Below are 115343 nucleotides of genomic sequence, written 5' to 3'. Positions count from 1 at the left end.
GTCGATCGTCTTCTGGGCGCCCTGGAAGGGCTCGTCCTTGCGCACCAGGTCCAGACCCAGTTCGGCGGCGAGCAGTTCGTTGCCGAGGCACACCCCCAGCAGGCCGCGGGTGTGGCCGCGTACCAGGTCCGCCGCCAGGGCGCGCAGGAACCGCATCTTGGGGTCGGCGGAGTCGGCCGGGTCGCCGGGGCCGGGCCCCAGGACCACCGGGCCGGCGTGGGACAGGGCCGCCTCCCGAAGGCCGGGCTCGTCGTAGCGGCGGACCGTCACGGCGAAACCGGACGCGCGCAGGACATGGCCGAGCATCGCGGTGAAGGTGTCCTCGCCGTCGACGACGAAGGCGTGGCCGGGCCGGGGGCCGCCCGGCGCCAGGGTCTGCATGCGCAGCCAGAACGGGGCGAGGTGGGCGCGGCGGGCGTCGAGGGCGGCGCGGACCCGGAAGTCGTCGGCGAGCCGGGGGGCCGGGGCGCCCGCCTCCCGCTCGCGCCGCGCGCGGGAGGGCACCACACCGAGGGCGGCCAGGACACCGGCCGCCTTGGCGTGGGTCTCGGCGACCTCCGCACGCGGGTCGGAGTGCCGGACCAGCGTCGCGCCCACCGGCACCTTCAGCCCGCCCTCGGCGGAGATGTCGGCGGTGCGGATCAGGATCGGCGAGTCGAGGGTCTGCCCGCCGCCCGCGTCGCGCCCGATGAGCGCCAGCGCGCCCGCGTAGTAGCCGCGGCCCCCCGGCTCGTACCGCTCGATCACCCGGCAGGCGTTCTGCACCGGCGACCCGGTCACCGTCGCGGCGAACATCGTCTCGCGCAGCACCTCGCGCACGTCCAGCTCCGAACGGCCGCGCAACTCGTACTCCGTGTGCGCGAGATGGGCCATCTCCTTCAGCCGCGGCCCGACCACCACCCCGCCCAGGCCGCAGATCGCGGACATCATCTTCAGCTCCTCGTCCACGACCATGGTCAGCTCCTCCACCTCCTTCGGGTCGTGCAGGAACTCCAGCAGCCCCTCGGGGGACGGGCCCTGCGCGGGATAGCGGTAGGTGCCGCTGATCGGGTTCATCACCACGGTGCTGCCGGACATCCGGACGTGCGCCTCCGGGCTCGCGCCGACCAGTGTGCGCCGCGGCGTCACCACGACGAACGTCCAGTACGCGCCGCGCTCGCCGCGCAGCAGCCGGCCGAACAGCGCGAGGGCCGCCGCCGGGCCGAAGTCCGGGACCTCGCCGCGGAAGGTGCGGCGGATCACGAAGTTGGCGCCCTCGCCGCGCCCGATCTCGTCGGCCAGGACCCGTGCCACGATGCCGGCGTACGTCTCGTCGTCCACGTCGAAGGCGCCGCCCTCGACCCGCACCTCCCGCTCCGGAAGCGCCGGCAGCAGATCGGCGAGCGGCACCTCGTACGTCTCGGCCGGCGTCAGCACCGACAGCGGGGTGCCGTCGTCGCGCACGTCGAAGCCGCGTTCACGGATCTGGCGGAACGGGACCAGCGCCAGCGCGTCGGTGACGGGGGCGCCGGGCGCGCCCGTCGGCAGCGGGACGTCGGCGAGCCGGCCGACCTCGGTGACCTCGCCGAGCAGCACCTCCACCACGCCTTCGGGGTGGCCCGGGTTGGCGCGGTGCAGCAGGGCGAACGGCGGGCAGCCGGGGGCGAGCAGACGGTCCACGAGCTGCGCGGGAGTGGGTTGGAGTCGCACGGGCGGGCTTCCTTCCGATGATGTGGGGAAGGGGCGGCCGGGCCCTGCGGAAACGCCGAAGGCCGCCCCTTGGGGCGGCCTTCGCGGAGAGATCGTGCGCGAGAGTCAGCGGGCCGCCGGAGGAGCGGTCCACCACCACTGCTGGGTCATCTTCGCGATCACGCGCACGACCCTACCGTATCGCGTCATGACGCCGTGCCGGTTCAGAACATCGCGTTGTAGATGCTCCAGCCCGTGCCGACCTGGAGCCGGGTCGCGAACGGCGATGTCGCCGTCCCCGTGCCCTTGTACTCCCACAGGTTGCCCTGGGTGTCGCGGGCGATCAGGTCGGCCTTGCCGTCGCCGGTGACGTCACCGACGCCGATGAGCGCGTTGTGCATGTTCCAGCCGCTGCCGACCTGCACCCGCGTGCCGAACGGCGCGGTCGCGCTGCCCGTGCCCTTGTACAGGTAGAGCACACCGGTGGTCGAGCGGGCGATCAAATCGGCCTTGCCGTCGCCGGTGAGGTCGCCCACGCCGACGAGCGCGTTGTGCATGTTCCAGCCGCTGCCGACCTGCACCCGGGCCGCGAAGGGCGACGTGACGTTGCCGGTCCCCTGGTAGAGGTACAGCACGCCGCCGCTGGTGCGGGCGATCAGGTCGGCCTTGCCGTCGCCGGTCACGTCGCCGACCCCGGCCAGGTAGGTGTAGGGGCCCCAGCCCCCGCCGACCTTGACCCGGGCCTTGAACGGCTGGTCGATGCTGCCGCTGCCCTGGTAGTACCACAGGTACCCGGAGCTGTCCCGGGCGACGATGTCACCGGTGCCGTTCGCGTGCAGCGGGGTCAGCGCGGTGATCACGTTGTAGACGCTCCACCCGCCGCCTATTTTGTACTTGGCCAGGAACGGCGAGGCGGCGCTGCCGGTGCCCTGGTACTGCCACAGGTTGCCCGAGGAGTCCCGGCCCATCAGGTCGCTGCGGGTGGCGCCGGAGTCGGGCACGGTGGAGCTGATCTGCTGCACGTCGGTCGACCGGAGCCAGGCGATGCGGTGGTTGTACTCGATCGGGACGAACGTGTTCGTCCCGCTGACCAGGGTGCGGTCGCCCGCCGACGTCCCGGCGTACGTGCCGCCGTTGTAGTAGTCGCCGACCGCCTCGGGTCCGGCCTGGACGTACGCCTCGCCGGAGTGGACGAGGTACTTGGTCAGGGAGGCGTCGTTGTTGTTCTGCACCGGGACGCCGGTGCCGGAGTAGGCGGCGTCGTCCGGGTACGCGCGGCCGAAGACCGGGATCGAGGCGGCGCCGGCCTTGGGCGCGATCAGCGGCTGCGCGGTCTTTCCGACCGGCGCGGTCCACTGGCCGCCGGGGTTGGAGAACCAGGCCTTCTGCCCGCCGTACCAGATGGCCGTCCAGTTCCCGGAGACACCCGCCACCACGTAGCGGCCGCCGGCGACGGCCTTGTCACCCCAGTCCGGGGCCTGGTTGGTGCCGCTGCCCGAAGAGCGCAGGTAGAGGTCGGACAGCAGGGGCGCGGTGGCCGACGGCGAGGTGCGCAGCCACACGAAGTTGGCCGGCCGGGTGTACGTCTGCGTCCCCGATCCGTCCGGCGGGTTGTAGGTCACCGTCGGCGCGTTGGCCGTCGTGAACGGCGGCGCGATGGTGATCTCCTGGCCGACCTTGAGCGGACCGCCCGCGCCACCGGCACCGGTCGGGGCGCCGACCAGGTCCATGAAGTGGTTCCAGTCCCAGTAGGGACCCGGGTCCCAGTGCTGCGCCGACACCAGGGAGTCGACGACACCCGGCACCTCGTCGTGGCCGATGACGTGCTGCCGGTCCAGCGGGATGCCGAACCTCCCGGCCAGGTACTTCACCAGCGCGGCCGACGAGTCGTACTCCGACTCCACGTACCAGGTGGACTTGTCGACGGCGAAGCCCTCGTTCTCGATGGCGACCGAGTGCATGTTCACGGTCTTGTTGGCCGCGTGCCACGCCTCGTCCTTGGTCTGCACCATCTGCGTCACCTGGCCGTCCTGCCCGACCAGGTAGTGGGCGCTGGCCGACTTGGTCGGATCCTGGAACACCTTGATGCTGCCGGCGACCGTCCCCTCCATGTCGTGGACGACGATGTAGCGGATGTCCTCCTTGCCCGCGGCGGGCGGGCCGGCGACGCGGTTGGCCGGGTTGTAGTTGCCCTCGATGCCGCCGGAGCTGTCGGCGGTGAACGCCGCGGGGACGAAGGTGCAGGTCAGCGACGACGGGCACTCCGTGGCCGGGGTGGCCGCGGTGCTCGTGGTCGCGAGGGTGTTGGTCGTGGCCGCCGCCAGCGGGGCCTTCACCGACGTGACCGGCGTGACGTCGGGCGACGCGGTCAGGGTGACCAGCTGGTTGTCGGCGGTGACCCGCGAGGCGCCCGTCCTGATCGTCTCGAAGACCCGGTTCGCGAAGAGCTCGGCCCCATGGCGGTCGGGCGACTGGCTGTACCGCTCGACCGCCGCGTACCAGTGGCCCGCGTCGTCCGGCAGCGAGCCCACGGCCTTCTGCTCGTAGCTCTTGAGCAGCGCGGCGGCGCCCCTGACGCTCTCCCGCGGGTCGGAGCGCAGGGTGTCGGGGGAGCTGCCGATCAGCTTGGCGGCGGCGTCGAGCGTGTGCAGCCGCGGGTCGGAGGTGTCCACCGCGGCCGGGACGCTCTTCAGTGCCCGAGTGGCGTTGAAGCGCTTCATGATCTTCGGGTCGCCGCTGAGGTTCATCTCCGACAGGCTCCCGGCCCGCGTCGGCCGTGCGACGTCCTGCGGCTCGACTTGCGTCAGGCCCATGACATTGTAGTTTCCGGTCGTACTCGGCCGGCCGCCGTGGGACTCCCACAGGGTCTGGCGGTACGAGACGGCCATCAGCACGCTCTGCGGCACCTTGAACTCCTTCGCGGCGGACGCGAAGGCGTCCTGCAGCGCGTGCGGGTTCGAGGTGCCCGCCTTCGCGTCGGGGGAGTCCGACGACGACGGCGAGGCGAGGGCGATGGTTCCGTAGGTGACGGAGGCGGCCAGGACCAGGCCGGCGGCTCCGTAGGCGATCGTGGATTTCTTGCGGCGGTGCTGTCTCTTGCGTCGTTCAGTTGTCAACCTGCAGCCCTTGGCTTCGTCGGCACGGTTGGGCGCGCCCCTCCCCGGCGGCCGCCCGGTGGGGCGGTCGCCTCCAGAACGTGGTGACGTTATCAACCACCCCACCGGCCGCGGCGGTCACCCCGGCCGCGGCGCCCCCATGTCTCACCCAGTGAGCCGAGCGAAACCCGGCCGCCGGGACGCCGTAGTGTGGGAACGTGACCGTGAACGCAGAACTCCACGCCGGTGGCAACACCTGGCGCTCTCTTCCCGCGGCGCAGCAGCCCGAGTGGCCCGATCCCGAGGCTCTGCGCGATGTGGTCGCCGACCTCGCCTCGTATCCGCCGCTCGTCTTCGCCGGGGAGTGCGACCAGCTGCGCGCCCGGATGGGCGCCGTGGCCAAGGGGGAGGCGTTCCTGCTCCAGGGCGGCGACTGCGCCGAGGCGTTCGACGCCGTCGGCGCCGACCAGATCCGCAACAAGCTCAAGACACTGCTCCAGATGGGAGCGGTGCTGACGTACGCGGCCTCGGTGCCGGTCGTCAAGGTCGGCCGGATCGCCGGTCAGTACAGCAAGCCGCGCTCCAAGCCGACCGAGACCCGCGACGGCGTCACGCTGCCGACGTACCGCGGCGACTCCGTCAACGGCTTCGAGTTCACCGCCGAGGCCCGGATCCCCGACCCGCAGCGGCTCAAGCGGATGTACCACGCCTCGGCGTCCACCCTGAACCTGGTGCGGGCCTTCACCACCGGCGGCTACGCCGACCTGCGCCAGGTGCACGCCTGGAACCAGGACTTCGTGAAGTCCTCGCCGTCCGGGCAGCGTTACGAGGCGGTCGCCCGCGAGATCGACCGCGCGCTGAACTTCATGGCCGCCTGCGGCGCCGACCCGGCCGAGTTCCGCACCGTCGAGTTCTACGCCTCGCACGAGGCGCTGCTGCTGGACTACGAGTCCGCGCTGACCCGCGTCGACTCGCGGACCGGGCAGCTGTACGACGTGTCCGGGCACATGGTGTGGATCGGCGAGCGCACCCGGCAGCTCGACGGCGCCCACATCGAGTTCGCCTCGCGGATCCGCAACCCGCTGGGCGTGAAGCTGGGCCCGGGGACCACCCCGGAGGAGGCGCTGGCGTACATCGACCGCCTCGACCCGGAGCGCGAGCCGGGCCGGCTCACCTTCGTCGTGCGGATGGGCGCGGACAAGGTGCGCGACAAACTGCCGACCCTGGTGGAGAAGGTCACCGCCTCCGGCGCGCAGGTCGCCTGGGTGTGCGACCCGATGCACGGCAACACCTTCGAGGCCGCCTCGGGCCACAAGACCCGCCGCTTCGACGACGTCCTGGACGAGGTCAAGGGCTTCTTCGAGGTGCACCACGGCCTGGGCACCCACCCGGGCGGCATCCACGTCGAGCTGACCGGCGACGACGTCACCGAGTGCGTCGGCGGCGGCGACGAGATCTTCGTCGACGACCTGCACCAGCGCTACGAGACGGCGTGCGACCCGCGGCTGAACCGCAGCCAGTCGCTCGACCTGGCGTTCCTGGTGGCGGAGATGTACCGGGGCTGACTCCGTCGACTCCTGCCCGTACGCGAGGGGCGCGGATCACACCGATCCGCACCCCTCGCGGCTTTTCTCCCCCGGTCGGGTCCGGGTAAGGTAAGGGTTACCTCACTCCCCGAGCCCGGAAACGGCGGTGACCGCGTGTACGTCTGCTCCTGCTTCGGCATCACCGAAGAGCAGGTCGAGCAGCATTACGCCGACGGCCGCTGCACCCCCCGCCAGATAGCCTCCGCCTGCAAGGCGGGCACCGACTGCGGGTCCTGCGTCCGGCGCATCCAGGCACTGCTGGGGCGCGGGGCGGGCCGCGTGACGAAGGAGAGGCCGGCGCCGGTCGCGCCCGCCGCGGAGCCGGTTCGCGTGGTGGAGCCGGTTCGCGTGGTGGAGCCAGTCGTCCCCGTGGCCGCCGCCGACGCGGAGCCGGCGGTACGCGCGGCCTGACCGCCGGCCGTCCTCAGCCGCCGGCGGCGCCGCCGCCCGCGTCCGGCTGCTCGATCTGCTGGGCGATGTAGAGCGCCTCGCCCAGCTTCTCGACCAGGTCGAGCTGGGTGTCCAGGTACTCGATGTGCTCCTCCTCGTCCGCCAGGATCGACTCGAACACGTTCGCCGAGGTCACGTCGCCCTTGGCCCGCATCAGCTCGATGCCGCGGCGCAGCCGGTCGATGGCCTCGACCTCGACCTGCTTGTCCGCCTGGAACATCTCCGTGAGGCTCTGCCCCACCCGGACGTGGAAGAGCCGCTGGTAGTTGGGCAGGCCCTCCAGCAGCAGGATCCGGTCGGTGAGGATCTCGGCGTGGCGCATCTCGTCGAACGACTCGGCGCGGGTGTGCCGGGCGAGCCTCAGCCAGCCGAAGTGCTCCTGCATCTTGGCGTGCAGGAAGTACTGGTTGATGGCGGTCAGCTCGGCGGTCAGCTGTTCGTTCAGGAACTCGATGACCTCTGGGTCGCCCTGCATGACGCCGTCCTTCCGTTCGGCCCCCCGTGGCTTCCCCGGCCGCATCCTCCCACGCCTCGGGGCGGGTCAGAAGCATTACGTCCGGTCTGTCACCATGGATGCATGGGTGAGTCCGAGCATCGCGGGGAGCAGCTCCCTCCCGGGCAGCGGCTCCAGCGGGGCTGGCCGGTCACCCACTACGGTCCGGTGCCGCGGTTCAAGGCGGACCGCTGGGAGTTCCGGGTCTTCGGCGCGACGGCCGACGGCGGCGCCACCGGCTGGAACCACGAGGAGTTCTCGGCGCTCCCGTACCACACGGTCATCGCCGACTTCCACTGCGTCACCAAGTTCTCCATGCTCGACGTCGAGTGGGGCGGGGTCGCCGCCTCCACCGTCGCCAAGCTGGCCCCGCCGGCCCCCGACGTCACCCACGTCATGGTCTGGGCCGAGTACGGCTTCTCCGCGAACCTGCGCCTGGCGGACTTCCTCGACGACTCCTGCATATTCGCCACCCACAAGGGCGGCGAGCCGCTCACCGCCGAGCACGGCTTCCCGGTCCGGCTGGTCGTACCCCGCCTGTACGCCTGGAAGGGGCCCAAGTGGGTGCGGGGCGTGGAGTACATGACGGCCGACCGCCGCGGGTTCTGGGAGGAGCGCGGGTACCACAACCTGGGCGACCCGTGGCGTGAGCAGCGCTACTCCTACCAGGAGGAACCGGGCGACGGGCCCGAGCTGTGACGTCCCGGGGGGCTCAGCGGGCCCACAGGGTGATGGTCGCGCCCGCCGGGGCCTGGCCCGTCGGGGACTGGCTGAAGACGGTGTCGCCGAAGAAGAGGTTGATCACCCGGACGTCGAACCCCGCGTCCTGAAGGATCTGCTTGGCGTCGTCCACGTTCTTGCCCTTCACGTCGGGCACGGGGAACGTCTGCTCGCCCTTGGACAACGTGATCGTGACCGTCTCGCCCTCGCCGGCCTGGCTGCCGCCGCCCGGGGTCTCCCGCGCCACCGTGTCCTTGTCGGCCTCGTCGGAGTAGACCCGGTCCGGCGCGATGACCACCTTCAGCCCGGCGTCCTCCAAGTCGCTCTGCGCCTTGTCGGGCGACTCCCCGATCACGTCCGGGACCTCCACCGCCGAGCCGCGCGAGACCGTGACGGCCACGGGGGTGCCGGGGGAGCGGTCGGTGGCCCCCGCGGGGTTCGTGGAGATCACCTGGCCGGCCGGCACGTCGTCGCTGAACGTCTTCGTGACCGTGCCGGGCACGAGCCCGGCGTCCTTGATCTCCTTCTGCGCGGTCGCCAGCGGGCGGCCGGCGACGTCCGGCACCCGGACCACCCGCGGGCCCCTGGAGACGGTCAGCGTGACCGTGCCGTTGTCGCGGATCCGCCCGCCCGGCGCGGGATCGGTGGAGATCACGCTGCCGACCGGCACGGTCAGCGAGTAGTCCCTGGTCACCTTGGTGTCCAGCCCGGCCCTGGCCAGCTTCTTCTGCGCCTGCGCCTGCGGAAGCGCCAGCACGCCCGGGACCTTCGTGAAGCGGCCGTCGCTGACGTACCAGACGCCCGCGCCGACTCCCGCCAGGACCAGCAGCGCGAGCAGCACGGCCAGCGGCCCCCGCGGGCCGCGCCGTTTCTGCCCGCGGGTCCCGGGCGCCGGGGGTTCCCCGGCGGGTCCGGCCGGCGGGAGGGTGAGCCTGCTCGTACGGTTCAGCCCGCCGTCGCCGGCCGCCACCGACACCGGCAGGGGCACGACGCTGGTCGGGTCCTCGGGGCCCGCCACCGGCCGCGTGGCCGGCCGTGCGTCGAGCTCGTCCGGGGTGAGCGCGGCCCGCGCCGCGCGGACCTCGGACAGCATCGCCGAAGCGTCCGCCGGGCGTCCGCCGGGGTCGCGGGCGGCGGCGCTGGCCACCAGGGCGTCCAGCCGGGGGGACAGGCCCGGGACGGCGGCGGAGGGCGCGGGCACGTCCTCGCCCAGGTGCCGCAGGATCACCTGCATCGGGGTGTCACCGGTGTGCGGCTTCACCCCGGTCAGCATCTCGTACAGCACCACACCGCACGCGTACACGTCGGTGCGCTGGTCCACGGCGCCGTTCGCGATCTGCTCGGGCGCGAGATAGGACACCGTCCCCAGCACCGTGCCCGTGGTCGCTCCGGTCTGCGTGTCCACCGCGCGGACGAGCCCGAAGTCGGCGACCTTCACCCGGCCCGGGCCGTGGCCGTCGCCGTCGCCGTGGCCGTCCGCGTGGGAGGCGCCGGCGTCGCCTATGAGGACGTTCTCCGGCTTCATGTCCCGGTGGATCAGACCCGCGCGGTGGGCCGCGCCCAGGGCGGCCAGCACGGGTTCGAGGATGTCGAGGGCCTCGCGCGGGGTGAGCGCGCCGCGTTCGCGCAGCAGGTCGCGCAGGGTGCGGCCGGCGACGTACTCCATGGCCAGGTACACGTATGTGCCGTCGGTGCCCTGGTCGTAGACGCCGACGACGTTGGGGTGCGTGAGCCGCGCGACCGCCTTGGCCTCGCGGATGAACCGCTCCACGAAGCCGGTGTCGGCCGCGAGCCCGGGGTGCATCACCTTCAGCGCGAGGACGCGGTCCAGCCTCAGGTCGACGGCCTTGTAGACCGTCGCCATCCCGCCGACCGCGATACGCCCCTCGACCCTGTAGCGCCCGTCGAGCACCTGTCCGACAAGCGGGTCCTGCACGGTGATGTCCACGACGCCCGATTCTACGAGCGCCGCGTCCCCCATCCAGCGGTACGCGCCCGCTGTGTCCGCACCGTGCGGATCCGGGACACAACCGTGACCGTGGCCGCCTGGGGAGCCGCCCTGGTCAGAACGCCGGGCGCTCCGGGTCGAAGGCGGCCGTGCCCTCGACCGGGCTCGACGCCAGGGCGTGGTGGCGCCTGGGGATGCGGCCCGCGCCCGCGGCGAGGTGGCCGGCCGTGACGGCGTGCCGCATGGCGGCGGCCATGCGGACCGGGTCCTGGGCGCGGGTGACCGCCGAGGCCAGCATCACGGCGTCGCAGCCCAGTTCCATGGCGAGGGCCACGTCGGAGGCGGTGCCGGCGCCGGCGTCGAGGACGACCGGGACGCCCGCGCGTTCGGTGATGAGCCGGAAGTTGTGCGGGTTGCGGATGCCGAGCCCCGACCCGATCGGCGAACCGAGCGGCATGATCGCGGCGCAGCCGACGTCCTCCAGCCTGCGGGCCAGCACGGGGTCGTCGCTGGTGTACGGCAGCACCGTGAAGCCGTCGTCGACCAAGGTCTCGGCGGCGCCGAGGAGTTCGACCGGATCGGGCAGCAGCGTCCGCTCGTCCGCGATGACTTCGAGCTTCACCCAGTCCGTGCCGAGCGCCTCCCGGGCCAGCCGCGCGGTCAGCACCGCCTCGCCCGCGGTGAAGCAGCCCGCCGTGTTCGGCAGCACCCGGATCCCGTGCCGCCGCAGCACCGACAGCACCGAGCCCTTGGTCGTCGGGTCCAGCCGCCGCATCGCCACGGTCGTCAGCTCCGTGCCCGACGCCAGCAGCGCCCGCTCCAGCACCTCCAGGCTGGGCGCGCCGCCCGTGCCCATGATCAGCCGGGAGGAGAACCGGGTCCCCGCGATCGTCAGCGGCTCGTCCCGCCCGGTTTCCGGCGGTGTCGTGACCGTCATCGCTCAGCCTCCCTGCACCGCGGTCAGCACTTCGACCCGGTCGCCGTCGCGGACCTCGGTGGTGGGCCACTGGCCGCGCGGGACGACCGTCTCGTTGAGGGCGGCGGCCACGCCCGAGGGGGAAGAGGTGAGGCAGGCGACGATGTCGCCGAGGGCGGTCGGGGGGTCGAAGGCGCGGCTCTCGCCGTTCACCTGGACGGTGATCGTCATACCGTCTGCTCCTGCCGTGCGGGGGCGAACCGGTGGGCGGCGAACGGGCGTGCGTACGACGGCAGTTCGCCCGTGGTGAGGGTCTCGGCCATCGCGTCGCCGGTGATCGGGGTGAGCAGGACGCCGTTGCGGTGGTGGCCGGTGGCCAGCAGCAGCCCGTCCAGGGCGGACGGGCCGAGCACCGGGGCGTTGTCGGGAGTGCCGGGGCGCAGGCCCGCGAGCATCTCGGCGAGCGGGAGTTCGGTGATCCCGGGGACCAGTTCGTGGGCGTCGCGCAGCAGTTCGTAGACCCCGCCGGCGGTGACCGTGGTGTCCCAGCCGAACTCCTCGCTTGTCGCGCCGAGCACCAACTCGCCGTTCTCCCGCGGCACCAGGTAGACGTGGCTGCCGCGCACCACCGCGCGCACCGTGCGGGACAGGAACGGCGCGTGCGCGGCCGGGACCCGCAGCCGCAGGATCTGGCCCTTGACCGGGCGCACCGGCGGAAGCGCCTCGTCCGGTAGCCCCGCCACCCGCCCGCTCCCGCTCCCGGCGGCCAGGACCGTACGGCCGGCGGCGACCACCGTGCCGTCGGTGAGCACCGCGCCGGTGACGCGGTCCCCGGCCCGCGTGATCCGGGCCACCGCGGCGCGCAGCAGCACCACGCCGGCCCGCTGCGCCGCCGCGAGCAGCGCCGCCGCCAGCCGCCGCGGATCGACCTGGTGGTCGCCGTCCACCCGCAGACCGCCGCGTACGCCGGGGGCCAGCAGCGGCTCCAGGCGGCGGCAGTCGCGCCCGCTGAGCCACTGGGCGGAAAGGCCCAGCGAGGTCTGGAAGGCGTGCAGGTCGCGCAGGTGGGCGCGGTCGTCGGCGTCCAGGGCGACGGCGAGCGTGCCGCAGCGGCGGTAGCCCGTCTCCAGGCCCGTGGCCTCCTCCAGTTCGGCGACGAAGTCCGGATAGCGCTCCGCCGAGGCCCTGTTGAGGTCCAGCAGCGTCTGCTCGCCGTACTGCAGCTCGGTGACCGCCGCCAGCATGCCCGCCGCGACCCTGGCCGCCCCGCCTCCCGGATCCGGGTCCGCGACCGTCACCCGCAGCCCGCGCTGAGCGCCCCGCCACGCGGTGACCAGGCCGATCAGCCCGCCGCCGACCACGAGGACGTCCGTGCCGCGCGTACCGTGCGCACCGTTCGTACCGTGCGCTTCCGTACTGCGCGCGTCTTCCGTACCACGCGCTTCCGTGCCACGCGCGTCTTCCGTACCGCTCGTACCGCCTGTGCCCACCGGACCGGCATGGCTCATGCGCTACGCCCTCCCTTCGCCGGCATGACCCGGATCAGGTTCTTACGGTCGGCGGCCGGTCAGCCGCCCTCTCAGCCCGGTCGTCCGGGCTCCCGCGTGTTCTCTGGCACCGGTCACCCTATCCCCACCGCCCCCGCGCGGGGTACCCGCCGCCCCCGGCCGGCGGCACGCCTGCCGGACCGGCCACAGGAGGTACGGCGGGCGGGCTACCGTGATCACGTGAGCATGGAGCGTGCCGTGATCGTCGGGGCCGGGATGGCCGGGGTGCAGACCGCTGTCGAACTGCGGCAGCAGGGCTGGCGCGGCCCCGTCCTCGTACTGGGGGACGAGCCGCACCCGCCGTACGACCGGCCGCCGCTGTCCAAGGCGGTGCTGCTGGGCGCCGCCCAGGGCACCGAGGACGTCGACGTGCGGTTCGACGTGGACTTCGCGGCGCTCGACGTGGAACTGCGGCTCGGGGCGCGCGCCGAGGCGCTGCGCGCCGACAGCCACGAGATCGTCACCGCCTCCGGCGTCCTGGCCTACGACAAGCTCGTCATCGCCACCGGCGCCTACGCGGTGACACTGCCGGGCACGGCCGGGCTGCCCGACGTGTACCCGCTGCGGACGCTGGACGACGCCGCCGCGCTGCGCCCGGTGCTGGCCGAGCGGCGGCGGATCGTGGTGGTGGGCGCGGGCTGGATCGGCGCGGAGTTCGCCACCGCAGCGCGCCAGGCCGATTGCGAGGTCGCCGTGGTCGAGGCGGCCGACCGCCCGCTGGCCGGCGCGCTGCCCGCCGCCGTCACCGCCCCCATGCGCGGCTGGTACGAGGAGGCGGGCGTGGACCTGCGCACCGGCACCCCGGTCGCGGCCGTGGAACCCGGCGCGGTGGTGCTGGCCGACGGCTCCCGGCTGGTCGCGCAGGCCGTCGTCGTCGGCATCGGCGCCCGCCCCCAGACCGGCTGGCTCGGCGGCTCGGCGGTCGCCCTCGACGACGACGGCGCGGTCCTCGCCGACGACCGGCTGCGCACCACCGTTCCCGACGTCTACGCCGTCGGCGACTGCGCGTCCTTCCCCTCCGCTCGCTACGGGCGGCGGCTGCTGGTCCACCACTGGGACAACGCCGCCCAGGGCCCGCGCACCGCCGCCGCCAACCTGCTGGGCGGCGACGAGCGGTACGACCCCGTGCCGTACTTCTGGTCCGAGCAGTTCGGGCGGTTCGTGCAGTACGCGGGGCACCACACCGGCGAGGACACCCTGCTGATGCGCGGCGATCCGGACGGGCCCGCCTGGACGGCGCTGTGGCTGCGCGACGGGGAGCTCAGGGCGCTGCTCGCGGTCGGCCGGCCGCGCGACCTGGCGCAGGCGCGCAAGCTCATCACCCGCTCGGCCCAGCTGGACCCGGTGGTCGCCGCGGACCCCGCCGTCCCGCTGAAGTCGGCGGTTCGCTGACCCGACCGGCCGTGCGCGCGGTGTCGTAGCCGCAGCGGTTGTCGGCGGCTGGTGGCAGGCTTGTCCCGTGACTGATTTTTCGTCTGTTGACGCACGTATCGACGCCCTGGTCCCCTCCTGGCTCACCCTGCCCGAAGTGGCCGAGCGTCTCGGTCTCGACGTGACCCGCATCCGGCCGCTGATCAAGGAAGGGCAGCTCATCGCGGTCAGGCGCGGGGAGAACAGGGTGCTGATGGTCCCCAGTGACTTCATCGGCGACGGCAAGATCGTCAAAGGTCTGCCGGGCACGCTGACACTGCTCAAGGACGACGGGTTCACCGACGAGGAGGCCCTGGAGTGGCTCTTCACGCCTGACCCGACCCTGCCCGGCACCCCCGCCCAGGCGCTGCGCGAGAATCGCGGGACCGAGGTGAAGCGCCGCGCGCAGGCGCTCGCCGTGTAGCCCGCGCCCGATCCGGTCCTCCGCGGCTCCCGTGCGCTAGCGGCGTACGCGGAAGCGGCTCCGGCGCCGACCCTGGGAGCCCGGATGACCACCGCAGCACGCGAGCAGCTCGCCGACGCCCGGCTGTACCTGTGCACCGACGCCCGGGCCGGGCGCGGCGACCTCGCCGAGTTCGCGGACGCGGTGCTCGGCGCCGGGGTGGACGTCATCCAGCTCCGCCAGAAGGGCATCGAGGCCCGCGAGGAACTCGCCGCGCTCGCCGTGCTCGCGGCCGCGTGCCGCAGGCACGGCAAGCTGCTCGCCGTCAACGACCGGGCCGACGTGGCGCACGCGGCCGGTGCGGACGTCCTGCACCTGGGGCAGGGCGACCTCCCCGTACCGGCCGCGCGCGCCATCCTCGGCGAACGGGTGCTCATCGGCCGCTCCTGCCACGCCGAGGCGGAGGTGGACGCCGCCGCCCGCGAGGAGGGCGCGGACTACTTCTGCACCGGACCCGTGTGGCCCACCCCCACCAAGCCGGGGCGCCCGGCACCCGGCCTGTCCCTCGTCCGATACGCCGCGGCCCTCCCGGCCGGCCGCCCCTGGTTCGCCATCGGCGGCATCGACCTCACCAACCTCCCCGACGTGCTCGCCGCCGGCGCCCGGCGCGTCGTCGTGGTCCGCGCCCTCACCGAGGCCCCCGACCCCGCAGCGGCCGCCGCCGCGCTGTCCAAGGCGCTGCGCGCGGCGGGTGACTGACCGCTTCCCGGCGTCCCCGGGTGCCGCCCGCCCCGCGCCCGTGCGTCCAGCAGGTGGACGGGAAACGGCACTAATCCGCCATATCCACCGGAACGGTTACGCTCGGTCGCCACCGCCGGTTAACCTGCATACATGGCCCTCGGAACCGCCTCCACCCGTACCGACCGAGCAGTCACCATCCGTGAGCTGCTGGCCGGTGGCGACCGCTCGTACTCGTTCGAGTTCGCCGCGCCCAAGACGGAGAAGGGCGAGCGCACGCTGTGGAACGCGATCCGGCGGATCGAGGCCGTCCAGCCGACGTTCGTCTCGGTGACGTACGGTGCCGGCGGCTCGTCCCGTGAGGGCACCGTGCGGGCCACCGACCGCATCGTCTCGGACACGACCCTCACCCCGTGCGCCCACCTCACGGCGGTCAACCACTCGGTCGCCGAGCTGCGCAACATCATCGGCCAGTACGCGGACGCCGGGATCCGCAACATGCTGGCCATCAGGGGCGACCCGCCCGGCGACCCCCTGGGGGAGTGGGTCCCGCACCCGCAGGGCCTGACGTACGCGGCGGACCTGGTCCGGCTGATCAAGGACTCGGGTGACTTCTGCGTGGGCGTCGCCGCCTTCACCGAGATGCACCCGCGCTCCACCGACGCCGCCGCCGACACCCGCCACTTCCTCGACAAGTGCCGGGCCGGCGCGGACTTCGCGATCACCCAGATGTTCTTCGACCCGGAGGCCTACCTGCGGCTGCGCGACCGCGTCGACCGGGCCGGCTGCACCGTCCCGATCATCCCCGAGGTCATGCCGGTCACCAACGTCCGGCAGATCGAGCGCTTCTCCCAGCTCGGCAACGCACCCTTCCCACCCGACCTGGCCGAACGACTGCTGGCCGTGCGGGACGACCCCGCCGCGGTGCGCGCCATCGGCATCGAGTTCACCACCGAGATGTGCCGGCGTCTGATGGCCGAGGACATCCCGGGGCTGCACTTCATTACTCTTAACCACTCCACCGCGTCGCTGGAGATCTACCAGAACCTCGGGCTGCACCAGCGGGCCGGCGGTCCCTCCGCCTGAGGCAGGGGGAGAACCTAGGTGAGGGAAGTGGGCACGTGGGTTACTCGGTGCTCTACATCGCGTTCGGGATCGTCGCGCTGTGGCTGCTGGGCGAGGTGCTGCTGCAGCACAAGGCCCGGCTGCGCTGGCGGCTGCTGGCCTTCGCCGGGTTCCTGGGCGTGGTCGGCGGGGTCGCGCTGCGCGAGGTCGTGCTGATCATGCTGGGCGCGGCCGCGTTCGGCACCGGGCAGACCTTCGTGACCCTCTCCTACAAGCGCGGCTTCTCCGCCGGGTGGGCGCTGCGCGGCGGCATCGGCGCCCTGCGCCTGGGCCGCCGCACCAGCGCCGCCTACCCTTCCGCCGAGCCGACCCTCGCGGTCACCCCGGTCGAGGAGTCGCACGAGGACGCGGTCGGCGAGGGCCGGGACCTCCTGGCCGAGCGGGACGACGCCACCGCCGTCTATCAGCCGGTCCCGATGCACGACGACAGCGGCGAGTACCCGCTGTACGACGGCAACTCCTCCTACACCCCCGACCCGTACACCAGCGGGGGATACGAGGGCTACGGGGCCCACGGGTACGCGGGCTGGGGCGCCGAGCCGCAGCCCGCCCCCGCCACCGCCTCGTACGACGGCTACGACCCCGGTTACGCGCAGGACGGCTGGGGCGGCCAGGCATACGGGTACGCGCAGGACGGGTACGGGCAGGGCGGGAACGGACAGGGCGGGTACGGGCAGGGCGCCCACGCCGAGGGCGGCCACGGACAGGACGGCTACGGGCAGGACGGGCACGGGCAGGCCGGGTACGAGCAGGCGGGCCACCAGGAGCAGCCCGCCGCTGGGGGCTACGACACGGGCGGTTACCACTACGGGGGCTACGACGGCGGCTACGGCAGCGGCCAGTGGCCCGTGCAGGAGCACCAGGAGCACCAGGAGCCGTACCCCGGAGCGCGGGGCGGCGCGGGCTACGACCCGCAGGCGCAGCCGTACATCCCGCAGCAGCAGCACCAGCCCGCGTACGAGCAGGCCGGCGCCCAGGAGCCGCCCCAGCCGCAGTACACCGCCGACCACGACCCGTACGACCCCTACCGCTACTGAACCCGGCCGTTGTTGACCGCGGCCCTGAGCCCGGCCGTTAGTGAATCCTGCGCGGGCGCCGCGGGCCGCACCCGTCGCGGCCCGCGGCCCCCGGCCGCTCAGGACGGACGCGCCACCCCCGCTCCCGCCAGTACCCCCGCGAGCCGGGCCGCCGCCGTGCCGAGGCCCGACGGCGCCGCCCGCACCGGCGTGCCCGCCGCCACCTCCGGGTGGAACCGGCGCAGCGTCTCCTCCTTGTAGCGGTCGACGTGGCTGTGCCAGTTGAGGATCCCGGCCATCCAGGCGCGCAGCTCCCCCGCGTAGCGCAGCAGAGCCTCGCGCGCGCCGGCGTCCAGGGCGAACTCCTCGAAGAGCGCGGGCAGTTGCGTCCCGGTGATGTGCTGGAACTCCTCCATGCGGGCGGCGATCAGGTCGCCGACCACGCCCATCGCCTCGCCCGGGCCGCAGTCCAGGAAGTTCCCCACCACCAGCACCGCGTTGTGGATCTCCCCCTCGTACCGGATCTCCTTCCGGTACGAGAACACGTCGTTGACCAGGCAGGCCCAGTCGGACGCGGCGGCCTCCATGGACCGCACCGGGCGGGAGGCGAGGACCTCGTCGGACAGCGCGTCGGCGTGCGTGAACCGGGAAAGGCTCATGGTCAGGTCGGAGCCGAAGGTCAGCCGCCGCATCTCGATGTAATCGACCGGATCGGGGATACGGTGCTGCTCGTGGTTGGCCAGCTCCCACAGCCAGCTCTCGCACATCTCCCGGACCGCCGTGCGGAACCGGCCGCGGGCCCCGGGCGGCAGCGGCCCGGCGGTCCGCGGCCACAGGTCGGCCAGGCCCCGCTCCAGGGCGGTCAGCGGCGGCGGCACCGGACCGGCGTCCAGCGGCGTGAACAGCATCAGGCGGTCGGTGGCGAGCCGGGCCGCGGCCAGGCCCCCGCCGCGGCCGAACACCGCGGGGTAGTAGTCGTCGCCGTACGTCCCCCACACCAGCCAGTCCGTGGCGAGCTCCACGCCCTGCCGGTCCCCGTCGGGGTGCAGGCCTGCGGCACACAGGGCGAGGTCGTAAGCGGCGTACTTCTCCTCGTTCCACAACCCGCCCGGCAGCGGGTAGCCGGGGTCGGCGCCGACCATCCCCAGCCGCCGGGCCCAGGCCAGGCCGTGCTCCCTCGCCGCCTCCAGATGCGGGCTCAGACGCAGCGCGAACGGCATCGGGAGCGGCGGCCGCGGTACCTCCCCGGCGTCCTGGTACGGCACATGGGTGTAGCCGCGCAGCCGCCGCGGCATGGTCGCGGCCAGCGAGGTGACGATCCGAGCGGCCGACGTGCCCAGGCCGGTCGGACCGGCGAGCGGCGCCGCCGCCCCGCCGGCGCCGTCCCGGGCGCCGTTCATGTACCGGCTGGAGCGCAGGTGCCACTCGTGGCCGCCGGACTGCCAGTCCTGCAGCCCCTTGACGTAAGCGAACACGTCCATCCGCTCCCGCGGTCCCAGCCCGGACCGCTGCAGGAGCGGCTCCACCTCGGTGAGGGCGGTGTGCTCGAACTGCTGCAGCCGCGACGTCAGCAGCTCATTGACCTTGTCCGCGGCCTCCTGCGGGCCCAGCCCCAGGAACCGCTCCAGGACGAGGACCGCGTTCGCCAGCTCGCCCTCGACCTCGGTCTCGCGCTGGTACGAGAACAGGTCGTTGCGCAGGTGGACGCCGTCGGCGAAGCAGTCGCGCAGCACCCGCATGGGCCGGCTCGCCGCGATCGCGGCCGGCACCTCGGCGCCGGCCGCGTGCTCCACCAGGTTGGCCGACCAGGGCGCGCCGCCCACTTTGCGGCGCATCTCGATGTACTCGACCGGGTTCGACACCCTGCCCGCGCTGATGTTGGACAGCTCCCACAGCGACTCCTCCAGCAGGTTGCGGGTGCTGGTGTGGAAGCGCTCCCGCCAGTCGCGCGACATCGACGGCACGGTCCGCGCCCACAGGTCGGCCAGCCCCGCCTCCACCTGGTTGGCCGGCTCCGGCACCGGCGCCGGGTCCACCGGCATGAACGCGGGCAGCCGGTCCAGGTACGCCTTCGCACCCGGCATGTCCCGGCCGCGCTTGAACAGCTCCAGGAAGTGGTCGTCGAAGAAGAACACCCACACATACCAGTCGGTGACCAGGTCGAGCTCCGGCCCCGAGGCGTCGGGGTGGGTGCAGGCGCACAGCAGCGCGTAGTCGTGCGAGTCGAAATCCCCCTCGTCCCAGATCCCCGACCCCTCGATCATCCCGAACTCGCGGGCCCAGCCCTTCGAGTGCGCCCGGGCCCCCTCCAGGCACGGATTGAGCCGGGCCGGATACGGCACATAGAACTGCGGCAGTTCGAACGGCTGCGGCATCTCCATCCCCCCGATTTTCCCTACGGCCTGTGCCGATCCCCACCACAACGCTAGGTCGTGCCGGGCCGCCCCGACGGCCCCGGCGCCCCTTTCCGCCCGATCAGTTGAATTCGGCGCCCCGCGCGCTTAACGATCTCCAACGAGGTGAATGAGGTCGCGGGTCCGGGGGATCAGCGGCTGCCGCCCGGGCCGCCCATGACGAGGTCGGCGGCGATCGCCCCGGACATGCCGGCGTGGGGGAGGCCGCCGCCCGGGTGGGTCCAACCGCCCACGAAGTACAGGCCGTCCAGGGGGGTGCGGTTCGCCGGGCGCAGGAAGGAACCGCCGGCCCCGGCGAGGGCGGGCCGCGGGACACCGCCGCCGGGCGCGCCCGTCTCGCGCTCGGTGTCCGCGGGAGAGCGCGCCGCGCGCCACAACTCCCGCTCGCGCAAACCGGGGACGGCCGCCTCCGCCGCGCTCACCAGCAGTTCGGCGAACGCGTCGGCCACGCCGGGGCCGTCCCAGTCCACCGCGCCGTGCGGCGGCACCGTCGCCGTCAGCGTGACCGCCTCGTGCGCGTCGTCGGGCCGCAGCGCCGGGTCGTCGGGCCGCAGCACCGTCACCGTGAGCGCCGCGGCGTCCTGAGGCGGCGCACCCGGCGGTTCGCCGAACAGCCAGTCCAGCCCCGCCTCCGGAGTCCGGGCGTGCACCACCGTGCGGTGCACGGCGTCCTCGGGCCGGCCGCCGCGCAGCGCCAGGTGGACGCCGAACCGCCCCGGCTCCGGCGGCCCGGCCGCCGGAAGTGACGGCACTGGCGCCCCCGCCACCACCACGTCCGCCTCCCAGCCTGTCCCGTCGGCCAGTTCGAGGCCCGAGACCCGCCCGTCCCGCTCCAGCACCCGCGCCACGGCGGCGCCGAACCGGAACTCCACCCGCCGCGCCAGGCACCGCTCGTACACCGCCCGGGCCAGCGCCCGCAGACCGCCCCCGCGCACGTACCAAACCCCGAAGGTCTGCTCCACGTACGGCAGTACGGCCGCCGAGGCGGGCGCCGAGCGGGGATCGAAGCCGTACCCGAGGGCGTGGCAGGCCAGCAGCGCGGCGAGCCGCGGATCGCGCAGTTCGCGCGCGCCGACCTCGGCGAGGGTCGGGGCGCCGCGCCGGAAGAGGCCGCGGCGCACGGCCGCGGGATACGGGTCGCGGGCCAGCTCCCGCGCCGCCGGGCCGAAGGTGTCCTCCAGCAGCGGGCGCCGGGTGACCTCCCAGACCTGGCGCGCCCTGACCATCACCTCGCTCCACCGCTCGCCGCTGCCCGCGCCGAAGGCCGCGTCCAGGGCCTCGATCACCCCGGACCGCGAGGCGTTGGGAAGCGAGACGTCCGTGCCGTCGGGGAACAGGTGGCGGGCGGCCGGGTCCGCCCGCACCAGTTCTACGGTCTGCTCCAGGCTCTCCCGCCCGGTCTTCACGAACAGGTCGCGGTAGACGGCGGGCAGCGTCAGCAGGCCGGGACCGGTGTCGAAGGCGAAGCCGTCGCGCTCGTGGCGACCGACGCCTCCCCCGTACGTCCCCGACCGCTCGAACACCACCACCTGGTGGCCGCCCGTGGCGAGCCGCGCAGCCGCCGCCATTGCGCCCATACCCGCGCCGACCACCGCGATCCGTGCCATGGGAGGCAGGGTAGCGGCGTGGCCGCGGTCAGCCCGCCGCCGGGGTGCCGGGCACGGTCCCGCCCGGCCGCCGGGCGGCACGGCGTTCGCGCCGCCGGCGCAGGAAGCGGCGGACCCGGGAGAAGAGGAGGACCACCGTGGTGGCGCCCGCCGCCAGCAGGAGGGCCGCAACCAAGGCGGCGGCCAGCGGGTGGAAGAGGGCGAAGACGACCAGTGCCGCGACGGTGAGGTCCTCGGCGGTGCTGAGCACAATGTTGCTGACGGGTTCGGGCGAGGTGTTGACCGCCATCCTGGTGCCGGCCTTCACCAGGTGGGCGGCCAGCGCCGCCGACCCGCCGATCGCGCCGGCCGCGAGGTGCGACAGCGACCCCGCGTGCCCGGCCAGCAGCGCCGCCACCACACCGCCCGCGACCGGCCGCACCACGGTGTGCACGACGTCCCAGACGGTGTCCACGTACGGGATCTTGTCGGCCACCGCCTCGCACAGGAACAGCAGCCCGGCCACCACCAGCACATCGGTGCGCTGCAGCGACACGGGCACATGGTCGGTGGCCCCGGTCCTGCCCATGACGCCGAGCAGGAGGACCACGGCGTAGGCGTTGATCCCGCTCGCCCAGCCGCTGGTGAACACGAGCGGGAGTACGGACATGGCCCGGACTCTAGCGAATGGGCCCGGCACCGGGCGCGCGGCGCACTGGGTACGCGGCCGCCGGCGACATGAGTACGAATACGGATGGGCGCGCGGGGGGCGGGACCGGAAAGGTGGGTGCCGCGAGCGGGCACGCGGCCCGGCTCCGCCGACACGGGGCGGCGGAGCCCCGCGGACCGGCTCGCAACGGGGGTTCCGCGCCGGTGGGGGGCGGCGGCGGTCCGGCGGCGCGCGGTGAAGCCCGGCGCCGCCGGGCCGCCCCGCCCGCCGCCACCGGATCCGGCCGCCCGCGGGCACCTCACCTGCGGGCGGCAGCGCCGCCCACCCGGCCCCGCAGCAGTCGCGACAGCGCCGCGTGCACCTCGTCCAGGCTCCGCTCCGGCTGGAACGCCCGCCAGTCCAGGGCGGCCACCAGCACCATGCCGAACAGGGCCGACGCGGTCAGCGGGATGTCGATCTCCTCGCTCAGCTCACCGGCGCGGACCGCGTCGCCGAGCACCTTCTCCACCACCGCGACCGTCTCCTGGCGGACCATCATCAGGGTCTCCTGCCAGGTGCGGTTGGTCCGCCACAGTTCGGCGACATAGAGCTGGGTGAAGGACGGGTAGCGCAGGATGAAGGCCAGCCCGGCGCGGATCATCTCGTCCAGGGCGTCCACATTGCTGCCGCCGCGGGCCGCGGCCCGGTCGGCGGCCGTCCGCAGGGAATGGGTGAGCAGCCCCACGCCGTGCCGCAGCAGTTCCTCGAACAGGTCGTTCTTGCTGGCGAAGTTGTAGTAGACGGTGCCCTTGGCGACCCCGGCCCGCTCGGCGATCTCGTCCACCGTGGTGGCGGAGAAGCCCTGCTCGGCGATCAGGGTGACGGCGGCCTCGTAGAGCTTCTGCCGGGTGGCCTGGCGTCGTGCGGTACTCATGGCCCCGATTCTGCCCGCCCGGACGCGGGCGCGTTCGCCGGATTGATCAAGCTCCGGGCGCTCCGGCCCCCATTCCGCACGCGCGTTCGGCAAAAAGCGGTGTTTGCGCAGGTCAGGGCGATTGTCAGTGGGTGGCCTCAGTATGGGGCGTACGGAGACAACCGCGAAGGAGCGCACGTAACGGAGAAAGGAGGCACGCCATGACGACATCCGCCGTTCCCGGCGCCACCGGTCATGCCGCCGGCCCGGGCGCCCCCGGCCGCCGCCCCGCCGGCCCGGGGAGCGACGTCCACCCCGTGCTGCGCCGCGCCACCGCGGCGCCCGCCGCCCTCGACCTGCTGACCCAGGCGCACAGCGGCCTGGAGGAGGCCGCCGCCCTGGAGGCCCCCAACGAGCGCTACGCGACGGCCCACCTCGCCGCCCTGCGCACCGCGGCCGCCGTGCTCGCCGTGCGCGGCCGGCCGGAGCAGACCGCCAGGCGCCGCCGCCGGATACGCTCCGCCTGGGAGGTGCTGCCCGAGGTCGCGCCCGAACTGGCCGAGTGGAGCGCCCTGTTCGCGGCCGGCGCCGGCCGCCGGGCCCGGGCCGAGGCGGGCATCGCCGGCGCGGCCAGTGCCCGCGACGCCGACGACCTGGTCCGGGCCGCGTCGATGTTCCTGCGGCTGGTCGAGCGGATGCTGCTGCTCCGGCCCGCCCTGCAGGGCAGCACTCCGCTGGTGCCCGGACCGGCACCATCTAGAGTGGGACCCACGCGTATGTGAACCGCCCGTGCGAATGCCGCGAGGAGAGCCGCCCGCCATGTCCCGCCCAGGGTCCCCGCAAGGAGGGGCGGACTCGATCCGCCCCCGCGCCAGCCTCCGTACCGCAGTGGTGTGGGAGGTGCTGCGGGAGGCCCTGGAACGGCGGGCCAAGGCCGCGGACTCCCCGGTCCTCGACGTCCTCGACACCGGCGGCGGCACCGGCAACTTCGCGGTGCCCGTCGCTCGCCTCGGCCACCGGGTCACCGTCGTCGACCCCAGCCCCGACGCGCTGTTCGCGCTGGAGCGCCGTGCCGCCGAGGCCGGCGTCACCGAGCGGGTCAGCGGCGTCCAGGGCGACACCCAGGGCCTGCTCGACGTGGTGCGGCCCGGCGGGTACGACATGGTGCTGTGCCACGGCGTCCTGGAGTACGTGGACGACCCCGCGGAAGGCGTGCGCAGCGTGGTGGGTGCGCTGCGGCCGGCCGGGTCGGTCAGCCTGCTCGCCGCCGGGCGCGGCGGCGCCGTGCTCGCCCGCGCCCTGGCCGGGCACTTCGCCGAGGCCCAGCACGCGCTGACCGACCCCGACGGGCGATGGGGGGCAGGCGACTCGCTGCCGCGCAGGTTCACCGCGGGGGAGCTCACCGGGCTGGTCACCGACGCCGGCCTGCGCGCCGTCTCCGTGCACGGGGTGCGGGTCTTCGCCGACCTCGTGCCCGGCGTCCTGGTCGACACCGAGCCCGGCGCCCTGGACGCGCTGCTCCGGCTGGAACTGGCGGCGGCGGAGGAGCCCGGCTTCCACTCCGTGGCGACGCAGCTGCACGTCCTGGGCGAGCGCGGCTGAGGGGCCGCGAGGACCTCGTCCGGAACCCGGCGAAGGGGAGTCCGTCACACCCCGCCCACCGTGCCATTCCTCACCGTATGCTGGCATGACGTAACCGCGTACGGGGAATGAGAGCCCCGTCGGATTGGCGCAGTGGGGCGGGTTTCACGGGGGCGATTCCCTGCCTATTCTGGATGGGTCGGACCGGTCGCCCGCGCGACCGACGAGTAGGAGGTCTCCGTGCCGCTCTCGGAGCATGAGCAGCGCATGCTCGAGCAGATGGAGCGAGCGCTGTACGCCGAAGATCCCAAGTTCGCGTCGGCGCTTGAGGGAAACGGGCTGCGCACGTACACCCGGCGGCGTGTCTACCTGGCCATGGCCGGCTTCCTCGTCGTCGGTGTCGGACTGCTGATGAGCGGCGTGATCTGGAAGCAGCCGTGGATCAGCGTGGTGGGTTTCCTGGTGATGCTCGGCTGCGCGGTGCTCACGGTGACCGGCTGGCGCAGGGTCGCCAAGCCCGGCGAGCAGCCCCCGCCCGTCGTCCAGTCCCGCCGCTTCGGCCGCCGTCACCAGCCGCGCCGCGGCAAGGTCATGGACCGCATCGAGGAGCGCTGGCAGCGCCGCCGCGACCAGCAGGGCCAGTAGCGGACGGCATACTCCCCCGGATGAGCGCAGGCAGCGCGAAGGGCGCGGAACCCGATACGGTTCCGCGCCCTTCGCGCTGCCTGCCCCTGGCACAAGGCGACGGGCCGTGCCGTACGGCGGCGGCCCCGCCCCGGGCGGCACGGTCCCGCCCCGGAAGGCCCGTCCGTGACCCCGTCCCGAACCCCGCCCCGCGAGAGTCCGGCCGCTTCACGAAAGCCCGGCCGCCCCCGCGAGGGCGCGGCCGGGCCGCGGGCGCTCACGCCTCCTTCGGGTTCCTCCTGCGCGGGCGTGGCAGCGAGGCCGCCTTGCGGGCCGCCGCCGAGACCCGGGTGGACAGCGCCGTCCAGCGGGAGGACAGCGCCCACACCAGCCGGACCGAGGAGCGGGGGAGCAGGCGGGCCCGGAGCCGGGCGGTGCGGGAGGCGGAGGCGTGCAGCCCGCCCCGCACGCGCTGGACCTCGGCCGCGAGGCCCGGGACCGGACGCGGGTGGGGAGCGTAGAGGGTCTGCTCCACCGCCGTCGCCAGCGCCGAGGCCGAGGCCGCGGCCTCGCCGGAGAGCCTGCCCTCGGCCACCAGCCGGGCCATCGCCCGCCGCGGCGTCTCCGAGTCGTCGGGCAGCACCCCGTAGTCCCAGCCGGTGTCGAGCACCTCGCGCCAGGCGGACAGGGCCGGCTCCTCGGCCCGGACCGCCCGCCCGCCGCCGAGCCGCCCGCCGGCGAACCGTCCGCTGCCGAACCGCCCGCCGCCGAGCCGGGCCGCCCGCAGCCGGGACCGCCACAGCAGCGGGGTGGCCGGCACCAGCAGCATCAGCGCAGCGGCGAGCGCGATCAGCGCGATCCGCCCGGCCCCGATGCCGCCGCCGCCCGGACCGCCGCCCGCCGCCGTCGCGGCGGCACCGCAGTCCGCCGCCTGCCGCGGGCTGTCCGGCGCGCAGCTCGGCGACGTCGACGGTGTGGCGGACGGCCCTGTCACGCCGCCGTGCTGCGTCCGGTCCCGCGGCTCGTTGCTCGTCCCGGTGGTCGGGGTCTGGGTGTACGAGGGCGCCGAACCCCGGTACGGGGTGGGCTCGAAGCGGGTCCAGCCGATCCCCTCGAAGTACAGCTCCGGCCAGGCGTGCGCGTCCTTGAGCCCCACGGACATCGACCCGTCGGGGTTCTGCGAGCCCGGCGTGAAGCCGATCGCGACCCGGGCCGGGATGTGCAGGGTGCGGGCCATCGCCGCCATGGTGAAGGCGAAGTGGACGCAGAAGCCCTCCTTCGTCTGCAGGAACCGGGCTATGGCGTCGACCCCGGTGCCCGCCTTGGCCTGCGTGTTGTAGACGAACTGCCCGGAGGTGAAGTACCGCTGGAGGTCGAGCGCCCGCTCGTAGTCGTTCGTCGCGTCCCGGGTCACCTGCTGCGCGGTCGCGGCGACCACCGCAGGCAGCGAGGCGGGCACCTTCTCGTACTGCGAGGCGATGCGACCGGTGGCGGGCGGCGCCCCCGCGAGTTCCTGGGCGGTGGGCTGGACCTGCATGCTGGCCACGGTGTACTGCACCCCGGAGGCGTTCTGGCCGTTCGCGCCGACCACCATCCGGCCCTCGGGCTGGAACTTCCAGTTCGTCCCCGGGACCGACACGGAGGACGCGGGGAAGGGCAGGGGGAGCAGCCCCTGCACGTACGAGTCGTCCACCTGCACCCGTGTGGTCACCGTCGTGAACGGCACGTCGTCGGCCATGCCCTGCGGGCGCGGGAACGGCGTCGGCAGATCCTCGGTCTCCTGCTTGGACGGCGACCACTGCTTGCCGTCGAACTTGTCGAGCGCGGCGATCCGCAGGTACATCCCGCCGACGTCCTTCGTGGTCGTGCGGTACGTCAGCACCTCGCGGTCGTCGGGCTGGTTGAGGTTGTCCTGGAGGGCGGCCACCAGGTTCACCGCTCCGGCGTTGCCGCCGCCGACGCCGCCCGAGCCGTGGCCGGTGGTGCTGAGCAGGCCCTTGCCCAGCGAGGGCAGCATCAGGGGGGCGATCAGCGCGATGCCCAGCGCCATGGCGCCGATCCGCCGGCCGGTGCGCACCGGGGCGCTCGCGGTGCCGCCCGTGGTGAGCGACCCCGGCCCGCCGGGCCGGCCCCCCTGGGCGGGGCCGCCGAAGACCCGTCCCCAGCGCGAGAGCCGGTCCCGGCCCTCGGCCAGCAGGAGCAGCAGGTAGCCGCCGGCGGCGATCAGGAAGTAGAGCCACTGCGTGCCGCCGCTGTGCAGGCCGGCCGCGACCGAGTACAGGGCGAGCAGCGGCAGCCCGGCCGGGGCCGCGCTGTTGTACGTCACCGCCGTCGCGTCCACCGCGAGCGCGACCACCATCACGCCGCCGACCAGCAGGAGCCTGATGCCCGGCGTCACCGGGGCCGGGATCGAGTAGTTGCCGACGTCGGTCAGGCCGCTCTGCACGAGCTGCCCGAGCTGGCGGAAGGCCGCGGGCGTCGGGACGATCCCGCCGAGCGCCTGGTGAGGGGCGAACACCACGGTCAGCGCCAGCAGCGACACCAGCGCCTGCGCCAGGACGGTCAGCGGCCGGGCCAGCGGTATCCGCCGGGCCCCCGCGCCCACCGCGCACTGCAGCAGTACGCACGCCACCGCCTGGAAGTACCAGCCGGCCGGCGAGGCCAGCGGCAGCAGCGCGGCGGCGGCCATCAGCGAGGCCGCCGCCGCGCTCACCGTCAGACGTGCCCGTCCGCTCATGCCGTCGCCCCCGCCCCGTACTGTGCCGGCCCGGGCGCGCCCCCCGGCGCGGAGGAGGACGGCTGCCCGTACTCCTGCCGGCTCTCCTCCCGGCTGCGGTAACGGTCCGCCTGCTGCCACAGTTCCGGCAGCGCGTCGCCCGCCTTGGCCTCCACCACCGTCCAGCCGGCCTCGCGCAGCATCCGTACCGCCTGGCGGGTGCCGCGGAAGCCGCCGGGGCCCTCGGGCCCGGCGTCCGGGGCGGTGCGCTCGGCGGGCGGGTCGAAGCGGCCGGCCGGTTCGCGGGCCGTCCAGTCGTCGCTGTCCAGGACGAACGCGATGGCGGCGCCGGTGCGCTGCCGCATCCGGGCCACGCTCGCCGCCTGCTCCTCGTCGTCCAGGTCGCCGAGGAACGCCACCAGCAGCCCCTCGGAGCCCGACCGCAGCACCGCGTAGGCGGCCGAGAGCTCCTCGCCCTCGGAGTGGTCGACCACCGCGAGGGTGTCCAGCAGGACGCCAGCCATGTCGGAGCTGTCGCCGCTGAACCCCGCGCCGCCCTCCGGGCCCGGCACGCTGGTGCCGTCGTCGGTCAGCAGGCGCACCGCGAAGCCGCGCTCCAGCATGTGCGCGGCGACCGAGGCGGCCCCGGACACCGCCCATTCGAAGGCCGAGTCCGGCCCGGCGCCGAAGTAGGCGTCGCGCCGGGTGTCGAGCAGCACCGTGCAGCGCGCCCGGTTGGGCTGCTCCTCGCGGCGGACCATCAGCTCGCCGTACTTCGCGGTGGACCGCCAGTGCACCCGGCGCAGGTCGTCGCCGTGCCGGTAGCCGCGCGGGATCACGTCGTCGTCACCGGCCAGCGCCAGCGCCCGGGTGCGGCTCTCGCCGTACCCCGACGCCTCCCCGGCCAGCCGCACCGGCGGCAGCGGTTCGACCCGGGGCACCACGGTCAGGGTGTCGTACGCGCTGAAGGAGCGGGTGAGTTCGCACATGCCGAACGGGTCGGTGAGCCGCAGTTGCAGCGGGCCGAGCGGATAGCGGCCGCGCAGGTCGGAGCGGACCCGGTAGGACACCTCGCGGTGGCCGCCGGGCTCCACCCGGTCCAGGACGAACCGGGGCCGGGGCCCCAGCACGTAGGGCACCCGGTCCTGGAGCATCAGCATGCCGCTGGGGACCCGCGAGACGTTGTCCACCCGCAGGTGCACCCGGGCCTCGGACATCGCCGGCACCCGGGAGGGGCTCAGCCGGCGGCTGCCGGCCACCCGGTAGCGGGTGCGGTAGAGCACGGCCACGCACACCAGCGGCAGCACCGCCAGCAGCAGGCCGACCCGCAGCAGGTCCGACTGCCCGAGGACGTACGAGCACGCCGCCGCGGCGAGCCCGGCGGCCACGAAGGAGCGGCCGCGGGTGGTGAGCCCGCCGAGGGCCGAGCGGAACCCGGCGCCGCCCTGCTGCGCGCCGGGCGGAGCCGCCGGCGGCGGGGGGACGGGCGCGGACATCACAGCCCCCGCGTGCCCGCGGGGCCCTGCGGCCGGCCGGCCGGCGGCTGCGGCCAGCCCCCGGCGGGGGCCGGTCCCCGTCCGGCGGAGGGATCGGGCACCGGCACCCGCTGCACGATCTCGGCCACCACCTGCTCCGGGGTGCGCCGGTTGAGCTGCGCCTGCGCGGTGGGCAGCAGCCGGTGCGCGAGCACGGCGCCGGCCAGCGCCTGCACGTCGTCGGGCAGCACGTAGTCCCGGCCGTCGAGCGCGGCCGAGGCGCGGGCCGCTCGTACCAGGTGCAAGGTGGCCCGGGGGGAGGCGCCCAGACGCAGGTCGGGGTGGGTGCGGGTGGCGCCGACCAGCGCGACCGCGTACCGCCGCACCGGGTCGGAGACGTGCACCTGGCGGACCGCCTCGATGAGCTTGACGATCTCGTGCGCGTGCGCCACCGGCTCCAGGTCGTCCAGCGGGGAGACACCGCCGTGCACGTCGAGCATCTTCAGCTCGGCGTCAGGGCTGGGGTAGCCGATGGAGACCCGCGCGGTGAAGCGGTCCCGCTGCGCCTCGGGCAGCGGGTACGTGCCCTCCATCTCCACCGGGTTCTGGGTGGCGATCACCATGAAGGGGCTGGGCAGTTCGTAGGTGGTGCCGTCGATGGTGACCTGGCGCTCCTCCATCGACTCCAGCAGCGCCGACTGCGTCTTGGGCGAGGCCCGGTTGATCTCGTCGCCGACCACGATCTGCGCGAAGATCGCGCCCGGCTTGAACTCGAAGTCCCGCTGCTGCTGGTCGAAGACGCTCACCCCGGTGATGTCCGAGGGAAGCAGGTCCGGCGTGAACTGGATCCGCCGCACCGAGCAGTCGATGGAACGTGCCAGGGCCTTGGACAGCATCGTCTTGCCCACCCCCGGCACGTCCTCGATCAGCAGGTGCCCCTCGGCCAGCAGCACGGTGACCGCGATCCGCACGACCTCGGGCTTGCCCTCGATCACGTTCTCCACGCTACGGCGAACCCTCTCCGCGGTCGTGGTCAGATCGCTCAGGTTCGCTCGTGCGTCAAAGGTCGTCACCCGGTACTCCTCGGCCTGTTCCTGGGGACCGCAGGGTCGCGGTCATCCCGGACCGGCCCTCCCCGATTGCGCAACGCTCGCCTCGGGCGAGTGGTGCCGCACGATGCATTCTTCCCTCAGGCGGCGGCCCACGTCACTCGGCAGCCGTTACTGGTTCGTGATTTCCCGCAGCAGGCCGGTGTGCACGTCGAAGACGAAGCCCCGCACGTCATCGGTGTGGCGCAGGAACGGGGAGGTGCGCACCCGTGCCATGGACTGCCGGACGTCCTGGTCCACGTCGGTGAACGCCTCGACCGCCCAGGTGGGCCGCTGCCCCACTTCGGCCTCCAGCTCGGCGCGGAAGTCCTCGGTGATCGACTGCATGCCGCAGCCGGTGTGGTGGATCAGTACCACCGAGCGGGTGCCGAGGGCCCGCTGACTGATGGCCAGCGAACGGATGGTGTCGTCGGTGACCACCCCGCCGGCGTTGCGGATGGTGTGGCAGTCGCCGAGTTCGAGGCCGAGCGCCTTGTGCAGGTCGATACGGGCGTCCATGCAGGCGACGACCGCCACCTGCAGGACGGGCCGGGCGTCCATGCCCGGGTCGTGGAACTCGGCTGCGTAGCGCGTGTTCGCCTCGACGAGCTTGTCGGTCACGGACGCGGTGGACTGCGCGGAAGCGGCGGACGCGGTGGACTGCGTGGACGCGGACAGGCCGCTGGATTCGGTCGACATGTCCCCGACGTTAGCGTGCGCGGCCCGCGTGCCGCAGGGCGCGCCCACGTGGGCCGTTCGTTGACGGTGGGGCAGGGTGGAGTAAAGTGGCGCGAAGTGGGGTCGGCCGCCGTGGCGTGGAGGTGTGCACGCATGTTCCTCGGGACGTACACCCCGCGGCTGGACGACAAGAACCGGCTGGTGCTGCCCGCCAGGTTCCGCGAGCAGCTCGCCGACGGTCTGGTGATCACCCGCGGCCACGAGCGCTGCCTGTGCGTATGGCCCCTGGACGGCTTCAAGGCGGCCACCGAGCGGCTGTCCGCCGCGCCGCTGACCTCCAAGTCCGCCCGTGACTACCTGCGGGTGCTGTTCGCGGGCGCCCACGACGAGGTGCCCGACAGGCAGGGCCGGGTCACCGTCCCGCAGCCGCTGCGGGAGTACGCGGGGCTGGTCCGCGACTGCGCGGTGATCGGCGCCAACAGCCGGGTGGAGATCTGGGCCGCGGACGCCTGGGAGCGCTACCTGGCGGACCAGGAAGACACCTTTTCGGCCCTGTCCCAGGAGGTTCCGCCCGGATTACTGTGAGCGCGGCCACGCACCCGCGCGCCCCACCGCGTACCACCGTCGCGCGCGCGGACGTACGGCTCGGCCTCCTCCCGCTCCCGGTTCCGCTGGCACCACTTCCCCGGTGCCAGGGGAACGTTTCTGCAGAGCGGGCGGGGACCCGGTTCTACGTCCCCGCCCGTGGGGCAGCGGACCAGGGGAGCCGCTCCACGCCCCTCACCCGAGGACCGGCAGACTGGCAGGACCGGCAGACTGGCAGGACCGCAGACCCGAGGAACCGCAGACCCGCAGAACCGGACACCCGCAGACCGGCAGACCGCCCCGTACCCACGCCCGCACCGAGCAGAACGAGCCCGATGAACGACATCCACCCGGCCGAGCGCCCCGAGGAACCGCGGCACGTCCCCGTGATGCTGCGCCGCTGCCTCGACCTGCTGGCACCCGCGCTCGCCGGCCCGGGCGACCCCGCGGCCCCCGGCCCCGTGGTGGTGGACGCCACCTTGGGCCTGGGCGGGCACAGCGAGGCCCTGCTGCGCGCCTTCCCCGCCGCCCGGCTGGTCGCCCTCGACCGCGACCCGGCCGCCCTGGAGCTGTCCGCGCGCCGCCTGGCGCCCTTCGGCGACCGCGCCACCCTCGTCCACGCGGTCTACGACGAGCTGCCCGCCGTCCTGGCCCGCCTGGGCATCCCCCGCGTCCAGGGCGTGCTGTTCGACCTCGGGGTGTCCTCGATGCAACTGGACGAGGCCGAGCGGGGGTTCGCCTATGCCCAGGACGCGCCGCTGGACATGCGGATGGACCAGTCGACGGGCATCAGCGCGGCCGAGGTGCTCAACACCTATCCGCCCGGCGAGCTGGTGCGGATCCTGCGCACCTACGGCGAGGAGAAGTTCGCCCGCAAGATCGTGGAGGCCGTGGTGCGCGAGCGGGCGCGCGAGCCGTTCACCACCAGCGCGCGCCTGGTCGAGCTGATCCGGCAGGCGCTGCCGCAGGCCGCCAAGCGGACCGGCGGCAACCCCGCCAAGCGCACGTTCCAGGCGCTGCGGATCGAGGTCAACGGGGAGCTCGCGGTGCTGGAGCGGGCGGTGCCCGCGGCGGTCGCCGCGCTCGGGGTGGGCGGCCGGATCGCCGTGCTGTCGTACCACTCGCTGGAGGACCGGCTGGTCAAGCAGGTCTTCGCGGCGGGCGCGGCGAGCACCGCGCCGCCCGGCCTGCCGGTGGTGCCCGAGCGGTACCAGCCCCGGCTGAAGCTGCTCACCCGGGGCGCCGAGCTGCCCACGGAGGACGAGATCGCCGAGAACCGCAGGGCGGCGCCGGCCCGGCTGCGCGCCGCCGAACGCATCCGGGAGGACGTGCTGTGAGCGGACCGCTGCGCGGGCGGCCCTGGGGCCCGGGACAACGGCCCGGCGGCCCGGGCCCGCGGGGCCCGGGCCGGGCCCTGCGCCCGGCGGCCGCAACCGCCGCCCGCACCCCGTTCGTCGTACTCGTCGTGACGCTTCTGGCCGGCGGACTGATCGCGCTGCTGCTGCTGAACGCGGCCGTCAACCGGGACTCCTTCGAGCTGAACAAGCTGCAGAAGGAGACCACGCAGTACACCGACGAGCAGCAGCAGCTCCAGCAGGAGGTCGACGGGTACGGCGCCCCGGGCGCGCTCGACCGGCGCGCCCGCGAGCTGGGCATGGTCCCCGGCGGCAACCCGGCGTTCCTCGCCCCGGACGGCACCGTGCGCGGCACCACCCGGCCGGCCACCGCCGAGCCCTCACCGCCGCAGGGCACGCCGACCGCGTCCGGCCAAGGACCGACCGCGGCCGCCGGCGGCCCGGCGACCGCACCCACTCCCGGCAGGTGACCGACGTGAGCCAAGCAGGAGGAGCGCCCGGGCCGGTCCGCCGCACCGGCGCGGCGCCGCGGGCGGGCGCTCCCCGCCCCGGCCGGCCCCGTACACCGTCCGGCCGGCTGCCGGGCGCCCCGCGCGGACCCCGTGGCCCCAGCGGGCCCCGCGGCCCCCGTGGACCGCGCGGTGTACGGCTGGGCAGCCCGCGGCCCAGGCTGCGGCTGGTCGGCCTGGCGCTCACCTTGGTGATGGCCGCCTTCGTGGTGCGGCTGCTCCAGGTGCAGGTGGTGGACGCCTCCGCGTACGCCGCCAAGGCCGCCGTCAACCGGTGGGTCACCCACGAGGTCGTCGCCGATCGCGGCACCATCACCGACCGCTCGGGCGTGGCACTCGCCGCCACCGTGGACGCCTTCGACATCACCGCCGACCCGTACCTGTTCACCCCCGCTCAGGCCAAGGTCGGCGACGCCCCGCAGCAGGCCGCCGAACTGCTCGCGCCCATCGTCGGCGGGGACGCGGCCACCATCGCCAGGCAGCTCGCCGCACCCGGCTCGCGCTACCAGATCATCGCCAGGCAGCAGTCCCCGCAGGTCTGGCAGCAGATCAAGGACCTCAAGAGCTCCTTCGCCGCCAAGGCCGCCAGAGGCCAGGGCGCCGACGTGCTGGCCGGCGTGTTCAGCGAGCCGCACACCAAGCGCGTGTACCCCAACGGCGACCTCGCCGCCGGCGTCATCGGCTTCGTCAACAGCCGGGGCAAGGGCGCCGGCGGCCTGGAGTCGATGCTCGACAAGGAGCTGGCCGGCACCAACGGCGAGGTCCGCTATGAGCAGTCCGCCGGCCACCAGATCCCCACCGCGGGCGCCCAGGAGCACCCGGCGATCCCCGGCACGGACGTCGAGCTGACCCTCGACCGCGACATCCAGTGGGCCGCGCAGAGCGCCATCAGCGCCCAGGTCGAGCAGTCCGCCGCGGACCGCGGCTACGTGATCGTGCAGGACTCCCGCACCGGCGAGATCCTCGCCATGGCCGACGCCCCGGGCTACGACCCGAACGACCTGTCGCACGCCGACCCGCGGGCACTGGGCAACGCGGCGGTGCAGGACGCCTACGAGCCCGGCAGCGTCAGCAAGCTGATGTCCATGGCCGCCGTCCTCGACACCGGCACCGCCACCCCCACCACCCGCGTCACCGTCCCCGGCACCCTGCCGCGGGCCGACCGGATCTTCCACGACGACGTGGACCACGGCACCTGGTACCTCACCCTCAACGGGGTGCTGGCCAAGTCCAGCAACATCGGCACCATCCTGGCCACCCAGCACCTCGGCTCCACCCAGGCGGAGGCCGACCGGGTGCTGTACTCCTACCTGCGCAAGTTCGGCATCGGCCGGCCCACCGGGCTCGGCTTCCCGGGCGAGACGCCCGGCATCCTGGCGCCGCCGGACAAGTGGAACGCCTCCCAGCAGTTCACCATCCCCTTCGGCCAGGGCCTGTCGCTCAACGCCCTGCAGGCCACCTCGGTGTACTCCACCATCGCCAACGGCGGGGTGCGCGTGCAGCCCACGCTGATCCGCGGCACCACCGGGCCGGACGGGAAGTTCGTGCCCGCGCCGGCGCCGACGAGGACCCGGGTGGTCAGCAGCAGCACCGCGAAGACGCTCTCGCAGATGCTGGAGTCCGTGGTCGGCAGCGAACAGGGCACCGGCATCCACGCCCGGATCGACGGCTACCGGGTGGCGGGCAAGACCGGTACGGCCAACCGGGTGGATCCGCTGACCGGCCGCTACAAGGGCTACACCGCCTCGTTCCTGGGCTTCGCGCCCGCCGACAACCCCCGGCTGACCGTCTCCTGCGTCATCCAGAACCCGACCCGCGGCAGCTACTACGGCGGCTCGATCTGCGGTCCGGTGTTCAAGCAGGTGATGGAGTTCGCCCTCAAGACGCTGCGGGTGCCGCCGACCGGCACCAAGGCGCCGGACCTGCCGATCGACTTCGACCCCGGGCCGCCGGCCACCACGCCCGGCGGCAAAACGAGATGATCATGACAAGCAATGACCCTGACCAGGGCGGCCGCGGCTCCCGGCCGCGAGGAGCCGCGACCCGCGACCCGCACCCGCGGGCCCGGCCCCCTTTTGGCCCGAACCCCGGCACGGCGGGTAACCTCACGGCCGTGCCCAACGCTGATCAGCCGACCCTCGCCCGGCCGGGCCTGCCCCGGCCGGCACATACGCGTCCGAAACCGCTGGCCGACCTCGCCGCGCTCCTCAGGACGCGGCAGTGGACGCCGGCAGGGGACGGCGCACCCGTACCGGAAGGCGTGCCCGTAACGGACGATGCGCCCGCGCCGGAAGGCGTGCCCGCGCCGGACGGCGCCGCCCTTGTGACCGGCATCACCCACGACTCGCGCGCGGTGCGCCCCGGCGACCTGTACGCCGCCCTGCCCGGCGCCAACGTGCACGGCGCCGACTTCGCCGCCCAGGCCGCGGCCGCGGGCGCCACCGCCGTACTGACCGACGAGGCGGGCGCCGAGCGCGCCGCCGCCACCGGGCTGCCCGTGCTCACCGTGCCCGACCCCAGGGCCGTGATGGGCGCACTGGCCGCAGCGGTGTACGACGAGCCGGGCGACGGCCTGCTGCGGATCGGCATCACCGGCACCTCCGGCAAGACGACCACCTCCTACCTGGCCGAGGGCGGGCTGCGGGGGGCCCGCAGCGGCCGGACCGGGCTGATCGGCACCGTCGAGACCCGCGTCGGCGACGAGCGGATCAAGAGCGAGCGCACCACCCCCGAGGCCACCGACCTGCAGGCGCTGTTCGCGGTGATGCGCGAGCGGGGCGTCGAGTCGGTCGTGATGGAGGTCTCCAGCCACGCCCTGGTGCTCGGCCGGGTCGACGGCGCCGTCTTCGACGTGGCCGTCTTCACCAACCTCAGCCCCGAGCACATGGAGTTCCACTCCGGCATGGAGGACTACTTCCAGGCCAAGGCGCAGCTGTTCACCCCGCGCCGCAGCCGCTTGGGCGTGGTCAACCTCGACGACGAGTACGGCCGCCGCCTGGTCGCCGAGGCCACCGTGCCCCTGGTCACCTATTCCGCGCAGGGCCGCCTCGACGCGGACTGGCGGGCCGAGGACGTCGAGGCCGGGCTGCTGGACAGCCGCTTCACCGTGATCGGGCCCAAGGGCGAGCTGGTACGGGCGACCGCCCCGCTGCCCGGCCCGTTCAACGTCGCCAACACCCTCGCCGCGATCGCCGCCCTGGCCGCCGCCGGGCTGGACCCGCAGGCCGCCGCGGACGGCATCGCGGCCGTGCCCGGCGTACCGGGCCGCCTGGAGCGGGTGGACGCCGGCCAGCCGTATCTCGCCGTCGTGGACTACGCGCACAAGACCGACGCCGTGGAGTCCGTGCTGCGCGCGCTGCGCGGCACCACGAAGGGCCGGGTGCACTGCGTGCTGGGCTGCGGCGGCGACCGGGACCGCTCCAAGCGCGGACCCATGGGCGCGGCCGTCGCCGCGCTCGCCGACACCGCCGTCCTCACCTCGGACAACCCGCGCTCGGAGGATCCGCTGGCGATTCTCGCCGCCATGCTGGACGGCGCACTGACGGTGCCGGCGGACCGGCGCGGACACGTCGTCGTCGAGCCCGACCGGGCCGCGGCGATCGCCGGCGCGGTCGCCCGCGCGCGGCCGGGAGACATCGTGCTGGTGGCCGGCAAGGGCCACGAGCAGGGCCAGGACATCGCCGGAGTGGTACGCCCCTTCGACGACCGCGAGGTGCTCCGCGCCGCGATCGAGAAGGACCAGAAGACGCTGTGATCCCCCTCACCCTCGCCGAGGTCGCACAAGCGGTCGGCGGGAGCACGCACGACATACCGGACAGCACGCTGCGGGTCACCGGGCCCGTGGTCAGGGACTCCAGGCAGGTGGTGCCGGGAGCGCTCTTCGTCGCCTTCGCCGGGGAGCGGGCGGACGGGCACGACTTCGCCGCGGCGGCCGTCGCCGACGGCGCCGTCGCCGTGCTCGCGGCCCGCCCGGTGGGCGTGCCCGCGATCGTCGTCGACGACGTGCAGGCCGCGCTCGGCCGGCTCGCCAAGCACGTCATCGAGCGCCTGGGCGCCACCCTGGTCGCCCTGACCGGCTCCGCCGGCAAGACCAGCACCAAGGACCTCATGGCCCAGCTCCTGGACCGGATCGCCCCCACGGTCTGGCCCGAGGGCTCGCAGAACAACGAGATCGGGCTGCCGCTGACCGCGCTGCGCGCCGACGAGCGCACCCGCCACCTCGTCCTGGAGATGGGCGCCCGCGGCATCGGCCACATCCGCTACCTGACCGGCCTGACCCCGCCGCGGATCGGCGTGGTGCTCAACGTCGGCACCGCCCACATCGGCGAGTTCGGCGGCAAGGAGCAGATCGCCCTGGCCAAGGGGGAGCTCGTCGAGGAACTGCCGCCGGCCGAGGAGGGCGGCATCGCCGTCCTCAACGCCGACGACCCCCTGGTACGGGCCATGGCGGACCGCACCAAGGCCCGGGTGGTGCTGTTCGGGGAGAGCGAGGACGCCGCGATCCGTGCCGAGAATGTCCGGTTGAACGACCGGGGTCAGGCGGTTTTCGGCCTGCGCACACCTACCGGGTGCGCCGACGTGACCTTGCGCCTGTACGGTGAGCATCACGTGTCGAACGCGCTCGCCGCGGCCGCCGTCGCCAGTGAACTCGGCATGCCTGCCGCAGAGATCGCCTCCGGGCTGTCCGCGGCCGGCCCGCTGTCGCAGTGGCGGATGGAGGTCACCGAGCGGCCCGACGGCGTGACGGTCGTCAACGACGCCTACAACGCGAACCCCGACTCCATGAGGGCTGCCCTGCGCGCGCTCGCCGCGATGGGCAGGTCCGCACGGGCCCGGGGGGGCCGGACGTGGGCGGTGCTGGGCGCGATGGCCGAACTCGGCGATCAGTCGTTCGCCGAGCACGACGCGGTGGGGCGGCTGGCCGTCCGGCTCAACGTCAGCAAGCTCGTGGCGGTCGGCGGTACCGAAGCCGCCTGGCTGCGAATGGGCGCCTATAACGAGGGTTCGTGGGGTGAGGAGTCGGTGCACGTGTCCGACGCTGAGGCGGCGATCGACCTGTTGCGCACGCAAGTGCGGCCGGGGGACGTCGTGCTGGTGAAGGCATCGAGGTCGGTCGGTCTGGAGACCGTCGCCATGGCGCTGATCGACGAGCCGGCTGGCGGGTTCGGCGACGCGTCCCGCGAGGGTGCCGCCCGATGAAGCAGATCCTCGTCTCCGGCGTCCTCGCACTCTTCCTCTCGCTGATCGGCACCCCGCTGCTGATCCGCCTGCTGGCCTCGCGCGGTTACGGCCAGATGATCCGGGACGACGGCCCGAAGGCCCACCACAGCAAGCGCGGCACCCCCACCATGGGTGGCATCGCCTTCATCCTGGCCACTCTCGTCGCCTATGCGGCGACCAAGCTGATCACCGGCGACAAGCCGAGCATGTCCGGGCTGCTGGTGCTCTTCCTGACCGCCGGTCTCGGCCTGGTGGGCTTCCTGGACGACTACATCAAGATCGTCAAGCAGCGCAGCCTGGGCCTGCGGGCCAAGGCCAAGATGGCCGGCCAGCTCATCGTCGGCATCGCCTTCGCCGTCCTCGCGCTGAACTTCCACGACTCGCGCGGCCAGACCCCGGCGTCCACCAAGCTCTCCTTCACCTCCGACTTCGGCTGGTCGGTCGGCCCGGTGATCTTCGTCATCTGGGCGCTGTTCATGATCCTGGCCATGTCCAACGGCGTGAACCTCACCGACGGCCTCGACGGCCTGGCCACCGGCGCCTCCGTCATGGTCTTCGCCGCCTACACCGTCATCGGCGTGTGGCAGTACGGCCAGTGGTGCGGCGCCCCCGTCAGCGCCAACGGCGCCTGCTACGAGGTGCGCGATCCACTCGACCTGGCCGTGGTCGCCGCGGCCCTCATGGGCGCCTGTTTCGGCTTCCTGTGGTGGAACACCTCGCCCGCCAAGATCTTCATGGGCGACACCGGCTCGCTGGCCCTGGGCGGCGCGCTCGCCGGCCTGGCGATCTGCTCGCGCACCGAGATGCTGCTGGCCATCCTGGGCGGCCTGTTCGTCCTCATCACCATGTCCGTGATCATCCAGGTCGGCTCCTTCCGGCTCACCGGCAAGCGGGTCTTCCGGATGGCCCCCCTCCAGCACCACTTCGAACTCAAGGGCTGGAGCGAAGTGCTGGTCGTGGTCCGGTTCTGGATCATCCAGGGCATGTGCATGGCCGTGGGCCTCGGCCTGTTCTACGCGGCCTGGGTGGCGGCCTCGTGACGGGCGCGGGCGGCGCCGCCGCCGACCTGAAGGGCGCCCGCGTCACCGTCGCCGGCCTCGGCGTCTCCGGGGTGCCCGCCGCGAAGGCGCTGCACGAGCTGGGCGCCCGGGTGACCGTCGTCAACGGGATCGCGGGCGACAAGCAGCGGGCCGAGGCCGCCGAGCTCGACGCGCTCGGCATCGCCGTACGCCTGGGCGACGCGGCCGCGGGACTGCCGGACGGCACCGACCTGGTCGTCACCACGCCCGGCTGGAAGCCCACCAGCCCGCTGTTCGCGGCCGCCGCGCAGGCGGGCCTGGAGGTCTGGGGCGACGTCGAGCTGGCCTGGCGGCTGCGCGGCCCGGACGCGGCACCCTGGCTCGCGGTCACCGGCACCAACGGCAAGACCACCACGACCCGCATGCTCGCCTCCATCCTCGAAGCCGAGGGCCTGCGCACGGCCGCGGTCGGCAACATCGGCGTCTCGCTCTTCGACGTCGTGCTGGGGACACGCGAGTACGACGTCCTGGCCGTCGAACTGTCCAGCTACCAGCTCCACTGGGCGCCGAGCCCGCGCCCGCACTCGGCGGTCGTGCTCAACCTCGCCCCCGACCACCTGGACTGGCACGGCTCGATGGCCGCCTATGCGGCGGACAAGGGCCGCGTCTACAACGGCAACAAGGTCGCGTGCGTCTACAACACCGCCGACCCGGAGACCGAGCGCCTGGTCCGCGAGGCCGACGTCGAGGAGGGCTGCCGGGCCGTCGGCTTCACCCTCGACGCCCCGCGCGTGTCCGAACTCGGCGTCGTGGACGGCGTCCTGGTGGACCGCGCCTTCGTGGCCGACCGGCAGCGCAGCGCCCAGGAGCTGGCCGAGACCTCCGACATCGACCCGCCCGCCCCGCACAACATCGCCAACGCCCTGGCCGCCGCCGCCCTCGCCCGCGCCTATGGCGTCGGCCCGGCCGCCGTACGCGACGGCCTGCGCGCCTTCCGCCCCGACGCCCACCGCATCGCCGAGGTCGCCGTGCTCGACGGCGTCCGCTACGTGGACGACTCCAAGGCCACCAACACCCATGCCGCCGAGGCGTCGCTGGCCGCCTACGAGTCGGTCGTCTGGCTGGCCGGCGGCCTCGCCAAGGGCGCGGCCTTCGACGACCTGGTCCGCCGTGCCGCTCCCCGGCTGCGCGGGGTGGTCCTCTTCGGCGCCGACCGCGCCCTGGTCCGCGAAGCGCTCGCGCGACACGCCCCGCAGGTGCCGGTCGTGGACCTGGAACGGACCGACACTGGGGCGATGGCCGCGGCCGTCGCCGCGGCCCGCGAACTCGCCTCCCCTGGCGATACGGTCCTGCTGGCGCCGGCCTGCGCGTCGATGGACATGTTCACCAACTACAACGTGCGCGGCGACATGTTCGCGGACGCCGTCCGCGCCCTGGGGTCCGCGGACACCGCGGACACCGGGGACGGCCGCTAGCCGTACGCCGGCGCAGCGCACGTACGGAGGGGACGCATGACGCCAGACCGCTCCGCCGCCCGCGGCGGCGACCGCCCCGCCCCCCGCCGCGCGGCCCCCGTCCCCGACCTGCCGCCCACCCCGCGCAAGGCGTCCCCCCGCGGCGGCCAGGGCCGCGAGAACCCGGCGGGGCAGGCCGGGACCGGCCGCGGCCGGGAGAACCCGGCCGGCCGGGAGCGCGGCCGCGGGGATGCCGCGGGGGCGGCCCGCGGCGCCAAGGCCCGCGGAGCCGGCCCCGACGCGCGGCCGGTGCCGCGCGGGCGCACCGGGCTCCGGGCGCCCGGCCCCTTCGGCAACCCGCGGCGAGGAGCGGGCCGGCCGGTCCGCCCGGGCCCGCCGAGAGGGAGCGCGGTCCGCGGCCTCGCCGCACTGCCCCGCCGCCTGCGAACGGCCTGGGACCGCCCCCTCACGGCGTACTACGTCATCGCCGGCGCGGCGGCGCTGATCACCGTGCTCGGCCTGGTCATGGTCTACTCCGCCTCGATGATCCAGGCGCTGCGGATGGGCCTGCCGTCCACCTTCTACTTCCGCAAGCAACTGCTGGCGGTCGCCATCGGCACGGTCCTGCTTCTCACCGCGGCCCGCCTGCCGGTCACCTCGCACCGCGCCCTGGCGTACCCCCTGCTCCTCGGCGCGGTCTTCCTGATGGTGCTGGTCCAGGTGCCCGGGATAGGGGAGACCGTCAACGGCAACACGAACTGGATCTCCATCGGCGGCCCCTTCCAGCTCCAGCCCAGCGAGTTCGGCAAGCTCGCCCTGGTGCTGTGGGGCTCGGACCTGCTGGCGCGCAAGAACGAGCGGCGCCTGCTGACGCAGTGGAAGCACCTGCTCGTACCCCTGGTGCCGGTCGCCGTCCTGCTGCTCGGCCTGATCATGCTCGGCGGCGACATGGGCACCACCATGATCCTCACCGCCATCCTCTTCGGCATGCTGTGGCTGGCGGGGGCGCCCACCCGGCTGTTCGCCGGCGTCCTGGCCGGCGCCGCCTCGCTGGCGACCCTGGCCGTGGCCACCAGCCCGAACCGCATGGGCCGGCTGCACTGCATCGGCGCCAGTTCCCCCGGCGCCGGCGACCAGTGCTGGCAGGCCGTGCACGGGATCTACGCCCTCGCGTCCGGCGGCTGGTTCGGCTCGGGGCTCGGGGCAAGCGTGGAGAAATGGGGCGAACTGCCCGAACCGCACACCGACTTCATCTTCGCCGTGACGGGGGAGGAACTGGGCCTGGCGGGGACACTGTCGGTGCTCGCCCTCTTCGCGGCACTAGGCTACGCGGGTATCCGCGTGGCCGGTCGTACGGAGGACCCCTTCGTCAGGTTCGCAGCGGGTGGCGTGACCACCTGGATCACGGCCCAGGCCGTGATCAACATCGGTGCGGTCCTCGGTCTGCTGCCGATCGCCGGAGTCCCGCTCCCGCTGTTCTCCTACGGGGGTTCCGCCCTCCTGCCGACCATGTTCGCGATCGGGCTGCTGATCTCCTTCGCCAGGAGCGAGCCCGCCGCGCGAGCGGCCCTGGTCGCGCGGGGGCGGCAGTTCCCGACTGCGCCCATGAGACGGGCGATGACACGGATGAGGCGACGGTACGCCGGGCGGCGGCCGTCGGGAGAGCGGTGAATTTCGGTGCATGTCGTACTCGCCGGTGGGGGGACCGCCGGCCACATCGAGCCTGCGCTCGCGCTCGCCGATGCCCTGCGCAGGCAGGACCCGACCGTGGGGATCACGGCGCTCGGCACCGAGAAGGGGCTGGAGACCAGGCTGGTGCCCGAGCGCGGGTACGAACTGGCGCTGATCCCGGCCGTGCCGCTGCCGCGCCGCCCCACCCCTGAGCTCATCACCGTACCGGGACGGCTGCGCGGCACCATCAAGGCCGCCGAGCAGGTGCTGGAGCGCACCAAGGCCGACTGCGTCGTCGGCTTCGGCGGATACGTGGCGCTGCCCGGCTACCTCGCCGCCAAGCGCCTCGGCGTACCGATCGTGGTCCACGAGGCCAACGCCAGGCCGGGCCTGGCCAACAAGATCGGCTCCCGCTACGCGCACGCCGTCGCCGTCTCCACCCCCGACAGCAAGCTGCGCGACGCCCGCTACATCGGCATCCCGCTGCGCCGCACCATCGCCACCCTGGACCGGGCCGCGGCCCGCCCCGAGGCCCGGCACGCCTTCGGCCTCGACCAGAACCTGCCCACGCTCCTCGTCTCCGGCGGCTCCCAGGGCGCGCGCCGGCTCAACGAGGTGATCGCCACCGTCGCCCCGCGCCTGCAGCAGTCCGGCATCCAGATCCTCCACGCGGTCGGCCCGAAGAACGAACTGCCGCGGTCGGACAACATGCCCGGCATGCCGCCGTACCGCCCCGTCCCCTACCTCGACCGGATGGACCTGGCGTACGCCGCCGCCGACATGATGCTGTGCCGGGCCGGCGCCATGACCGTCGCCGAACTGTCCGCGGTGGGCCTGCCCGCCGCCTATGTGCCGCTGCCCATCGGCAACGGCGAGCAGCGCCTGAACGCCCAGCCCGTCGTCAAGGCGGGCGGCGGTCTCCTCGTCGACGACGCCGACTTGACGCCCGAGTGGGTACTCTCGCACGTCCTGCCCGTCCTCACCGACGCGCACCGCCTCTACGACATGTCCCGCGCGGCGGCGGAGTTCGGGCGGCGCGACGCGGACGAGTTGCTCGTCGCCATGGTGTACGAGGCGGTCGCCGCCCGTCGGCGGTAGGCGGTTCGCACCCGGGTGGCGCGTGTGCCGCGTCCTCGGACACGCGCACAAAGGACGGGCGTGCGCACCCGGGGAGGTGCACGATAAGCGCGAGGGGACGTCGAACGTACGGGAGGGCCGCAAGTGAGCGGGCTGGAGGCCAGGCCACCGCGCGCGCAGGCGCGGCCGCAGGAGCCGGCGACCCCGGCGCCCCGCCGGCCGGTGCCGCGCCTCGGGCCGCCGCGGCGGCGCACCGTCCTGGTCCTCCTGGTCGCCGTCACCGTGCTGCTCGGCGGCGGGACATGGGCGGTGTACGGCTCGCCCTGGTTCCGGGCGACGAAGGTGCGGGTCGAGGGCAACAAGGAGCTGACGGTGGATCAGGTGGAGCGCGCCGCGCGGGTTCCGCTCGGCGGGGCGCTGGTGTCGGTGGACACCGGCGCGGTGCGCCGGCGGCTGCTCAAGGCGCTGCCGCGCATCGACCGGGTCGCCGTGGACCGCTCCTGGCCCCACACGGTCACCGTGGAGGTGACCGAGCGGGTCGCCGCGGCGGTGGTGCGCAGCGGCCGCGCGTACACCGAAGTGGACGGGCGGGGTGTGCGGTTCGCGACCGTGGACCGGCCGCCGGCTGGCGTACCGCTCGTACAGCTCCTCCCGGCGTCCTTCGCGGGCCCGCGGCAGTTCGGCGCGAAGGACCTGCTGCGGGGCGCGATCACCGTGGCCGCCGACCTTCCGCGGGCGGTACGCGCGAGGGCGCGGGCGGTCCGGGTCAGGTCCTACGACGGCATCACCGTGGAACTGTCCGGCGGCCGCGAGGTGGTGTGGGGCAGTCCCGAGCAGGGCGCGCGCAAGGCCGCCGTGCTGACCGCGCTGATGACGGCGCGGCCGCACGCCGTCCGCTACGACGTCAGCGCGCCCACCTCGCCTGCGGCGGCGGGAAGTTGACGGCCCGCCGGGCGGCCCGCCGGACAGCCCGGCCGGGCGGCCCCGACCCCGGCACAGCGGCCGTCGGCGTGATCACATAGGGTGAAAAGAAAAACGGGAGGTTCGGCGTGTTCGTTGAACCTCCACCGCTTGTCGACTTAGTGTCTCGTCCCAAAGGAACACAGGTACCGGCACACTGGTAACCCTAAACCTGAGGGTCAGGGTTCGGCAGCGGGCACCGGCGAGCAGCACCGTCCGTCCCACACGATTCGTAACTCGAGGCGAGAGGCCTTCGACGTGGCAGCACCGCAGAACTACCTCGCAGTCATCAAGGTCGTCGGCATCGGCGGCGGTGGCGTCAACGCCATCAACCGGATGATCGAGGTCGGTCTCAAGGGCGTCGAGTTCATCGCGATCAACACCGATGCGCAGGCCCTGCTGATGAGCGACGCCGACGTCAAGCTCGATGTCGGCCGGGAGCTCACCCGCGGCCTGGGCGCCGGCGCCAACCCGGAGGTCGGCCGCAAGGCCGCCGAGGACCACCGGGAGGAGATCGAGGAGGTGCTCAAGGGCGCCGACATGGTCTTCGTGACCGCAGGCGAGGGCGGCGGCACCGGCACGGGCGGCGCGCCCGTGGTCGCCAACATCGCCCGCTCGCTGGGCGCCCTGACCATCGGCGTGGTCACCCGCCCCTTCACCTTCGAGGGCCGCCGCCGCGCCAACCAGGCCGAGGACGGCATCGCGGGTCTGCGGGAGAACGTGGACACGCTCATCGTGATCCCCAACGACCGGCTGCTGTCCATCTCCGACCGGCAGGTGAGCGTTCTCGACGCCTTCCGCTCCGCGGACCAGGTGCTGCTGTCGGGCGTCCAGGGCATCACCGACCTGATCACCACCCCCGGCCTGATCAACCTCGACTTCGCCGACGTGAAGTCCGTGATGTCCGAGGCCGGTTCCGCCCTCATGGGCATCGGCTCCGCCCGCGGCGACGACCGAGCCGTGGCCGCCGCCGAGATGGCCATCTCCTCGCCGCTGCTGGAGGCGTCCATCGACGGCGCCCGCGGTGTGCTGCTGTCCATCTCCGGCGGCTCCGACCTCGGCCTGTTCGAGATCAACGAGGCCGCCCAGCTGGTCAGCGAGGCCGCCCACCCCGAGGCCAACATCATCTTCGGCGCGGTCATCGACGACGCCCTCGGCGACGAGGTGCGGGTGACCGTGATCGCGGCCGGCTTCGACGGCGGCCAGCCGCCGGCCAAGGGCAGCCGCGACTCCTCCCGCGGCGGCTCCTACACCGCCCGCGACGAGACCGCGCCGCGCGGCGAGAGCCGCCCGGCCCCCTCGTTCGGCAGCGGCCCCGGCGCGCTGCCGCTGTCCTCCGCGCCCGCGGCCGACCGCGAGCCGGCGGACGAGCCGGCCGCCGAGACCACGGTGCCGCCGGTGATCCCGCCGATCGTGCCCCCGGCCCGGCCGTACCAGGACTCCGCGGCCGAGGAGCTCGACGTCCCCGACTTCCTGAAGTGACCGCCCGGCAGTGATAGGGCACCGAACCGCAGCGAACGGCGCGCACTTCGCCTTCACCGACAGGTGGGGCGGGGTGAGCGCCGTTCCGTATGACAGCCTCAACCTCGGCGGGGCGGTGGGCGACGACCCCGCCGCCGTCCACGCCAATCGCGAACGGGTGGCGGCCGCGCTCGGCCGCGACCCCGGCCGGGTGGTGTGGATGAACCAGGTGCACGGCCGCGAGGTCGCGGTGGTCGACGCCCCGTGGGGTGACGGCCCCGCGCCGGGGGTCGACGCGGTCGTCACCACCACGACCGACCTCACCCTCGCGGTGCTCACCGCCGACTGCGTGCCCGTGCTGCTCGCCGACCCGGTGGCGGGCGTGGCCGCGGCGGCGCACGCCGGCCGGCCCGGGATGGTCGCGGGCGTGGTACCGGCCGCAGTTGAGACGATGATCACACTTGGCGCCGACCCTGGTCGGACGATCGCCGCGCTCGGTCCGTCGGTATGCGGCAAATGCTACGAAGTGCCCGCCGCCATGCGGGAGGAGGCGGCCGCCGTCGTGCCCGAGGCGTACGCCGAGACGAGTTGGGGCACGCCCGCGCTCGACGTGAGCGCCGGCGTGCGCGCTCAACTCGCGCGCCTGGGCGTACGGATGCACGAGACCCCCGCCGTGTGCACCCTCGAATCCACCGATCACTACTCGTACCGCCGCGAGCGCCGCACCGGCCGCCTCGCGAGCTACATCTGGCTGGACGGCGCCGCGTGAACGACCCCGCACCACCCGGCTCGACCGGCCCCGAATCCACTGGCCCCGGCTCGACCGGCTCCGGCCCCGGCTCGACCGGCCCGGGTTCCACCGACCCGGGCACTTCGGGCACTCCGGTCGCACCCGATCTGTCGGGCAGATCCGCCGAACTCGCCGCGAACCTGGCGCGCGTGGAGTCCCGCATCGCCTCCGCCTGCGCCGCCGCCGGGCGTGATCGCGCGGAAGTGACCCTGATCGTGGTCACCAAGACGTATCCGGTTGACGACGTACGGCTGCTGGCCGGCCTCGGGGTGCGGGACATGGCGGAGAACCGCGACCAGGAGGCCGCGCGCAAGGCCGAGCAGACCGCCGATCTCCCGCTCACCTGGCACTTCGTGGGCCAGTTGCAGACCAACAAGGCGCGCTCCGTGGTGCGTTACGCCGACCACGTGCACTCCGTCGACCGGCTCCGGCTGGTCACCGCGCTGTCCAACGCGGCCACCGACCGCGGCCGGCGGGTGGGTTGCCTCGTCCAGGTGGCGCTGGACGCCGAGTCCGGTACGCAGGGCGAACGCGGCGGTGTGGCGCCGGACGGCGTGCAGGCGCTCGCCGACGCCGTGGCGGCCGCGCCGGGACTGCGGCTGGACGGAGTGATGACGGTCGCGCCGCTGGCCGGAGCCTACGCCGGCCAACCGCGCGCGGCCTTCGACCGGTTGAGGGAAATCTCATCCCGCCTGCGTGAATCGCATCCTGCTGCGAGCATGGTCTCGGCAGGGATGAGCCAGGATCTTGAGGAGGCCGTGGCGGCCGGGGCGACACATGTGCGCATCGGTACGGCGGTACTCGGAGTCCGTCCCGGGCTCCGGTAACGTCACCAACAAGTCGGACCACAGCATAAATATGGTGTGGCGGCCGTCGTCGCGGCGGCCGAGGACCGCAACCCCGCTGAGAGGACGCAGAGCATGGCCGGCGCGATGCGCAAGATGGCGGTCTACCTCGGCCTCGTGGAGGACGACGGATACGACGGGCCGGGATTTGACGCCGACGACGAGTTCGAGCCCGAGGTGGCCGCGCCGCCGAGCGGCCGGCCCGCCCCCGAGCCCGAACGCCCGCCCAGGCGCCAGCCCGTGCCGCCCGTGGAGCGGCACATCCCGCAGGACGAGCCGGCCCGCCTCGTCCACGCCCCCGCGCCCCGCGAACCGCGGATCGCGCCAGTGGCGTCCATCACACCCGACCGCCATCCCGAACGCCACAGTCTGGAGAAGAACGCACCGGTGATCATGCCCAAGGTCGTGTCAGAGCGCGAGCCGTACCGGATCACGACGCTCCACCCCCGGACGTACAACGAAGCCCGTACCATCGGGGAACACTTCCGCGAGGGGACGCCGGTGATCATGAACTTGACGGAGATGGACGACACGGACGCGAAGCGTCTGGTCGACTTCGCCGCGGGCCTGGTCTTCGGCCTCCACGGGAGCATCGAGCGGGTGACGCAGAAGGTCTTTCTGCTCTCGCCTGCTAACGTCGATGTCACGGCGGAGGACAAAGCCCGGATCGCAGAGGGCGGGTTCTTCAACCAGAGCTGAGCGAGAACGCAACCGTAGGGCCCGGCCGCAGGCCGAACGAGCTCCGGCCACGGCCGGACGAGCAGGGGAGAGGGAAGCGCGATGAGTGTCGCACTCCAGGTGCTGTACATCGCGTTGTACTGCTTCCTGTTCGTGCTGATTTTCCGATTGGTGATGGACTACGTCTTCCAGTTCGCCCGTTCGTGGCACCCTGGAAGGGCGATGGTGGTGGTCCTGGAGGGCGCCTACACTGTCACCGATCCGCCACTCAAGCTTCTGCGGCGGTTCATTCCGCCGCTGCGTCTCGGGGGCGTGGCGCTCGACCTGTCCTTCTTCGTTTTGATGATCATCGTGTACATCCTGATCTCCGTCGTCGGGGGTTTGATGTGAACGGTGCGGGCTCCCGATATGTCGACGATCACGTTGAGGTGAAGAGATGCCGCTGACCCCCGAGGACGTTCGGAACAAGCAGTTCACGACCGTCCGCCTCCGAGAGGGCTATGACGAGGACGAGGTCGACGCCTTCCTCGACGAGGTGGAGGCGGAACTGACCCGTCTGCTCCGCGAGAACGAGGATCTGCGGGCCAAACTCGCCGCGGCCACCCGCGCGGCCGCGCAGAACCAGCAGCAGGGGATGCGCAAGCCGGAACAGGACCGTCCCGTGCCCGCCGCCATATCCGGACCGCAGCCGGTGCCGCAGCAGATGCCCCAGCAGCAGATGGGTCCGCCCCAGCTGCCCGGCGGCGCGCCGCAGCTTCCGGCTGGTCCGAGCGCTCAGCAGCACGGTCCCGGCCCGATGGGCCAGCACCCGATGCAGGGCGGCCCCGGCCCGATGGGCCAGCACCCGATGCAGCAGCACCCGATGCAGGGCGGCCCCGGCCCGATGGGCGGCCACCCCATGCAGCAGCAGGGCCCCGGCGGCGACAGCGCCGCGCGAGTCCTGTCGCTGGCCCAGCAGACCGCGGACCAGGCCATCGCCGAGGCGCGGTCCGAGGCCAACAAGATCGTCGGCGAGGCGCGCAGCCGCGCGGAGGGCCTGGAGCGGGACGCCCGCGCCAAGGCCGACGCGCTGGAGCGGGACGCGCAGGAGAAGCACCGCGTCGCCATGGGCTCGCTGGAGTCCGCCCGCGCCACCCTTGAGCGCAAGGTCGAGGACCTGCGCGGCTTCGAGCGGGAGTACCGCACCCGGCTGAAGTCCTACCTGGAGTCCCAGCTGCGCCAGTTGGAGAACCAGGCGGACGACTCGCTGGCCCCGCCGCGCACCACCCCGGCGGCTCCGTCCCTGCCCTCCTCCTCCATGGGCGGCGGGACGATGGGCGGCAACACCATGGGCGGCAACACCATGGGTGCGGGCATGGGCGGTATGGCCCCGGCCGGCGCGGGCGCCATGTCCCACGGCAACTCCGGTCCCTCGTACGGGGGCGGTCAGGGCATGGGCGGTCACAACGGCGCCCCGTCCTACGGCGGCCAGCAGCAGATGTCGCCCGCGATGACGCAGCCGATGGCCCCGGTGCGGCCGCAGGGTCCGTCGCCCCTCCAGGGCGCGCCGACGCCTATGCGGGGGTTCCTGATCGACGAGGACGACAACTAGGCTCCGCGCTTTGCCAGGACCGGGCCCCCGGGGAACCTTCCCCGCAGGGGCCCGGCCCTTTTGCGCGCCCAGTGGACGCAAGGAACGCCGGCAGGGGTGCGGGATGCCGCGCCGGCACCCCGCACCCCTGTGCGCTCACGCCTTCCGCAGCCAGAAGGTCAGCCCCAGGCCCTCGTCGGAGAAGGCCGAACCGTAGGCCGCGTCCGGCGAACCCCCGGCGAAGTCGACCGCCAGGACCTCCTCCGCGATCAGCCCCGCGTGCGCGGACAGGGCCTGGGCGAGGTCCGCGCCGGCGGCCTCGTACCGTACGTGGATGCGGTCGGCCACCTCGAAGCCGCTGTTCTTGCGGCCGTCCTGGATGAGGCGGATGACTTCCCGGGCGAGCCCGGCCCGCCGCAACTCCGGTGTGATCGCGAGGTCGAGGGCCACCGTGGCGCCCGCGTCGGAGGCGACGGACCAGCCCTCGCGCGGGGTCTCGGTGACGATGACCTCGTCCGGGGACAGGGCGACGGCCTCGCCCTCGACGTCGACCGTGGCCGTGCCCTTGTCGCGCAGGTCCGCGGACAGGGCGGCGGCGTCGGCGGCGGCGACCGCGGCGGCCACGGCCTGGACCCGCTTGCCGAACCGCTTGCCCAGTACCCGGAAGTTGGCCTTGGCCGTCGTGTCGACCAGGGAGCCGCCCACCTCGGAGAGCGAGGCCAGCGCGGAGACGTTGAGCTCCTCGGCGATCTGGGCGCGCAGTTCCTCCGACAGGCCGGCGAAACCGGTGGCCGCGACCAGGGCGCGGCTGAGCGGCTGGCGGGTCTTGACGCCGGACTCGGCGCGGGTGGCCCGGCCGAGTTCGACCAGCCGCCGTACCAGCCGCATCCGCTCGGACAGGCCGGGGTCGATGAGCGTCTCGTCCGCCACCGGCCATGCCGCGAGGTGCACGGAGTCCGGCGCGTCGGGCGCCACCGGCACCACGAGGTCCTGCCAGACCCGCTCGGTGATGAACGGGACCAGCGGCGCCATCAGCCGCGTCACCGTCTCGACCACGTCGTGCAGGGTGCGCAGCGCCGCCGGGTCGCCCTGCCAGAACCGCCGCCGGGACCTGCGGACGTACCAGTTGGACAGATCGTCCACGAAGCCGGACAGCAGCTTGCCCGCGCGCTGGGTGTCGTACCCCTCCAGCGCCTCGGTCACGTCCCGCACCAGCGCGGCCAGCTCACCGGCCAGCCAGCGGTCGAGCAGCGGGCGGTCGGCGAGGGCGGGGTCGGCCGCGGACGGCGCCCAGCCGGAGGTGCGCGCGTACAGGGCCTGGAAGGCGACGGTGTTCCAGTACGTGAGCAGGGTCTTGCGGACGACCTCCTGGATCGTGCCGTGGCCCACCCGGCGGGCCGCCCACGGGGAGCCGCCGGCCGCCATGAACCAGCGCACCGCGTCCGCCCCGTGCCGCTCCATGAGCGGGATCGGTTCCAGGATGTTGCCCAGGTGCTTGGACATCTTGCGGCCGTCCTCGGCGAGGATGTGGCCCAGGCAGACCACGTTCTCGTACGACGACCTGCCGAACACCAGGGTGCCGACCGCCATGAGCGTGTAGAACCAGCCGCGGGTCTGGTCGATCGCCTCGGAGATGAACTGCGCGGGGTACGTGCGCTCGAAGACCTCCTTGTTGCGGTACGGGTAGCCCCACTGCGCGAACGGCATCGAGCCCGAGTCGTACCAGGCGTCGATCACCTCGGGCACGCGGGTGGCGGTCGCCGCGCAGGACGGGCAGGGGAAGGTGACCGCGTCGATGTACGGGCGGTGCGGGTCGAGGCCCGACTGGTCGGTGCCGGTCAGCTCCGACAGCTCGGCCAGCGAGCCCACGCAGGTCAGGTGGCCCTCCTCGCAGCGCCAGATGGGCAGCGGGGTGCCCCAGTAGCGGTTGCGGGACAGCGCCCAGTCGACGTTGTTGTCCAGCCAGTCCCCGTAGCGGCCGTGCTTGACCGACTCCGGGTACCAGTTGGTCCGCTCGTTCTCCCGCAGCAAGGCGTCCTTGACCGCGGTGGTGCGGATGTACCAGGACGGCTGGGCGTAGTACAGCAGCGCGGTGTGGCAGCGCCAGCAGTGCGGGTAGCTGTGCTCGTACGGAACGTGCCGGAACAGCTTGCCGGAGGACTCCAGTTCCGCCACCAGCGTCTCGTCGGCCTTCTTGAAGAACATCCCGCCGACCAGCGGCACCTGCGGCTCGAAGGTGCCGTCGGGGCGCACCGGGTTGACCACCGGCAGTCCGTAGCGGCGGCAGGTCTTCAGGTCGTCCTCACCGAAGGCGGGGGACTGGTGGACCAGGCCGGTGCCGTCCTCGGTGGTCACGTAGTCGGCGCACAGCACGTAGTGCGCGTCCGGGATGTCGACGAAGGAGAACGGCCGCTGGTAGGTCCAGCGCTCCATGTCGCGGCCGGTGAAGGTCTGCCCGGTCGCGGTCCATCCTCCCCCTGGGCCCAGGGGCCCGGGAGGTGCCCCCATCCCGAGCGCCTTGTCGAGCAGCGGCTCGGCGACCACGAGGTGCTCGTTCCCGTCGGTGGCCACCGCATAGGTGACGTCCGGGTGGACGGCCACCGCGGTGTTGGACACCAGCGTCCAGGGCGTCGTGGTCCACACCAGCAGGGACGCCTGCCCGGCCAGCGGGCCCGAGGTCAGCGGGAAGCGGACGTACACCGAGGGGTCGACGACCGTCTCGTAGCCCTGGGCGATCTCGTGGTCCGACAGGCCGGTCTGGTCACGCGGACACCAGGGCGCCACCCGGTAGTCCTGGACCAGCAGGTCCTTGCTGAAGATCTGCTTGAGCGACCACCACACCGACTCCACGTACTCCGGGTCCATGGTGCGGTAGGCGTCGTCGAGGTCCACCCAGTAGCCCATACGGGTGGTCAGCTCGGAGAAGGCGTCGGTGTGCCGGGTCACCGACTCGCGGCACTTGGCGTTGAACTCCGCGATGCCGTACGCCTCGATGTCCTGCTTCCCGGTGAAGCCCAGCTCCTTCTCGACCGCCAGCTCGACCGGCAGGCCGTGGCAGTCCCAGCCGGCCTTACGGGTCACGTGGTGGCCCTGCATGGTCTTGAAGCGCGGGAAGACGTCCTTGAAGACCCGCGCCTCGATGTGATGGGCGCCGGGCATGCCGTTGGCGGTCGGCGGGCCCTCGTAGAAGACCCACTCGGGGCGGCCCCGGGTCTGCTCCACGCTGCGGGCGAAGGTCTTGCGCTCACTCCACAGCGCCAGCACCTCGCGTTCGAGGGCGGGCAGGTCGACCTGGGCGGGCACCTGGCGGTACTGGGGCTGGCTCATCGGCGCTCTTCCTCCGGCGGACGCTCGTCGCTTGTCGCGGACTTCCGTCGGAGGGACGAGAACGCGCGCGCTCCCGCGGTACCACCCTCCTTGGCGGCTGCTCCCTCGCGGGCGCCCCGCCCCCTCATTGGCTGCGCGAAGCCGGTTCTACGGCCGCGGGCCCGGCTGTCGCCCGGCCACGGCTTTCTTCCGGCGGCTCCGGGGTGATCTTCACGTCGCGCACACCCCCGGGCTTCCACCGTCCCCGGGTCGCTCATGGCTGCGTGCGGCGCTACTCGTCCCATCCACGCCTTTCGCTGCGCCCAAGTGTACGGGGCGCGGCGGACGGCTCCGAACGAATCGGTGCCGGGGGCGGCCGTGCGCGGGCGCGGCGGGCGTGCGCCGGGGCCCGCCCCGGCTGACCCTAATGGACGCGCTCGCGCATGGTTGCGGTCACCTGCAGGAATACCTGGCGGAGAGCTGGGCACAACGGATGCAGGCCTCTTCGCCCCCGGGCGGAGGGCCGGCCAAGGAGCGCGCCCGCATTGCCGCGGGTCGGGAGCCGATTTACCGTTTCCGGCACGATTCGCGAACAAGATCACTGATGTGAAGGTGGCGCGGCCATGGTCGTGAAGAAGCGGGCGCCTGCGGCGGGCGGCTCCCGGAAGAAGGTGCCTGCGGTCCCCGCCGCCGAGCAGGTGCCGGAGCCCCCGGCGGCGTCCCCCAAGACGGCGAAGAAGGCTCCGGCGAAGAAGGCTCCGGCCAGGAAGGGCACGGCCGAGAAGGCGGCGGGGAAGAAGGCGGCCCCGAAGAAGGCCGCGACGAAGACAGCGGGAAAGACAGCGGGAAAGGCAGCGGCCAAGGCAGCGGGAAAGGCCGCATACAAGACCGCGGCCAAGAAGGCCGTCACCGGAAAGGCGGCGACGGGGGAGGCGGAGCCCGCGACGAAGGCGGCGGCCGAGAAGGCGGCCACCGAGAAGGCGGCCGGAAAGGCGGCGGCCGGGAAGAAGGCCGCGGTGAAAGCGCCGGTCAGGAAGGCGGCGGCCACCACAAGCGCGGCGAAGAAGGCGGCCGCGAAAAAGGCCGTCACCAAGAAGGCGGCCACCAAGAGGGCAGCCACCGAGGAGGGCGCCACCAAGAAGGCCGCCCCCAAAGAGGCCGCCACCAAGGCGGCGGCACGTAAGAAGACGGCCACCCAGGTCGCGGGCACCGCGCTCGCGGCAGGGGCGGCGGCAGGGAAGGAAGCGGCTCCCGGGGCCGGCGGCCGCAAGGCGGCGGCCGGCGGACGGGGCGCCGGGAAGGTCCCACCCGGGGAGGCCGGGAGGGAAGCGCGGGCGGCGCGGAAAGCGGCTGCCGGGGGTACCGAGGGGAAGGAGACGGCAGTGGGCAAGGTGGAAGCGGAGAAGACAGAGGTGCCCGCGGCCGGGGCCGCCGCGGAGCCGGGCGCGCTGGCCGTACTGCCCGGAGAGGACCCGTGGACCGACGAGGAGGTCGCCGAGGCGCGGGCCGAGCTGCTGGCAGAGGTGGAGCGGCTGCGCGACGAGATCGAGTCCTCCGAGGCGGCGGTCCAGGGCCTGATGCGCGACTCGGGCGACGGCGCGGGCGACGAGGCCGACACGGGCGCGAAGAACATCACCCGCGAGTACGAGATGGCGCTGGCGGCGAACACCCGCGAGACGCTCACTCAGGCGCAGCACGCCCTGCAGCGGCTGGACGAGGGCACCTACGGCCTGTGCGAGGTGTGCGGCCGGCCCATCGGAAAGGCGCGGATGCAGGCGTTCCCGCGGGCCACCCTGTGCCTGGACGACAAGCAGAAGCAGGAGCGGCGCTGACCCGGACCTTCGTACGGATGTGCCGTACCCTCGTTCTCACACGGACACCAGGGTTGAGGGACTACACGTGACGGAAGCGGAGCGCACCATCACCACACCGGACACGCCGGACGAGGCGCCGGGCGCGGGCGAGCCGCCGTCCCTCCGCAAGCAGCGGCGGGTCCTGGTGCTGATAGGCGTCGCGGCCCTCGCGTACCTGCTGGACCTGCTGTCCAAGATCTGGGTCGTGCACAGCCTGGAGCACCACGACCCGGTCGACGTCCTGGGCCACTACCTGCGGCTGGACGCGACCCGCAACGCGGGCGCCGCCTTCGGCCTGGGCCAGGGCATGACCATCGTCTTCACGGTGATCGCCGTCGGTGTCATCGTGGTGATCGCCCGCCTGTCCCGCCGGCTCTACAGCGTGCCCTGGGCGATCGCGCTCGGTCTGCTGCTCGGCGGGGCCTTCGGCAACCTCACCGACCGCGTCTTCCGCAGCCCGGGCGACTTCCGCGGCCAGGTGGTGGACTTCGTCGCCCCCGTCCACTTCGCCATCTTCAACCTCGCCGACTCCGCGATCTGCTGCGGCGGAGTGCTGATCGTGCTGCTGTCCTTCTGGGGCGTGGACCCCGACGGGGCGCGGCACCGCGACTGAGACCCCGTCCGGGTCCGGCATACTCGATCGGGTGAGTACGCTTCCCGAAGTCCGTTCCCTGCCCGTGCCCGAGGGACTCGAAGGCGAGCGCGTCGACGCCGCGATCGCACGTATGTTCGGTTTCTCGCGGACCAAGGCGGCCGAGCTGGCCGCCTCCGGCAAGGTGTCGATCGACGGCGCCGCGGCCGGGAAGTCGGAGCGGGTGCGCGGCGGCGCCTGGCTGGAGGTCGAGATGCCCGCGCCGGCCGTGCCCGTGCGGATCGTCGCCGAACCGGTCGAGGGCATGGAGATCGTCCACGACGACGAGGACGTGGTGGTCGTCGACAAGCCGGTCGGCGTCGCGGCCCACCCCAGCCCGGGCTGGAACGGCCCGACCGTGATCGGCGGCCTGGCCGCCGCCGGCTACCGGATCTCGACCTCGGGCGCCGCCGAGCGCCAGGGCATCGTCCACCGGCTCGACGTGGGCACCTCCGGGCTGATGGCGGTGGCCAAGTCCGAGCGGGCGTACTCCGCGCTCAAGCAGCAGTTCCGGGAACGCACCGTCGACAAGCGCTACCACGCGCTGGTGCAGGGCCACCCCGACCCGCTGAGCGGCACCATCGACGCGCCGATCGGTCGCCACCCCACCCACGACTACAAGTGGGCGGTCACCGCCGACGGCAAGCCGTCCGTGACGCACTACGACCTGATGGAGGCGTTCCGTTCGGCCAGCCTGCTCGACGTCAAGCTGGAGACCGGCCGCACCCACCAGATCCGGGTCCACATGGCCGCGCACCGCCACCCGTGCGTCGGCGACCTCACGTACGGCGCCGACCCCACGATGGCCAAGCGCCTGGGGCTGACCCGGCAGTGGCTGCACGCCGTGCGGCTGGGCTTCGAGCACCCCTCGACCGGCGAGTGGACCGAACTGGCCAGCGCCTATCCCGCGGACCTGCAGCACGCCCTGGACACCCTGCGGGCCGAGAGCCAGTGACCGCGCCGCCCGCCGCCGCGGTCGCCTAGTACCGCGGCGGCGCGGCCCGCCGGAACGCACCGCACAAACACCGGCGTATCCGGCGATTGACGGCGGGAGCGCGGTCACCGGCGTGGCACGCTGACGCAGTGGATCAGCTCGCGCTCTTCTTCGGACTGATGCTCGCGGTCATCGTGATGGTGCCGGTGGGCGACAGGACCGGGCTGCCCGCGCCCGTGCTGATGACCCTGTTCGGGGGCGTGCTCGCGCTGATCCCGCAGGTGCCCAACGTCCGGATCGACCCGGCGCTGATCCTTCCGCTGGTCCTGCCGCCGTTGCTGTTCGCGGCCGTGCAGCGCACCTCCTGGCGGCAGTTCGCGGCGAACCGGCGGCCCATCTTCCTGCTCGCCGTGGCGCTGGTGTTCGTCACCACAGCGGCCGTCGCCGCGGTCGCGGACGCGGTGGTGCCCGGCATCACCCCCGCCGCCGCCTTCACGCTGGGCGCGCTGGTGGCGCCGCCCGACCCCGTGGCGGCGACCGCGGTGGCCGGCCGCGTCGGCCTGCCCCGCCGGATGATCTCCATCCTGGAGGGCGAGGGCCTGTTCAACGACGTCACCGCGATCGTCCTGTACCACGTGGCCGTGGCCGCCGCCGTCTCCGGACACTTCTCGGTGCCGCACGCGCTGCTGGAACTGGTGCTGTCCGCCGTCGTCGCCGTCGCGGTCGGCCTCGCGCTCGGCTGGGGCGCCAACAAGCTGATGAGCGTGGTCGGCGACGCGACCTTGCAGGTCGGACTGTCGCTGCTGGTGCCGTTCGCCTCGTACGCGCTCGCCGAGGAGTTCCACGGCTCGGGCGTGCTCGCCGTGCTCACCACGGCGCTGTTCCTGACCGAGTACGCCCTGGGCGCCGACGACGTCACGGCCCGGCTGGCCGGCAGCACCTTCTGGGAGATCGTCGACACCCTGGTGACGGGCATCGCGTTCGGGCTGATCGGGCTCGAACTGCACAACGTCTTCCGGGTCGGCGCCGGGAGCTGGGGGCCGATGCTGTGGCACTCGGCCCTGGTGCTCGCGGTCGTCGCCGGGGTGCGGCTGCTGTACCTGCTGCCCGCCGCTTGGGTGGCCAGGAAGCTGCACCGGCTGCGGGACATGGACGAGGACATCCCGATGACCTGGCAGGAGACCGTCATCATGTGGTGGTCCGGGATGCGCGGGGTGGCCTCGGTGGCGCTCGCGCTCGCCATCCCGCTGACCACCGACGACGGCCTGCCCTTCCCGGCCCGCCAGGAACTGCTGTTCATCGCCTTCGCGGTGGTGCTGGCCACCCTCGTCGGCCAGGGGCTCACGCTGCCCCGGCTGGTCCTGCGGCTGGAGGTGAGCGGCGACATCGAGGCCGAGCACGACCTCGAACGCGACCTGGCGCTGCGGGCGATGACCGCGGCCAGGACCCGGCTGAGGGAGATCGAGCGCTCCGAGCCGCTGGACGAGGAGGTCACGGAGATGCTGCACCGCAGCGCGTTCGACCTGGGCGCCCGTATCTCGCACGACGTGGTCGACGAGGAGCGCAGGGAGAGCCACGCCCGACGGCTCAAGCGCCTGGGGGTGCTCCGCCGCATCCAGGAGGACATGCTCTCCGCGGCCCGCAGCGAGGTCCTGGCGGCGCGCAGCGAACCGGGCTACGACCCCGAGGTCGTCGACCGGGTGCTGCGCCACCTCGACCTGCGGTCGATGCGCGGCTGATCCGGCCCGCGCCGGGCCGGTGACGGTGAGGCGGGCCGGATCAACGCGCGCCGGGCCCCGGGCCCAGGTCCTTGGCCTCGGGCATGGGCGCCGCCTCCCGGTCCTGGCCCTCGTGGAAACGGCCGGGCGCGGGCGCGGTGGCCACCCGGGGCAGCGAGTACGGGTGCTCGCAGCGCAGCCAGTCGATGAGCTGCTCGCGCACGATGCAGCGCAGGTTGAAGATGTCGTCGGCGTCCTTGGCGGTGACCAGCGCACGCACCTGGATCGTCGTCGGTGTGGTGTCGATCACCACCAGGCCCCAGGCCCTGCGGTCCCACTCCGTGGTCTGCTCCAGGATCTCCAGCAGCCGTTTGCGCATCGCGTCGACGGGCGTGGCGTGGTCGAGGTGGAAGTAGACCGTGCCGGTCATCCGCGGGTCGCCGCGCGACCAGTTCTCGAACGGCTTGCTGGTGAAGTACGAGACCGGCATCGTGATCCGCCGCTCGTCCCAGGTGCGCACGCTCAGATAGGTCAGCGTGATCTCCTCCACCACGCCCCATTCGCCGTCCACCACCACGGTGTCGCCGATCCGCACCACGTCGCCGAAGGCGATCTGCAGCCCGGCGAACAGGTTGCCCAGCGTGGCCTGGGCGGCCACACCGGCGACCACGCCGATGATGCCCGCGGACGCCAGCATGGAGGCGCCCACCGTACGCATCTCGGGGAAGGTGAACAGCATCGAGGCGATCGCGATCACCCCGACGATCGCGGTGAACACCCGCTGGATGAGCGTCGACTGGGTCCGCAGCCTGCGTATCTTCGGGATGTTGCGCGAGGTCGCGGCATAGCGCGCGAACGAGGAGTCGATGACCGCGGCGGCGACCCTGACCACCAGCCAGGCCGAGGCGGCGATCAGCACCAGGGTGAGGAACCGGCCGACCGCGGCCGAGTGGCCGTGGGAGACGCGAGCGGCCCGGTAGGCGCCGCGCAGCAGCGCGGCGCACAGCACCACCTGCAGCGGGAGCCGGCAGCGGCGCAGCAGCCCCCACAGCGGCGTCTCCGGGTGGCGGCCGTCCACCGCCCGCAAGGATCGGTCCACCGCCCAGCCGACGATCAGCGTCAGCAGGACGGACGCACCGATCACCAGTACCGGTCGCAGCGCGCTCTCCATGATCACCTCGTCTTTCCCTCCGGGGCTGGCACCATGGTCCGCGTACCCGACCCGACACGAGGACAGCCCTGTGACGATCGTCCTGTTCCATTCCATGTACGGACTTCGGCCCGCCGTCCGGGCGGCCGCCCAGCGGCTGCGTGACGCGGGTCACACGGTGGAGGTGCCCGACCTGTACGACGGCCGCACCACGGACGACGCGGAGGAGGGCCTGCGGATCAAGGACGAGATCGGGCGCGACGAACTGCTGCGGCGGGCCGTCGCCGCATCGGCCCCGCTGTCCGACAAGGGCCTGGTCTACGCGGGCTTCTCACTGGGCGGGTCCATCGCGCAGAACCTCGCCCTCGGCGACGACAAGGCCCGCGGGCTGCTCCTGCTGCACGGCACCTCGGACATCGCGGACGACGCCGCGACCGGCATCCCGGTCCAGCTCCACGTCGCCGACCCCGACCCCTTCGAGCCCGACGACTGGCTGAACGCCTGGTACCTGCGCATGCGCAGGGCGGGCGCCGACGTCGAGGTCCACCGCTACCGCGGCGCCGGCCACCTCTACACCGACCCGGACCTGCCCGACTACGACGCCGAGGCCGCGGAGCGCACCTGGGCGACCGCGCTGGACTTCCTCGCCGGACTGTGAGCCCGGCCGCCCCCGGGACGCGTGCCCCGGCCGGCCTTCGCGGGGAGCCGCGCCCGGCTGTCGTACCCGGGTCGTAGACTCGCCAGCGCCGCCAACAAAAGACCGTGCTCGCCGGAGGAGTCGCCGCCCGTGACCGACCAGCCCTTCACTCATCTGCACGTCCACACCCAGTACTCGCTGCTGGACGGGGCGGCGCGGCTGAAGGACATGTTCAAGGCGTGCAACGAGATGGGGATGTCCCACGTGGCCATCACCGATCACGGCAACCTGCACGGCGCCTACGACTTCTTCCACCAGGCCAAGGCGGCCGGCGTCACCCCGGTGATGGGCATCGAGGCGTACCTGGCGCCCGAGTCCCGGCGGTACACCAAGCCGGTCCGCTGGGGCGCCCCGCACCAGAAGAACGACGACGTGTCCGGCGCCGGCGCGTACACCCACATGACCATCTGGGCCCGCGACAAAACCGGCCTGCACAACCTCTTCCGCGCCCAGTCCCGGGCCTCCTTCGAGGGCTACTTCCGCAAGCCCCGGATGGACCGCGAGCTGCTCAGCGAGTACGCCGAGGGCCTGATGGGCACCACCGGCTGCCCGTCGGGCGAGGTGTCCACCAGGATCCGGCTCGGGCAGATGGACGAGGCGCTGAAGGCCGCCTCCGAGTACCAGGACATCTTCGGCAAGGAGAACTTCTTCGTCGAGATCATGGACCACGGCATCGACATCGACCGCCGGGCCCGCGACGGACTGATGGAGATCTCCCGCAAGCTCAAGGCGCCGTTCGTCGTCACCAACGACTCCCACTACACGTACGCCCAGGAGTCCGCCGCCCACGACACCCTGCTGTGCATCCAGACCGGCTCCAACCTCTCCGACCCCGACCGGTTCAAGTTCGACGGCTCCGGCTACTACCTGAAGTCGGCCGCCGAGATGTACGCGATCGACTCCTCCGACGCCTGGCAGGAGGGCTGCCGCAACACCCAGCGGCTGATCGCCGACCGGATCGACACCGAGGGCATGTTCCAGTTCCGGAACCTCATGCCGCGCTTCGACGTGCCCGAGGGGTACGACGAGGTCTCCTGGTTCCGCGAGGAGGTCGCCCGCGGCATGGCCCGCCGCTACCCGGGCGGCGTCCCCGAGGACCGCCAGAAGCTCGCCGAGTACGAGATGGACACCATCATCACGATGGGGTTCCCCGGCTACTTCCTGGTGGTCGCCGACTTCATCATGTGGGCGAAGAACAACGGCATCGCGGTCGGCCCCGGCCGCGGCTCCGCGGCCGGTTCGATCGTCGCGTACGCGATGGGCATCACCGACCTCGACCCGGTGCCGCACGGGCTGATCTTCGAGCGCTTCCTCAACCCCGAGCGCGTCTCCATGCCCGACGTCGACATCGACTTCGACGAGCGCCGGCGCGGCGAGGTCATCCGGTACGTCACGGAGAAGTACGGCTCCGACAAGGTCGCGCAGATCGCCACCTACGGCACCATCAAGGCCAAGGCCGCGATCAAGGACTCGGCCCGGGTGCTGGGCTACCCGTTCTCCATGGGCGACCGGATCACCAAGGCCATGCCCGCCGACGTCCTCGGCAAGGGCATCCCGCTGTCCGGCATCACCGACAAGGACCACCCGCGCTACAGCGAGGCCGCCGAGGTCCGCGCGATGTACGAGAACGAGCCGGACGTCACCAAGGTCATCGACTCCGCCCGCGGCATCGAGGGCCTGGTCCGGCAGATGGGCGTGCACGCGGCCGGCGTGATCATGTCCGCCGAGCCGCTGATCGACCACGTGCCGATCTTCTCGCCGAAGAACGACGGCGCGGTCGTCACGCAGTGGGACTACCCGAGCTGCGAGTCGCTCGGCCTGCTGAAGATGGACTTCCTGGGCCTGCGCAACCTGACGATCATGGACGACGCGGTCAAGTCGATCAAGGCCAACAAGGGCGTCGAGATCGACCTGCTGTCCCTGCCGCTGGACGACCCCAACACGTACGCGCTGCTCAGCCGCGGCGACACCCTGGGCGTCTTCCAGTTCGACGGCGGCCCCATGCGCTCGCTGCTGCGCATGATGAAGCCCGACAACTTCGAGGACATCTCCGCCGTCTCGGCCCTGTACCGGCCGGGCCCGATGGGTATGAACTCGCACATCAACTACGCGCTGCGCAAGAACAAGCAGCAGGAGATCACCCCGATCCACCCGGAGCTGGAGGAGCCGCTGCGGGAGGTCCTGGACATCACCTACGGCCTCATCGTGTACCAGGAGCAGGTGCAGAAGGCCGCCCAGGTGCTGGCGGGGTACTCGCTCGGCCAGGCCGACCTGCTGCGCCGCGCGATGGGCAAGAAGAAGAAGGAGGTCCTCGACAAGGAGTTCATCCCCTTCCAGGCGGGCATGCGGGAGCGGGGCTACTCCGACGAGGCCATCCAGGCCGTGTGGGACGTCCTGGTCCCCTTCGCCGGCTACGCCTTCAACAAGGCCCACTCGGCGGCGTACGGCCTGGTGTCGTACTGGACGGCGTACCTGAAGGCGAACTACCCGGCCGAGTACATGGCGGGCCTGCTCACCTCGGTGAAGGACGACAAGGACAAGATGGCGCTCTACCTCAACGAGTGCCGCCGCATGGGCATCAAGGTCCTGCCGCCCGACGTCAACGAGTCGAACGCGAACTTCACACCCCGAGGGGACGACACGATCGTGTTCGGCCTCACCGCGGTCCGCAACGTCGGGCAGAACGTGGTCGACTCGGTCGTCAAGTCGCGCAAGTCCAAGGGCCGGTACGCCTCGTTCCCCGACTTCCTGGACAAGGTCGAGCTGGTGGTCTGCAACAAGCGGACCGTCGAGTCGCTGATCAAGGCCGGCGCCTTCGACACCATGGGGCACACCAGGCGCGGCCTGACCGAGCACTTCGAGACCATGATCGACAACGTGGTCCAGGTCAAGCGCAAGGAGGCCGAGGGACAGTTCGACCTCTTCGGCGGCATGGGCGAGGACGACGCCGACGACGGCCCCGCCTTCGGCATGGATGTCGTCTTCTCCGACATCGAGTGGGACAAGACCTACCTGCTCGCCCAGGAGCGAGAGATGCTCGGCCTGTACGTCTCGGACCACCCGCTCTTCGGCATCGAGCACGTGCTGGGCGACAAGGCGGACGCCTCCGTCGCCGCGCTGGCCGGCGACTACGCCGACGGCGCCGTCGTCACCATCGGCGGCATCATCTCCGGCCTGCAGCGCAAGATGACCAAGCAGGGCAACGCCTGGGCGATCGCCACCGTCGAGGACCTCGGCGGCTCGGTGGACTGCATGTTCTTCCCCGCGACCTACCAACTGGTCTCGACCCAACTGGTCGAGGACGCGGTGGTGTTCGTCAAGGGCCGGCTGGACAAGCGGGAGGACGTGCCCCGGCTGGTCGCGATGGAGCTCGCGGTCCCCGACCTGTCCGACGTGGGCGCCAACGCGCCGGTGATGATCTCCATCCCGACGGTCAAGGTCACCCCGCCGCTGGTGGCCCGGCTCGGCGAGGTCCTGGACAGCCACCGGGGCAACACCGAGGTGCGGGTGCGGCTGCAGGGCGTCCGCAGCACCACGGTGCTGCGGCTCGACCGGCACCGGGTGACCGCGGACCCCTCGCTGTTCGGCGACCTCAAGGCCCTGCTGGGGCCCGCGTGCCTGGGAGCGGGCCAGCAGGCCGGCTGAGACCGGGTCCCGCGCCGGCGCGACCGGCGCGGGACCCGGGGAGTGCTAACGGGGGTGCCCCCGAAGAGGCACCCCCGCGTGGCGAACCGCGAGCGGGACGCGATCAGTTGTGGCCGAAGCGCTTCTGCTGCCGGCGCGGCGCCTGAGTGGCGGCGGGCATCATGTGGTCCTCGGCGGGCGGTGCGCCGACCGGCTCCGGGCTTTGCGGGCGCTGGCGTTCACCGCGCTGATCACGCTGACGGTTCTGGTTCTTGTTCTTAGCCACGATCGTGCCTTCCTAGTGAGGGGATGCTGGCCGATGGGGGCCGCATTCAGGCTTGCATGGGAGTACGAACCACGCATTTCGGGCAGTTGGGCAGTGGGGGCCGGAAAAAACGTGAGCCGCGCCACGCCGAAGATCGCGTTCACGGTCATAACCCCCGAGCATTCGGGCAGACTCGGGGGAAGCCTTCGAGAAGTCACTGCCGGGGGACGACCGGAAGAGGTGCGCGATGGACCGCTGCGTCGTCCTGGTGGACGCCGGATACCTGCTGGGCGCAGCGGCGAGCCTGCTGGCGGGTGAGCCGTCGCGGTCCCGGATCACCGTCGATCATGCCGCCGTGGTCGCTGGCCTGCGCCGACGCGCGGAGGACGAGACCGGCCGGCCACTGCTGCGGATCTACTGGTTCGACGGGGCGCCCGACCGCGTTCCGCAACCCGAGCACCGCCGGCTGCGGGTGATGCCCCGAGTGACCGTACGCCTGGGCGCACTCACCCGAACGGACGGCAGGTGGGCGCAGAAGGGCGTCGACGCCGCCATGCACGCCGAGCTGTCCGAGCTGGCGAGGAACCGCGCCTGCTCCGACGTGGTGCTGGTCACCGGGGACGGCGACCTGCTGCCCGGCATGATGTCCGCCAAGGAGCACGGCGTCGCCGTCCACCTGTGGGCCGTGCAGGCCGCCGACGGCGACTACAACCAGTCCGAGGACCTGGTGGCCGAGGCGGACGAGCGGCGGGTGCTGGACCGCGAGTGGATCACCGCGGCCATCCGGGCCCGCGACGCCGCCGGCTTCTGCCCGCCACCCGGGCCGCGCCCCGAGATCGCCGCGATCCTGGCCGCGCCGCTGCCGGAGACCACCGCGCCGCCGCCCCCGCCCGCGCCGGCTCCCCACCACCCGGCACACCCGGCCAAGAACGGATCGGCGCCCGCGGGCCCGGCCGGCAGGGCCGTACCCACCCCCAAGGACCTCGCCGACCTCGGCCGCGCGCACGCCCCGCAACCGCCGCAGCAGGCGGCCGGCGCCACCCTGCGCTGGTCCTCCGACAAGAGCTGGACCGACCGCGCCGCCGACGCCGCCGACACCAGCGGCCTGCCCACCCTCGCCCAGCTCACCACGGCCGAGCAGCGCTGGGCCGACCGCGAGGCCGACATCACCGCCGTCAGCGGCGACCCCTACGAGGTCGGCCAGGTCTTCGCCCGCCGCTGGATCGCCCGCGTCGGCGACCCGGCCCTCATCCAGCAGCTCTCCTCCCACTACCCCCGCGTCCCGCACCGCATCGACGGCGAGCTCCTGCGCTACGCCGCCCGCTTCGGCCTCCTGGCGCACAAGGACGACCAGATCGACGAGCAGGACCGCTACGCGATCCGGGCGGGCTTCTGGCGCGAGGTGGACGGCAAGGCGTCCGCGGACCAGGCGGGCGAGGGCCGCTGAGCGCCCCGGGCGCTCCCCGGCGAACCCCGCGAAGGCCGCAGGGCCGCGGGGCGCGTACCCTCGATGACCGTGAGCACGGGCACGAACGCGCAGACGACGCTCCAGGGGGCCGGGCCGGGCCGCGCGGCGGCCTGCACGGTGCGCGGGCTCGTCAGGACCTACCCGGCCGGCGGCGGACGCCGGCGGTCCCGGGGGAGCGAGGTGCGGGCCAACGACGGGGTCGACCTCACGATCCTGGGCGGCGAGCTCTTCGGCATCCTCGGCCCCAACGGCGCCGGCAAGACCACGCTGGTGCGCCAGCTCACCGGCCTGCTGCGCCCCGACGCCGGCTCCATCGACCTGCTCGGCCACGACCTGGTGCGCCACCCCGAGCGCGCCGCGCGGCTGATCGGGTACCTCGGACAGGAGTCCACCGCCCTGGACGAGCTGACCGTGGCGCTCGCCGCCGAGACCACGGGGCGGCTGCGCGGCCTGGACCCGGCCGCCGCCCGTGCCGCTCGCGACGCCGTCCTGGAGGAGCTGGACCTGGGCCCGATAGCCGGACGTCCGCTCAAGCGGCTGTCCGGCGGCCAGCGGCGGCTCGCCTGCTTCGCGGCGGCCCTCGTCGGCGAGCGGCCCGTCCTCGTTCTGGACGAGCCCACCACCGGCATGGACCCCGTCGCCCGGCGCGCGGTGTGGGCCGCCGTCGACCGGCGCCGCACGGAGCACGGCACCACCGTGCTGCTGGTCACGCACAACGTCATCGAGGCCGAGACGGTCCTGGACCGGGTCGCCGTCCTGGACCGGGGCCGGGTCATCGCCTGCGACACCCCGGCCGGGCTGCGCGCGCTGGTGGCCGACGAGGTACGGCTGGACCTGGTGTGGCGCGACGAGGCCCCGCTGGGGCTGCCCGCGGTGGCCGCCCTGCGCCCGCACGCCGAGGTGTCCGGCCGGCGCTGGACGCTGCGGCTGCCGCAGGAGCGGGCCCGGGCCGCGGTCGCCGAGGTGACCGGGGGGCCCGCGTTCGCCGCGCTGGACGATTTCACGTTGGCCATGCCCAGCCTGGAAGATGTCTACCTGGCACTCGGGGGACGGGGGAAGGGTCTGGTGAAGACGTGACGATCGCCGTACAGCGGCCCGGGGGCGGGCCGGCCGCCGCCGAGCGGCCGCCGTCCCCGCCGGCCGAGCTGGCGCCGCGGGCCCGGCTGGTCCCGGCGTTCGCCGCCGTCTACCGCGCGCAGCTCTCCCGCGCCCGGGTGGCCCGCATCCCCCTGCTGTTCGTGGCCACCTTCCAGTCGGTGGGGATCATGGTCATGATGCGCGGGGTCGTGCACGCCGGGGGCGGCGAGGCCGCCCGGTCCGTCGTCGCCGGATCGAGCGTCCTGGTGGTGGCCTTCGTCGCGCTCAACCTGCTCGCCCAGTACTTCGGGCAGTTGCGGGCCTCGGGCGGCCTCGACCACTACGCCACGCTGCCGGTGCCGCCCGCGGCCGTCGTCCTGGGCGCGGCCGCCGCCTACGCGTCGTTCACCGTCCCGGGCACGCTCGTCACCGCCGTCACCGGATGCGTCCTGTTCCACCTCACGCTGGTGAACCTGTGGGTGCTGGTCGCCGTGGTGCCGCTCGCCGGCGCCGCGCTGTCGGGCCTGGGCGCCGCGCTCGGGCTGCTCGCGCCCCGGCAGGAGATCGCCACGCTGTTCGGGCAGCTCGGCATGTCCGCGGCGCTCCTGCTCGGCGTGCTGCCCGCCTCGCACATGCCCGCGCCCGTGGCCTGGGCCCGCGACGCGCTGCCCTCCACGTACGGCGTCGAGGCCCTCGCGCGCACCCTCGGCTCCGGGGCCACGCACTGGGCCGCCGTCGGCGCCGACCTGTCGGTGTGCGCCGCCGTCGGGGTCTGCTCGCTGGCCGTGGCCACCTGGGCCTACCGCAGGGCGGCCTGCCGGTGACGCGCCCGCCGCGGGCACCTGGCACGATGGGCGGGTGACAGCTCCCCTGACGCCGCATGACGAGCCGCCGTCCCTCCCGCCGTACCCCGGTGCGGACGGGGATCCCGGCGCGCCCGGGAACGAGCGGATGTCCGTACGCGAGGAGACCGTCCGCGGCCTGCTGGTCGCCCTGCTCGTCGCGGTGACCGGCGTGGCCCTCGGGCTGGTCTGGCTGTGGCTGTCGCCGCGGATCCCCATGGTCTCCGACGGACAGGCCGTCTACCTCAAGGACACCGAGGGCGAGGAGGCGGTCGGGGGCGACGGCACGTTCATCCTGATCGCGGCCGCGCTCGGCGTGCTCAGCGCCGCGGTGGTCTTCCTGCGGTACCGCAAGGGCGGCATCGGGCCGGTCCTCGGGCTCGCCGTGGGCGGCGCGCTCGCCTCCGTCATCGGCTGGCGGCTGGGCCTCGCGCTCGGACCCACCACCGACATCGTCGCCCACGCGAAGGCGGTGGGGCCGAAGGTGGTGTTCGACGGGCCGCTGGAGCTGCGGGCCAAGAGCGCCCTCGTGGCGTTCCCGGCGGCCGCGATGCTCGCGCACCTGGCGCTCACCTCGGTGTTCGGGCCGAGGGACGCGGACCAGGACCGGGACCGGGACCCGCGGGAACCCGCGCCCAAGGAGTAGCCGTGCGCGTGCGCCGGCCTCAGGCCCGCGCGATCGGCGCCGTCCTCGCCGAGGTCAGCGCGCGCAGGTCCGCGGGCGCCAGCTCCACCTCCAGGCCGCGCTTGCCGGCCGAGACGAACACCGTCTCGTGCGCGAGGGCCGAGGCGTCGATCACGGTCGGCAGGGCCTTGCGCTGGCCCAGCGGCGAGATGCCGCCCACCACGTAACCGCTGGAGCGCTCCGCGGCGGCCGGGTCGGCCATCGCGGCCCGCTTGCCGCCCGCGGCAGACGCCAGCGCCTTCAGGTCCAGGCTCGCCGAGACCGGGACGACGGCCACGGTCAGGGCGCCGTCGACATCGGCGACCAGCGTCTTGAAGACGCGGTCGGCCGGGACGCCGAGGGCCGCCGCGGCCTCCTCGCCGTACGGCAGGCCCGAGGCGGAGTCGTGGGTGTAGGCGTGGACGGTGAAGGGCACGCCCGCCTTCTCCAGGGCGACGGTCGCCGGTGTGCCGCCGCCGGCCCGTGACTTCCTGGCCATCAGTTCGCGCTCACCGCCTGCTGCGCCAGGTCCACCGCCGGCAGCGACGGCAGCTTGTCGATGAGGGCGCTCTCCCGGCGCAGCAGCCGCAGCTCCGCGCCCAGCCGCGCCGCCGTGTCCGGCGTCTCCAGCAGGCCCTGCTTGACCGGGGTCTCCGCGATCACAGCCGCCGCCACCAGGTAGGACAGCACGGTCGGGTCGTCGGGGAACTCCTGCGCCGACAGCGTCCGCTCCCGCGCACCGGCCAGCCGCTTCTGGTACGCGGTGAACGCCCGCGTCACCTCGGGGACCAGCGCCCCCGCGCCCGTGCCCGTCCGCTCCGGGACCTCCTCGACCTCGCCGGTGAGGTACTCGCCGGACACGTCGAGGGACAGCAGCGAGAAACGGGTGACCCCGGTCGCGACCAGTTCGTAGCCGCCGCCCTCGCGCTCGGCGATGCCTGCCGCGTCGGCGACGCAGCCGTAGCCGTACAGCGCCTCCATCGGCTCGTCGCCCAGGCCCGCGGCGGGCCCGGTGGCGCGGCCCTCCTGCCCGGTGGGGGCGACCTCCAGGCCGTTCCTGATGGCGATCACCCCGAAGCGGCGGGGGGCGTCCTCGGGCAGTGCGAGCAGGTCGCGGACGAGGGCGCGGTACCGCTCCTCGAAGACGTTCAGCGGCAGCACCAGGCCGGGGAAGAGCGCTGCTCCGAGCGGGAAGAGCGGAAGACGAGTCACACCGAGCAGCGTAAGGGCCGCGCGCCCCGCCGCGGGACGGGACCTCGGCACCGACCACGCCCCCGCCGCCCCCGTGTGCACGGGTGCCCCTCACGACCCGCGGTTCACCTCACGACCCGCGGCGCAGCAGGCGGCTGGCGCCCGCGGCGGCGGTGGTCGCGAGCATCCAGCCGAGCAGGGTGAGCGCCGAGGCGACCCACTGAGCCGTGCCGGTCCACCGCCAGGCGTTGTCCTGGCCGAGGTCGATGACCGGCAGCAGCAGGTCGAGGGCGTACAGCGCCGGGCTCCAGTGCGGCTGGTAGCCGCCGGAGTCGGCCGGTGGCGGCGCCGAACGCCCGGCGAAGTACACGGCGCCTAGCGCCCACAGCACCGCCATCCACACCGCGGCCCGCCCTGGCCGGTAGCCGTAGCCCACCGTGACGTCCTGCAGCCACCCCCAGATCCGCCCCGCGAGCGTCAGGGACTCGCGGCGGCGGCGCTGCCTGGCCAGCTGCACCTCCCGGGCCTCGTCGCCCTCGCCGCTCTCCCGCAAGGCGGCGGCCAGCCGTTCGTACGGCTCCGGGCTGTACTCGGGGGTGGCCGTCCGCAGCCAGGCGATACGGGCGCGCAGCGGGAACTCCTCGGCAGGGGCCAGGCCGTCGTAGACGAAGCCGCGCAGGCTCAGCCGGCCGGGCGTGGTCGGCCAGCCGCTGGGGGCGTCCACGAGCTTGCCGACCCGCGCGCCGGACAGCGACACCACGCCGGTCGGCGGCCTGCCGGGTGTGTAGCGCAGCTCCGGGGTCTGGATCCGGCGCAGCGAGACCTGCTGCTCCTCGCCGAGCCGGAACCGGGCCCGGTGGATGATCACCGCGTTGCCGAACCGCCCGTCGTCCAGCCGCAGCCCGCCCTCGCACACGAAGTCCTTGGTGTCCACACCCGGTGGCGGCGAGGTGTCGCCGGGGGAGCCGCCGTAGGGGTTCCACCCGGCGCTCAGGTAGAGGGTGTGCTCGACGGTGACCCGGGGGGCGTTCAGCGCGTAGCGGCCGTACGGGTTGCGCAGGACGCTGCCGCGCAGGCTCAGCCGGCCGCCGATGCGCGCGCTGCGCAGGCTCAGCTCGCCGCTGAGCTCCATCAGTTCGGCCTCCACGTCCTGGCCGACGACCAGTCCGTCCGCCGCGATGGCCTGGTCGTGCCGGTCGCGGCGCGCGACGAGCTGGTTGAGCAGCAGGTCGGTGCCGATCTGCGCGTCCGACAGCCGGATCCCGCCCGGGACCAGGCACTGCGGAAGGTGCAGGTCGCCGGTGACCTGCAACCGCGCGGCCTCCAGGCGGGGGATCAGGCAGCGCACCAGCCGCATGCTGCTCGCCCTGACCTCGTGCAGCATCACCTGGTCGTCGAAGCGGCAGTCGTCGAACTGCACGTACGGTGCGACCGTGCCGCCGGACAGCGCCAGACGGCCGCTGATCCGCACGCCCGCGAGCTTGAGCGCGGCCACCCGGCCCGGGACGGGCGGCGGCGGGTTGAGCAGGAGCTGGGCCAGGGACCTGGCACGTACCGTGCGCTCCTCGGGCCACTCGGGCCCGTCCAGCGGATCGTCCTCCTCGGCGCGTCCGGTGCGCAGGTCGCAGGTCCGCCCGGCCACGAACGCCCGCCACATCCGCCGCTCGGCCCGCGTCCAGTCGGCCGGCGGCCCCTCCTGCGGCGGACCGCCCTGCGCGGCCGCCGCCTCCACGGCTCGCGCGGCCTCCGCGGACACCGCCGCCTCCACGGCCTCCGCGGACACCGCGTGGCCGGAGGACTCCGAAGACATCGCGGGACCGGCCGGACCGGTCGATTCCGTCACAGCCGGACCTCCCCCGTCACACCCTGTACGTCCCCGCACACGCTAGCGTGCCCGCGCGGCGCGCCGGACCCCGTACCCGCCCCGTACCCGGCTCGTCCCGGTCCGTACCCACGCCGTACCCGGTCCGTGCCCCGGCAGCCCCGGGCCCGTATCCGCGCCGTACGGCCGCCGTGCCCGGTCCTCGGGACCGCCCCTCCACGGGCCCGGCCCGCGCCGGGCGGCACCCGGCGCGGGGTGTATCACGGAGCGGACCGTGGAACGCCCGCCATGCCCGGGTCTCTACACTTGGCAGGGTGATCTCCCGAATCGACCTGCGCGGCACCGCCTTCCCGGAGGGCGGGATCGACCGCGACCTGCTGCCCCGTGCCGAGTTCGATGTGGAGGCCGCGCTGGAAGCGGTGCGGCCGATCTGCGAGGACGTGCGCCATCGCGGCACGGCGGCGGTGCTGGAGCACGGGGAGCGGTTCGACGGGGTGCGCCCCGAGCGGCTGCGGGTGCCCGCCGAGGCCCTCGCCCAGGCCCTGCTCGGCCTCGACGAGGCGGTACGCGCCGCCCTGGAGGAGTCGGTGCGGCGGGCCAGGCTCGTGCACCGGGCGCAGCGGCGTACCGACGTCACCACCCAGGTCGTGCCCGGCGGTACCGTGACGGAGCGGTGGGTGCCGGTCCAGCGGGTCGGCCTCTACGTACCCGGCGGCCTGGCGGTCTACCCGTCGTCCGTGGTGATGAACGTGGTGCCCGCCCAGGAGGCCGGCGTGGAGGCCGTCGCGGTCGCCTCCCCGCCGCAGCCCGCCTTCGGCGGCCTGCCGCACCCCACCATCCTGGCCGCCTGCGCCCTGCTGGGCGTGGACGAGGTGTACGCGGCCGGCGGCGCCCAGGCGATCGCCATGTTCGCCTACGGCACCGAGGACTGCCGCCCGGTGAACCTGGTCACCGGCCCCGGCAACATCTACGTCGCCGCCGCCAAGCGCCTGCTCAAGGGCCGGATCGGCATCGACGCCGAGGCGGGACCCACCGAGATCGCGGTGCTGGCCGACGGCACCGCCGACCCCGTGCACGTGGCCGCCGACCTGATCAGCCAGGCCGAGCACGACACCCTGGCCGCCGCCGTCCTCGTCACGACCTCGCCCGCGCTGGCCGACGCCGTCGACAAGGAACTCGACGTCCAGGTCGCGGCCACCCGGCACAAGGAGCGCGTCGCCACGGCGCTGTCCGGCCGCCAGTCCGCGACCGTGCTGGTGGACACCCTCGACCAGGCGCTCGCCGTGGTCGACGCCTATGCCGCCGAACACCTGGAGATCCAGACCGAGGACGCGGCGGACGTGGCCGCCCGCGTGCGCAACGCCGGCGCGATCTTCGTCGGCCCGCACGCCCCCGTCTCGCTCGGCGACTACTGCGCCGGCTCCAACCACGTGCTGCCCACCGGCGGCTGCGCCTGCCACTCCTCGGGCCTGTCCGTGCAGTCCTTCCTGCGCGGCATCCACGTCGTCGACTACTCCCGTGAGGCGCTCGCGGAGGTCGCCCACCACGTGGTGACGCTGGCCGAGGCCGAGGACCTGCCGGCCCACGGCGCCGCCGTGACGGCGAGGTTCGACGGAGAGGTGCCCGGCCGGTGACCCGCATCGACGACCTCCCCCTGCGCGAGGAGCTGCGCGGCCAGTCCCCGTACGGCGCCCCCCAGCTCGACGTGCCGGTGCGGCTGAACACCAACGAGAACCCGTACCCGCTGCCCGAGCCGCTGGTCGCCCGGATCGCCGAGCGCGTCGCCGAGGCCGCCCGCGGGCTCAACCGCTACCCCGACCGGGACGCGGTCGAGCTGCGCACCCGGCTCGCCGCCTATCTGTCGCGTACGACGGGCCACACCGTCGGCACGGACCAGGTGTGGGCCGCCAACGGCTCCAACGAGGTCATCCAGCAGCTCCTGCAGGTGTTCGGCGGCCCGGGGCGTACCGCGATCGGCTTCGAGCCCTCGTACTCGATGCACGCCCTGATCTCGCGCGGCACCGGCACCGCCTGGATCTCCGGCGCGCGCAACGAGGACTTCACCATCGACGTGGCGGGCGCCGCCGCGCAGATCCGCGCGGCGCGCCCCGACGTCGTCTTCGTCTGCTCGCCCAACAACCCCACCGGCACCGCGGTGGCCGCCGAGACCGTGCTGGAGCTGTACGAGACCGCGCTGGCCGTCAAGCCGTGCATGGTGGTCGTGGACGAGGCGTACGGCGAGTTCTCCCACCGCCCGTCGCTGCTGCCGCTGCTGGCCGGCCGGCCCAACCTGGTGGTGACCAGGACGATGTCCAAGGCGTTCGGCGCGGCAGGGCTGCGGCTGGGCTACATGGCCGCCGACCCCGCCGTGGTGGACGCCGTCCAACTGGTCCGGCTGCCGTACCACTTGTCGTCGGTCAACCAGGCGACCGCGCTGGCCGCGCTGGAGTACACCGACACCCTGCTCGGCTACGTCGAGCAGCTCAAGCGGGAGCGCGACCGGCTGGTCGACGAGCTGCGCGGCATCGGCTACGACGTCACCGAGTCCGACGCCAACTTCGTGCAGTTCGGCACCTTCGCCGACAGCCACGCCGCCTGGCGGGCGATCCTCGACCGCGGCGTGCTGATCCGTGACGTCGGCGTCCCCGGCCGCCTGCGGGTCTCGGCCGGCACCCCGGCCGAGAACGACGCCTTCCTGGAGGCGGCGCGCGCCGTCTTCAAGGAGCACGGCACACAGCCGGATACGGCAGCAGCGCCGGGCACATCAGCACAGCCGGGCACACCAGCCGGCACCACCACTTCGGAGGCAACCGCATGACCCGCGTGGGCCGCGTCGAGCGCACCACCAAGGAGACGTCCACGGTGGTGGAGATCGACCTGGACGGCACCGGCCAGGTCTCGGTCTCCACCGGGGTGGGCTTCTACGACCACATGCTCGACCAGCTCGGCCGGCACGGCCTGTTCGACCTCAGCGTGAAGACCGAGGGCGACCTGCACATCGACACCCACCACACCATCGAGGACACCGCCCTGGCCCTCGGCGCCGCCTTCCGGCAGGCGCTCGGCGACAAGGTGGGCATCTACCGGTTCGGCAACTGCACCGTCCCGCTGGACGAGTCCCTCGCCCAGGTGACCGTCGACCTTTCCGGCCGCCCCTACCTGGTGCACACCGAGCCGGAGAACATGGCGCCGATGATCGGCGGCTACGACACGACGATGACCCGGCACGTCCTGGAGTCCTTCGTCGCCCAGGCGCAGATCGCGCTCCACGTCCACGTACCGTACGGGCGCAACGCGCACCACATCGTGGAGTGCCAGTTCAAGGCGCTGGCGCGGGCGCTGCGCTACGCCAGCGAGCGCGATCCGCGCGCCGCCGGAATCCTGCCGTCGACGAAGGGCGCGCTGTAACGATGAACAAGGCCTCGTCCCTCTTCATCCTGTTCGGGCTGTTCCTGGCCGGAGGGGTGTACTCCTTCTGGAAGCAGAAGCAGTCCCGCAGCCTGATCACCCTGCTGGCCATCGGCTCGCTGTCGGCGCTGGCCGTCGGGCTGCTGCGGCTGTGAGGAGGCGGCCGCGATGACGAAGAGCGTGGTGGTGCTCGACTACGGGTTCGGCAACGTCCGGTCCGCCGAGCGCGCGCTGGCCCGGGCCGGCGCCGACGTGGAGATCACCGCCGACTACGACAAGGCGATGAACGCCGACGGGCTGCTGGTGCCCGGCGTCGGCGCGTTCGCCGCCTGCATGGCGGGGCTGCGGGGGGTGCGCGGCGACTGGATCATCGGCCGCCGCCTGTCCGGCGGGCGCCCGGTGCTGGGCATCTGCGTCGGCATGCAGATCCTGTTCGCCCGCGGCATCGAGCACGGCGTGCAGACCGAGGGCCTGGACGAGTGGCCCGGCGTGGTCGAGCCGCTGCGCGCCCCCGTCGTCCCGCACATGGGCTGGAACACGGTCAAGGTCCCGCCGGACTCGGCGCAGTTCGCCGGGCTCGACGAGGACACCCGGTTCTACTTCGTCCACTCCTACGCGGTGCGCGCCTGGGAGCTGGAGACCGCCAACCCGGCCATCCGCCCGCCCAAGGTCGCCTGGACCACCCATGGCGAGCCGTTCGTGGCCGCGGTGGAGAACGGGCCGCTGTGGGCCACCCAGTTCCACCCCGAGAAATCCGGCGACGCCGGCGCCAGGCTGCTGGCCAACTGGCTCGGCACGCTCCAGTGACCGTGCCGGGACCCGGGCCCGCGCCAGGGCCCGGGGTTCCCGGCGGATCCGCACATCCCGCCCGCACATCCCGCCCGCACATCCCGTCCGCACATCCGTCCGTACACCCGTCCGTACCCTGCGAGGACCGCACCCCGATGACCACGCTCGAACTCCTCCCCGCCGTCGACGTCCGGGACGGCCAGGCCGTGCGCCTCGTCCACGGCGAGTCCGGCTCGGAGACCTCGTACGGCGACCCGCTGGCCGCCGCGCTCGCCTGGCAGTCGGCCGGCGCGCGGTGGCTGCATCTGGTGGACCTCGACGCGGCCTTCGGCACCGGTGACAACCGGCGGCTGATCGGCGAGGTGGCCCGCACCATGGACATCAAGGTCGAACTGTCCGGCGGCATCCGCGACGACGCCTCGCTCGCCGCGGCGCTGGCCACCGGCTGCACCCGGGTGAACCTGGGCACCGCCGCCCTGGAGTCGCCGCAGTGGGTCGCCAAGGTGATCGCCGAGCACGGCGAGAAGATCGCGGTCGGCCTGGACGTGCGCGGCACGACGCTGCGCGGCCGCGGCTGGACCAGGGACGGCGGCGACCTGTACGAGACGCTGGCCCGGCTGGACTCCGAGGGCTGCGCGCGGTACGTCGTCACCGACATCGCCAAGGACGGCACCCTCCAGGGCCCCAACCTGGAACTGCTGCGGCAGGTGTGCGCGGCCACCGACAAGCCCGTGGTCGCCTCGGGCGGGGTGTCCAGCCTCGACGACCTGCGGGCCCTGGCCGGTCTCGTGCCGCTGGGCGTGGAAGGGGCGATCGTCGGAAAGGCGCTCTACGCGAAGGCGTTCACTCTTGAGGAAGCGTTGGAGGCAGTGTCCCGATGACCGGCACCCCCGCCGTGCGGCGTACGCAGAGCGACAGTTCCTGGGAGCAGACCCTCGGTTCCGCCCGGGCCGTGGCCGCGGGAAACCTGGTCCTGGTGTCGGGCACGATGCCGCCGGCCGGCGGGGTGGTCCGGGGCGAGGGCAGCCCCTACGAGCAGGCGCTGTTCGCCTTCCGCGACGCGCTGGCCGCGCTGGAGCCGTTCGGCCTGGGCGCGCCGGACGTGATCCGTACCCGCATGTACCTCAGCCACGCCCGCGACGTCGAGGACGTCGGCCGCGCCCACCGGGAGCTGTTCGGCGCGGTGCGGCCGGTGTCCACCATGGTCCTCGTGGCCGGGTTCACCGACCCCCGGGTGCTGGTCGAGGTCGAGATCGAAGCCTTCGGAGGAAACACCTCATGACCCTGGCGGTCCGAGTCATCCCCTGCCTGGACGTCGACGCCGGGCGGGTGGTCAAGGGCGTCAACTTCCGCGACCTGCGGGACGCGGGCGACCCGGTCGAGATGGCCAGGCTCTACGACGCCGAGGGCGCGGACGAGCTGACGTTCCTGGACATCACCGCGTCCTCCGGCGACCGCGAGACCACGTACGACGTGGTGCGGCGCACCGCGGAGCAGGTCTTCATCCCGCTCACCGTGGGCGGCGGGGTGCGCAGCGCCGAGGACGTGGACAAGCTGCTGCGGGCCGGCGCGGACAAGGTGGGCGTCAACACCGCGGCCATCGCCCGGCCCGAGCTGATCCGGGAGATCGCCGAACGCTTCGGCCGCCAGGTGCTGGTCCTGTCCGTGGACGCGCGCCGCACCCCCTCGGGCTCCTTCGAGGTCACCACGCACGGCGGCCGCCGCGGCACCGGCATCGACGCCGTCGAGTGGGCGCACCGCGCCGCCGAACTCGGCGCCGGGGAGATCCTGCTGAACTCCATGGACGCCGACGGCACCAAGGACGGCTACGACACGGAGATGATCGCCGCCGTCCGCGCCCACGTCACCGTCCCGGTGATCGCCTCGGGCGGCGCGGGCAAGGTCGGGGACTTCGCGCCCGCCGTCGCCGCGGGCGCGGACGCCGTGCTGGCCGCCTCCGTGTTCCACTTCGGCGACCTGCGCATCGGCGAGGTCAAGTCCGCCCTGCGGGCGTCGGGGCACCCCGTCCGCTGAACCGGCCGCCGGCCGGTCAGACGCCCAGTGTCGCGCTGTACGCCTTGGCGACCGCGTCCTCGTCGCCCTGCGTCTCGACCGTGGCGGCCCGCTGGCGGCCGAAGGCGAAGACGGCCAGCTCCGAGGGCTCGCCGGTGACGGTGACGACGGGGGAGCCCTTGTGGGCCACCACCGTCTGGCCGTCGGGGCGGCGCAGCACCAGGCCGACCGGGCAGCGGCGGCCCAGCATGCGCGCGACGCGCTCCAGACGGACCCACAGGGCGTCGGCGAACAGCGGGTCGATCGCGCGGGGCGTCCAGTCGGGCGCGGCGCGGCGGACGTCCTCGGAGTGGACGTAGAACTCGATGGTGTTCGCCGCCTCGTCGACCTGCTTGAGGCTGAACGGGGACAGCCGCGGCGGGCCGGTCCTGATGAGCTGGATCAGCTCCTCGTACGGCTTGGTCGCGTACTGCGCGCGGACCCGCTCCAGGCGGTCGGCCAGCTTGGGCACCACGATCCCCGCGGCCGCGTCACCGCGCCGCTCGCGCACCACCACGTGCGCGGCCAGGTCCCTGGTGGTCCAGCCCTGGCACAACGTCGGCGCGTCCGGCCCGGCTCCCTCCAGGATGTCGGCGAGGAGCAGACGTTCACGCTGTGCATGTGTGGACATGACGCCAGGGTAATGACCCCGCGGGTGTACGTCCGCTCCTCGCCACGCGGCGGCACGGGCGAAAGGACGCGGCGGGCGGATCCGGCTCAGCCCAGCGGGCTGTAGAGCTTGACCCCGTTCTTGCCGTTGTTGCGGGTCAGCGAGCAGGTGACCGTCTTGCGACCCTGGATCTCGTACGTGGTCAGCTTCGGGAACAGCGCGTACGGGTAGTACGTGCGGCCGTCCGCCGGCAGGTGCTTGCGCGCGTCGCTGGTGCACAGGGCGAGGGCCTTGTTCTGGATGTCCTCGTCCGTGGCGAAGGTGCCCGACAGCGTCTCGTTGGCGACCACCTGGGCGTCGTGCGCGGAGTGGCACGAGCGGGTCGTCACGTGGTCGACGCTGGGCGTCAGCGTGGGCGCGTCGAAGCACTTGCCCGGGCTCAGTATCACGTACGGCACCACCTTTTCGGTGGGTGTCGGGTCGAGGGTGAAGCTGGGCAGGTCCGACGGCAGGGTGAACGTCGGCGTGGGGATGTCGCTCGGCAGGTCGCTCGGCACATCGGTCGGGATGTCGCTCGGCAGGCCGGACGTGCTCGGCGCCGACACCGAGTGGCTGGTGCCGCCGCTCGGCTTGGCGTCGTCCTTCTTGTCGCCACCGCCGCTCGCGAGCGCCACACCGGCGACGACCGCGCCGACCACCACCACGGCGCCGACCGCGATCGCGACGTTCCGCTTGCGGTTGTTCGGCGGCGGCGGGGGCGGAGGGTAGCCGCCGGGGCCCGGGTAGCCGTAACCGCCGGGAGGAGCCGGCGGCCCGGGAGGTCCCGGCGGGCCGTATCCGCCGGGCTGCTGACCGTACCCCCCGGGAGGCTGGCCGTACCCGCCGGGCTGCTGGCCGTAGGGCCCCGGCTGCTGCGGCGCCCCGTAGCCCTCCTGCCCTCCTTGCTGCGGATAGCCGTAGCCGCCGTCTCCCGGTGGCGGAGGCGGCGGGGGGCCGAAGCCCTGCGGTGGACCAAAGCCGCCGCCCTGCTCAGGGGGCGGCGGACCGTTCGGTGGCGGCGGAGGAAAACCCATGCACGCAGGATGCCCCATAGGAGTGACAACAGCGAGCGACTACCGGTCGGTGGACAACGACCTTGCCCTCTTTGCCATTTATTGAGGCTTTTCTCGTCGCGGAAGATCGGCGGCACAATGGAACCCATGCCGGAGCCCACGTCACCCGCCCCTTCCCTCGACCCCGCCGTCGCCGCCCGTCTGAAGCGGAATCCCGACGGCCTGGTCCCCGCCATCGCCCAGCAGTACGACACCGGCGAGGTGCTGATGCTCGGCTGGATGGACGACGAGGCGCTGCGCCGCACCCTCACCACCGGCCGCTGCACCTACTGGAGCCGCAGCCGCGGCGAGTACTGGGTCAAGGGCGACACCTCCGGCCACGTCCAGCACGTGAAGTCGGTGGCGCTGGACTGCGACGGCGACACCGTGCTGGTGAAGGTGGACCAGGTGGGGGCGGCCTGCCACACCGGCGACCGGACGTGCTTCGACGCCGGGACCCTGCCGCTGGGCTGACCCGTGGGACGAGCGGGCGCGGGCCCGCTGCGGACGGCTAGTCTCTGCGCCATGGACGCGATGGACCTGGAGACGTTCCGCAAGCTGGCGGCCGACCGGCGGGTGATTCCCGTCAGCCGCAGGCTGCTCGCCGACGGCGACACCCCCGTCGGGCTCTACCGCAAGCTGGCGGGGGAGCGGGTGGGCACTTTCCTGCTGGAGTCGGCCGAGAACGGGCGCTCCTGGTCCCGGTACTCCTTCGTCGGGGTCCGCTCGGCCGCGACGCTGACGGTGCGGGACGGGCAGGCGCACTGGCTGGGCGTCCCACCGGTCGGCGTGCCCGTGGACGGCGATCCGCTGCAGGCGCTGCGGGCCACGCTGGCCGCGCTGCACACCCCGCGCGACCTGGCAGGCGGGCTGCCGCCGTTCACCGGGGGCATGGTCGGCTACCTGGGATACGACATCGTGCGCCGCCTGGAGCGCATCGGCGACCACGGCGAGGACGTCCTCGGGCTGCCCGAACTGACCATGCTGCTCACCTCCGACCTGGCCGTCCTCGACCACTGGGACGGCAGCGTCCTGCTGATCGCCAACGCGATCAACCACAACGACACCTCGACCGGCGTGGACGAGGCCTACGCGGACGCCGTGGCCCGGCTGGACGCCATGGAGGCCGACCTGGCCCGGCCGACGCACACCGCGCCCGCCTCGCTCCCGCCCTCCGAACTGCCGGAGTACACCGCCCGCTGGGGCGGCGAGGACTTCAAGGCGGCCGTCGAGGACATCAAGGAGCGGATCAGGGCGGGCGAGGCGTTCCAGGTGGTGCCCTCGCAGCGGTTCGAGACGCCCTGCCGGGCGAGCGCGCTGGACGTCTACCGGGTGCTGCGGGCCACCAACCCCAGCCCGTACATGTACCTGCTGCGTTTCCCCGGGCAGGACGGCGGCCCCGGCTTCGACGTGGTCGGCTCCAGCCCGGAGGCGCTGGTCAAGGTCGAGGACGGGCGGGCCATGGTGCACCCCATCGCCGGCACCCGGCCGCGCGGCGCCACCCCGCGCGAGGACACCGCGCTCGCCGAGGAACTGCTGGCCGACCCCAAGGAGCGGGCCGAGCACCTGATGCTCGTCGACCTCGGCCGCAACGACCTCGGCCGGGTCTGCGAGCCCGGCAGCGTCGAGGTGGTCGACTTCATGTCGATCGAGCGGTACTCGCACGTCATGCACATCGTCTCCACCGTCACCGGGAAGGTCGCCGGCGGGCGCACCGCCTTCGACGTCCTCACCGCCTGCTTCCCGGCCGGCACGCTGTCGGGGGCGCCCAAGCCGCGGGCCATGCAGATCATCGAGGAACTGGAGCCGGCCCGGCGCGGGTTGTACGGGGGCTGCGTCGGCTACCTCGACTTCGCGGGCGACTCCGACACCGCCATCGCCATCCGTACCGCCCTGCTCCGCGACGGCACGGCCTACGTCCAGGCCGGAGCCGGCATCGTCGCCGACTCCGACCCGGACGCGGAGGACACGGAGTGCCGCAACAAGGCGGCAGCGGTGCTCAGGGCGGTGGGAACGGCGAACCGCCTGCGCGCCTGAGCCCCCCTCAGGTCCCCGCGCTCACCCCGCGAACGCGGCCGTGCCGCTGGGGGTGCCCAGGCCGCTCGGGCCGTCGTAGCCGGTCTCGCCCGTGCACAGGTAGGAGCCGCCGCACGACCCGTTCGAGCCGCTCGTCACGTCGTTGAGGGCGTCGGTGCGGGTGTACGGGAAGGAGGCCGGGGACGAACCGGAGGACGGCGTGCCGGCGAGGGCGTAGACGGAGGCGATGATCGGGGCGGAGGCACTGGTCCCGCCGAACACCTCCCAGCCGGTGTCGCTGCCGTACGTGTCGTAGACCGCGACCCCGGTGGAGGGGTCGGCCACGGCCGAGACGTCGGCGACCGTGCGCCGCGAGCAGCCGGGGTCGGCCTGCCAGGACGGCTTCGCGTCGTAGGCGGAGCAGCCGGAACCCGCGCCGTTCCAGACCGTCTCGCTCCAGCCGCGGGCACTGGAGTCCTGCCGCAGCGAGGTGCCGCCGACCGCGGTCACGTAGCGGGAGGCGGCCGGGTACTCCACCCCGTAGCCCGCGTCACCGGAACTGGCGGTGATGGCGACGCCCGGGTGGTCGAAGTAGGCGCTGTCGTACGAGGGGTCGGAGGACGACTCGCTGCCGCCCCAGCTGTTGGAGACGTACTTGGCGCCCAGCGACACCGCGGTGTTGACGGCGGTGCCCAGGCTGCTCATCGAGGACGACCGCGCCTCGACCAGCAGGATGTGGCAGCCCGGGCAGATCGCGCTGACCATGTCGAGGTCGAGGGAGATCTCCTCGGCCCAGCCCGCGTCGGCCCTGGGCAGCGTCGAGGTGCCGTCCTGGCCGACCTTCCGGAAGCAGCCGTTCGCGGTGGTGCAGGCGGGCAGCCCGAAGGTGGAGCGGTACTGGGCCAGGTCGGACTCGGCGTTGGGGTCGTCGTAGGCGTCCACGATCGCGACCGTCGCGCCGTCGCCTCCCGAGTCGGGAAGGGCGTAGGCGTCACGCAGGTCGGCCGGGCCGTAACCGGAAGGGGTGGCGGTCGGATCGACGGCGCCACTCGCGTGGGGGAGGCTGTCCATGCCGCTGGTGACGCGGACCGCTCCGCAGGACATCACCGCCGGGTGACGGCTCTGCACGCAGGAGTGGGAGGTGCCGATGCCGGAGGGCGCGGGCGAGGGGTCGGCGGTCGCGGCGGGGGCGAGGGTGAGGCCGGTGAGGGTCAGGCCCGCGGCCGCGGTCAGGGCGAGTCCGGTGCGGAGGGCCGCAGGGACGAGGGTGGTGCGCAACTACTTCCTCCTGAGGTGGTGGACTTGGGGTACTCGCGCTCTACTTGCCCCGAGTCGGGACCCCCGAGAACGGGCGTTGCGCCGGACAGGCGATAGTGGAGGGGTGAAATCCAACCCGCCCGGCACCGCCGAGGCCCGGCCCGCGCCCGCCGAGGAGCCCGTCACGCCGTCGGCGAACGCCACCCGGACGGCGCATCGCGCCCTCGCCGCCGCATTGGCCGCGGGAGCGCTCGGCGCGGCCCTCGTCCTGGTCGCCGCGGGGAAGACCTGGACGCGGGGGACCGCGCCCTTCGGCGGGGGCGGCACGCCCGTGCACGCCACCGGGACCCAGACCACCGCCCTCGCCGGCGGGTTGGCGCTGGTCGGCCTCGCCTCGCTGGTCGCCGTCTTCGCGGTGCGCCGCCTCGCGCGGTACGCGGTCGCGGCGCTGCTGGCACTGAGCGGGCTCGGCGTCGCGGTGACCGTGCCGGCCCGCCGCGGCGACCACCACGCCCTCGACGACGCGGCCGCGACCGCCACCGGGCTCAGCCGCACCGCCGCCACCCATGTGACGCTCACCGCCTGGCCGTGGGTCGCCACCGCCGGCGGGGTGCTGCTGTTCCTGGCGGGCCTGCTCGCGCTGCGCTACGGCTCGCGCTGGCCGGCCATGTCCAGCCGCTACGACCGCCCCACGGGGCGCGGGGCGGCGGTGCCGGGCGCGCGCCGGCGGCCCGCCGCTGCGAGGAGGGCCCCCGCGCCGGTCGATCCGGACCGGCCCGAGTCGCTCTGGCAGGCGCTGGACCGCGGTGAGGACCCGACGAGCACGGGCGACTGAGCCGGCCCGGCCCGCGCCGCGCGCCCCGACCCCCGTTCACTGCCGGTCCGGCGCACGCGCAACAATAGGGGTGAAGTGGGCGGCGAAGGACGTCCCCGACCGAGCCTCATGAGGGAGCTTTCATGGCGGAGCACCACCACGGACACACCCCCGCCGCCTGGACCGGCGTCATCATCGCCTTCATCGGGTTCATCGTCGCGTGCGGCTTCACGATCGCCGCGATCCCGGCCGGGTTCTGGGCCGGGATCGGCATCATCTTCGTCGGCGCCGCGGCGGGCGGCGTGATGCACCTCATGGGCATGGGCCAGAAGTACGAGCCCGTCTCGATGTCCAAGGACGTCGAGCCGGCCGAGCAGGCGGACCGGGTGCACGCCGGCGCCTGACCCCTCCGGCCGCGGGGCTCGTGCCCCCGGCCGCCCGCTGCCGAGGCGCGGCGCCGCCGGTTCGCCGGCGCGCTGCGCCTTCGCCGTTCCCGGGCCACAATCGACGCGTGGCCTCCCGCGGTGCGCGCGTGCCGGCGGGCCGGCCGGCGCGGGCGCCGGAACCGGCCGGCCCGGTGCGGCGGGTGGCGGTGCCGCTGGGCGTCCTGGCCGCGGTGGCCGGGGCGTTCGCGTATGTCGGCGCCGTCGACCCGAACCGGCCCGGGCACTATCCGCTGTGCCCGCTGCTGTACCTGACGGGCCTGTACTGCCCCGGCTGCGGCGGCCTGCGCGGCGCGTACGCCCTCGCGCACGGCCGGTTCGGGACGGCCCTGAGGTGCAACGCCCTCGCGATGGCCGGATATGTGATGTTCGTCGCGCTGTGGGCGCTGTGGTTCACACGGGCGGCGCGTGGCCGGGACACCACGCCACCGGCGCCGCGGCGGTCGCTGCGCTGGGCGCTGTGGGGCCTGATCGCGGTCTTCACGGTTGTCCGGAACCTGCCCATCGGCTCGGTGCTCGCGCCCTGAGCCGGCGCTCGGCCCAGCCGCCGCCACGCAGGCGTTTGTCCAGGCAGTGGGACCGCGGATCACCGGATGCGGGGAGTCCGCCCGGTCCCGGATACCATCGGGAGAGCCGGTGACGGACATCGCTGGCTTGATCATTTCGCTGCTCGATCCGGCCGGGAGAGGGGTTCTCGCGTGAGTGTGCTCGACGAGATCATCGACGGAGTCCGAGCCGACCTCGCCGAGCGGCAGGACCGGGTCACGCTGGACGAGCTGAAGGAGCGGGCCACCCGGGCGCGCGACGCCAAGGACGGCGTGGCCGCCCTGCGCGGCGACGGCGTCAAGGTCATCTGCGAGGTCAAGCGCTCCAGCCCCTCCAAGGGCGCGCTCGCCGCGATCGCCGATCCGGCCGGGCTCGCCGCGGACTACGAGGCGGGCGGCGCCGCCGCGATCAGCGTCCTGACCGAGCGGCGCAGGTTCGGCGGTTCGCTCGCCGACCTGGAGGCGGTCCGCGCGAAGGTCGACGTGCCCGTGCTGCGCAAGGACTTCATCGTCACCGCCTACCAGCTGTGGGAGGCCCGGGCGCACGGGGCCGACATAGCGCTGCTCATCGTCGCCGCGCTCGACCAGGACGCGCTCGTCTCCCTCGTCGAGCGGGCCGAGTCCATCGGGCTGACCCCGCTGGTCGAGGTGCACGACGAGGAGGAGGTCGAGCGGGCGGTCGACGCCGGCGCCCGGGTGATCGGCGTCAACGCGCGCAACCTCAAGACGCTGGAGGTCGACCGGGGCACCTTCGGCCGGATCGCGCCGCGGATCCCCGACCGCATCGTCAAGGTCGCCGAGTCGGGCGTGCGCGGACCGCACGACCTGATCGCCTACGCGAACGACGGCGCCGACGCGGTCCTGGTCGGCGAGTCGCTGGTCACCGGCAAGGACCCGCGCACGGCCGTCGCGGACCTGGTCGCCGCCGGCGCGCACCCCGCGCTGCGGTTCGGCCGCGACTGAGGGCCGGCCCGCCCGGCCCCGTACCCCGCGAGGTCCCCGTACCGGTCCCCGTACGGTCATGGGCGGCCGGGCACTGCCGGTAGACTCCGGGCCATGTCCATCGCCACCCGCCTCGCCCCCGGCTGCCGGCCGCGCGGGTGCAGGGCGCCCGCGCGCAAGGTGCTGGGCCGCCGGGTGCGGTACGTCATCGGGTGTGAGCCCGGGCAGGTGAACGGCAGGCGATGGCGCCGCGGCTGAGCCGTGTTCCGGCGGCCGAGACCGGCCGCCGTCGTCATCAGCCGTGTTCACACCTGCCAGGGGTATCCCATGCCAGAAAAACCTGACTTCTTCCTGCCCGATCCCGAGGGACTGGTCCCGGACCCGCGCGGTTACTTCGGGGCCTTCGGCGGCAAGTTCATCCCGGAGGCGCTGGTCGCCGCCGTGGACGAGGTGGCCGCCGAGTACGAGAAGGCCAAGGCCGACCCGGCGTTCGCCGCCGAACTCGGCGAACTCATGGTCCACTACACGGGCCGGCCGAGCGCGCTCACCGAGGTGCCGCGGTTCGCCGAGCACGCGGGCGGCGCCCGGGTGTTCCTCAAGCGCGAGGACCTCAACCACACCGGCTCGCACAAGATCAACAACGTGCTGGGCCAGGCCCTGCTGACCAAGCGGATGGGCAAGACCCGGGTCATCGCCGAGACCGGCGCCGGCCAGCACGGGGTGGCGACCGCCACGGCCTGCGCGCTGTTCGGCCTGGAGTGCGTGATCTACATGGGCGAGGTCGACACCCGTCGCCAGGCGCTCAACGTGGCCAGGATGCGGATGCTCGGCGCCGAGGTGGTCGCCGTGAAGTCCGGCAGCCGCACCCTGAAGGACGCCATCAACGAGGCGTTCCGCGACTGGGTCGCCAACGTCGACCGCACCCACTACCTGTTCGGCACCGTCGCGGGACCGCACCCGTTCCCCGCCCTCGTGCGCGACTTCCACCGGGTGATCGGCGTCGAGGCGCGCCGGCAGGTGCTGGAGCGCGCCGGACGGCTGCCGGACGCCGCCGTTGCCTGCGTCGGCGGCGGATCCAACGCGATGGGCCTGTTCCACGCCTTCCTGCCGGACGCCGGCGTCCGCCTGATCGGCTGCGAGCCGGCCGGGCACGGCCTGTCCACCGGCGAGCACGCGGCGACCCTCACCACCGGCGAGCCCGGCATCCTGCACGGCTCGCGCTCCTACGTCCTGCAGGACGACGAGGGCCAGATCACCGAGCCCTACTCGATCTCGGCCGGCCTGGACTACCCGGGCGTCGGCCCCGAGCACGCCTACCTCAAGGACTCCGGGCGGGCCGAGTACCGCGCGGTCACCGACGACGCGGCGATGCAGGCACTGCGCCTGCTGTCGCAGACCGAGGGCATCATCCCGGCCATCGAGAGCGCGCACGCCCTGGCCGGCGCGCTGGAGATCGGCCGCGAGCTGGGCCCGGACGCCGTTCTCCTGGTCAACCTCTCCGGACGCGGCGACAAGGACATGGACACCGCGGCCCGGTACTTCGGGCTGTACGACGCGACGGAGACGGTGACCGAGGGCCACGAGCCGGCGGCGGAAGCGGGGGCGGAGCGATGAGCGGCAACATCACCCTTCTGGACGAGGCGCTGGCGGCGGCCAAGGCCGAGGGCCGGGCCGCCCTGGTGGCCTACCTGCCGGCCGGGTTCCCGACCGTGGACGGCGGCATCGAGGCGGTCAAGGCGGCCTTCGAGGGCGGCGCCGACATCGTCGAGGTGGGGCTGCCGCACAGCGACCCCGTCCTGGACGGGCCGGTCATCCAGACCGCGGACGACATCGCGCTGAAGAACGGCGTCCGCATCGCCGACGTGCTGCGCACGGTCCGCGAGGCGCACGCCGCCACGGGCCGGCCGGTGCTGGTCATGACGTACTGGAACCCGGTGGACCGCTACGGCGCCGAGCGCTTCGCGGCGGAGCTGGCGGAGGCCGGCGGCGCGGGCTGCATCCTGCCCGACCTGCCGGTCGAGGAGTCCGAGGGCTGGCGGAAGGCGGCGGGGGAGCACGGTCTGGCCACCGTGTTCGTCGTCGCGCCCTCCAGCCGGGACGAGCGGCTGGCCGTCATCACCGCGGCCGGCTCGGGCTTCGTCTACGCGGCCTCCCTGATGGGCGTCACCGGCACCCGTGAAAGCGTCGGGCACCAGGCCGCCGACCTGGTGCGCCGCACCCGCGCGACCACCGACCTGCCGGTGTGCGTGGGCCTGGGCGTGTCCAACGCCGAGCAGGCCGCCGAGGTCGCGTCGTTCGCCGACGGCGTCATCGTCGGCTCCGCCTTCGTCAAGCGCCTCCTGGAGCACGAGGGCGACCTCGCGGGCGGTCTGGCGGCGGTACGGGAACTGGCCGGCGAGCTCGCGCGGGGCGTACGCAAAACCGGCTGAGCGGCGCCCGCGGGACCCCGTGTCACCGCCGCGGGTGGATCGGGTCACCCGCGTGGGCGAAAAACGGTGCGGGGCGGCGTCGGGCGCCGCCCCGCACCGTTGATCACGGGTGTGAGCCACAAGAACCGTGACCAGAAGCGCAGCGCCCGTGAGGCCCTGCGGCAGCAGCGTGAGCAGGAGAAGGCGCGGGAGAAGCGGAAGCGGACCCTGGTGGTCGCGGGCGCGGTGGTGGTCGTGCTGGCGGTCGCCGCCGGGATCGGGGTGGCCGTCGCCAACCACGGCAGCGGCGGCAGCGGCTCGGCCGCCGGGCCCACGCCGTCGCCCACGGGCGCCACCGGGAAGAACAACCTCGTCATCCCGGTCGGCGCTGCGGACGCCCCCTCGGTGCTGACGATCTACGAGGACTTCCGCTGCCCGGCCTGCGACGCCTTCGAGAAGCAGTTCACGCCGACGATCCACGCCCTGGAGGGCGCCGGGAAGATCCGCACCGAGTACCACCTGGTGACCCTCATCGACGGCAACCTCGGCGGCTCCGGCTCGCTGACCGCGGGAAACGCGGCGGCCTGCGCCCAGGACCAGGGCAGGTTCCGTCCGTACCACGACGTGCTCTACGCCAACCAGCCCGACGAGCAGGACGACAAGTTCGCCGACACCGCCACCCTGCTGCGGCTGGCCGGGAAGGTGCCGGGCCTGACCACCAGCGCCTTCACCGCCTGCGTCAACGACGGCACGTACAAGAACTGGATGCGCAAGTCCAACAGCGACTTCAACGCTTCGGGCTTCAACTCCACCCCCACCATCCTGCTCAACGGCAAGAACATCTTCACCAGCGGCGGCACGCCCCTCACCCCGGCCTCGCTCACCGCGATGGTCGACGCGGCGAACAAGGGCAAGCCGCTGGGAAAGGTGACCGCGACCCCCACGCCGTGAGCGGCCCGCGCCCGGTCGCGGCGGGGAGCACCGCCGGGGCCGCCGGGGCCGCCGGGCCGTCGTGGCAAAGGCCACCGCGGGCCGCCCGGATCCGGCCCGGGCACCGCCGGCCGGGGCGGGACGTTATGCAGACGTAGCCGTGCGGATTGCCGCGCGGCCCGCCCGGCACGGTAGCGTCGGTCATTGCCATGGATCTCGCATACATCCCCAGCCCCTCGCACGGGGTCGTCCACCTCGGACCGATCCCGCTGCGCGGCTACGCGTTCTGCATCATCATCGGCGTCTTCATCGCCGTCTGGTACGGCAACAAGCGCTGGGTCGCCCGCGGCGGCACAGCGGGCACCGTCGCGGACATCGCCGTGTGGGCGGTTCCGTTCGGCCTGGTCGGTGGCCGGCTCTACCACGTCATCACCGACTACGAGCTGTACTTCACCGACGGCAAGGACTGGGTCGGCGCCTTCAAGATCTGGCAGGGCGGGCTGGGGATCTGGGGCGCCATCGCGCTGGGCGCGGTCGGCGCGTGGATCGGCTGCCGCCGCCGCGGCATCGCGCTGCCCGCGTACGCCGACGCCATCGCGCCGGGCATCGCCTTCGCCCAGGCCGTCGGCCGCTGGGGCAACTGGTTCAACCAGGAGCTGTACGGGCGGCCGACCACCCTGCCGTGGGGGCTGAAGATCGACGCCGCCCACCGGCCGGACGCCACGCCGGACGCGGCCACGTACCACCCGACGTTCCTGTACGAGTCGCTGTGGTGCGTCGGGGTGGCGCTGCTGGTGATCTGGGCCGACCGCCGGTTCAGGCTGGGGCACGGCCGGGCCTTCGCGCTCTACGTGGCCGCGTACACCGTCGGCCGGTTCTGGATCGAGCACATGCGGGTGGACTACGCCCACCGGATCCTCGGCATGCGGCTCAACGACTGGACGGCGATCCTCGTCTTCGCCGCGGCCGTGCTGTACCTGGTGCTGTCCGCCCGGCTGCGCCCCGGCCGCGAGGAGAACGTCGAGCCGGTCCCGGCCGGAGCGCCGGCGGCAGCGGCCGACGGCGGGACGGGCACGGACGCCGAGACCGTCGAGACCGGTGGGAAGAACGGCGGGACCGGCGCGGACGGCGGGAGCGGCGAGGCGGCCGCGTCCGGCGAGCCGTCCCCGGCCGGGACGGCCCCGGCAGTCGCGTCCGGCGGGCGGTCCGGCACCGGATCCGGGGACGCGGCGGCCGCCGAGATGTCCGAAAAGGACCAGGAAGCGGCTTCCAAAGCGTCCTCCGAAAGCTAGCCTAACCTTTGTTTTCGCAGGTCAGGGCAGCCTTTCCTAGCTGGCGGCGGCAAGGAATCCCGCGTACCGTCAAAGCGTTCCAACAACGCGCGGGTGGTGTGTCGCCGCCTGGGGAGGGGTGATTCGTATGGCCACGGCCGTTGAGCAGGCGGTGCCGTCGCCGTACAGCGACCCCCAGCACACCCACCGGGACGTCACCGGCGGCTGGCTGCGACCCGCGGTCTTCGGGGCCATGGACGGCCTGGTGTCGAACCTCGCGCTCATGACCGGGGTGGCCGGCGGCGACGTGAGCTCCCGCACCGTCGTGGTCACCGGCCTCGCGGGCCTCGCGGCCGGCGCGTTCTCCATGGCGGCCGGCGAGTACACCTCCGTGGCCTCCCAGCGCGAGCTGGTCGAGGCGGAGCTGGACATCGAGCGGCTGGAGCTGCGCCGCAACCCCGAGGCCGAGGTGCGCGAGCTGGCCGAGCTGTACGTGGCGCGCGGTGTGCAGCCGGAGCTGGCCCACGAGGTGGCCCGGCAGCTTTCCGCCGATCCCGAGCAGGCGCTGGAGATCCACGCCCGCGAGGAACTCGGCGTGGATCCCACCGACCTGCCCTCGCCGCTGGTCGCCGCCGGCTCCTCCTTCGTGTCGTTCGCCCTGGGCGCGCTGCTGCCGGTGCTGCCGTACCTGCTGGGCGCCGACGCGCTGTGGCCCGCGGTGACACTGGCGCTGATCGGGCTGTTCGGCTGCGGCGCCGCAGTGGCGCGCGTCACCGCCCGGTCCTGGTGGTACAGCGGGCTGCGGCAGCTCCTTTTGGGCGGGGCCGCCGGTGGCGTTACCTTCGTACTGGGCGCGTTCATCGGCACCGCCGTCGGCTGAGCCGGCGGGCCGGCCGAGAGCGACGCCCACCGGGTCACAAGCCCTCGTTTCCTTCTCGTTTCAGCTCCCGTCGCACGGGGCATCACTTCACGGCGCGTCGGCAATGCAGCCGAAAAGCGCACAGCGCCGGATCATCTACCCACCCCCGTAGAGCGACGCTGGCCTGATCTGTTCGTTCCACCCCTCGTAAAGTCCACATGCTGGAATCGAGTATCCGCTTCTCGAACACTCGGCCATCATGTAACCTGCACGAAATCGCAGAGGGCCAACGTCGTCCCTGTTGCGCATGCCCATGACGGGCAATGCATACCAGCCAAATGACGACGACGGGAGAGCCATGCGTTCGCGTTCCGCGTTCATGGACGGGCGCCCCGCCCCGCAGGGGATGTACGACCCCCGCAACGAGCACGACGCGTGCGGCGTCGGTTTTGTGGCCACCCTCAGCGGCGAGGCGAGCCATGAGCTCGTGGAGCGGGCGCTCACCGTGCTGCGCAACCTGGAGCACCGCGGTGCCACCGGCGCCGACCCCGACACGGGCGACGGCGCGGGCATCCTGCTCCAGATCCCGGACGCCTTCCTGCGCCAGGCGGTGGCCTTCGACCTGCCGCCCGCCGGGCACTACGCGGCCGGCATCGCCTTCCTGCCGGTCGAGCAGGAGGACCGTGCCAAGGCCGTCGACGCCATCGAGCGGATCGCCGCCGAGGAGGGCCTGACCGTCCTCGGCTGGCGCGAGGTCCCGGTCGGCCCCGACGTGCTGGGCACCACCTCGCGCTCCACCATGCCGTACTTCTCCCAGCTCTTCGTGGCCGACGGCGACGCGGACGCCTCCCGGGCCGAGGGCTCCGCGGCACGGTCCGGCATCGCCCTGGACCGGCCCGCCTTCATCCTGCGCAAGCGCGCCGAGCGCGAGGCCGACGTGTACTTCCCGTCGCTGTCCGCGCGCACGATCGTCTACAAGGGCATGCTGACCACCGGCCAGCTCGAACCGTTCTTCCCGGACCTGTCCGACCCGGCCTTCGCCACCGCCATCGCGCTGGTGCACTCGCGCTTCTCCACCAACACCTTCCCGAGCTGGCCGCTCGCCCACCCGTACCGCTTCGTCGCGCACAACGGCGAGATCAACACCGTCAAGGGCAACCGCAACTGGATGCGGGCCCGCGAGTCCCAGCTCGCCAGCGAACTGTTCACCGGGGACCTGGAGCGGATCTTCCCCGTCTGCACCCCCGGCGCGTCCGACACCGCCTCCTTCGACGAGGTGCTGGAACTGCTGCACCTCGGCGGCCGCTCGCTGCCGCACAGCGTGCTGATGATGATCCCCGAGGCGTGGGAGAACCACGAGCAGATGGACCCCGCGCGGCGGGCGTTCTACCGCTACCACTCCACGCTGATGGAGCCCTGGGACGGCCCGGCCTGCGTCACCTTCACCGACGGCTCGGTGGTCGGCGCGGTCCTGGACCGCAACGGCCTGCGCCCGGGCCGCTACTGGGTCACCGACGACGGCCTGGTCGTGCTCGCCTCCGAGTCCGGCGTGCTGGACATCGCCCCCCAGAAGGTCGTCCGCAAGGGCCGCCTGCAGCCCGGCCGGATGTTCCTGGTCGACACCGTCTCCCACCGCATCGTCGAGGACGACGAGATCAAGGCCGAGATGGCCGCCCAGCACCCGTACGCGGACTGGCTGGACGCCGGCCTGATCAACCTGGCCGACCTGCCCGAGCGCGAGCACATCGTGCACACCCACGCCTCCGTCACCCGCCGCCAGCAGACCTTCGGCTACACCGAGGAGGAGCTGCGGGTCATCCTCGCCCCCATGGCCAGGGCCGGCGCGGAGCCGATCGGCTCGATGGGCACCGACTCGCCGATCGCCGCGCTGTCCGACCGCCCCCGGCTGCTGTTCGACTACTTCACCCAGCTCTTCGCCCAGGTCACCAACCCGCCGCTGGACGCCATCCGCGAGGAACTGGTCACCTCGCTGATCTCCACCATCGGCCCGTCCGGCAACCTGCTGGAGCCCAGCCCCGCGTCCTGCCGCAACATCACCCTGCCCTTCCCGGTGATCGACAACGACGAGCTGGCCAAGCTCATCCACATCAACGCCGACGGCGACCTGCCGGGCCTGAAGGCCACCACCCTGTCCGGCCTGTACCGGGTGACCGGCGGCGGCGCCGCGCTGGCCGCACGCCTGGCCGAGATCTGCGCCGAGGCCGACGCCGCCATAGAGGCCGGCGCCCGACTGATCGTGCTGTCCGACCGGCACTCCGACGCCGAGCACGCGCCGATCCCGTCGCTGCTGCTGACCTCCGCCGTCCACCACCACCTCATCCGCACCAAGCAGCGCACCCAGGTGGGCCTGCTGGTCGAGGCCGGCGACGTGCGCGAGGTGCACCACGTGGCGCTGCTCATCGGCTACGGCGCCGCGGCCGTCAATCCCTACCTCGCCATGGAGTCCGTCGAGGACCTGGTGCGGGCCGGCACCTTCCTGCAGGGCGTCGACGCCGAGACCGCCATCCGCAACCTGATCAAGGCGCTCGGCAAGGGCGTGCTCAAGGTCATGTCGAAGATGGGCATCTCCACCGTGGCCTCCTACCGCGGCGCCCAGGTCTTCGAGGCCATCGGCCTGGACAGCGACTTCGTCGACACCTACTTCCACCTCACCGACTCCAAGATCGGCGGGGCGGGCATCGACGTCATCGCCCGCGAGGTCGCCCAGCGGCACGCCAAGGCGTACCCGCTGTCCGGCATCCCCGCCGCGCACCGCCGGCTGGAGATCGGCGGCGAGTACCAGTGGCGCCGCGAGGGCGAGCCGCACCTGTTCGACCCCGAGACCGTCTTCCGGCTGCAGCACGCCACCCGCACCCGGCGCTACGACATCTTCAAGCAGTACACGGGCCGGGTGAACGAGCAGTCCGAGCGGCTGATGACGCTGCGCGGCCTGTTCGGCCTGAAGTCCGACCGCCCGGCGGTCCCGCTGGAGGAGGTCGAGCCGGTCGGCGAGATCGTCAAGCGGTTCTCCACCGGCGCCATGTCGTACGGCTCCATCTCCCGCGAGGCGCACGAGACGCTGGCCATCGCGATGAACCAGCTCGGCGCCAAGTCCAACACCGGCGAGGGCGGCGAGGACCCCGAGCGGCTCTACGACCCGGCCCGGCGCAGCGCCATCAAGCAGGTCGCCTCCGGCCGCTTCGGCGTCACCTCGGAGTACCTGGTCAACGCCGACGACATCCAGATCAAGATGGCGCAGGGCGCCAAGCCCGGCGAGGGCGGCCAGCTCCCCGGCCACAAGGTCTACCCGTGGGTGGCCGGCACCCGGCACTCCACCCCCGGCGTCGGCCTGATCTCCCCGCCGCCGCACCACGACATCTACTCCATCGAGGACCTCGCCCAGCTCATCCACGACCTGAAGAACGCCAACCCCCGGGCCCGCATCCACGTCAAGCTCGTCTCCGAGGTCGGCGTCGGCACGGTCGCCGCGGGCGTGTCCAAGGCGCACGCGGACGTGGTGCTGATCTCCGGCCACGACGGCGGCACCGGCGCCTCCCCGCTGACCTCGCTCAAGCACGCCGGCGGCCCCTGGGAGCTGGGCCTGGCCGAGACCCAGCAGACCCTGCTGCTCAACGGGCTGCGCGACCGGATCGTCGTGCAGACCGACGGGCAGCTCAAGACCGGCCGTGACGTCGTCATCGCCGCGCTGCTCGGCGCCGAGGAGTTCGGCTTCGCGACCGCGCCGCTGGTCGTGTCCGGCTGCGTCATGATGCGGGTGTGCCACCTGGACACCTGCCCGGTCGGCGTGGCCACCCAGAACCCCGTCCTGCGGGACCGCTTCACCGGCAAGCCCGAGTTCGTCGTCAACTTCTTCGAGTTCATCGCCGAGGAGGTCCGCGAACTGCTCGCCGAGCTCGGCTTCCGCTCCATCGACGAGGCCGTCGGCCACGCCGAGGTCATCGACGCCGGACGCGCCATCGACCACTGGAAGGCCCAGGGGCTGGACCTCGCGCCGCTGCTGTACGTGCCCGAACTGCCCGAGGGCGCCGCCCGGCACCGCACCACCGGCCAGGACCACGCCCTGGACAAGGCCCTGGACAACGAGCTGATCCGGCTCGCCGCCGAGGCCCTGGAATCCGGCGCCCCGGTCCGCGCCCAGGTGCCGATCCGCAACGTCAACCGCACGGTCGGCACCATGCTCGGCCACGAGGTGACCAAGAAGTACGGCGGCGCCGGCCTGCCCGACGACACCATCGACATCACCTTCACCGGTTCCGCCGGCCAGTCCTTCGGCGCCTTCCTGCCCAGGGGCGTCACGCTGCGGCTGGAGGGCGACGCCAACGACTACGTCGGCAAGGGCCTGTCCGGCGGCCGGGTCGTCGTCCGGCCGGACCGGGCCGCCGACCACCTCGCCGAGCAGTCCACCATCGCCGGCAACACGATCGCCTACGGGGCCACCGGCGGCGAGCTGTTCCTGCGCGGCCGCACCGGTGAGCGGTTCTGCGTCCGCAACTCGGGGGCCACCGTCGTCGCCGAGGGCGTCGGCGACCACGGCTGCGAGTACATGACCGGCGGCCGGGCGGTCGTCCTGGGCGCCACCGGCCGCAACTTCGCGGCCGGCATGTCCGGCGGCATCGCCTACGTCCTCGACCTCGACCCCGCGAACGTCAACACCGGCATGGTCGGCGTCGAGGCGCTGGACGCCGACGACATCACGTGGCTGCACGACGTGGTGCGCCGCCACTTCGAGGAGACCGGCTCCACCGTCGCCGAGCGGCTGCTCGCCGACTGGGGCGCCGCCCTCACCCGCTTCGGCAAGATCATGCCGAGGGACTACAAGGCAGTGCTCGCCGCCAAGTACGCCGCCGAGCAGGCCGGGCTCTCGGAGTCCGAGACCACCGCGAAGATGATGGAGGCGGCAAATGGCTGACCCCAAGGGCTTCCTCACCACCCCCCGCGTCGCGGCGCCGACGCGCCCGGTCGAGGAGCGCAGGCAGGACTGGAACGAGGTCTACGTCCCCGGCGGCCTCCTGCCGATCATCAGCAAGCAGGCCGGCCGCTGCATGGACTGCGGCATCCCGTTCTGCCACAACGGCTGCCCGCTGGGCAACCTCATCCCCGAGTGGAACGACTACGCCTACCGCGAGGACTGGAAGGCCGCCTCCGAGCGGCTGCACGCCACCAACAACTTCCCGGAGTTCACCGGGCGGCTGTGCCCGGCGCCGTGCGAGTCCGCGTGCGTGCTCGGCATCAACCAGCCCCCCGTGACCATCAAGAACGTCGAGGTCACGATCATCGACAAGGCGTGGGACAGCGGTGACGTCACCCCGCAGCCGCCCGAGCGGCTGTCCGGCAAGACCGTCGCCGTGATCGGCTCGGGCCCGGCGGGCCTGGCCGCCGCCCAGCAGCTCACCCGCGCCGGGCACACCGTAGCCGTCTACGAGCGCGCCGACCGCATCGGCGGGCTGCTGCGCTACGGCATCCCCGAGTTCAAGATGGAGAAGCGGCACATCAACCGCCGCATCGAGCAGATGCGCGCGGAGGGCACCAAGTTCCGCACCGGCGTGCAGATCGGCACCGACCTCGACGCGGCCGCGCTCCTCAAGCGCTACGACGCGGTGGTCGTGGCGGCCGGCGCCACCCAGTGGCGGGACCTGCCGGTCGAGGGCCGCGACCTCAAGGGCGTCTACCAGGCCATGGAGTACCTCCCGCTGGCCAACAAGGTGCAGGAGGGCGACTTCGTCGCGCCGCCCGTCACCGCGGAGGGCAAGCACGTGGTCGTCATCGGCGGCGGCGACACCGGCGCGGACTGCGTGGGCACCGCCCACCGCCAGGGCGCGCTGTCGGTCACCCAGCTGGAGATCATGCCGCGCCCGTCCGACGAGCGCCCTGACCACCAGCCCTGGCCCACCATGCCTGCGGTGTACAAGGTCACCTCCGCCCACGAGGAAGGCGGCGAGCGGGTCTACGCCGTCAACACCGTCCGCTTCACCGGCGACGAGGACGGCAACGTCCGCGAACTGCACCTGGTCGAGGTCGTCCTCGAAGGCGGCCGCTTCGTCCCCAAGGAGGGCACCGAGCGCGTCATCCCCGCCGACCTGGTCACCCTCGCCATGGGCTTCACCGGCACCGACCAGTCCAACGGCCTGGTCGAGCAGCTCGGCCTCGCCCTCGACGCGCGCGGCAACATCGCCCGCGACGCGGCCTTCGCCACGAACGTCCCCGGCGTCTTCGTCGCCGGCGACGCCGGCCGCGGCCAGTCGCTGATCGTCTGGGCCATCGCCGAGGGCCGCTCGGCCGCCCGCGCGGTCGACGAGTACCTCACGGGAGTGCCCTCGGCCCTCCCGGCCCCCATCCGCCCGACCGACCGCCCCCTGGCCGTCTGACCGGGCCCCCGCTGTCCCGCACAACGGAGTGCGGTACGTGGTAACACCGCGGCGCCCGCCTTATCCCCGACCACGGAAGGCGGGCGCCGCGCCATGTCCGGCCGCCGTGTCCGCCCGCCCGCTCCCTTCGCCGGGCGGCTACGTGTCGCACTCCAGCGTCGTGAAGCACACACCGCACCGGGCCCGCACCCGGCCGCGCACCGGCAGCCGCAGGCGCTGGAAGCAGACCGGGCAGGGGAAGGAGACCCGCAACCCCCGCTCCGGCGACCCGTCGAAGGCATAGTGCGGGCCGGAGGCCGTCGCGCGGCGGTCGCGGGCATAGCGGCGGCGGGCGGCCCAGCCCGCGTCGGCCAGCGGCGGAACCCGCAGGTCGAGACGGGCCCGCTCCAGCCCGGCGCGGTAGGCGTCGCGCGCCTGGGCACTGCGGAACCACGGCTCGATGTCGTCGCCGAACGCCAGCGCCCGCTTGGCCAGCACGTACCCGAACTCCTCCGGGGTGAGGTAGCCGAGCTTGTAGGCCGACATCGTCAGCCGCTCCCCGCGGATCGCGGCCTCCTCCCGGTAGGCGTCCAGCAGCAGCCAGCCCGAGCCGAGGTACGCGGCGGCCGTGTCGGTGAGGATCTCGTTGGCGCGGGTACCGGGGAACTCCAGGCCGAGGCGGTGCAGATAGACGTGCATCACCTCGTGGGCGAGGGCCGCGCCGACGTCCCTGCGGTCGGTACGGAACCTGGAGTGCAACTCGACGAAGTACTCCGGCCCCGCCGCCAGTTCGACGTTCCCCGCGTGCACCATGTCCCGGAAGCCGATCACCATCCGCGCGTCCGGCAGCCGCAGGTGCTGCACCATCACCCGCGCCACCCGCTGGGCGCCCAGGTACAGGTCCTCGCCGGCCGGGAAGTCCACCAGCTCCGGACGGACACTCGCGGCGAACCGCGCCACCCCGTCCGCGGACAACCGCCGGTACAGCGCCGTGAGCGCCGCCCGCACGGTGTCGATGTGCGGGAAACCGTGCACGATCGGCCCGCCCCCGGCCGCCTGCGCACCGGACCCGGCCGGCTCGGCCATGGACACCTCCCCACACCTCCCCGGCCTTCGAGCGTACGCGCCCGCGGGCAGCCCGGTGATCCCGGAAGCCGCAATTGCGTGGGCCAAGCCCGGTGACGTGCGGCAACATGAACGCCATGCCTGCTCTCACCCGCGCAGAGGCCGAGACCCGCGCCCGCGACCTGACCGTTCAGCACTGCACGATCGACCTCGACCTGACCCGGGGCGAGGACGTCTTCGGGTCCACCGCGGTGATCCGCTTCACCGCGCTGCGCGACTGCGACACCTTCGCCGAGATCCGCCCGGCCGTCCTGCGCCGGGCCGAGCTCGACGGCGCCCCGCTCGACCCCGCGCTGCTCGACGACAACCGGCTGCCGCTTCCCGGCCTGTCCGCCGGTCCGCACGAGCTGCGGGTCGAGGCCGACATGGCCTACTCCCGCACCGGCGAGGGCATGCACCGCTTCACCGACCCCGAGGACGGCGAGACGTACCTCTACACCCAGGGCTTCATGAACGACGTGCAGCGCGTGACCGCCGCGTTCGACCAGCCCGACCTCAAGACGGTCTTCGAGGTACGGGTGAGCGCCCCCGAGGAGTGGACGGTGCTCGGCAACGCCACCGCCGAGCGCACCGGGCCCGGCCGCTGGCGGATGGCGCCGACCCCGCCGATCTCCACGTACCTGCTCGCAGTGGTCGCCGGCCCCTACCACTCGGTGCGCACCGAGCACGCCGGACTGCCGTTCGGCCTGCACGTACGGCGCTCGCTGGGGAAGTACCTCGACCGCGACGCGGACGAGCTGTTCGACATCACCCGGCGCTGCTTCGACCGCTACCACCAACTGTTCCGCGAACCGTACCCCTTCGACTCCTACGACCAGGCCTTCGTGCCCGAACTCAACCACGGCGCCATGGAGAACCCCGGGCTGGTCACCTTCCAGGACGACTTCATCCCGCGCGCCGCCGCCACCGCCACGGAACTGCAGTCCCGGGCCGTGGTCATCGCGCACGAGATGGCGCACATGTGGTTCGGCGACCTGGTGACGCTGCGCTGGTGGGACGACATCTGGCTGAACGAGTCCTTCGCCGAGTACATGGGCTTCCAGGTCCTCGCCGAGGCCACCGCCCACACCGGCACCTGGACCGACTTCGCGGTGGCCCGCAAGGCCTGGGGCACCGACGCCGACCAGCGCCCCTCCACCCACCCCGTCGCACCCGACCCGGAACAGGTGCCCGACACCGCCTCCGCGCTCAACAACTTCGACGGCATCTCCTACGCCAAGGGCGCCTCCGCCCTGCGCCAGCTCGTCGCCTGGCTCGGCACCGAGGAGTTCCTGGCCGGCGTCAACGAGCACATCGCCCGCCACCGCTTCGGCAACGCCGCCCTCGCCGACTTCATCGACTCCCTGTCCACCGCCACCGAGCGCGACGTACCCGCCTGGGCCGACGCCTGGTTGCGCACCAGCGGCACCGACACCCTCACCCCCACCGCCTCCCCGGCCCCGTCCGGCTGGCGGCTGGAGGTCACCCACGCCGGCAGCCGCCCGCACCGCGTCGCCGTGGGACTGTACGACCGGGCCGTCGCCGACCCCGGGCGGCTGGTGCTGCGCGAGCGGATCACCATGGACATCGCGGCCACCGCGGTGTCCGCCCGGCGCGACCTCGGCGGGCCCCGGCCGGACGTCGTCCTCCTCAACGACGGCGACCTGACCTTCGCCAAGATCCGCTTCGACGACCGCTCCTGGGAGACCCTCGGCGAGACCCTCGGCGGCCTGCCGGAACCGCTCGGCCGCGCCGTCGCCTGGAACGCCGCCCGCGACCTGGTGCGCGACGCCAGGATCGCGCCCCTGGACCACCTCGCCCTGACCGAACGGCACCTGCCGGGCGAGAGCGACTTCGCCGTCGTCGAGGCGGTCCTCACCTTCACCCGCACCCTGCTCGCCGACCGCTTCCTCGCCCCCGCGCGGCGCACCGAGGCGCTCACCCGGCTGAGCGCGGTCTGCCGCGACCTGCTGGCCGCCGGCCGCGACGGGACACGGCTCCCGGCCACCCGTACCCTCATCGACTCCGCCGTCGGCGAGCGGGCCGCCGCCGACCTGCGCGAATGGTACGAACGCGGCGCCATCCCCGGCGGGGCCGCCGTCGACAGCGAACTGCGCTGGCGGATGCTGGCACGGCTGACCGTGCTCGGTCACGCCGACGCCGCGGACATCGACGCGGAACTCGCCCGCGACCCCGGCGCCAAGGGCCGCCAGAGCGCCGCCCGGTGCCGCGCCGCCCTGCCCGACCCCGCCGCCAAACAGGCCGCCTTCGAAACCCTCTTCCACGACGACTCACTGTCCGCGTACCTCTTCGCCGCCACCGCGCAGGGCTTCTGGCAGCCCGAACACCACGAACTGCTCCGCCCGTACGCGCGGTCCTTCTTCCCCGCCGCCGTCGACCTTGCCGCCCGCCGCGGCACCGCCATCGCCGAGGCACTGGGACGCCACGGCTTCCCGTCCGTGATCGTCACCCCGGAGGTCCTCGCCCTGGGCCGCGAGACCCTCGCCCGCACCGACCCGGCGCCCACCCCGGCCCTGGCCCGCGCCCTGACCGACCGCTTGGACGACCTCGAACGCGCCCTGCGGGTCCGCGCGGCCCACGGCGACTGACCGTCCCCGCACGCAACCGATCCATCACGTTCCGTAACCGCTCGGCGGGTGCGTCGTTGTACACGACGGGCCCGCCGTCAGGCGTGCGCCCGCAGGGGAGATCGGGGTGAGGATCGGATGGGCATGCCCGGACTCGCGGGGGGACGCGGGGGAGCGGACGAACTGCGGCCGCTGACGGACACGGTGCTGGCGGCGCTGGCCGAGGGAGCGCGGCGGCGCGGCGGACCGGTGCCGGCCGGCGGACCGCGGGAGGTCGCCGAGAGGATCGCGCAGACGGTGCGCGACGCGCTGCCCCGGGCCGGCACCGGCGAGCACGAGGCGCTGTACACGCTGGTGCACGCCCTCGCGGAAGGCGCCGCCGACCCCGCCGACCCGCTGTGCGCGGCCCATCTGCACGGCCCGCCGCTGGCGGTGGCCGCCGCCGCGGACCTCGCGGCCTGCGCGCTGAACCCGTCACTGGACTCCTGGGACCAGGCACCGGCCGCGAGCGAACTGGAGGCCCGTGTGGCGGCGGCACTCGCCGGCCTCGTCTACCCCGACCTGCCGATGCCCGACGCCCTGGTCACCACGGGCGGCACCGAGTCCAACCAGCTCGCGCTCCTGCTGGCCAGGGAGCGGGCGGCCGGCGGCCCCCGGGTTCAGGTCGTGTGCGGGGCCAACGCCCACCACAGCGTGCCGCGCGCGGCCTGGCTGCTCGGGCTGCCGCGGCCGATCGTCCTGGACACCCCGGCGGGGGTGCTGGACCCGGCCGCCGTGGACGGCGCCCTCGCCGACCTGCCGGCCCGCGCCCTGGTCGTGGCCACCGCCGGCACCACGGACACCGGGGCCGTCGACCCGCTGCCCGGCATCGCCAAGGCCGCCGCCCGGTACGGCGCCGAACTGCACGTGGACGCCGCCTACGGGGGCTCGCTGCTGTTCAGCCGGCGCGAGGCCGGCCGGCTCGACGGCCTGCAGTCGGCCGTCTCCGTCACCCTCGACCTGCACAAACTCGGCTGGCAGCCGGTCGCCGCCGGACTCCTCGCCGTACCCGACCGGGCCGCCCTGCGCCCGCTGGACCACCGCGCCGACTACCTCAACGCGGCCGACGACACCGAGGCGGGCATGCCCGACCTGCTCGGCCGCTCGCTGCGCACCACCCGCCGGCCCGACATCCTCAAGATCGCCGTCACCCTGCGCGCCCTGGGCCGCGACGGCATCGGCTCCCTCGTGGACGCCGTGTGCGACCTGGCCCGGGAACTCGCCGCGAAGGTCGACCGTCACCCCGACCTCACCCTCCACAGCCCGCCGGAGATCAGCACCGTCCTGTTCCGCCCCACCCGCGCGAGCGACGAGGAGGTCGCCGCCCTGCGCCGCCGGCTGCTGTACGAGGGGCGGGCCGTCCTCGGCCGCGCCCGGGCCGGCGGCCGTCTGTGGCTCAAGGCCACCCTGCTCAACCCGCGCACCCCCGCCGACCAGCTCGACGCGCTCGTGAAGCTCACCACGGAAGGCCAGACCCCGTCATGAACGCATCACCGGTCCCCGTCCCCGACCCCTTCGAGCGCCCCACCCCGGCCCCGGCGCCCCCGCCCGAGGCCGCCCCCGCCCCCGCCCCCGCGCCCTCACCCGCTCCCTCACCGGCCGCCGGCCCGTCACCCGTCCCCGACCCCGAACCCTTGCCGGTCCCCGCCCCCGCGCCCTCACCCGCCGCCGGCCGGGCACCCGCCGGCCGCCGCGCCGGGCCCGTACCCGCCGCCCGTCCCGGGGAGGCCGCCGTACCCGTGCCGGCCGCGCGGCCCGCGCCCGGGACGGGTACGGCCGCGCAGGACCCGCTCGACCTGCTGGGCGTCGGCCTGGGACCGTTCAACCTCTCGCTGGCCGCCCTCGCCGACGGGATCGCGGGCCTGTCCGCCGCCTTCTACGACCAGGGGCAGGAGTTCCGCTGGCACCCGGGCCTGCTGATCGACGGCGCCACCCTCCAAGTGCCGTTCCTGGCCGACCTGGTGACGCTCGCCGACCCGGCCAGCCGCTGGTCGTTCCTGAGCTGGCTCAGGTCCCGGGAGCGGCTGTTCCCCTTCTACTTCGCCGAGCGCTTCCACGTGCACCGCGCCGAGTACGACGCCTACTGCCGGTGGGTGGCCGACACCCTGCCCAGCACGTACTTCGGGCGGCAGGTGGACGCGGTGCGGTGGAACCCGGCGCGCGGCCACTTCGCGGTGGACCACACCCGGCTCGACGCGCACGGCGAGGCCGAGTCGCTGGGCCGCACCTACGCCCGGCACCTGGTGCTCGGCATCGGCAGCGCCCCGCACGTGCCCGAGGAGCTGCGGCAGCTCGCCGGGAACCCGGCGGTGCCCGTCGTGCACTCCGCGCACTACCTGGACCAGCGCGAGCGCCTGCTGGCCGCCGACCACGTCACCGTGATCGGCTCCGGACAGTCGGGCGCGGAGGTGTTCCTGGACCTGCTGCGGTCCCGCCCGCCGGGCCGGGAGCGGATCACCTGGCTGGCCCGCACCCCCGCGTTCGCGCCCATGGAGTACAGCAGGCTCGGCCTGGAGCACTTCACCCCCGACTACACCCGCTACTTCCACGCGCTGGCCGAGCCCGTGCGCGACCGGCTGGTCCCCGGCCAGTGGCAGCTGCACAAGGGCATCGACGCCGAGACCATCACCGCCATCCACGACGAGCTGTACCGCCGCACCTTCGACGGCGGCTGGCCGGACGCGGTCCTCACCCCGGGCGTCACCGTCCGCGCCGCGGCCCGGCTGGGCACCCACGGCATCGAACTGCACCTGGAGCACGCCGACCAGGGCACCCGCTCCCGGCTCGTCACCGGCGCGGTGGTGCTCGCCACCGGCTACCGGGAGCGGCCGCTGGACCGGCTGCTCGGCCCCCTCATGCCCTACGTGAGGAAGGACGCGGCGGGCCGGCCCAGGGTCGACGCGCGCCACCGCCTCGAACTGGACGGGTCCGTCACCGGCCGGATCTACGTGCAGAGCGCCGCCCGCCACACCCACGGCGTCGGCGCCCCCGACCTGGGCCTGGCCGCCTGGCGGTCCGCGGTCGTGCTCAACGACCTGACCGGCCTGCTGACCGGCGAGGAGCACTACCCCCTGCCGGCCAGGACCGCCTTCACCACCTTCGGTCTGGGCGCCCCCCGGACCGAGGACCGCGGCGACGGCGGGGCCGCCGCTCGGGACAGGCCCGGCCCGGCTACCCGAACAGCGGCACTCCGGCGCGGGTGAGCCGCCATTGGTCGCCGCCGAACCGCGTCGGGTCGATCGTGCCGTTGGCCTGCACCCAGGCGATGATGGTGTTGCGGATCTCGTCGGAGCTGGACCACACCGATTGGGCCGTCGCCACATGCGGGTAGTTGCTGCCGCCCCCGGAGCGGTAGTTGTTCACCGCGAGCACGAACCGCGCGGCCGGGTCCAACGGCGCCCCCGCGTGCGTGAGGTTGACGATCCGGGAGCCGACGGGCTGCGAGATGTCGATGTCGTACGACACCCCGCTGAGCACGTCGTAGCTGTAGTCCGGGGTGTCGTTGGCGTTGGTGATCTTGTCGACGTCGACCGGCGCGTCCGGCGTGGTCTGCACGAAGTAGGCCGCGGACCACTCCAGGTAGTCCTTGACCTGCGCGCCGGTGAGGATCTTGGCGTCCAGGGTGTTCTCGTAGACGTACAGGCCCGCCACGTCCCGCAGCGACACCTGGCCGGCGGGGATGGACGCGGTCCGCGAGAACGGCGAGGCCTCGGACAGCACCGGCAGCGACGCGTACGCCGTGCCCGCGAGCGCCTTCGTGACGGTGTCGCTCTGCACCTGGTTGATGAAGTCGATGATGGGCGTGTCCATGTACCGGGACTGCGCCGACGACATCGCCTCGGTGCAGGTCCCGATGACCTGGTTGACGTATGCCACGACCTTCTCGTGCTCGTCCTTGACGAGCTTGGCCACGATCGGGTCCTCGGGCACGGTGTTGGCGTTGCGGACGTCGGCGGTGACGGAGACGACGTGCCAGCGGCCGCGGGAGAACTCCAGGTCGATGTCGAAGACGCTCAGCCGCTCGCCCCAGCACAGCGGCTCGGACAGCACCACCGAGGCGCCGGTCTCCTCGTTGACCACCGTGCGGGAGGCGACCTCGCGGTGGGTGTGGCCGACCAGGATCGCGTCGATGCCGGGCACCTGGGCGGCCACCAGCGAGGAGGCGTTCTCCGGGTAGGGCACCGCGTCGCCGTAGGAGGTGGCGCCGTCCAGCCCGGAGTGGTCGGTGAGGATCACCACGTCGCAGCCGAGCGCGCGCAGCTTCGGCACGTACACCTTCGCCTGCTCGACCAGCCCGGGGAAGGCCATCCTCCCCTGGACGTTCGCCTTGTCCCACACCGCGATGCCGGGGTTGGTCAGGCCCAGGACGCCCACCGTGACGTCCGGTCCGTGCGGCACGCGCAGCCGCTTGACCAGGTAGGGCGGGAAGGCGGGCTTGAGGGAGGTCGCGTCGACGGCGTTGGCGGCCAGCAGCGGGAAGTCGCACTGCTCCTGGAAGGCGCGCAGCAGCGGGATGCCGTAGTTGAACTCGTGGTTGCCCAGCGCGGCCGCGTCGTAGCGCATGTGGTTCATCGCCAGCGCCATCGGGTGGCGGGGGCCGCTGTGCCGGCCGGTGATGGGCTCGACCCGCGCGTAGTAGTACGACAGCTGGGTGCCCTGGATGATGTCGCCGGCGTCGATCAGCAGGGTCCGGTCGTGGCCCTTCTCCGCGCGGGCCTGCTCGACCAGGGTGGCGATCTTGGCCAGGCCGACGTCGTTGTGGGCCTTGTCGTCGTACTCGGCGTTGGTGAAGTAGTCCCAGTTCAGGGCGTGTCCGTGCAGGTCGGTGGTGCCCAGCACGCGCAGGGAGTACGTCCTGGGAGGCCGGCCTTCGGGCAGCTCGGCCGCGTGCGCGGGCGACGCCGCCACTCCCGCCGCCGTCCCGGCCAGCGCCACGCCGGCGCCCGCCTGGGCCGAGCGGTTGATGAAGTCCCTGCGGTTGAGCGGCATCTGATCTCCTGATGGGCGAGAGTGACAACAACGCGCGTAGATTCTGACCCAGGCGGGGTGCCGTGCGACAGTCCTCGCGCGTTGCCGGCAGGTTGCCCCGCGGTGACCCGGGGGTGGGGCAAGGGTGTCCCGTGGGACGTAAGTCACGCTCACCGCCACTGACGGTGACATCGCCGCTCATAAGAGCGCTCATCTGATCATTCGATACTTGTCAACAGGCGTTAATACAGACGTCTTTGGACTGTTGCTGTCGCCGAGCTCCCTACCAACGAGTAAGTCATACGCTCGATACATGCGCCGAGCCAAAATTGTCTGCACCCTGGGCCCAGCCACCGACTCCTACGACCAGATCAAGGCGCTGGTCGAAGCGGGAATGGACGTGGCACGCCTGAACCTGAGCCATGGTACGTACGCAGAGCACGAGGACCGCTACCGAAGGGTCCGCAAGGCCTCCGACGAAACCGGCCGCAGCGTGGGCATCCTGGTCGACCTTCAGGGCCCGAAGATCAGGCTCGGCCGTTTCGCCGAAGGCCCGGTACTCCTTGAACGCGGTGACGAGTTCACCATCACCGTCGATGACATCGAGGGCGACCAGCAGATCTGCGGCACCACGTACAAGGGACTGGCCGCCGACGTCGCCCGCGGCGAGCGGATCCTGGTCGACGACGGCCGAGTGACCCTCGAAGTCACCGACGTCGAGGGACCGCGCGTGCACACCATGGTCATCGAGGGCGGCATGGTCTCCGACCACAAGGGCCTCAACCTCCCCGGTGTCGCCGTCTCCGTTCCCGCCCTGTCCGAGAAGGACATCCGCGACCTGCGGTGGGGCCTGCGTATCGGGGCCGACGTCATCGCCCTGTCCTTCGTCCGCACCGGACGCGACGTCGAGGACGTGCTGCGGGTCATGGAGGAGGAGGGCCGCCGCGTCCCCGTCATCGCCAAGATCGAGAAGCCGCAGGCCGTCGACAACCTCGCCGGGATCGTGGACGCCTTCGACGGCATCATGGTCGCCCGCGGCGACCTGGGCGTCGAGATGCCGCTGGAAGCCGTCCCCATCGTCCAGAAACGCGCCGTCAAGCTCGCCAGGCGCAACGCCAAGCCGGTCATCGTCGCCACGCAGATGCTCGACTCGATGGTCGACAACTCCCGCCCCACCCGCGCCGAGGCCAGCGACGTGGCCAACGCGGTCATGGACGGCACCGACGCGGTCATGCTCTCCGGCGAGACCAGCGTCGGCAAGTACCCCATCGAGACCGTCAAGGTCATGTCCCGGATCGTCGCCGCCGCCGAGGAGGACATCCTCAAGGCGGGCCTGCCGCCGCTGACCGAGCGGAACAAGCCGCGTACCCAGGGCGGCGCCGTCGCCCGCGCGGCAGCCGAGATCGGCGACTTCCTCGGCGCCCGCTTCCTGGTCGCCTTCACCCAGTCCGGCGACACCGTCCGCAGGCTGTCCCGCTACCGCTCCCCGATCCCGGTGCTCGCCTTCACCCCCGAGCCGGCCACCCGCTCCCAGCTCAGCCTGACCTGGGGCGTGGAGAGCTTCCTCGGCCCGATGGTGCAGACCACCGACGAGATGGTCCAGCAGGTGGACGAGGAACTGCTGCGGATCGGCCGCTGCAAGAAGGGCGACGTGGTGATCATCACCGCCGGCTCCCCGCCCGGCATGCCCGGCACCACCAACATGGTCCGCGTCCACCACATCGGCGAGGACGACTCCCCGAGGTAAAGGGGGCGACCGGCCGACGTAATGCGTCTTGGCAATTTTGGTCCTGACCCCCGTCCGGGGATGTCCCGGCCGGGGGTCCCGTTTTCCCCGCGGTCGCCGACAACCACTGCCGACAACCGCTGCCCGCGGTCGCGCCGAAGCGACCGCGAAGCCCGTCCGGAAATGCGGTTCAATTAACGCTGCGTAACCCGATCGCAATAAGCATTCCCACCGCCGCACGGTCCGCCGCCCGGCCCCGCGCCACCCGGCAAATCGCGGCCCGGCAACTGCTCCACCGCCCGTCCGGCAGCACGCACCCGCCCCGGCACCCCTCCCGGAAGTGCGGGTTCTCATCATACGGACGGTGGCGCAAAGCGCCCAAAAGCCGCCGGCAACCTCAGTAGAACCTCAAGAGTTTCCTGACGGGATAACAAGAACATCACACTCTTCTTCACCCCTCTGCCTTACCCGCGCACTCGCGCCTAGAGTCACGGCCAGTCACCGCGTCACCGGATTTGCAGTTCGGGTTCCAACGGGTGACTCGGCCGCTCAGCAGAGTCGGTCGTCCGGCGGAAAGGACTGATCGTGCGAACCCGTTCCTTGCTGATTCTGACCTCCGTGCTCACCACAGGAGCCCTGACCCTCACCGCTTGCGGCTCGCGCAGCAACGACAGCAAGGGGAGCGACAGCAGCAGCAGTGGTGGCGGCGGTTCCAACACCACCGTCGTGATCGGCGTCGACGCCCCTCTCACCGGCCAGAACTCCGCCACCGGCCTGGGCATCCAGTACGGCGTGAAGATCGCCGTGGACGACGCCAACGCCAAGCACCTGGTCCCCGGTGTCACCTTCGCGACCAAGGCGCTGGACGACAAGGCGCAGCCCGCCACCGGCCAGCAGAACGCCACCGCGCTGGTGCAGGAGAGCGACGTCATCGCCGCCGTCGGCCCGCTGAACTCCGGCGTCGCCCAGTCGATGCAGCAGGTCTTCAACTCCGCCAACATGGTCGAGATCTCCCCGTCCAACACCAACCCGGCCCTCACCCAGGGCAAGGACTGGGCCAGCGGCACGAAGACCCGCCCGTTCAAGACCTACTTCCGCACCGCCACCACCGACGCCAACCAGGGCAACTTCGCGGCCGACTACGCCTACAACAGCCTCAAGAAGAAGAACGCCTTCGTCGTCGACGACAAGCAGACCTACGGCGCCGGCCTCGCGGGCATCTTCAAGGGCAAGTTCGCCTCGCTGGGCGGCAAGATCGCCGGTACCGACCACGTCAACACCGGCGACACCGACTACTCGACGCTCGTCACCAAGATCAAGAACTCCCACGCCGACATGGTCTACTACGGCGGCCAGTACGACGAGTCCGAGCTCATCACCAAGCAGCTCAAGGCGGCCGGCGTGCACATCCCGCTCATGGGCGGCGACGGCATGTACTCCGACACCTACATCAAGACCGCCGGCCAGGCGGCCGAAGGCGACCTGGCCACCTCCGTCGGCGTCCCCGTCGACACCCTGCCCGCCGCCAAGGACTTCATCAACACCTACAAGTCCAAGGGCTACCCCGGCGACTACGGCACCTACGGCGGCTACTCCTACGACGCCGCCACCGCCATCATCAACGGCGTCAAGGCGATCATGGATGCCAACGGCGGCAAGCTGCCCACCGACGCCCGCGCCAAGCTCGTCGACGCCGTCCAGAAGGCCGACTTCGACGGCATCGCCGGCCACGTCTCCTTCGACCAGTACGGCGACACCACCAACAAGCAGCTCACCGTCTACCAGGTCAAGAACGGCAAGTGGACCGCGGTGAAGACCGGCACCTACAACGGCTGACCCCCCGGCACACCAGGGCCGCGCGACCGGTCGACCCGGCCGCGCGGCCCACCGCTCAGCCGCCACCCGGCGACCCGCCACCCGGCACCGGGCAACCCACCACCCGCCACCCAACGCCCGGTACCCGCCCACCGTCCCCTGCTCCCCCTGCTCCCAGCGACATGGAGGCCATGCGGTGCACACCCTGCCGCAACAGCTGGCCAACGGGCTGTTCCTCGGCTCGATGTACGGGCTCATCGCCATCGGCTACACGATGGTGTACGGCATCGTCCAGCTCATCAACTTCGCCCACGGCGAGATCTACATGACCGGCGCCTTCGGCGCTCTCGCGGTCTACACGAATCTCCCCAGCGGCATGTCCATCTGGCTCGCGCTGCCGCTGATGCTGCTCGGCGGCGCCCTGGTGTCCGTGCTGATCGCCGTCGGCGCCGAACGGCTCGCCTACCGGCCCCTGCGCAACGCGCCACGGCTGGCACCGCTCATCACCGCCATCGGCCTCTCCCTCGCACTCCAGCAGGCGGTCTTCCTCTGGTACCCGAACGCCACCAGCGGAAAGCGATTCCCGCAACTGCCCGGCGGCCCCTTCCACATCGGATCCATCGACATCCAAAGCGGCGACATCTTCCTGCTCGCCGCCGCCGTCGTATGCATGCTCGGCCTCGCCGCGTTCGTCCGCACCAGCCGCACCGGCCGCGCCATGCAGGCCACCGCCCAGGACCCCGACACCGCACAGCTCATGGGCATCGACACCAACCGCATCATCATCATCGCCTTCGCCATCGGCGGCCTCTTCGCCGCCGTCGCCGGCCTCGCCTCCGGCCTCAAGTACGGCCAGATCAAATACGACATCGGCTTCCAGGCCGGCCTCAAGGCATTCACCGCCGCCGTCCTCGGCGGCATCGGCAACATCTACGGCGCCATGCTCGGCGGCCTCGTCCTCGGCATCGCCGAGACCTGCGCCTCCGCGTACATCTCCAACATCCCCGGCATGCAGCAGCTCGGCGGACAGGGCTGGGCCAACGTATGGGCGTTCGTGCTCCTCATCCTGGTCCTGCTGGTCCGGCCCCAGGGCCTGCTCGGCGAACGCGTCGCGGACAGGGCGTGATCACGACATGACCGACCTCCCCATCACCGCCGTGGCCGAGACCACCACCTCCGCCACCGACCCCGGCCGCACCACCGCGCCCTACGTGCCGATGCCGCCCACCGCCGCCAGGGCCGTGACCCTCATCGGCGCCGTGGCCACCATCGCCTCCACCTTCATGTCGTGGACGTACACCGAGGCCTTCCCCGGCAACCTGACCATCGACGGCTACCCCGGTGGCCTCCAGGTCCTCACCCTCATCGGCGCCATCCTCACCGGCGTCGTCGCCCTCGGCGCCTTCGGCGTCCAAGGCCTGCGCTGGCTCAACCCCAGCCGCTCCAACAACTCCGTACTCCTGCTCGCCCTCGCCACCCTCGGCACCACCTGGTACACCGTCATCGACATCGCCGCCAAACTCGGCGGCCTCGCCAACCTCAACCCCGGCGGCTTCGTCGCCTTCGTCGGCGCGCTCGTCCTCTTCACCGGCACCCTCGCCCTGCCCATCGACCGGCACCCCGCCGACCCCGACGGCACCGAATACCCCGAACTCGGCCGGTTCGCCGACAACGCGACCGCCGTCCGCGGCCTGCGCCGGCTGCGCGCACTGCGCCTGCACCACAGCGAACTGAAGGTCGCCGACCCGCGCAAGCTCAACCCCTGGCTGCAGCGGCTCGTCATCGCCGCCGTCTACGCGATCGGCCTGAAGATCCTCACCTTCGGCCTCGCCACCGACTACAGCGACATCTTCCTCGGCTACCTCATCCTCGTCGCCATCGGCGTCTGGGGCCTGAACGCCGGCGGACTCGTCAAACAGTTCCAGCAGCTCACCCAGCACAACAAGCGCTTCGCCGCCACCGTCGCCGTCATCGCCGCCGCTGCCTACCCCTTCGCCCAGAACAACGAACACTGGGCCAACCTCGGCGTCAGCGTCCTCATCGTCGGCACCGTCGCCCTCGGCCTCAACATCGTCGTCGGCCTCACCGGCCTGCTCGACCTCGGCTACGTCGCCTTCCTCGGCGTCGGCGCCTACACCGCGGCCCTCGTCTCCGGCTCCCAGTTCTCCATCTGGTCCGGCGTCCAGTTCCCCTTCTGGGCCGCCGCCATCACCGGCATGGCCGCCGCCTGCGTCTTCGGCGTCCTCATCGGCGCCCCCACCCTGCGCCTGCGCGGCGACTACCTCGCCATCGTCACCCTCGGCTTCGGAGAGATCTTCCGCATCGTCGTCAACAACCTCGACGGCGTCAGCGGACCCAAGATCACCAACGGCCCCGACGGCATCGCGCAGATCCCCGATCTGTCGATCTTCGGCTACAACCTCGGCAACACCCACTCCTTCGGGTCCTTCACCCTGGGCAGGTTCGCCAACTACTACCTGCTCATGCTCGTCTTCACCGTCATCGTCGTCCTCGTCTTCACCCGCGCCGCCGACAGCCGCATCGGCCGCGCCTGGGTGGCCATCCGCGAGGACGAGACCGCCGCGACCGCCATGGGCATCAACGGCTTCCGCGTCAAACTCATCGCCTTCGCCCTCGGCGCCTCCCTCGCGGGCCTCGCCGGAACGGTCTTCGCACACGTCACCAACAGCGTCGTCCCCAACCCCTACGTGTTCTCCGGACCCGTCCCGCCCAACTCCGCCTTCCTCCTGGCCGCCGTCGTCCTCGGCGGCATGGGCACCGTCAGCGGCCCCGTCCTCGGCGCCGCCCTGCTGTACGTCATCCCGGAGAAACTCGACTTCCTCTCCCGCTACGAACTGTTCGCGTTCGGCCTCGCCCTCATCCTGATCATGCGCTTCCGGCCCGAAGGCATCATCCCCAACCGGCGCCGCCAGCTCGAATTCCACGAGGACGACATCCCCGCACCCGACACACCCCCCACGGGCGACGACACCGCCCCGACCGCAGCGGCAGGGGCGTGAAAGACACCATGACCACCACCACCGCAACCGTCCCCCACCAGCCCACCCCCGACGGCACCCCACTGCTCCAGGCCAGCGGCGTCATCATGCGCTTCGGCGGCCTCACCGCCGTCCGTGACGTCTCCCTCACCGTCGGCAGCGGCCAGATCGTCGGCCTCATCGGCCCCAACGGCGCCGGCAAGACCACCTTCTTCAACTGCCTCACCGGCCTGTACGTCCCCACCGAGGGCACCGTCACCTACCGCGGCACCGTCCTGCCCCCCAAGCCCCACCTCGTCACCCAGGCCGGCATCGCCCGCACCTTCCAGAACATCCGGCTCTTCGCCAACATGACGGTCCTGGAGAACGTCCTCGTCGGCCGCCACACCCGCACCCGCGAAGGACTCCTGTCCGCACTCGTCCGCGGCCCCGGCTACCACAAGGCCGAAGCCCGCTCCCGAGCCCGCGCCATGGAACTCCTCGAATTCACCGGCCTCGCCGGCAAGGCCGAACACCTCGCCCGCAACCTCCCGTACGGCGAACAACGCAAACTCGAAATCGCCCGCGCCCTGGCCAGCGAACCCGGACTCCTCCTCCTCGACGAGCCCACCGCCGGCATGAACCCCCAGGAGACCCGGGCCACCGAGGAACTCGTCTTCGCCATCCGCGACCAAGGCATCGCCGTCCTCGTCATCGAGCACGACATGCGGTTCATCTTCAACCTCTGCGACCGCGTCGCCGTCCTCGTCCAGGGCGAGAAACTCATCGAAGGCACCTCCGAGGTCGTCCAGAGCGACGAACGCGTCATCGCCGCCTACCTCGGCGAACCCTTCGAAGGCGCACCACAGGACGACGACCGGACCGAAGCCGCGACCGCCGAAGCCGAAGCCGGAACCGAACCTGGGACCACCGGCGGGACGCCGCACACCAGTGAGCAGGAGAACGACCGATGACCGCACTGCTCGAAGTGGAGGACCTCCGCGTCGCCTACGGCAAGATCGAAGCCGTCAAGGGCATCAGCTTCTCCGTCCAGGCAGGCGAAGTCGTCACCCTCATCGGCACCAACGGCGCCGGCAAGACCACCACCCTGCGCACCCTCAGCGGCCTCCTCAAGCCCCTCGGCGGCCGCATCGTCTTCGACGGCCGGCCCCTCACCCGCCTCCCCGCCCACAAAATCGTCGCCCTCGGCCTCGCCCACTCCCCGGAAGGCCGGCACATCTTCCCCCGCCTCAGCATCGAGGAGAACCTCCTCCTCGGCGCCTACCTGCGCAAGGACTCCGCGGGCATCACCAAGGACGTCCAGCGCGCCTACGACCTGTTCCCCATCCTCGGCGAGCGCCGCAAACAAGCCGCCGGCACCCTCTCGGGCGGCGAACAGCAAATGCTCGCCATGGGCCGCGCCCTCATGTCCCAGCCCAAACTCCTGATGCTCGACGAACCCTCCATGGGCCTGTCACCGATCATGATGCAGAAGATCATGGCCACCATCGTCGAACTCAAATCCCAGGGCACCACCATCCTCCTCGTCGAACAGAACGCCCAAGCCGCCCTCTCCCTCGCCGACCAGGCCCACGTCATGGAAGTCGGCACCATCAAACTCTCCGGTACCGGCCGCGACCTCCTCCACGACGAAGGCGTCCGCAAGACCTACCTCGGCGAGGACTGACCACCCAAAGGAAAGGGGCCCGCTCAACCGAGCGGGCCCCTTCCGCACCCCGATCTCAGCCGAGGATCCTGCGGAAGGTCTCGCGAAGGTCGGTGCTGAAGGCTTCCGGGTTCTCGTAGTGGACGAAGTGACCACCTCGCAGGTGTGCGTTGACGTTCACCACGTTGAAGGAGCCGCGAGTGGGACCGTTCTCGAAGGCGGCGATACGGTCCTCGACGGTGTTGATGGCCGGCGGGTAGGCGTCGCCGAGAAGGAAGGTGAAGCCCGCAGGGGGCTCGACGACCGGCCGGCGGTCGTGCGAAGGGACCCACGGGTAGCGGACGGCGTTGCGGTACATCCGGATGGAACTCCCGATGGACTGCGTGACCCAGAAGACGGTGGCCTGGGTGAGGACGAAGTCGCGGGGGAAGTTCTCCTCGAAGTCGCCCCGCTTGTCGCTCCACTTCTTCCAGCGGCGCAGGAGCCAGGCGAGCATGCCGATGGGGGAGTCGTTGAGGCCGTGGGTGAGGGTGGACCCGTCGAGCATGTGGACGGCGACGTGGGAGACGTAGGTGCTGACCAGATTCTCCAGGCCGGCGCGGAGCTCGGGCGACGCGTCTTCCGGGATCTTGGCGCCGTCGGTGAGGTCCCAGAAGCGTTCGTTGGCGAACTGGCCGGGAGGCATGTCGTGGCCGTAATGGAGGCCGATGATGTGGTCGCCGTACTTGTGGCCGAGCTGGCTGGTGACCAGGGCCCCGTAGTCGGAGCCGGCAACGGCGTACTTCTCGTAACCGAGGACGCCGGTCATCAGCTCGTGAAGGATGTCGGCGATCTTCCAGTAGTTCAGGTCGCCCCTGCCGACCGGTGTGGAAAAGCCGAAGCCAGGAAGGTCGGGGATGACGACGTCGAACGAGAGGGAGGGGTCGGCGCCGTAGGCAGCCGGATCGGTCAGCGGACCGATGAGCCCGTAGCTGAACTCGCCGGGCCAGGGCCAGCCGTGGTTGACGATCAGCGGAACGGGGTTCGGGCCCTTGCCGCGCACGTAGACGAAGTGGACGGGGTTTCCGTCGATGTCGACGCGGTGCCGGCTGAAGGAATTGAGCCGCTCTTCCTGGGCCCGCCAGTCGAAGCCGTCGGCCCAGTATTCGACGAGAGGCCGGAGGTAGGCGGTGCTGATGCCGTAATACTCCTCCTCGTTGCCGAGGTCGTCGAAGAAGCGGGTTTTGACCAGGCGCTCCTTCAGATCGTCCAGGGCGTCCTGGGGCACATCGATCTTGTACGGTGCCGGCTCGGGACGGCTGCTGTCGTTGCTCACGGCGTTGCTGCTTTCGTGTGGAAGGACGAACGGGGAAGCCAGGGTGTGTCGCGGGACACCGTGGCGGCG

At 73.0% G+C, this 115343-nt stretch carries 96 protein-coding genes and 1 riboswitch (1 of these 97 running past the window's edge); of the genes, 69 read left to right on the top strand and 27 right to left on the bottom strand.

Annotated features, from left to right (window positions below; genetic code table 11):
• Positions 1-1689 carry the 5' portion of an anthranilate synthase family protein gene (locus tag K7G61_RS20715; protein WP_225848395.1) on the bottom strand. The gene continues 243 nt to the left of window position 1, outside the view, so only the first 1689 of its 1932 coding nucleotides appear in the window; it begins with the start codon at positions 1687-1689; the stop codon falls past the left edge of the window.
• A gap of 203 nt (positions 1690-1892) precedes the next feature.
• Positions 1893-4784, bottom strand: coding sequence for an N-acetylmuramoyl-L-alanine amidase (locus K7G61_RS20710; RefSeq protein WP_225848394.1), 2892 nt, complete (start codon positions 4782-4784; stop codon positions 1893-1895).
• Positions 4785-4981: 197 nt separating this feature from the next.
• Here K7G61_RS20710 and K7G61_RS20705 point away from each other — a divergent pair, with 197 nt between their 5' ends.
• Positions 4982-6328 (top strand): class II 3-deoxy-7-phosphoheptulonate synthase, encoded by a 1347-nt coding sequence (locus K7G61_RS20705; protein ID WP_225848393.1) that lies wholly within the window; start codon positions 4982-4984, stop codon positions 6326-6328.
• A 135-nt stretch (positions 6329-6463) separates the two neighbouring features.
• Entirely contained in the window at positions 6464-6760 is a 297-nt protein-coding gene (locus K7G61_RS20700; protein WP_225848392.1) for a bacterioferritin-associated ferredoxin, read from the top strand.
• A 13-nt stretch (positions 6761-6773) separates the two neighbouring features.
• Here the strand turns inward: K7G61_RS20700 and bfr are convergent, their stop codons facing one another.
• A complete protein-coding gene (gene bfr / locus K7G61_RS20695; RefSeq protein WP_225848391.1) occupies positions 6774-7274 on the bottom strand; it encodes a bacterioferritin in 501 nt (166 codons plus the stop codon).
• A gap of 102 nt (positions 7275-7376) precedes the next feature.
• Between bfr and K7G61_RS20690 the strand changes: the two genes are divergently transcribed.
• Positions 7377-7991 carry a sulfite oxidase-like oxidoreductase gene (locus tag K7G61_RS20690; RefSeq protein WP_225848390.1) on the top strand — a complete coding sequence of 205 codons (615 nt, stop codon included), beginning with the start codon at positions 7377-7379 and terminating at the stop codon, positions 7989-7991.
• A 13-nt stretch (positions 7992-8004) separates the two neighbouring features.
• On the opposite strand, the gene pknB is transcribed toward K7G61_RS20690, so the two are convergent.
• From pknB to thiO, 4 genes are all read right to left on the bottom strand, one after another.
• On the bottom strand, positions 8005-9960 hold the full coding sequence (gene pknB / locus K7G61_RS20685) for a Stk1 family PASTA domain-containing Ser/Thr kinase (protein ID WP_225848389.1): 1956 nt from the start codon (positions 9958-9960) through the stop codon (positions 8005-8007).
• A gap of 115 nt (positions 9961-10075) precedes the next feature.
• Positions 10076-10897, bottom strand: a complete 822-nt coding sequence (locus K7G61_RS20680; protein ID WP_225848388.1) for a thiazole synthase — start codon at positions 10895-10897, stop codon at positions 10076-10078.
• Between the two features lie 3 nt (positions 10898-10900).
• A complete protein-coding gene (gene thiS, locus K7G61_RS20675) occupies positions 10901-11107 on the bottom strand; it encodes a sulfur carrier protein ThiS (protein WP_225848387.1) in 207 nt (68 codons plus the stop codon).
• Positions 11104-12384, bottom strand: a complete 1281-nt coding sequence (gene thiO / locus K7G61_RS20670; protein ID WP_225848386.1) for a glycine oxidase ThiO — start codon at positions 12382-12384, stop codon at positions 11104-11106. Before thiO ends, thiS begins: the two co-directional genes overlap by 4 nt.
• Positions 12379-12490, bottom strand: a riboswitch (TPP riboswitch). Its footprint overlaps the gene before it by 6 nt.
• A gap of 119 nt (positions 12491-12609) precedes the next feature.
• On the opposite strand from thiO, the gene K7G61_RS20665 reads away from it, so the two are divergent.
• From K7G61_RS20665 to K7G61_RS20645, 5 genes are all read left to right on the top strand, one after another.
• Positions 12610-13815: an NAD(P)/FAD-dependent oxidoreductase gene (locus K7G61_RS20665; protein ID WP_225848444.1), complete on the top strand. Its 1206-nt coding sequence runs from the start codon at positions 12610-12612 to the stop codon at positions 13813-13815.
• A 67-nt stretch (positions 13816-13882) separates the two neighbouring features.
• Entirely contained in the window at positions 13883-14257 is a 375-nt protein-coding gene (locus tag K7G61_RS20660; RefSeq protein WP_225848385.1) for an Rv2175c family DNA-binding protein, read from the top strand.
• Between the two features lie 84 nt (positions 14258-14341).
• A complete protein-coding gene (gene thiE / locus K7G61_RS20655) occupies positions 14342-14995 on the top strand; it encodes a thiamine phosphate synthase (RefSeq protein ID WP_225848384.1) in 654 nt (217 codons plus the stop codon).
• A 132-nt stretch (positions 14996-15127) separates the two neighbouring features.
• On the top strand, positions 15128-16060 hold the full coding sequence (gene metF / locus K7G61_RS20650) for a methylenetetrahydrofolate reductase [NAD(P)H] (protein ID WP_225848383.1): 933 nt from the start codon (positions 15128-15130) through the stop codon (positions 16058-16060).
• Between the two features lie 35 nt (positions 16061-16095).
• Positions 16096-17136 (top strand): hypothetical protein, encoded by a 1041-nt coding sequence (locus K7G61_RS20645; protein WP_225848382.1) that lies wholly within the window; start codon positions 16096-16098, stop codon positions 17134-17136.
• A 98-nt stretch (positions 17137-17234) separates the two neighbouring features.
• Here the strand turns inward: K7G61_RS20645 and K7G61_RS20640 are convergent, their stop codons facing one another.
• From K7G61_RS20640 to K7G61_RS20625, 4 genes are all read right to left on the bottom strand, one after another.
• Positions 17235-19490 carry a germacradienol/geosmin synthase gene (locus tag K7G61_RS20640; RefSeq protein ID WP_225848443.1) on the bottom strand — a complete coding sequence of 752 codons (2256 nt, stop codon included), beginning with the start codon at positions 19488-19490 and terminating at the stop codon, positions 17235-17237.
• A gap of 170 nt (positions 19491-19660) precedes the next feature.
• On the bottom strand, positions 19661-21136 hold the full coding sequence (locus K7G61_RS20635) for an NAD(P)/FAD-dependent oxidoreductase (RefSeq protein ID WP_225848381.1): 1476 nt from the start codon (positions 21134-21136) through the stop codon (positions 19661-19663).
• 28 nt (positions 21137-21164) lie between these two features.
• Positions 21165-21785: a DUF4126 domain-containing protein gene (locus K7G61_RS20630; RefSeq protein WP_225848380.1), complete on the bottom strand. Its 621-nt coding sequence runs from the start codon at positions 21783-21785 to the stop codon at positions 21165-21167.
• 298 nt (positions 21786-22083) lie between these two features.
• Positions 22084-22698: a TetR/AcrR family transcriptional regulator gene (locus K7G61_RS20625; RefSeq protein WP_225848379.1), complete on the bottom strand. Its 615-nt coding sequence runs from the start codon at positions 22696-22698 to the stop codon at positions 22084-22086.
• Positions 22699-22898: 200 nt separating this feature from the next.
• On the opposite strand from K7G61_RS20625, the gene K7G61_RS20620 reads away from it, so the two are divergent.
• The 3 genes from K7G61_RS20620 to K7G61_RS20610 all read left to right on the top strand — a co-directional run bounded on the left by K7G61_RS20620 (position 22899) and on the right by K7G61_RS20610 (position 24903).
• Positions 22899-23459: an SAV_6107 family HEPN domain-containing protein gene (locus K7G61_RS20620; RefSeq protein ID WP_225848378.1), complete on the top strand. Its 561-nt coding sequence runs from the start codon at positions 22899-22901 to the stop codon at positions 23457-23459.
• Positions 23460-23496: 37 nt separating this feature from the next.
• Entirely contained in the window at positions 23497-24279 is a 783-nt protein-coding gene (locus tag K7G61_RS20615) for a methyltransferase (RefSeq protein WP_225848377.1), read from the top strand.
• A 219-nt stretch (positions 24280-24498) separates the two neighbouring features.
• Positions 24499-24903: a DUF3040 domain-containing protein gene (locus K7G61_RS20610; RefSeq protein WP_225848376.1), complete on the top strand. Its 405-nt coding sequence runs from the start codon at positions 24499-24501 to the stop codon at positions 24901-24903.
• A gap of 256 nt (positions 24904-25159) precedes the next feature.
• Here the strand turns inward: K7G61_RS20610 and K7G61_RS20605 are convergent, their stop codons facing one another.
• The 4 genes from K7G61_RS20605 to K7G61_RS20590 form a co-directional block, all read right to left on the bottom strand.
• Positions 25160-27619, bottom strand: coding sequence for a DUF3488 and transglutaminase-like domain-containing protein (locus K7G61_RS20605; protein ID WP_225848375.1), 2460 nt, complete (start codon positions 27617-27619; stop codon positions 25160-25162).
• The gene (locus tag K7G61_RS20600) at positions 27616-29094 is read right to left on the bottom strand and encodes a DUF58 domain-containing protein (protein WP_225848374.1); all 1479 of its coding nucleotides are present in this window, start codon (positions 29092-29094) and stop codon (positions 27616-27618) included. The genes K7G61_RS20605 and K7G61_RS20600 overlap by 4 nt, the downstream gene beginning before the upstream one ends.
• Positions 29094-30146, bottom strand: coding sequence for a MoxR family ATPase (locus K7G61_RS20595; RefSeq protein WP_225848373.1), 1053 nt, complete (start codon positions 30144-30146; stop codon positions 29094-29096). The genes K7G61_RS20600 and K7G61_RS20595 overlap by 1 nt, the downstream gene beginning before the upstream one ends.
• Before the next feature lie 147 nt (positions 30147-30293).
• Complete coding sequence (locus tag K7G61_RS20590) at positions 30294-30860, bottom strand: carbonic anhydrase (RefSeq protein ID WP_225848372.1); 567 nt, start codon at positions 30858-30860, stop codon at positions 30294-30296.
• A gap of 132 nt (positions 30861-30992) precedes the next feature.
• Here K7G61_RS20590 and mraZ point away from each other — a divergent pair, with 132 nt between their 5' ends.
• The 17 genes from mraZ to K7G61_RS20505 all read left to right on the top strand — a co-directional run bounded on the left by mraZ (position 30993) and on the right by K7G61_RS20505 (position 50054).
• Positions 30993-31424, top strand: a complete 432-nt coding sequence (mraZ, locus tag K7G61_RS20585; RefSeq protein WP_225848371.1) for a division/cell wall cluster transcriptional repressor MraZ — start codon at positions 30993-30995, stop codon at positions 31422-31424.
• Between the two features lie 335 nt (positions 31425-31759).
• Positions 31760-32761, top strand: coding sequence for a 16S rRNA (cytosine(1402)-N(4))-methyltransferase RsmH (gene rsmH / locus K7G61_RS20580; protein ID WP_225848370.1), 1002 nt, complete (start codon positions 31760-31762; stop codon positions 32759-32761).
• Positions 32758-33249 (top strand): hypothetical protein, encoded by a 492-nt coding sequence (locus tag K7G61_RS20575; RefSeq protein ID WP_374204186.1) that lies wholly within the window; start codon positions 32758-32760, stop codon positions 33247-33249. The genes rsmH and K7G61_RS20575 overlap by 4 nt, the downstream gene beginning before the upstream one ends.
• Positions 33246-35270: a peptidoglycan D,D-transpeptidase FtsI family protein gene (locus tag K7G61_RS20570; protein WP_374204185.1), complete on the top strand. Its 2025-nt coding sequence runs from the start codon at positions 33246-33248 to the stop codon at positions 35268-35270. Before K7G61_RS20575 ends, K7G61_RS20570 begins: the two co-directional genes overlap by 4 nt.
• Before the next feature lie 2 nt (positions 35271-35272).
• Positions 35273-37042, top strand: coding sequence for a UDP-N-acetylmuramoyl-L-alanyl-D-glutamate--2,6-diaminopimelate ligase (locus tag K7G61_RS20565; RefSeq protein WP_225848369.1), 1770 nt, complete (start codon positions 35273-35275; stop codon positions 37040-37042).
• Positions 37039-38487: a UDP-N-acetylmuramoyl-tripeptide--D-alanyl-D-alanine ligase gene (murF, locus tag K7G61_RS20560; RefSeq protein ID WP_225848368.1), complete on the top strand. Its 1449-nt coding sequence runs from the start codon at positions 37039-37041 to the stop codon at positions 38485-38487. Before K7G61_RS20565 ends, murF begins: the two co-directional genes overlap by 4 nt.
• A complete protein-coding gene (gene mraY / locus K7G61_RS20555) occupies positions 38484-39548 on the top strand; it encodes a phospho-N-acetylmuramoyl-pentapeptide-transferase (RefSeq protein WP_225848367.1) in 1065 nt (354 codons plus the stop codon). The genes murF and mraY overlap by 4 nt, the downstream gene beginning before the upstream one ends.
• A complete protein-coding gene (murD, locus tag K7G61_RS20550) occupies positions 39545-41002 on the top strand; it encodes a UDP-N-acetylmuramoyl-L-alanine--D-glutamate ligase (RefSeq protein ID WP_225848366.1) in 1458 nt (485 codons plus the stop codon). Before mraY ends, murD begins: the two co-directional genes overlap by 4 nt.
• Before the next feature lie 36 nt (positions 41003-41038).
• Positions 41039-42652 (top strand): putative lipid II flippase FtsW, encoded by a 1614-nt coding sequence (gene ftsW, locus K7G61_RS20545; RefSeq protein ID WP_225848365.1) that lies wholly within the window; start codon positions 41039-41041, stop codon positions 42650-42652.
• Between the two features lie 6 nt (positions 42653-42658).
• A complete protein-coding gene (gene murG / locus K7G61_RS20540) occupies positions 42659-43750 on the top strand; it encodes an undecaprenyldiphospho-muramoylpentapeptide beta-N-acetylglucosaminyltransferase (protein ID WP_225848364.1) in 1092 nt (363 codons plus the stop codon).
• A 123-nt stretch (positions 43751-43873) separates the two neighbouring features.
• Positions 43874-44671: an FtsQ-type POTRA domain-containing protein gene (locus K7G61_RS20535; RefSeq protein WP_225848363.1), complete on the top strand. Its 798-nt coding sequence runs from the start codon at positions 43874-43876 to the stop codon at positions 44669-44671.
• Positions 44672-44947: 276 nt separating this feature from the next.
• Complete coding sequence (ftsZ, locus tag K7G61_RS20530) at positions 44948-46171, top strand: cell division protein FtsZ (RefSeq protein ID WP_225848362.1); 1224 nt, start codon at positions 44948-44950, stop codon at positions 46169-46171.
• A 10-nt stretch (positions 46172-46181) separates the two neighbouring features.
• Positions 46182-46919 carry a peptidoglycan editing factor PgeF gene (gene pgeF / locus K7G61_RS20525; RefSeq protein WP_225848361.1) on the top strand — a complete coding sequence of 246 codons (738 nt, stop codon included), beginning with the start codon at positions 46182-46184 and terminating at the stop codon, positions 46917-46919.
• A 128-nt stretch (positions 46920-47047) separates the two neighbouring features.
• Positions 47048-47767 carry a YggS family pyridoxal phosphate-dependent enzyme gene (locus tag K7G61_RS20520; protein WP_225848440.1) on the top strand — a complete coding sequence of 240 codons (720 nt, stop codon included), beginning with the start codon at positions 47048-47050 and terminating at the stop codon, positions 47765-47767.
• Positions 47768-47860: 93 nt separating this feature from the next.
• Entirely contained in the window at positions 47861-48484 is a 624-nt protein-coding gene (locus tag K7G61_RS20515; protein ID WP_225848439.1) for a cell division protein SepF, read from the top strand.
• An 81-nt stretch (positions 48485-48565) separates the two neighbouring features.
• Positions 48566-48853, top strand: coding sequence for a YggT family protein (locus K7G61_RS20510; protein WP_225848360.1), 288 nt, complete (start codon positions 48566-48568; stop codon positions 48851-48853).
• A 46-nt stretch (positions 48854-48899) separates the two neighbouring features.
• Positions 48900-50054, top strand: coding sequence for a DivIVA domain-containing protein (locus tag K7G61_RS20505; protein ID WP_225848359.1), 1155 nt, complete (start codon positions 48900-48902; stop codon positions 50052-50054).
• 135 nt (positions 50055-50189) lie between these two features.
• Here the strand turns inward: K7G61_RS20505 and ileS are convergent, their stop codons facing one another.
• Positions 50190-53360, bottom strand: a complete 3171-nt coding sequence (gene ileS / locus K7G61_RS20500) for an isoleucine--tRNA ligase (protein WP_225848358.1) — start codon at positions 53358-53360, stop codon at positions 50190-50192.
• Positions 53361-53962: 602 nt separating this feature from the next.
• Here ileS and K7G61_RS36515 point away from each other — a divergent pair.
• From K7G61_RS36515 to K7G61_RS20480, 4 genes are all read left to right on the top strand, one after another.
• On the top strand, positions 53963-55171 hold the full coding sequence (locus K7G61_RS36515; RefSeq protein ID WP_263984619.1) for a TraR/DksA family transcriptional regulator: 1209 nt from the start codon (positions 53963-53965) through the stop codon (positions 55169-55171).
• 67 nt (positions 55172-55238) lie between these two features.
• Positions 55239-55805 carry a signal peptidase II gene (gene lspA / locus K7G61_RS20490; protein ID WP_225848357.1) on the top strand — a complete coding sequence of 189 codons (567 nt, stop codon included), beginning with the start codon at positions 55239-55241 and terminating at the stop codon, positions 55803-55805.
• Between the two features lie 31 nt (positions 55806-55836).
• Positions 55837-56778, top strand: a complete 942-nt coding sequence (locus K7G61_RS20485; protein WP_225848356.1) for an RluA family pseudouridine synthase — start codon at positions 55837-55839, stop codon at positions 56776-56778.
• A 128-nt stretch (positions 56779-56906) separates the two neighbouring features.
• Positions 56907-58496: a Na+/H+ antiporter gene (locus tag K7G61_RS20480; RefSeq protein ID WP_225848355.1), complete on the top strand. Its 1590-nt coding sequence runs from the start codon at positions 56907-56909 to the stop codon at positions 58494-58496.
• A 40-nt stretch (positions 58497-58536) separates the two neighbouring features.
• On the opposite strand, the gene K7G61_RS20475 is transcribed toward K7G61_RS20480, so the two are convergent.
• Entirely contained in the window at positions 58537-59646 is a 1110-nt protein-coding gene (locus K7G61_RS20475) for a mechanosensitive ion channel family protein (protein WP_225848437.1), read from the bottom strand.
• 70 nt (positions 59647-59716) lie between these two features.
• Between K7G61_RS20475 and K7G61_RS20470 the strand changes: the two genes are divergently transcribed.
• Together K7G61_RS20470 and dnaE are read left to right on the top strand one after the other, a co-directional pair.
• The gene (locus tag K7G61_RS20470; protein WP_225848354.1) at positions 59717-60283 is read left to right on the top strand and encodes a dienelactone hydrolase family protein; all 567 of its coding nucleotides are present in this window, start codon (positions 59717-59719) and stop codon (positions 60281-60283) included.
• A gap of 129 nt (positions 60284-60412) precedes the next feature.
• Complete coding sequence (gene dnaE, locus K7G61_RS20465; RefSeq protein ID WP_225848353.1) at positions 60413-63967, top strand: DNA polymerase III subunit alpha; 3555 nt, start codon at positions 60413-60415, stop codon at positions 63965-63967.
• Positions 63968-64070: 103 nt separating this feature from the next.
• On the opposite strand, the gene K7G61_RS20460 is transcribed toward dnaE, so the two are convergent.
• Positions 64071-64232 (bottom strand): hypothetical protein, encoded by a 162-nt coding sequence (locus K7G61_RS20460; RefSeq protein WP_225848352.1) that lies wholly within the window; start codon positions 64230-64232, stop codon positions 64071-64073.
• Positions 64233-64458: 226 nt separating this feature from the next.
• On the opposite strand from K7G61_RS20460, the gene K7G61_RS20455 reads away from it, so the two are divergent.
• The 4 genes from K7G61_RS20455 (at position 64459) to K7G61_RS20440 (ending at position 68244) form a co-directional block, all read left to right on the top strand.
• Positions 64459-65658, top strand: a complete 1200-nt coding sequence (locus tag K7G61_RS20455) for an NYN domain-containing protein (RefSeq protein ID WP_225848351.1) — start codon at positions 64459-64461, stop codon at positions 65656-65658.
• Between the two features lie 69 nt (positions 65659-65727).
• On the top strand, positions 65728-66756 hold the full coding sequence (locus K7G61_RS20450; RefSeq protein WP_374204183.1) for an ABC transporter ATP-binding protein: 1029 nt from the start codon (positions 65728-65730) through the stop codon (positions 66754-66756).
• A 2-nt stretch (positions 66757-66758) separates the two neighbouring features.
• Positions 66759-67580 carry an ABC transporter permease gene (locus tag K7G61_RS20445; RefSeq protein WP_374204190.1) on the top strand — a complete coding sequence of 274 codons (822 nt, stop codon included), beginning with the start codon at positions 66759-66761 and terminating at the stop codon, positions 67578-67580.
• 34 nt (positions 67581-67614) lie between these two features.
• Positions 67615-68244, top strand: coding sequence for an ABC transporter permease (locus K7G61_RS20440; RefSeq protein WP_225848350.1), 630 nt, complete (start codon positions 67615-67617; stop codon positions 68242-68244).
• A 19-nt stretch (positions 68245-68263) separates the two neighbouring features.
• Here K7G61_RS20440 and ybaK read toward each other — a convergent pair whose 3' ends face one another.
• The 3 genes from ybaK to K7G61_RS20425 all read right to left on the bottom strand — a co-directional run bounded on the left by ybaK (position 68264) and on the right by K7G61_RS20425 (position 71110).
• On the bottom strand, positions 68264-68761 hold the full coding sequence (gene ybaK, locus K7G61_RS20435) for a Cys-tRNA(Pro) deacylase (protein WP_225848349.1): 498 nt from the start codon (positions 68759-68761) through the stop codon (positions 68264-68266).
• Positions 68761-69483, bottom strand: a complete 723-nt coding sequence (locus K7G61_RS20430) for an LON peptidase substrate-binding domain-containing protein (RefSeq protein ID WP_225848434.1) — start codon at positions 69481-69483, stop codon at positions 68761-68763. Before K7G61_RS20430 ends, ybaK begins: the two co-directional genes overlap by 1 nt.
• A gap of 100 nt (positions 69484-69583) precedes the next feature.
• Entirely contained in the window at positions 69584-71110 is a 1527-nt protein-coding gene (locus K7G61_RS20425; protein WP_225848433.1) for an oxidoreductase, read from the bottom strand.
• 479 nt (positions 71111-71589) lie between these two features.
• Between K7G61_RS20425 and hisD the strand changes: the two genes are divergently transcribed.
• The 8 genes from hisD (at position 71590) to hisF (ending at position 77506) form a co-directional block, all read left to right on the top strand.
• Positions 71590-72909: a histidinol dehydrogenase gene (gene hisD / locus K7G61_RS20420; protein ID WP_225848348.1), complete on the top strand. Its 1320-nt coding sequence runs from the start codon at positions 71590-71592 to the stop codon at positions 72907-72909.
• Positions 72906-74093, top strand: coding sequence for a histidinol-phosphate transaminase (locus tag K7G61_RS20415; protein WP_225848347.1), 1188 nt, complete (start codon positions 72906-72908; stop codon positions 74091-74093). The genes hisD and K7G61_RS20415 overlap by 4 nt, the downstream gene beginning before the upstream one ends.
• Complete coding sequence (hisB, locus tag K7G61_RS20410; RefSeq protein ID WP_225848346.1) at positions 74090-74683, top strand: imidazoleglycerol-phosphate dehydratase HisB; 594 nt, start codon at positions 74090-74092, stop codon at positions 74681-74683. Before K7G61_RS20415 ends, hisB begins: the two co-directional genes overlap by 4 nt.
• A 2-nt stretch (positions 74684-74685) precedes the next feature.
• Entirely contained in the window at positions 74686-74838 is a 153-nt protein-coding gene (locus tag K7G61_RS20405) for a hypothetical protein (protein ID WP_225848345.1), read from the top strand.
• A 13-nt stretch (positions 74839-74851) separates the two neighbouring features.
• The gene (gene hisH / locus K7G61_RS20400) at positions 74852-75490 is read left to right on the top strand and encodes an imidazole glycerol phosphate synthase subunit HisH (protein WP_225848344.1); all 639 of its coding nucleotides are present in this window, start codon (positions 74852-74854) and stop codon (positions 75488-75490) included.
• A gap of 137 nt (positions 75491-75627) precedes the next feature.
• Positions 75628-76353, top strand: a complete 726-nt coding sequence (gene priA, locus K7G61_RS20395; RefSeq protein WP_225848343.1) for a bifunctional 1-(5-phosphoribosyl)-5-((5-phosphoribosylamino)methylideneamino)imidazole-4-carboxamide isomerase/phosphoribosylanthranilate isomerase PriA — start codon at positions 75628-75630, stop codon at positions 76351-76353.
• Positions 76350-76754, top strand: a complete 405-nt coding sequence (locus K7G61_RS20390; protein ID WP_225848342.1) for a Rid family hydrolase — start codon at positions 76350-76352, stop codon at positions 76752-76754. Before priA ends, K7G61_RS20390 begins: the two co-directional genes overlap by 4 nt.
• Complete coding sequence (gene hisF, locus K7G61_RS20385; RefSeq protein ID WP_225848341.1) at positions 76751-77506, top strand: imidazole glycerol phosphate synthase subunit HisF; 756 nt, start codon at positions 76751-76753, stop codon at positions 77504-77506. Before K7G61_RS20390 ends, hisF begins: the two co-directional genes overlap by 4 nt.
• Before the next feature lie 16 nt (positions 77507-77522).
• Here the strand turns inward: hisF and K7G61_RS20380 are convergent, their stop codons facing one another.
• Both K7G61_RS20380 and K7G61_RS20375 read right to left on the bottom strand, forming a co-directional pair.
• Positions 77523-78155 (bottom strand): TIGR03085 family metal-binding protein, encoded by a 633-nt coding sequence (locus K7G61_RS20380; RefSeq protein WP_225848340.1) that lies wholly within the window; start codon positions 78153-78155, stop codon positions 77523-77525.
• 86 nt (positions 78156-78241) lie between these two features.
• Positions 78242-79207: a hypothetical protein gene (locus K7G61_RS20375; protein WP_225848339.1), complete on the bottom strand. Its 966-nt coding sequence runs from the start codon at positions 79205-79207 to the stop codon at positions 78242-78244.
• A 117-nt stretch (positions 79208-79324) separates the two neighbouring features.
• On the opposite strand from K7G61_RS20375, the gene hisI reads away from it, so the two are divergent.
• Positions 79325-79699 carry a phosphoribosyl-AMP cyclohydrolase gene (gene hisI, locus K7G61_RS20370; RefSeq protein WP_225848338.1) on the top strand — a complete coding sequence of 125 codons (375 nt, stop codon included), beginning with the start codon at positions 79325-79327 and terminating at the stop codon, positions 79697-79699.
• A gap of 60 nt (positions 79700-79759) precedes the next feature.
• The gene (locus K7G61_RS20365; RefSeq protein WP_225848432.1) at positions 79760-81262 is read left to right on the top strand and encodes an anthranilate synthase component I; all 1503 of its coding nucleotides are present in this window, start codon (positions 79760-79762) and stop codon (positions 81260-81262) included.
• A 21-nt stretch (positions 81263-81283) separates the two neighbouring features.
• On the opposite strand, the gene K7G61_RS20360 is transcribed toward K7G61_RS20365, so the two are convergent.
• Positions 81284-82519: a S8 family serine peptidase gene (locus K7G61_RS20360; RefSeq protein WP_225848337.1), complete on the bottom strand. Its 1236-nt coding sequence runs from the start codon at positions 82517-82519 to the stop codon at positions 81284-81286.
• A gap of 103 nt (positions 82520-82622) precedes the next feature.
• On the opposite strand from K7G61_RS20360, the gene K7G61_RS20355 reads away from it, so the two are divergent.
• The 12 genes from K7G61_RS20355 to K7G61_RS20300 all read left to right on the top strand — a co-directional run bounded on the left by K7G61_RS20355 (position 82623) and on the right by K7G61_RS20300 (position 97096).
• Positions 82623-83333: a TIGR02234 family membrane protein gene (locus tag K7G61_RS20355; protein ID WP_225848336.1), complete on the top strand. Its 711-nt coding sequence runs from the start codon at positions 82623-82625 to the stop codon at positions 83331-83333.
• Between the two features lie 122 nt (positions 83334-83455).
• Complete coding sequence (locus K7G61_RS20350; RefSeq protein WP_225848335.1) at positions 83456-83716, top strand: HGxxPAAW family protein; 261 nt, start codon at positions 83456-83458, stop codon at positions 83714-83716.
• A gap of 107 nt (positions 83717-83823) precedes the next feature.
• The gene (locus K7G61_RS20345) at positions 83824-84282 is read left to right on the top strand and encodes a DUF2752 domain-containing protein (protein ID WP_374204180.1); all 459 of its coding nucleotides are present in this window, start codon (positions 83824-83826) and stop codon (positions 84280-84282) included.
• 171 nt (positions 84283-84453) lie between these two features.
• Positions 84454-85263: an indole-3-glycerol phosphate synthase TrpC gene (trpC, locus tag K7G61_RS20340; protein WP_225848334.1), complete on the top strand. Its 810-nt coding sequence runs from the start codon at positions 84454-84456 to the stop codon at positions 85261-85263.
• Between the two features lie 93 nt (positions 85264-85356).
• Positions 85357-85500, top strand: coding sequence for a tryptophan biosynthesis modulator TrpM (gene trpM / locus K7G61_RS20335; RefSeq protein ID WP_225848333.1), 144 nt, complete (start codon positions 85357-85359; stop codon positions 85498-85500).
• 69 nt (positions 85501-85569) lie between these two features.
• Entirely contained in the window at positions 85570-86856 is a 1287-nt protein-coding gene (gene trpB / locus K7G61_RS20330) for a tryptophan synthase subunit beta (protein WP_225848332.1), read from the top strand.
• Positions 86853-87671: a tryptophan synthase subunit alpha gene (gene trpA, locus K7G61_RS20325; protein WP_225848331.1), complete on the top strand. Its 819-nt coding sequence runs from the start codon at positions 86853-86855 to the stop codon at positions 87669-87671. Before trpB ends, trpA begins: the two co-directional genes overlap by 4 nt.
• 111 nt (positions 87672-87782) lie before the next feature.
• On the top strand, positions 87783-88601 hold the full coding sequence (locus K7G61_RS20320; RefSeq protein WP_225848330.1) for a thioredoxin domain-containing protein: 819 nt from the start codon (positions 87783-87785) through the stop codon (positions 88599-88601).
• 188 nt (positions 88602-88789) lie between these two features.
• Positions 88790-89872, top strand: a complete 1083-nt coding sequence (gene lgt, locus K7G61_RS20315) for a prolipoprotein diacylglyceryl transferase (protein ID WP_225848329.1) — start codon at positions 88790-88792, stop codon at positions 89870-89872.
• A 127-nt stretch (positions 89873-89999) separates the two neighbouring features.
• Positions 90000-90731 carry a VIT1/CCC1 transporter family protein gene (locus tag K7G61_RS20310; protein WP_225848328.1) on the top strand — a complete coding sequence of 244 codons (732 nt, stop codon included), beginning with the start codon at positions 90000-90002 and terminating at the stop codon, positions 90729-90731.
• Positions 90732-91068: 337 nt separating this feature from the next.
• Positions 91069-95640 (top strand): glutamate synthase large subunit, encoded by a 4572-nt coding sequence (gene gltB, locus K7G61_RS20305; protein ID WP_225848327.1) that lies wholly within the window; start codon positions 91069-91071, stop codon positions 95638-95640.
• A complete protein-coding gene (locus K7G61_RS20300; RefSeq protein WP_225848326.1) occupies positions 95633-97096 on the top strand; it encodes a glutamate synthase subunit beta in 1464 nt (487 codons plus the stop codon). The genes gltB and K7G61_RS20300 overlap by 8 nt, the downstream gene beginning before the upstream one ends.
• A 138-nt stretch (positions 97097-97234) precedes the next feature.
• Here the strand turns inward: K7G61_RS20300 and K7G61_RS20295 are convergent, their stop codons facing one another.
• Positions 97235-98161: a hypothetical protein gene (locus K7G61_RS20295; protein WP_225848325.1), complete on the bottom strand. Its 927-nt coding sequence runs from the start codon at positions 98159-98161 to the stop codon at positions 97235-97237.
• 116 nt (positions 98162-98277) lie between these two features.
• Here K7G61_RS20295 and pepN point away from each other — a divergent pair, with 116 nt between their 5' ends.
• The 3 genes from pepN to K7G61_RS20280 all read left to right on the top strand — a co-directional run bounded on the left by pepN (position 98278) and on the right by K7G61_RS20280 (position 104009).
• Positions 98278-100788 carry an aminopeptidase N gene (pepN, locus tag K7G61_RS20290; RefSeq protein ID WP_225848324.1) on the top strand — a complete coding sequence of 837 codons (2511 nt, stop codon included), beginning with the start codon at positions 98278-98280 and terminating at the stop codon, positions 100786-100788.
• A 117-nt stretch (positions 100789-100905) separates the two neighbouring features.
• Positions 100906-102291: an aminotransferase class V-fold PLP-dependent enzyme gene (locus K7G61_RS20285; RefSeq protein ID WP_225848323.1), complete on the top strand. Its 1386-nt coding sequence runs from the start codon at positions 100906-100908 to the stop codon at positions 102289-102291.
• Positions 102288-104009 (top strand): lysine N(6)-hydroxylase/L-ornithine N(5)-oxygenase family protein, encoded by a 1722-nt coding sequence (locus K7G61_RS20280; protein WP_225848322.1) that lies wholly within the window; start codon positions 102288-102290, stop codon positions 104007-104009. Before K7G61_RS20285 ends, K7G61_RS20280 begins: the two co-directional genes overlap by 4 nt.
• On the opposite strand, the gene K7G61_RS20275 is transcribed toward K7G61_RS20280, so the two are convergent.
• Positions 103978-105795: a bifunctional UDP-sugar hydrolase/5'-nucleotidase gene (locus K7G61_RS20275; RefSeq protein WP_225848321.1), complete on the bottom strand. Its 1818-nt coding sequence runs from the start codon at positions 105793-105795 to the stop codon at positions 103978-103980. The genes K7G61_RS20280 and K7G61_RS20275 overlap by 32 nt on opposite strands.
• 292 nt (positions 105796-106087) lie before the next feature.
• On the opposite strand from K7G61_RS20275, the gene pyk reads away from it, so the two are divergent.
• From pyk to K7G61_RS20245, 6 genes are all read left to right on the top strand, one after another.
• Positions 106088-107521, top strand: a complete 1434-nt coding sequence (gene pyk / locus K7G61_RS20270; protein ID WP_225848320.1) for a pyruvate kinase — start codon at positions 106088-106090, stop codon at positions 107519-107521.
• A 564-nt stretch (positions 107522-108085) separates the two neighbouring features.
• Complete coding sequence (locus tag K7G61_RS20265; RefSeq protein ID WP_225848319.1) at positions 108086-109336, top strand: branched-chain amino acid ABC transporter substrate-binding protein; 1251 nt, start codon at positions 108086-108088, stop codon at positions 109334-109336.
• 175 nt (positions 109337-109511) lie between these two features.
• Entirely contained in the window at positions 109512-110441 is a 930-nt protein-coding gene (locus tag K7G61_RS20260) for a branched-chain amino acid ABC transporter permease (protein ID WP_225848318.1), read from the top strand.
• A 7-nt stretch (positions 110442-110448) separates the two neighbouring features.
• Positions 110449-112335: a branched-chain amino acid ABC transporter permease gene (locus tag K7G61_RS20255; RefSeq protein ID WP_374204179.1), complete on the top strand. Its 1887-nt coding sequence runs from the start codon at positions 110449-110451 to the stop codon at positions 112333-112335.
• 8 nt (positions 112336-112343) lie between these two features.
• Positions 112344-113267: an ABC transporter ATP-binding protein gene (locus K7G61_RS20250; protein ID WP_225848317.1), complete on the top strand. Its 924-nt coding sequence runs from the start codon at positions 112344-112346 to the stop codon at positions 113265-113267.
• Positions 113264-113980, top strand: a complete 717-nt coding sequence (locus K7G61_RS20245) for an ABC transporter ATP-binding protein (RefSeq protein ID WP_225848316.1) — start codon at positions 113264-113266, stop codon at positions 113978-113980. The genes K7G61_RS20250 and K7G61_RS20245 overlap by 4 nt, the downstream gene beginning before the upstream one ends.
• 55 nt (positions 113981-114035) lie before the next feature.
• Here the strand turns inward: K7G61_RS20245 and K7G61_RS20240 are convergent, their stop codons facing one another.
• Positions 114036-115274 carry an epoxide hydrolase family protein gene (locus K7G61_RS20240; protein WP_225848315.1) on the bottom strand — a complete coding sequence of 413 codons (1239 nt, stop codon included), beginning with the start codon at positions 115272-115274 and terminating at the stop codon, positions 114036-114038.
• Between the last annotated feature and the right edge of the window lie 69 nt (positions 115275-115343).

The organism is Streptomyces sp. HPF1205, assembly GCF_020400825.1.
GTDB lineage: Bacteria > Actinomycetota > Actinomycetes > Streptomycetales > Streptomycetaceae > Actinacidiphila.
This window is presented reverse-complemented; position numbering and strand designations above follow the sequence as displayed.

Coding starts and splice junctions, on each gene's coding strand:
- bfr (WP_225848391.1), bottom strand. CDS start 7,274: ATGCAGGGCGACCCAGAGGTCATCGAGTTCCTGAACGAACAGCTGACC.
- K7G61_RS20690 (WP_225848390.1), top strand. CDS start 7,377: ATGGGTGAGTCCGAGCATCGCGGGGAGCAGCTCCCTCCCGGGCAGCGG.
- K7G61_RS20680 (WP_225848388.1), bottom strand. CDS start 10,897: ATGACGGTCACGACACCGCCGGAAACCGGGCGGGACGAGCCGCTGACG.
- thiS (WP_225848387.1), bottom strand. CDS start 11,107: ATGACGATCACCGTCCAGGTGAACGGCGAGAGCCGCGCCTTCGACCCC.
- thiO (WP_225848386.1), bottom strand. CDS start 12,384: ATGAGCCATGCCGGTCCGGTGGGCACAGGCGGTACGAGCGGTACGGAA.
- K7G61_RS20665 (WP_225848444.1), top strand. CDS start 12,610: ATGGAGCGTGCCGTGATCGTCGGGGCCGGGATGGCCGGGGTGCAGACC.
- thiE (WP_225848384.1), top strand. CDS start 14,342: ATGACCACCGCAGCACGCGAGCAGCTCGCCGACGCCCGGCTGTACCTG.
- metF (WP_225848383.1), top strand. CDS start 15,128: ATGGCCCTCGGAACCGCCTCCACCCGTACCGACCGAGCAGTCACCATC.
- K7G61_RS20640 (WP_225848443.1), bottom strand. CDS start 19,490: ATGCCGCAGCCGTTCGAACTGCCGCAGTTCTATGTGCCGTATCCGGCC.
- K7G61_RS20635 (WP_225848381.1), bottom strand. CDS start 21,136: ATGGCACGGATCGCGGTGGTCGGCGCGGGTATGGGCGCAATGGCGGCG.
- K7G61_RS20630 (WP_225848380.1), bottom strand. CDS start 21,785: ATGTCCGTACTCCCGCTCGTGTTCACCAGCGGCTGGGCGAGCGGGATC.
- K7G61_RS20625 (WP_225848379.1), bottom strand. CDS start 22,698: ATGAGTACCGCACGACGCCAGGCCACCCGGCAGAAGCTCTACGAGGCC.
- K7G61_RS20620 (WP_225848378.1), top strand. CDS start 22,899: ATGACGACATCCGCCGTTCCCGGCGCCACCGGTCATGCCGCCGGCCCG.
- K7G61_RS20615 (WP_225848377.1), top strand. CDS start 23,497: ATGTCCCGCCCAGGGTCCCCGCAAGGAGGGGCGGACTCGATCCGCCCC.
- K7G61_RS20605 (WP_225848375.1), bottom strand. CDS start 27,619: ATGAGCGGACGGGCACGTCTGACGGTGAGCGCGGCGGCGGCCTCGCTG.
- K7G61_RS20600 (WP_225848374.1), bottom strand. CDS start 29,094: ATGTCCGCGCCCGTCCCCCCGCCGCCGGCGGCTCCGCCCGGCGCGCAG.
- K7G61_RS20590 (WP_225848372.1), bottom strand. CDS start 30,860: ATGTCGACCGAATCCAGCGGCCTGTCCGCGTCCACGCAGTCCACCGCG.
- mraZ (WP_225848371.1), top strand. CDS start 30,993: ATGTTCCTCGGGACGTACACCCCGCGGCTGGACGACAAGAACCGGCTG.
- rsmH (WP_225848370.1), top strand. CDS start 31,760: ATGAACGACATCCACCCGGCCGAGCGCCCCGAGGAACCGCGGCACGTC.
- K7G61_RS20565 (WP_225848369.1), top strand. CDS start 35,273: ATGACAAGCAATGACCCTGACCAGGGCGGCCGCGGCTCCCGGCCGCGA.
- mraY (WP_225848367.1), top strand. CDS start 38,484: ATGAAGCAGATCCTCGTCTCCGGCGTCCTCGCACTCTTCCTCTCGCTG.
- ftsW (WP_225848365.1), top strand. CDS start 41,039: ATGACGCCAGACCGCTCCGCCGCCCGCGGCGGCGACCGCCCCGCCCCC.
- K7G61_RS20515 (WP_225848439.1), top strand. CDS start 47,861: ATGGCCGGCGCGATGCGCAAGATGGCGGTCTACCTCGGCCTCGTGGAG.
- K7G61_RS20510 (WP_225848360.1), top strand. CDS start 48,566: ATGAGTGTCGCACTCCAGGTGCTGTACATCGCGTTGTACTGCTTCCTG.
- K7G61_RS20505 (WP_225848359.1), top strand. CDS start 48,900: ATGCCGCTGACCCCCGAGGACGTTCGGAACAAGCAGTTCACGACCGTC.
- ileS (WP_225848358.1), bottom strand. CDS start 53,360: ATGAGCCAGCCCCAGTACCGCCAGGTGCCCGCCCAGGTCGACCTGCCC.
- K7G61_RS36515 (WP_263984619.1), top strand. CDS start 53,963: ATGGTCGTGAAGAAGCGGGCGCCTGCGGCGGGCGGCTCCCGGAAGAAG.
- K7G61_RS20475 (WP_225848437.1), bottom strand. CDS start 59,646: ATGGAGAGCGCGCTGCGACCGGTACTGGTGATCGGTGCGTCCGTCCTG.
- K7G61_RS20455 (WP_225848351.1), top strand. CDS start 64,459: ATGGACCGCTGCGTCGTCCTGGTGGACGCCGGATACCTGCTGGGCGCA.
- ybaK (WP_225848349.1), bottom strand. CDS start 68,761: ATGGCCAGGAAGTCACGGGCCGGCGGCGGCACACCGGCGACCGTCGCC.
- K7G61_RS20425 (WP_225848433.1), bottom strand. CDS start 71,110: ATGTGGCGGGCGTTCGTGGCCGGGCGGACCTGCGACCTGCGCACCGGA.
- hisB (WP_225848346.1), top strand. CDS start 74,090: ATGACCCGCGTGGGCCGCGTCGAGCGCACCACCAAGGAGACGTCCACG.
- K7G61_RS20405 (WP_225848345.1), top strand. CDS start 74,686: ATGAACAAGGCCTCGTCCCTCTTCATCCTGTTCGGGCTGTTCCTGGCC.
- hisH (WP_225848344.1), top strand. CDS start 74,852: ATGACGAAGAGCGTGGTGGTGCTCGACTACGGGTTCGGCAACGTCCGG.
- priA (WP_225848343.1), top strand. CDS start 75,628: ATGACCACGCTCGAACTCCTCCCCGCCGTCGACGTCCGGGACGGCCAG.
- K7G61_RS20390 (WP_225848342.1), top strand. CDS start 76,350: ATGACCGGCACCCCCGCCGTGCGGCGTACGCAGAGCGACAGTTCCTGG.
- hisF (WP_225848341.1), top strand. CDS start 76,751: ATGACCCTGGCGGTCCGAGTCATCCCCTGCCTGGACGTCGACGCCGGG.
- K7G61_RS20380 (WP_225848340.1), bottom strand. CDS start 78,155: ATGTCCACACATGCACAGCGTGAACGTCTGCTCCTCGCCGACATCCTG.
- K7G61_RS20375 (WP_225848339.1), bottom strand. CDS start 79,207: ATGGGTTTTCCTCCGCCGCCACCGAACGGTCCGCCGCCCCCTGAGCAG.
- hisI (WP_225848338.1), top strand. CDS start 79,325: ATGGAACCCATGCCGGAGCCCACGTCACCCGCCCCTTCCCTCGACCCC.
- K7G61_RS20365 (WP_225848432.1), top strand. CDS start 79,760: ATGGACCTGGAGACGTTCCGCAAGCTGGCGGCCGACCGGCGGGTGATT.
- K7G61_RS20350 (WP_225848335.1), top strand. CDS start 83,456: ATGGCGGAGCACCACCACGGACACACCCCCGCCGCCTGGACCGGCGTC.
- trpM (WP_225848333.1), top strand. CDS start 85,357: ATGTCCATCGCCACCCGCCTCGCCCCCGGCTGCCGGCCGCGCGGGTGC.
- trpB (WP_225848332.1), top strand. CDS start 85,570: ATGCCAGAAAAACCTGACTTCTTCCTGCCCGATCCCGAGGGACTGGTC.
- trpA (WP_225848331.1), top strand. CDS start 86,853: ATGAGCGGCAACATCACCCTTCTGGACGAGGCGCTGGCGGCGGCCAAG.
- lgt (WP_225848329.1), top strand. CDS start 88,790: ATGGATCTCGCATACATCCCCAGCCCCTCGCACGGGGTCGTCCACCTC.
- K7G61_RS20310 (WP_225848328.1), top strand. CDS start 90,000: ATGGCCACGGCCGTTGAGCAGGCGGTGCCGTCGCCGTACAGCGACCCC.
- gltB (WP_225848327.1), top strand. CDS start 91,069: ATGCGTTCGCGTTCCGCGTTCATGGACGGGCGCCCCGCCCCGCAGGGG.
- K7G61_RS20300 (WP_225848326.1), top strand. CDS start 95,633: ATGGCTGACCCCAAGGGCTTCCTCACCACCCCCCGCGTCGCGGCGCCG.
- K7G61_RS20295 (WP_225848325.1), bottom strand. CDS start 98,161: ATGGCCGAGCCGGCCGGGTCCGGTGCGCAGGCGGCCGGGGGCGGGCCG.
- pepN (WP_225848324.1), top strand. CDS start 98,278: ATGCCTGCTCTCACCCGCGCAGAGGCCGAGACCCGCGCCCGCGACCTG.
- K7G61_RS20285 (WP_225848323.1), top strand. CDS start 100,906: ATGGGCATGCCCGGACTCGCGGGGGGACGCGGGGGAGCGGACGAACTG.
- K7G61_RS20280 (WP_225848322.1), top strand. CDS start 102,288: ATGAACGCATCACCGGTCCCCGTCCCCGACCCCTTCGAGCGCCCCACC.
- K7G61_RS20275 (WP_225848321.1), bottom strand. CDS start 105,795: ATGCCGCTCAACCGCAGGGACTTCATCAACCGCTCGGCCCAGGCGGGC.
- pyk (WP_225848320.1), top strand. CDS start 106,088: ATGCGCCGAGCCAAAATTGTCTGCACCCTGGGCCCAGCCACCGACTCC.
- K7G61_RS20255 (WP_374204179.1), top strand. CDS start 110,449: ATGACCGACCTCCCCATCACCGCCGTGGCCGAGACCACCACCTCCGCC.
- K7G61_RS20250 (WP_225848317.1), top strand. CDS start 112,344: ATGACCACCACCACCGCAACCGTCCCCCACCAGCCCACCCCCGACGGC.
- K7G61_RS20245 (WP_225848316.1), top strand. CDS start 113,264: ATGACCGCACTGCTCGAAGTGGAGGACCTCCGCGTCGCCTACGGCAAG.